Annotated in this window: 103 protein-coding genes (1 of these 103 running past the window's edge); 60 read left to right on the forward strand and 43 right to left on the reverse strand. The window is 67.5% G+C overall.

The window, feature by feature from the left end:
* Nucleotides 1–555 carry the 5' portion of an HlyD family secretion protein gene (locus AC1DFU_RS08845; protein WP_441592766.1) on the reverse strand. It extends 21 nt beyond the left edge of the window, so the window shows 555 of its 576 coding nt (coding positions 1–555); the start codon lies at nt 553–555; its stop codon lies off the left edge, out of view.
* 214 nt (nt 556–769) lie between these two features.
* Here AC1DFU_RS08845 and AC1DFU_RS08850 point away from each other — a divergent pair, with 214 nt between their 5' ends.
* The gene (locus tag AC1DFU_RS08850; RefSeq protein ID WP_441592767.1) at nt 770–1,915 is read left to right on the forward strand and encodes an FAD binding domain-containing protein; all 1,146 of its coding nucleotides are present in this window, start codon (nt 770–772) and stop codon (nt 1,913–1,915) included.
* Between the two features lie 78 nt (nt 1,916–1,993).
* Nucleotides 1,994–3,751, forward strand: a complete 1,758-nt coding sequence (locus AC1DFU_RS08855) for a dipeptidase (RefSeq protein ID WP_441592768.1) — start codon at nt 1,994–1,996, stop codon at nt 3,749–3,751.
* A 64-nt stretch (nt 3,752–3,815) separates the two neighbouring features.
* Here AC1DFU_RS08855 and AC1DFU_RS08860 read toward each other — a convergent pair whose 3' ends face one another.
* The 4 genes from AC1DFU_RS08860 to AC1DFU_RS08875 form a co-directional block, all read right to left on the reverse strand.
* On the reverse strand, nt 3,816–4,295 hold the full coding sequence (locus tag AC1DFU_RS08860) for a nuclear transport factor 2 family protein (RefSeq protein WP_092294806.1): 480 nt from the start codon (nt 4,293–4,295) through the stop codon (nt 3,816–3,818).
* A 122-nt stretch (nt 4,296–4,417) separates the two neighbouring features.
* A complete protein-coding gene (locus tag AC1DFU_RS08865) occupies nt 4,418–5,260 on the reverse strand; it encodes a class I SAM-dependent methyltransferase (protein WP_092294803.1) in 843 nt (280 codons plus the stop codon).
* Nucleotides 5,261–5,301: 41 nt separating this feature from the next.
* Nucleotides 5,302–6,378: an alpha/beta fold hydrolase gene (locus tag AC1DFU_RS08870; protein ID WP_092294801.1), complete on the reverse strand. Its 1,077-nt coding sequence runs from the start codon at nt 6,376–6,378 to the stop codon at nt 5,302–5,304.
* A 195-nt stretch (nt 6,379–6,573) separates the two neighbouring features.
* A complete protein-coding gene (locus tag AC1DFU_RS08875; RefSeq protein ID WP_092294799.1) occupies nt 6,574–6,900 on the reverse strand; it encodes a hypothetical protein in 327 nt (108 codons plus the stop codon).
* Nucleotides 6,901–7,353: 453 nt separating this feature from the next.
* On the opposite strand from AC1DFU_RS08875, the gene AC1DFU_RS08880 reads away from it, so the two are divergent.
* Nucleotides 7,354–8,331: a hypothetical protein gene (locus AC1DFU_RS08880; protein WP_441592769.1), complete on the forward strand. Its 978-nt coding sequence runs from the start codon at nt 7,354–7,356 to the stop codon at nt 8,329–8,331.
* Between the two features lie 57 nt (nt 8,332–8,388).
* Here AC1DFU_RS08880 and AC1DFU_RS08885 read toward each other — a convergent pair whose 3' ends face one another.
* On the reverse strand, nt 8,389–10,170 hold the full coding sequence (locus AC1DFU_RS08885; protein WP_092294795.1) for an FAD-dependent oxidoreductase: 1,782 nt from the start codon (nt 10,168–10,170) through the stop codon (nt 8,389–8,391).
* 283 nt (nt 10,171–10,453) lie between these two features.
* On the opposite strand from AC1DFU_RS08885, the gene AC1DFU_RS08890 reads away from it, so the two are divergent.
* From AC1DFU_RS08890 to AC1DFU_RS08935, 10 genes are all read left to right on the forward strand, one after another.
* Nucleotides 10,454–11,995, forward strand: coding sequence for an acetyl-CoA hydrolase/transferase family protein (locus AC1DFU_RS08890; protein WP_441592771.1), 1,542 nt, complete (start codon nt 10,454–10,456; stop codon nt 11,993–11,995).
* Between the two features lie 142 nt (nt 11,996–12,137).
* Nucleotides 12,138–12,710, forward strand: a complete 573-nt coding sequence (locus tag AC1DFU_RS08895; protein WP_441592772.1) for a diguanylate cyclase — start codon at nt 12,138–12,140, stop codon at nt 12,708–12,710.
* Nucleotides 12,711–12,873: 163 nt separating this feature from the next.
* On the forward strand, nt 12,874–14,151 hold the full coding sequence (locus AC1DFU_RS08900) for an Nramp family divalent metal transporter (protein ID WP_092294789.1): 1,278 nt from the start codon (nt 12,874–12,876) through the stop codon (nt 14,149–14,151).
* Nucleotides 14,152–14,259: 108 nt separating this feature from the next.
* Nucleotides 14,260–14,727, forward strand: coding sequence for a carboxymuconolactone decarboxylase family protein (locus AC1DFU_RS08905; protein WP_149138057.1), 468 nt, complete (start codon nt 14,260–14,262; stop codon nt 14,725–14,727).
* Between the two features lie 305 nt (nt 14,728–15,032).
* Nucleotides 15,033–15,998 (forward strand): patatin-like phospholipase family protein, encoded by a 966-nt coding sequence (locus AC1DFU_RS08910; protein WP_092294785.1) that lies wholly within the window; start codon nt 15,033–15,035, stop codon nt 15,996–15,998.
* On the forward strand, nt 15,991–16,818 hold the full coding sequence (locus AC1DFU_RS08915) for an AraC family transcriptional regulator (protein WP_441592773.1): 828 nt from the start codon (nt 15,991–15,993) through the stop codon (nt 16,816–16,818). Before AC1DFU_RS08910 ends, AC1DFU_RS08915 begins: the two co-directional genes overlap by 8 nt.
* Nucleotides 16,819–16,893: 75 nt before the next feature.
* Nucleotides 16,894–17,292 carry a cupin domain-containing protein gene (locus tag AC1DFU_RS08920; protein ID WP_092294781.1) on the forward strand — a complete coding sequence of 133 codons (399 nt, stop codon included), beginning with the start codon at nt 16,894–16,896 and terminating at the stop codon, nt 17,290–17,292.
* A gap of 220 nt (nt 17,293–17,512) precedes the next feature.
* Entirely contained in the window at nt 17,513–17,917 is a 405-nt protein-coding gene (locus tag AC1DFU_RS08925) for a hypothetical protein (protein WP_441592774.1), read from the forward strand.
* Nucleotides 17,918–18,115: 198 nt separating this feature from the next.
* The gene (locus AC1DFU_RS08930; RefSeq protein WP_441592775.1) at nt 18,116–19,360 is read left to right on the forward strand and encodes a BON domain-containing protein; all 1,245 of its coding nucleotides are present in this window, start codon (nt 18,116–18,118) and stop codon (nt 19,358–19,360) included.
* A 27-nt stretch (nt 19,361–19,387) separates the two neighbouring features.
* Nucleotides 19,388–19,990, forward strand: coding sequence for a M23 family metallopeptidase (locus AC1DFU_RS08935; protein ID WP_441592776.1), 603 nt, complete (start codon nt 19,388–19,390; stop codon nt 19,988–19,990).
* Here AC1DFU_RS08935 and AC1DFU_RS08940 read toward each other — a convergent pair whose 3' ends face one another.
* Nucleotides 19,991–21,901 carry a methyl-accepting chemotaxis protein gene (locus AC1DFU_RS08940; RefSeq protein WP_092294775.1) on the reverse strand — a complete coding sequence of 637 codons (1,911 nt, stop codon included), beginning with the start codon at nt 21,899–21,901 and terminating at the stop codon, nt 19,991–19,993.
* Nucleotides 21,902–22,084: 183 nt separating this feature from the next.
* Nucleotides 22,085–22,849, reverse strand: coding sequence for an SDR family NAD(P)-dependent oxidoreductase (locus AC1DFU_RS08945; protein WP_092294773.1), 765 nt, complete (start codon nt 22,847–22,849; stop codon nt 22,085–22,087).
* A 154-nt stretch (nt 22,850–23,003) separates the two neighbouring features.
* Between AC1DFU_RS08945 and AC1DFU_RS08950 the strand changes: the two genes are divergently transcribed.
* Both AC1DFU_RS08950 and AC1DFU_RS08955 read left to right on the forward strand, forming a co-directional pair.
* Nucleotides 23,004–23,642, forward strand: a complete 639-nt coding sequence (locus AC1DFU_RS08950) for a TetR/AcrR family transcriptional regulator (RefSeq protein WP_441592777.1) — start codon at nt 23,004–23,006, stop codon at nt 23,640–23,642.
* Nucleotides 23,643–23,697: 55 nt separating this feature from the next.
* Nucleotides 23,698–25,002, forward strand: coding sequence for an MFS transporter (locus AC1DFU_RS08955; RefSeq protein ID WP_092294769.1), 1,305 nt, complete (start codon nt 23,698–23,700; stop codon nt 25,000–25,002).
* Here the strand turns inward: AC1DFU_RS08955 and AC1DFU_RS08960 are convergent.
* Nucleotides 24,971–25,900 carry a LysR family transcriptional regulator gene (locus AC1DFU_RS08960; protein WP_092294767.1) on the reverse strand — a complete coding sequence of 310 codons (930 nt, stop codon included), beginning with the start codon at nt 25,898–25,900 and terminating at the stop codon, nt 24,971–24,973. The genes AC1DFU_RS08955 and AC1DFU_RS08960 overlap by 32 nt on opposite strands.
* Before the next feature lie 133 nt (nt 25,901–26,033).
* Here AC1DFU_RS08960 and AC1DFU_RS08965 point away from each other — a divergent pair, with 133 nt between their 5' ends.
* The 4 genes from AC1DFU_RS08965 to AC1DFU_RS08980 all read left to right on the forward strand — a co-directional run bounded on the left by AC1DFU_RS08965 (nt 26,034) and on the right by AC1DFU_RS08980 (nt 28,944).
* Nucleotides 26,034–26,456: a VOC family protein gene (locus AC1DFU_RS08965; RefSeq protein ID WP_092294765.1), complete on the forward strand. Its 423-nt coding sequence runs from the start codon at nt 26,034–26,036 to the stop codon at nt 26,454–26,456.
* Between the two features lie 49 nt (nt 26,457–26,505).
* Entirely contained in the window at nt 26,506–27,201 is a 696-nt protein-coding gene (locus tag AC1DFU_RS08970; protein WP_092294763.1) for a fumarylacetoacetate hydrolase family protein, read from the forward strand.
* A 414-nt stretch (nt 27,202–27,615) separates the two neighbouring features.
* Complete coding sequence (locus tag AC1DFU_RS08975) at nt 27,616–28,089, forward strand: copper resistance protein CopQ (RefSeq protein ID WP_441592778.1); 474 nt, start codon at nt 27,616–27,618, stop codon at nt 28,087–28,089.
* 246 nt (nt 28,090–28,335) lie between these two features.
* Complete coding sequence (locus AC1DFU_RS08980; RefSeq protein WP_092294759.1) at nt 28,336–28,944, forward strand: TetR/AcrR family transcriptional regulator; 609 nt, start codon at nt 28,336–28,338, stop codon at nt 28,942–28,944.
* A gap of 16 nt (nt 28,945–28,960) precedes the next feature.
* Here the strand turns inward: AC1DFU_RS08980 and xth are convergent, their stop codons facing one another.
* Nucleotides 28,961–29,848 carry an exodeoxyribonuclease III gene (gene xth / locus AC1DFU_RS08985; protein WP_441592779.1) on the reverse strand — a complete coding sequence of 296 codons (888 nt, stop codon included), beginning with the start codon at nt 29,846–29,848 and terminating at the stop codon, nt 28,961–28,963.
* A 129-nt stretch (nt 29,849–29,977) separates the two neighbouring features.
* Here xth and AC1DFU_RS08990 point away from each other — a divergent pair, with 129 nt between their 5' ends.
* Nucleotides 29,978–32,383, forward strand: a complete 2,406-nt coding sequence (locus AC1DFU_RS08990; protein WP_441592780.1) for an ATP-dependent DNA helicase — start codon at nt 29,978–29,980, stop codon at nt 32,381–32,383.
* 75 nt (nt 32,384–32,458) lie between these two features.
* Nucleotides 32,459–32,800 carry a thioredoxin family protein gene (locus tag AC1DFU_RS08995; RefSeq protein ID WP_441592781.1) on the forward strand — a complete coding sequence of 114 codons (342 nt, stop codon included), beginning with the start codon at nt 32,459–32,461 and terminating at the stop codon, nt 32,798–32,800.
* Nucleotides 32,801–32,809: 9 nt separating this feature from the next.
* On the opposite strand, the gene AC1DFU_RS09000 is transcribed toward AC1DFU_RS08995, so the two are convergent.
* Entirely contained in the window at nt 32,810–33,283 is a 474-nt protein-coding gene (locus AC1DFU_RS09000) for an Lrp/AsnC family transcriptional regulator (RefSeq protein WP_092294753.1), read from the reverse strand.
* Between the two features lie 194 nt (nt 33,284–33,477).
* Between AC1DFU_RS09000 and hppD the strand changes: the two genes are divergently transcribed.
* The 4 genes from hppD to AC1DFU_RS09020 all read left to right on the forward strand — a co-directional run bounded on the left by hppD (nt 33,478) and on the right by AC1DFU_RS09020 (nt 38,220).
* Nucleotides 33,478–34,551, forward strand: coding sequence for a 4-hydroxyphenylpyruvate dioxygenase (gene hppD, locus AC1DFU_RS09005; protein WP_092294752.1), 1,074 nt, complete (start codon nt 33,478–33,480; stop codon nt 34,549–34,551).
* A gap of 184 nt (nt 34,552–34,735) precedes the next feature.
* Nucleotides 34,736–36,124, forward strand: coding sequence for an amino acid permease (locus AC1DFU_RS09010; RefSeq protein WP_092294750.1), 1,389 nt, complete (start codon nt 34,736–34,738; stop codon nt 36,122–36,124).
* Nucleotides 36,125–36,159: 35 nt separating this feature from the next.
* Nucleotides 36,160–37,356 carry an amino acid aminotransferase gene (locus AC1DFU_RS09015; protein WP_092294749.1) on the forward strand — a complete coding sequence of 399 codons (1,197 nt, stop codon included), beginning with the start codon at nt 36,160–36,162 and terminating at the stop codon, nt 37,354–37,356.
* A gap of 150 nt (nt 37,357–37,506) precedes the next feature.
* Entirely contained in the window at nt 37,507–38,220 is a 714-nt protein-coding gene (locus AC1DFU_RS09020) for a glutathione S-transferase N-terminal domain-containing protein (protein WP_092294747.1), read from the forward strand.
* Nucleotides 38,221–38,242: 22 nt separating this feature from the next.
* On the opposite strand, the gene AC1DFU_RS09025 is transcribed toward AC1DFU_RS09020, so the two are convergent.
* On the reverse strand, nt 38,243–39,067 hold the full coding sequence (locus tag AC1DFU_RS09025) for an IclR family transcriptional regulator (protein WP_441592782.1): 825 nt from the start codon (nt 39,065–39,067) through the stop codon (nt 38,243–38,245).
* A 102-nt stretch (nt 39,068–39,169) separates the two neighbouring features.
* On the opposite strand from AC1DFU_RS09025, the gene AC1DFU_RS09030 reads away from it, so the two are divergent.
* From AC1DFU_RS09030 to AC1DFU_RS09045, 4 genes are all read left to right on the forward strand, one after another.
* Complete coding sequence (locus AC1DFU_RS09030) at nt 39,170–40,159, forward strand: Bug family tripartite tricarboxylate transporter substrate binding protein (RefSeq protein ID WP_092294743.1); 990 nt, start codon at nt 39,170–39,172, stop codon at nt 40,157–40,159.
* Between the two features lie 10 nt (nt 40,160–40,169).
* Nucleotides 40,170–42,533 (forward strand): cytochrome P450/oxidoreductase, encoded by a 2,364-nt coding sequence (locus AC1DFU_RS09035; protein ID WP_441592783.1) that lies wholly within the window; start codon nt 40,170–40,172, stop codon nt 42,531–42,533.
* 128 nt (nt 42,534–42,661) lie between these two features.
* Nucleotides 42,662–43,147, forward strand: coding sequence for a DUF4440 domain-containing protein (locus tag AC1DFU_RS09040; protein ID WP_092294740.1), 486 nt, complete (start codon nt 42,662–42,664; stop codon nt 43,145–43,147).
* Nucleotides 43,148–43,254: 107 nt separating this feature from the next.
* A complete protein-coding gene (locus AC1DFU_RS09045; RefSeq protein ID WP_092294738.1) occupies nt 43,255–44,097 on the forward strand; it encodes a class II glutamine amidotransferase in 843 nt (280 codons plus the stop codon).
* Between the two features lie 52 nt (nt 44,098–44,149).
* Here AC1DFU_RS09045 and AC1DFU_RS09050 read toward each other — a convergent pair whose 3' ends face one another.
* The 4 genes from AC1DFU_RS09050 to imuA form a co-directional block, all read right to left on the reverse strand.
* Nucleotides 44,150–44,575 carry a phasin family protein gene (locus tag AC1DFU_RS09050; protein WP_092294736.1) on the reverse strand — a complete coding sequence of 142 codons (426 nt, stop codon included), beginning with the start codon at nt 44,573–44,575 and terminating at the stop codon, nt 44,150–44,152.
* Between the two features lie 124 nt (nt 44,576–44,699).
* Nucleotides 44,700–48,221 carry an error-prone DNA polymerase gene (locus AC1DFU_RS09055; RefSeq protein ID WP_441592784.1) on the reverse strand — a complete coding sequence of 1,174 codons (3,522 nt, stop codon included), beginning with the start codon at nt 48,219–48,221 and terminating at the stop codon, nt 44,700–44,702.
* A 30-nt stretch (nt 48,222–48,251) separates the two neighbouring features.
* Nucleotides 48,252–49,832 (reverse strand): Y-family DNA polymerase, encoded by a 1,581-nt coding sequence (locus AC1DFU_RS09060; RefSeq protein ID WP_441592785.1) that lies wholly within the window; start codon nt 49,830–49,832, stop codon nt 48,252–48,254.
* Nucleotides 49,759–50,652: a translesion DNA synthesis-associated protein ImuA gene (gene imuA, locus AC1DFU_RS09065; protein ID WP_092295095.1), complete on the reverse strand. Its 894-nt coding sequence runs from the start codon at nt 50,650–50,652 to the stop codon at nt 49,759–49,761. Before imuA ends, AC1DFU_RS09060 begins: the two co-directional genes overlap by 74 nt.
* Before the next feature lie 283 nt (nt 50,653–50,935).
* Here imuA and AC1DFU_RS09070 point away from each other — a divergent pair, with 283 nt between their 5' ends.
* Nucleotides 50,936–51,235, forward strand: a complete 300-nt coding sequence (locus AC1DFU_RS09070) for a hypothetical protein (protein WP_255370816.1) — start codon at nt 50,936–50,938, stop codon at nt 51,233–51,235.
* Between the two features lie 31 nt (nt 51,236–51,266).
* Here the strand turns inward: AC1DFU_RS09070 and AC1DFU_RS09075 are convergent, their stop codons facing one another.
* The 6 genes from AC1DFU_RS09075 to AC1DFU_RS09100 form a co-directional block, all read right to left on the reverse strand.
* Nucleotides 51,267–51,764, reverse strand: a complete 498-nt coding sequence (locus AC1DFU_RS09075; protein ID WP_092294728.1) for a DUF1579 domain-containing protein — start codon at nt 51,762–51,764, stop codon at nt 51,267–51,269.
* A gap of 169 nt (nt 51,765–51,933) precedes the next feature.
* Complete coding sequence (locus tag AC1DFU_RS09080) at nt 51,934–52,302, reverse strand: DUF2880 domain-containing protein (RefSeq protein WP_143093892.1); 369 nt, start codon at nt 52,300–52,302, stop codon at nt 51,934–51,936.
* Between the two features lie 107 nt (nt 52,303–52,409).
* Nucleotides 52,410–55,526 (reverse strand): efflux RND transporter permease subunit, encoded by a 3,117-nt coding sequence (locus tag AC1DFU_RS09085; protein ID WP_441592787.1) that lies wholly within the window; start codon nt 55,524–55,526, stop codon nt 52,410–52,412.
* Between the two features lie 6 nt (nt 55,527–55,532).
* The gene (locus AC1DFU_RS09090) at nt 55,533–56,705 is read right to left on the reverse strand and encodes an efflux RND transporter periplasmic adaptor subunit (RefSeq protein WP_092294722.1); all 1,173 of its coding nucleotides are present in this window, start codon (nt 56,703–56,705) and stop codon (nt 55,533–55,535) included.
* A gap of 2 nt (nt 56,706–56,707) precedes the next feature.
* On the reverse strand, nt 56,708–58,150 hold the full coding sequence (locus AC1DFU_RS09095) for a TolC family protein (RefSeq protein WP_092295093.1): 1,443 nt from the start codon (nt 58,148–58,150) through the stop codon (nt 56,708–56,710).
* A gap of 240 nt (nt 58,151–58,390) precedes the next feature.
* Nucleotides 58,391–58,801 carry an auxiliary protein of the heavy metal cation-transporting efflux system HmyCBA gene (locus AC1DFU_RS09100; RefSeq protein WP_092294720.1) on the reverse strand — a complete coding sequence of 137 codons (411 nt, stop codon included), beginning with the start codon at nt 58,799–58,801 and terminating at the stop codon, nt 58,391–58,393.
* Nucleotides 58,802–59,057: 256 nt separating this feature from the next.
* On the opposite strand from AC1DFU_RS09100, the gene AC1DFU_RS09105 reads away from it, so the two are divergent.
* Entirely contained in the window at nt 59,058–59,405 is a 348-nt protein-coding gene (locus tag AC1DFU_RS09105) for a hypothetical protein (RefSeq protein ID WP_441592788.1), read from the forward strand.
* A gap of 54 nt (nt 59,406–59,459) precedes the next feature.
* On the opposite strand, the gene AC1DFU_RS09110 is transcribed toward AC1DFU_RS09105, so the two are convergent.
* The 5 genes from AC1DFU_RS09110 to AC1DFU_RS09130 form a co-directional block, all read right to left on the reverse strand.
* The gene (locus AC1DFU_RS09110) at nt 59,460–60,230 is read right to left on the reverse strand and encodes an amino acid ABC transporter ATP-binding protein (RefSeq protein ID WP_092294718.1); all 771 of its coding nucleotides are present in this window, start codon (nt 60,228–60,230) and stop codon (nt 59,460–59,462) included.
* Nucleotides 60,227–60,877, reverse strand: coding sequence for an amino acid ABC transporter permease (locus tag AC1DFU_RS09115; RefSeq protein WP_092294716.1), 651 nt, complete (start codon nt 60,875–60,877; stop codon nt 60,227–60,229). The genes AC1DFU_RS09110 and AC1DFU_RS09115 overlap by 4 nt, the downstream gene beginning before the upstream one ends.
* 3 nt (nt 60,878–60,880) lie before the next feature.
* A complete protein-coding gene (locus AC1DFU_RS09120; protein ID WP_092294714.1) occupies nt 60,881–61,711 on the reverse strand; it encodes a transporter substrate-binding domain-containing protein in 831 nt (276 codons plus the stop codon).
* Between the two features lie 44 nt (nt 61,712–61,755).
* Nucleotides 61,756–62,916, reverse strand: coding sequence for a cystathionine beta-lyase (metC, locus tag AC1DFU_RS09125; protein WP_092294712.1), 1,161 nt, complete (start codon nt 62,914–62,916; stop codon nt 61,756–61,758).
* A 215-nt stretch (nt 62,917–63,131) separates the two neighbouring features.
* On the reverse strand, nt 63,132–64,046 hold the full coding sequence (locus AC1DFU_RS09130; RefSeq protein ID WP_441592789.1) for a LysR substrate-binding domain-containing protein: 915 nt from the start codon (nt 64,044–64,046) through the stop codon (nt 63,132–63,134).
* A gap of 261 nt (nt 64,047–64,307) precedes the next feature.
* Here AC1DFU_RS09130 and AC1DFU_RS09135 point away from each other — a divergent pair, with 261 nt between their 5' ends.
* Nucleotides 64,308–65,441 (forward strand): porin, encoded by a 1,134-nt coding sequence (locus AC1DFU_RS09135; RefSeq protein ID WP_092294708.1) that lies wholly within the window; start codon nt 64,308–64,310, stop codon nt 65,439–65,441.
* Between the two features lie 96 nt (nt 65,442–65,537).
* Here the strand turns inward: AC1DFU_RS09135 and AC1DFU_RS09140 are convergent, their stop codons facing one another.
* Complete coding sequence (locus AC1DFU_RS09140) at nt 65,538–67,409, reverse strand: PhoX family protein (RefSeq protein ID WP_441592790.1); 1,872 nt, start codon at nt 67,407–67,409, stop codon at nt 65,538–65,540.
* A 355-nt stretch (nt 67,410–67,764) separates the two neighbouring features.
* On the opposite strand from AC1DFU_RS09140, the gene AC1DFU_RS09145 reads away from it, so the two are divergent.
* The 4 genes from AC1DFU_RS09145 to AC1DFU_RS09160 all read left to right on the forward strand — a co-directional run bounded on the left by AC1DFU_RS09145 (nt 67,765) and on the right by AC1DFU_RS09160 (nt 72,806).
* On the forward strand, nt 67,765–69,762 hold the full coding sequence (locus AC1DFU_RS09145) for a PhoX family protein (protein ID WP_092294704.1): 1,998 nt from the start codon (nt 67,765–67,767) through the stop codon (nt 69,760–69,762).
* A gap of 538 nt (nt 69,763–70,300) precedes the next feature.
* Nucleotides 70,301–71,728 carry an L-lactate MFS transporter gene (locus AC1DFU_RS09150; protein ID WP_441592791.1) on the forward strand — a complete coding sequence of 476 codons (1,428 nt, stop codon included), beginning with the start codon at nt 70,301–70,303 and terminating at the stop codon, nt 71,726–71,728.
* 21 nt (nt 71,729–71,749) lie between these two features.
* Nucleotides 71,750–71,881: an MFS transporter small subunit gene (locus AC1DFU_RS09155; protein ID WP_092294702.1), complete on the forward strand. Its 132-nt coding sequence runs from the start codon at nt 71,750–71,752 to the stop codon at nt 71,879–71,881.
* Nucleotides 71,882–72,011: 130 nt separating this feature from the next.
* Nucleotides 72,012–72,806, forward strand: coding sequence for an SDR family NAD(P)-dependent oxidoreductase (locus AC1DFU_RS09160; RefSeq protein ID WP_092294700.1), 795 nt, complete (start codon nt 72,012–72,014; stop codon nt 72,804–72,806).
* On the opposite strand, the gene AC1DFU_RS09165 is transcribed toward AC1DFU_RS09160, so the two are convergent.
* Nucleotides 72,799–73,695, reverse strand: coding sequence for a LysR family transcriptional regulator (locus tag AC1DFU_RS09165; protein WP_177219917.1), 897 nt, complete (start codon nt 73,693–73,695; stop codon nt 72,799–72,801). The two genes, AC1DFU_RS09160 and AC1DFU_RS09165, sit on opposite strands and share 8 nt — an antisense overlap.
* A 153-nt stretch (nt 73,696–73,848) precedes the next feature.
* On the opposite strand from AC1DFU_RS09165, the gene AC1DFU_RS09170 reads away from it, so the two are divergent.
* From AC1DFU_RS09170 to AC1DFU_RS09200, 7 genes are read left to right on the forward strand one after another with little or no spacing between them, the layout of a single operon-like run.
* Nucleotides 73,849–74,403, forward strand: coding sequence for a carboxymuconolactone decarboxylase family protein (locus AC1DFU_RS09170; protein ID WP_441592792.1), 555 nt, complete (start codon nt 73,849–73,851; stop codon nt 74,401–74,403).
* 16 nt (nt 74,404–74,419) lie between these two features.
* A complete protein-coding gene (locus AC1DFU_RS09175; protein ID WP_092294694.1) occupies nt 74,420–75,232 on the forward strand; it encodes an SDR family NAD(P)-dependent oxidoreductase in 813 nt (270 codons plus the stop codon).
* Between the two features lie 36 nt (nt 75,233–75,268).
* The gene (locus AC1DFU_RS09180) at nt 75,269–76,276 is read left to right on the forward strand and encodes a Bug family tripartite tricarboxylate transporter substrate binding protein (RefSeq protein WP_092294692.1); all 1,008 of its coding nucleotides are present in this window, start codon (nt 75,269–75,271) and stop codon (nt 76,274–76,276) included.
* Between the two features lie 7 nt (nt 76,277–76,283).
* Nucleotides 76,284–77,111, forward strand: coding sequence for an amidohydrolase family protein (locus tag AC1DFU_RS09185; protein WP_441592793.1), 828 nt, complete (start codon nt 76,284–76,286; stop codon nt 77,109–77,111).
* Nucleotides 77,112–77,124: 13 nt separating this feature from the next.
* A complete protein-coding gene (locus AC1DFU_RS09190) occupies nt 77,125–78,075 on the forward strand; it encodes an SMP-30/gluconolactonase/LRE family protein (protein ID WP_092294688.1) in 951 nt (316 codons plus the stop codon).
* 41 nt (nt 78,076–78,116) lie between these two features.
* Nucleotides 78,117–79,103: a Bug family tripartite tricarboxylate transporter substrate binding protein gene (locus AC1DFU_RS09195; protein WP_441592794.1), complete on the forward strand. Its 987-nt coding sequence runs from the start codon at nt 78,117–78,119 to the stop codon at nt 79,101–79,103.
* Between the two features lies 1 nt (nt 79,104).
* On the forward strand, nt 79,105–79,716 hold the full coding sequence (locus tag AC1DFU_RS09200) for a glutathione S-transferase family protein (protein WP_441592795.1): 612 nt from the start codon (nt 79,105–79,107) through the stop codon (nt 79,714–79,716).
* Between the two features lie 187 nt (nt 79,717–79,903).
* Here the strand turns inward: AC1DFU_RS09200 and AC1DFU_RS09205 are convergent, their stop codons facing one another.
* Genes AC1DFU_RS09205 through AC1DFU_RS09225 form a run of 5 tightly spaced genes read right to left on the reverse strand, consistent with a single transcriptional unit; the run spans nt 79,904 to nt 84,811 of the window.
* Nucleotides 79,904–80,881 (reverse strand): acyl-CoA dehydrogenase family protein, encoded by a 978-nt coding sequence (locus tag AC1DFU_RS09205; protein ID WP_441592796.1) that lies wholly within the window; start codon nt 80,879–80,881, stop codon nt 79,904–79,906.
* A 12-nt stretch (nt 80,882–80,893) separates the two neighbouring features.
* A complete protein-coding gene (locus tag AC1DFU_RS09210) occupies nt 80,894–82,054 on the reverse strand; it encodes an acyl-CoA dehydrogenase family protein (protein WP_092294684.1) in 1,161 nt (386 codons plus the stop codon).
* Nucleotides 82,055–82,068: 14 nt separating this feature from the next.
* Nucleotides 82,069–83,070: a tripartite tricarboxylate transporter substrate binding protein gene (locus AC1DFU_RS09215; protein WP_092294682.1), complete on the reverse strand. Its 1,002-nt coding sequence runs from the start codon at nt 83,068–83,070 to the stop codon at nt 82,069–82,071.
* Nucleotides 83,071–83,112: 42 nt separating this feature from the next.
* Entirely contained in the window at nt 83,113–83,574 is a 462-nt protein-coding gene (locus AC1DFU_RS09220) for a MaoC family dehydratase (protein ID WP_092294680.1), read from the reverse strand.
* A 37-nt stretch (nt 83,575–83,611) separates the two neighbouring features.
* The gene (locus AC1DFU_RS09225; protein ID WP_441592797.1) at nt 83,612–84,811 is read right to left on the reverse strand and encodes a CaiB/BaiF CoA transferase family protein; all 1,200 of its coding nucleotides are present in this window, start codon (nt 84,809–84,811) and stop codon (nt 83,612–83,614) included.
* A gap of 113 nt (nt 84,812–84,924) precedes the next feature.
* On the opposite strand from AC1DFU_RS09225, the gene AC1DFU_RS09230 reads away from it, so the two are divergent.
* From AC1DFU_RS09230 to AC1DFU_RS09265, 8 genes are all read left to right on the forward strand, one after another.
* Nucleotides 84,925–85,821, forward strand: a complete 897-nt coding sequence (locus tag AC1DFU_RS09230) for a LysR family transcriptional regulator (RefSeq protein WP_092294676.1) — start codon at nt 84,925–84,927, stop codon at nt 85,819–85,821.
* Between the two features lie 151 nt (nt 85,822–85,972).
* Complete coding sequence (locus AC1DFU_RS09235; RefSeq protein ID WP_441592798.1) at nt 85,973–89,278, forward strand: acetyl-CoA carboxylase family protein; 3,306 nt, start codon at nt 85,973–85,975, stop codon at nt 89,276–89,278.
* 31 nt (nt 89,279–89,309) lie between these two features.
* A complete protein-coding gene (locus tag AC1DFU_RS09240) occupies nt 89,310–91,034 on the forward strand; it encodes an AMP-binding protein (RefSeq protein ID WP_441592799.1) in 1,725 nt (574 codons plus the stop codon).
* 23 nt (nt 91,035–91,057) lie between these two features.
* Entirely contained in the window at nt 91,058–92,041 is a 984-nt protein-coding gene (locus AC1DFU_RS09245; protein WP_441592800.1) for a Bug family tripartite tricarboxylate transporter substrate binding protein, read from the forward strand.
* A gap of 61 nt (nt 92,042–92,102) precedes the next feature.
* Nucleotides 92,103–93,002 carry a LysR family transcriptional regulator gene (locus tag AC1DFU_RS09250; RefSeq protein WP_441592801.1) on the forward strand — a complete coding sequence of 300 codons (900 nt, stop codon included), beginning with the start codon at nt 92,103–92,105 and terminating at the stop codon, nt 93,000–93,002.
* 121 nt (nt 93,003–93,123) lie between these two features.
* Nucleotides 93,124–93,735: a glutathione S-transferase family protein gene (locus AC1DFU_RS09255; RefSeq protein WP_441592802.1), complete on the forward strand. Its 612-nt coding sequence runs from the start codon at nt 93,124–93,126 to the stop codon at nt 93,733–93,735.
* Between the two features lie 36 nt (nt 93,736–93,771).
* Nucleotides 93,772–94,713 (forward strand): pyridoxamine 5'-phosphate oxidase family protein, encoded by a 942-nt coding sequence (locus AC1DFU_RS09260; protein WP_441592803.1) that lies wholly within the window; start codon nt 93,772–93,774, stop codon nt 94,711–94,713.
* Nucleotides 94,714–94,758: 45 nt separating this feature from the next.
* Nucleotides 94,759–95,481, forward strand: coding sequence for an MgtC/SapB family protein (locus AC1DFU_RS09265; RefSeq protein ID WP_092294664.1), 723 nt, complete (start codon nt 94,759–94,761; stop codon nt 95,479–95,481).
* A 36-nt stretch (nt 95,482–95,517) separates the two neighbouring features.
* Here AC1DFU_RS09265 and AC1DFU_RS09270 read toward each other — a convergent pair whose 3' ends face one another.
* The 3 genes from AC1DFU_RS09270 to AC1DFU_RS09280 form a co-directional block, all read right to left on the reverse strand.
* A complete protein-coding gene (locus tag AC1DFU_RS09270; RefSeq protein WP_092294662.1) occupies nt 95,518–96,018 on the reverse strand; it encodes a GAF domain-containing protein in 501 nt (166 codons plus the stop codon).
* A 6-nt stretch (nt 96,019–96,024) separates the two neighbouring features.
* Complete coding sequence (locus AC1DFU_RS09275) at nt 96,025–97,008, reverse strand: Bug family tripartite tricarboxylate transporter substrate binding protein (RefSeq protein WP_092294660.1); 984 nt, start codon at nt 97,006–97,008, stop codon at nt 96,025–96,027.
* 96 nt (nt 97,009–97,104) lie between these two features.
* A complete protein-coding gene (locus AC1DFU_RS09280; RefSeq protein WP_092294658.1) occupies nt 97,105–98,934 on the reverse strand; it encodes a gamma-glutamyltransferase family protein in 1,830 nt (609 codons plus the stop codon).
* 110 nt (nt 98,935–99,044) lie between these two features.
* Here AC1DFU_RS09280 and AC1DFU_RS09285 point away from each other — a divergent pair, with 110 nt between their 5' ends.
* The gene (locus AC1DFU_RS09285; protein WP_092294656.1) at nt 99,045–99,986 is read left to right on the forward strand and encodes a LysR family transcriptional regulator; all 942 of its coding nucleotides are present in this window, start codon (nt 99,045–99,047) and stop codon (nt 99,984–99,986) included.
* Between the two features lie 138 nt (nt 99,987–100,124).
* Here AC1DFU_RS09285 and AC1DFU_RS09290 read toward each other — a convergent pair whose 3' ends face one another.
* Nucleotides 100,125–100,586, reverse strand: coding sequence for a GNAT family N-acetyltransferase (locus AC1DFU_RS09290; protein WP_441592804.1), 462 nt, complete (start codon nt 100,584–100,586; stop codon nt 100,125–100,127).
* A 126-nt stretch (nt 100,587–100,712) separates the two neighbouring features.
* The gene (locus AC1DFU_RS09295; protein WP_255370812.1) at nt 100,713–101,660 is read right to left on the reverse strand and encodes a LysR family transcriptional regulator; all 948 of its coding nucleotides are present in this window, start codon (nt 101,658–101,660) and stop codon (nt 100,713–100,715) included.
* A gap of 132 nt (nt 101,661–101,792) precedes the next feature.
* Between AC1DFU_RS09295 and AC1DFU_RS09300 the strand changes: the two genes are divergently transcribed.
* The 3 genes from AC1DFU_RS09300 to AC1DFU_RS09310 all read left to right on the forward strand — a co-directional run bounded on the left by AC1DFU_RS09300 (nt 101,793) and on the right by AC1DFU_RS09310 (nt 104,802).
* Nucleotides 101,793–102,998: a pyridoxal phosphate-dependent aminotransferase gene (locus tag AC1DFU_RS09300; protein ID WP_092294652.1), complete on the forward strand. Its 1,206-nt coding sequence runs from the start codon at nt 101,793–101,795 to the stop codon at nt 102,996–102,998.
* A gap of 101 nt (nt 102,999–103,099) precedes the next feature.
* Nucleotides 103,100–104,095, forward strand: a complete 996-nt coding sequence (locus tag AC1DFU_RS09305; RefSeq protein ID WP_441592805.1) for a Bug family tripartite tricarboxylate transporter substrate binding protein — start codon at nt 103,100–103,102, stop codon at nt 104,093–104,095.
* A gap of 8 nt (nt 104,096–104,103) precedes the next feature.
* Nucleotides 104,104–104,802, forward strand: coding sequence for an RraA family protein (locus AC1DFU_RS09310; protein ID WP_092294648.1), 699 nt, complete (start codon nt 104,104–104,106; stop codon nt 104,800–104,802).
* 7 nt (nt 104,803–104,809) lie between these two features.
* Here the strand turns inward: AC1DFU_RS09310 and AC1DFU_RS09315 are convergent, their stop codons facing one another.
* The 3 genes from AC1DFU_RS09315 to AC1DFU_RS09325 form a co-directional block, all read right to left on the reverse strand.
* Entirely contained in the window at nt 104,810–105,286 is a 477-nt protein-coding gene (locus AC1DFU_RS09315) for a RidA family protein (protein WP_441592806.1), read from the reverse strand.
* Between the two features lie 77 nt (nt 105,287–105,363).
* The gene (locus tag AC1DFU_RS09320) at nt 105,364–105,765 is read right to left on the reverse strand and encodes a GFA family protein (protein ID WP_092294646.1); all 402 of its coding nucleotides are present in this window, start codon (nt 105,763–105,765) and stop codon (nt 105,364–105,366) included.
* Nucleotides 105,762–106,385: a DUF2239 family protein gene (locus tag AC1DFU_RS09325; RefSeq protein WP_441592807.1), complete on the reverse strand. Its 624-nt coding sequence runs from the start codon at nt 106,383–106,385 to the stop codon at nt 105,762–105,764. The genes AC1DFU_RS09320 and AC1DFU_RS09325 overlap by 4 nt, the downstream gene beginning before the upstream one ends.
* 165 nt (nt 106,386–106,550) lie before the next feature.
* Here AC1DFU_RS09325 and AC1DFU_RS09330 point away from each other — a divergent pair, with 165 nt between their 5' ends.
* The 5 genes from AC1DFU_RS09330 (at nt 106,551) to AC1DFU_RS09350 (ending at nt 112,773) form a co-directional block, all read left to right on the forward strand.
* On the forward strand, nt 106,551–106,997 hold the full coding sequence (locus AC1DFU_RS09330; protein WP_092294642.1) for a DUF305 domain-containing protein: 447 nt from the start codon (nt 106,551–106,553) through the stop codon (nt 106,995–106,997).
* A 13-nt stretch (nt 106,998–107,010) separates the two neighbouring features.
* Nucleotides 107,011–108,483 (forward strand): YncE family protein, encoded by a 1,473-nt coding sequence (locus AC1DFU_RS09335; protein WP_441592808.1) that lies wholly within the window; start codon nt 107,011–107,013, stop codon nt 108,481–108,483.
* A 111-nt stretch (nt 108,484–108,594) separates the two neighbouring features.
* Nucleotides 108,595–109,914, forward strand: coding sequence for a nitrate- and nitrite sensing domain-containing protein (locus AC1DFU_RS09340; protein WP_092294638.1), 1,320 nt, complete (start codon nt 108,595–108,597; stop codon nt 109,912–109,914).
* A 275-nt stretch (nt 109,915–110,189) separates the two neighbouring features.
* Entirely contained in the window at nt 110,190–111,002 is an 813-nt protein-coding gene (locus AC1DFU_RS09345; RefSeq protein ID WP_092294636.1) for a formate/nitrite transporter family protein, read from the forward strand.
* Nucleotides 111,003–111,036: 34 nt separating this feature from the next.
* A complete protein-coding gene (locus AC1DFU_RS09350; RefSeq protein ID WP_441592810.1) occupies nt 111,037–112,773 on the forward strand; it encodes a bifunctional protein-serine/threonine kinase/phosphatase in 1,737 nt (578 codons plus the stop codon).
* Nucleotides 112,774–112,849: 76 nt separating this feature from the next.
* Here AC1DFU_RS09350 and AC1DFU_RS09355 read toward each other — a convergent pair whose 3' ends face one another.
* Nucleotides 112,850–114,106 (reverse strand): epoxide hydrolase family protein, encoded by a 1,257-nt coding sequence (locus tag AC1DFU_RS09355; RefSeq protein WP_092295079.1) that lies wholly within the window; start codon nt 114,104–114,106, stop codon nt 112,850–112,852.
* Nucleotides 114,107–114,218: the final 112 nt, after the last annotated feature.

Consider the following 114,218-nt stretch of genomic DNA (forward strand, 5'->3'; position numbering starts at 1 on the left):
CGATACCACCTGGCCCTGCCCGGTCCGCGTACGCACGTCTACCGTCACGTACATCGACAACCCCACACGCAGCGGATGGGCGGCGAGTTCCGCCCGGTTCAGCGCGATGCGCACCGGCAACCGCTGCGGCGGCTTGATCCATTGGCAGATGGCGCCGTGGGCGGGTTGCGGCGTGAGCGCCACACCGTTCCTTGCCGAGAATCCGGCCACCGTGCCGTGATAGCGCACCTTCGCGCCATATGCGTCGGCGTACAACGTCACCGGCTGGCCGGCGCGCAGCCGCGCAAGCTGGTGCTTCTTGAACCGCGCATCGACCCACACCGCGTCTGATGGCACGCCCCGCGTGTCCGGGGCAACGATCGCCACCACTGCGCCGGCAGCGCGCGGCGCGGCATCCACGATCTTGCCGGCCACATAAGCGTCATCCGTGGATTCGAAATGGCGCCCCTCGATCCACCAGTGCCCGACAACTGCGGCGAGGCCCGCCATCGCACAGGCAGCGGCGCACGCGGCGGCAAGCGGCCGTCCCGCCGATGAACGCGACTGGATATTCATGACAACTCCTTGAATACGGGAGCAGGACCCCCTCGGAGCGAATTGTTGGCACGCCGGTGCTGCGAGGATGGCGCGTCCGCCGGCTTTTTGTCGATTGGAACGCCGCTAGGGCGGGTGCCTATACCTTCGTGTCACACGCCGCAAACCTGTGGCCGATTGGCGGCATCCGGGCCCGCCCCTACGATGCGAAGACGCCTCCACCTCCCTGACGACCATGCATCCAACCTCCACCCCTCGCGCCGTGATCATCGGCGGCTCTCTCAGCGGCCTGTTCACGGCCCTCTGCCTGCGCGCCATCGGCTGGCACGTGGATGTGTTCGAACGCTCGCCCCAGGCGCTGGACAGCCGGGGCGGCGGCCTCGTCCTGCAGCCCGATGTGGCCGACGCACTCGGCTTTGCCGGCGTGCCGTTGCCCGAGGACTTCGGGGTGCCCTCGGGCGGCCGCATCTTCGTCACGCGTGACGGCGACGTGCGCCGCGTCTACATGCCGCAGACGCAGATCGCCTGGAACGGCCTGTACGGTCACATGCGGCAGGCGCTCGGCCCCCGCGCCGTGCATGCGGGCGAGACCTTCCTGGCGCTGCGCCAGCATGGCGCGCGCGTGACCGCCTGCTTCGCGTCGGGCCGCACGGAGACCGCCGACCTGCTCGTGGCGGCGGACGGGCCGCTCTCCACCGTGCGCGCGCAACTGCTGCCCGGCGCCGCACCGGCCTACGCCGGCTACGCGGCCTGGCGCGGCGTGCTGCCCGAGTCGGCCCTGCCAGACGCCACGCGCCAGCTCCTGCACAACAACTTCGCCTTCGAGGAAGGGCACGGCCACCAGTTGCTGACCTACCTGATTCCCGGCGAGAACGGCGAGACCGCCCCGGGGCAGCGCCGGCAGAACTGGGTCTGGTATCGCCCATTACCAAGCGGCCCGGCGCGCGACGCGGCGCTGCGGGACCGCGTGGGGCACCAGCACCTCCATTCGCTCCCGCCGGGCGTCATGCGCGACGGCGAGATCGATGGCCTGCGCCACGCGGCGGTGCGCGACCTCGCGCCGGACCTCGCCGCGCTGGTCACCGGCACGCCCGATCCCTTCCTGCAACTGATCCACGACTACGAGGCGCCACGCATGGTGTTCGGCCGCGTGGTGCTGACCGGCGACGCGGCCTTCGTCGCACGCCCCCATACCGGCGCCGGCGCGGGCAAGGCGGCCGGCAATGCGGTGGCGCTGGGGCGTGCGCTGCACGCCAACCGCGGTGGCATCGACACCGCGCTGTCCCAGTGGGAGCGCACGCAGCTGCCAGCTGGCGCGCAACTCGTGCGCTGGGGCATGGCACTGGGCACCCGCATCATGGGCCGGCACGACGCCGCCTGACCCCCGGCGCGGTCGACGCGGGCGATGGAGGCGCTGCTATCATGCGCATCCATCACAAGACCCGTACGAGAGACATCGATGAACCGCCTGCCTGCCGTGCCGACCTCCCCCCTGCGGGCCGCCTTGCTGGCTGCCTTGCTCGCCCCGCTGCTCGCCATGTCGATCCCCGGCGCGGCGCTGGCCGAGACGCTGGCCAAGCCCGCGCTGGACCATCTGGTCGCCAGCCAGTCGGCCAAGCCGCCGGCCAGCTTCAACGCCTTCCTGACCGCCGCCGTAAAGACCGAGCCGAAGCTGGCCCCGGCCGTGCGGGCCTACCGGGCGAAGAAGCCGCTCAAGGGCGACAATCTCGTCAACATCGGCCGGCTGCTCGGTGTCTATAACCGGCTCCACAACGAAACCGCCGTGCTGGACAGCATCACCGAGATGGTGGCAATCCGCACCGTGCGCGACGAAAAGGTGCCGCAGCACGAAAACCCCGCCATCATCGCGTTCGGCAAGGTGGTGGAGCGCATGGCCCGGGACTTCGGCCTGACCTATCGCAACGTGGACAACCGCGTGTTCGAGGTGACCCTGCCCGGCACCGGCGCGGACACCTTCGGCATCCTCACGCACGCCGACGTAGTGCCCGTGGTGGCCGACGAATGGGTGCTCGACGATGGCACCAAGCTCGACCCGTTCAAGGTGACCCGCGTGGGCGACTACCTGTACGGGCGCGGCACCATTGACGACAAGGGTTCGATCGCGGCGGCAATGTACGCGATGAAGACCGTGCGCGAGAGCGGCGTGCCGCTGGCCCGCACGATCCGTCTGATGATCGAAACCACCGAGGAAACCGGCGGCGACGGCATGAAGTACTACCAGGCGCACACCACGCTGCCGGCGTACAACATCGTGCTGGACAGCAAGTACCCGGCGGTGGTGGCCGAGAAGGGTTCGGGCGCGCTGACGGTGCGCTTCGCGGACCGGCCGACGGACGGCAAGGCCCCCGCCATCGTGGCAATGGCTGGCGCGGCGTCCGCCAACGCGATTCCGCAGACCGCCACGGCACGCATCACGGGCGGCGATCCGGCCGCCGTGGCTGCCGCGCTGGAGAAGGCGCGCGAGCCGTTCATCGCCCAGCATGCCGCGCAGGGCAAGTTCTCGATCGACGTGACACCGGGCGCCGGCGGCGTGGACGTCAAGGTGACCGGCTCGTCGGCCCATGGCTCCCGGCCCGAAGAAGGCGTGAACCCGGTACCGCGCCTGGCGCTGTTCCTGCAAGGCGCCGGCGTGCCGTTCGCGGACAACCAGTACGCGCGCGCCATCCGCTACCTCGGCGACCTGTACGGCACCGGCTATCTGGGCGAGAAGATGGATGTGGGCTATCGGGACGATTTCATGGGCCCGCTGACGATGTCGCCCACGCTGATCCGCGAGCGCAACGGCAAGCTTGAAGTCACCGCCAACGTGCGTATGCCGCGCGGCGCCACGCCGGACGAACTGCGCGCCCGGGTGGCGACCAGGATCAACGCCTGGGCCAGCGCCACGCAGACGGCGGTCGAGATCCAGCACGACCAGGGCAACTGGATGGCGCGTGACCCCAAGGGCGCCTGGCTCTCTACCCTGCTGAATATCTACGGCGACACCACCGGGCTCGAAGCCAAGCCAGTGCCCACGGCCGGCAGCACCACGGCCAAGCTGATGCCGAACGCCATCAACTTCGGCCCGGCCATGCCCGGCAAGAAGTACACCGCGCACAACGCCAAGGAGTACAAGGAAGTGGCCGACCTGAACCTGGACATGCAGATGTTCACCGAGATGCTGGTCCGCATCGGCAATCTGGACACCATGCAGTAAGCCGGCGCCGGCAGATGCGGGCGGGGCGCGATGCCGCTTCCGCCCCCTGCCGGCTTTTACTCGCTTACAGCCCCAGGTCGCTCAGGCTCGGGTGGTCATCCGGGCGGCGGCCCAGCGGCCAGTGGAACTTGCGGTCCGCCTCGCGCATCGGGGCATCGTTGATGCAGGCAAAGCGCCGCTGCATCAGACCGTTCTGGTCGAATTCCCAGTTTTCATTGCCATACGACCGGTACCAGTTGCCCGAGTCGTCATGCCATTCGTACGCAAATCGCACCGCGATGCGGTTGCCATCGTGCGCCCACAACTCCTTGATCAGCCGGTAATCGAGCTCCTTCTGCCACTTGCGCGACAAAAAGGCCTCGATCGCGGCACGCCCCGTGACGAACTCCGCCCGGTTGCGCCATTGGCTGTCGACGGTATAGGCCAGCGCCACGCGCGCCGGATCGCGACTGTTCCACCCATCCTCGGCCCCCCGGACCTTCTGGGCGGCGCTCTCGCGGGTAAAGGGCGGAAACGGCGGACGGGATTCGGGTTGGGTCGACATCGAAGCTCCTTGAGTATGGGTTGGCTATCGCCGGAATGAGACAGATCTGTCTACTATCGTGAAGTAGACAGATCTGTATGTCAAGGAGATTTTCGGGAGGTGGGCGACCGCGCCCGCCCCCCCTACCGCTTCGTCGCCACCACCTCCAGGTACTCGCTCGGCACCACCATCGAATCCTTGCCGGCCACGTTCAAGCTGTTGAGCAACGTGGTCAGGTCGGCTTCCAGCGCGCTGGCCTTGTCGGCCGGCAGCGAGGCGAACGCCTTGTGGACCGGGCCGTACCACGTGCGGAACACCTCGATAAAGTGCGCCGCCGAGCGATAGCGGAAGTTGAACTGGCGCGCCGTCACGCGGACATCGACCCCATGCGGTGCGAACAGCGTGCGCAGGTGCTCCTCCACCCCCCATTTGGACGGCGGCGACACCCCCGCCGGCGGCGGCACGTAGGCGCCCAGCGTCTTGAACATCTGGCCGACGAAGCCCTGCGGCGTCCAGTTCGCCAGCCCGATGCGGCCGCCGGGCCGGGTCACGCGCGCCATCTCGGCGGCGCACTTGGGCTGGTCCGGGGCGAACATCACGCCGAAGGTGGAGAGCACGGCGTCGAAGCTCGCGTCGTCGAAGGGCAGCGCCTCGGCGTCGGCCTGCTGGAAGGAGACCTCCAGCCGCTCGGCCTTGGCGCGCTCGGCGCCGCGCTCCAGCAGTGCGCCGACATAGTCGGTGGACGTCACGATGCAGCCACGGCGCGCCGCCGCCAGCGTGGCGTTGCCGTTGCCGGCGGCCACGTCGAGCACGCGCTCGTCGCAGCGCAGGTCACAGGCTTCAGCAAGCTGCTCGCCCACGATCTGGAGCGTGGTGCCGATCACGGCATAGTCGCCGCTGGCCCAGGCCACCTGCTGGCGGCCTTTCAGGGCGGCAAGGTCGGGCGAAGTCGCCGGGGCAGCGGCAGCGTCGGGGGTAGTCGTCATGATGGGAGTCTCCTGATTGTGCGCCCGGCAGGTCCGCCGGCTTACGCGCGGGACCGGTTGAACCCGGCCTCACGCGCGAGCACGATGGCCTGCGAGCGGTTTTCCACCTCGAGCTTCGAGAAGATGCTCGTGATGTGGTTGCGCACGGTTTTCTCGCACAGCCCGAGGTAGGCGGCGATCTGTGCGTTGTCGCGGCCCTGCGCGATCAGCACGACAATGTCGCGCTCGCGCCGGGTCAAGGTGTGGAACGCCGGGTCGTCGACCGGCACCGGCGCGGGCAGGAAGGCGCGTACTTCCTCGAGCCAGCGGTCCCATGCCGGCTCCGTCTCCAGCAGCAGGTGGTTGCCGCTCTCCAATGGCACGAAGCGCGCGTTCGGGATCATGCTGGCGATCAGCCGGCCTTCGTCGAACGGCACGCGCGCGTCGCGCACGGCGTGGAGCACCAGCGTGGGGCAGGTCACCAGCGGCAGCAGTTCCACCACATCGATGTCGTTGAAGATGCGCATGAAGCGCGCCGCGTTGGCCGGCGAGGTGGACACGCGCTCCAGCTCGTTGAACCAGCGGTGCTGCTCCGCCGTGCCGCCCGGGATGAACTGGGTGGTGAAGAACTGGCGGAAGGCCGGGTTCTCCTGCCCCCAGCCCAGTTCGGCCAGCCGCGCCATCAGCTCGGCTTCTTCGCGCATCTCGGCCCCGAGGTTGCGCTTGAGGCGCCCCCGGGCGTAGCCGCCGTGCAGCACGAGGTGGCTCACCCGTTCGGGATGCGCCACCGCGTACGCCACGGCGATCGACGCGCCTTGGGAAATGCCCAGCAAGGGGAAATGATCGACGCCGGTGGCGTCCACGATGGTTTCGAGATCACGCAGCCACGCCTCGAAGGACAGGTCCTCCACGTGGCGATCAGAGAGGCCACAGCCGCGTTCGTCGTAGCGCACGAGCGTGTGGTTCTCTGACAGCGCGCACAGCATGTGGCTCCAGACCGGACTCCCCACGTCGAATTCGAGGTGGCTCATCCAGTTGGCGGCCTTCACGAGCGGCGGTCCGCTGCCCGTGATGGCATACGCCAGTCGCACCCGGTCAAGGCTGGTGCAAAGGCGTATCTGCTGCTTCAGCATCGGCATGGTGGGATCGCGCGCGGGACAGGGTACGGCCGGTGCAGGGCGCCGGGGCGATAGCTCACCACGTCCGCTTGGAACGGGCGATTGACTAATCTTAGTCAACGATCCCCAGCGTGCAGGCAAAACCACGGCCAGCTGGCCCCGCGAAGTGCGGAAAGCCAGACGTGGTGCATACCGTGCCCGGCGCATTATCCGCGGTCAGGCGTTGCGCAGCAGACATCCGCCACCGGCAGCGCCCATCCGGGCCCCATCGGTGAACGGGTCGCGCTGACCCATGCGGGCGCCATCGGTGTAGGGGTCGCGCTGATCCATCCGGGCGCCGTCGGTGTAGGGATCCGGCTTGCTGGTGCGCAGGCCGTCCTGGTACGGATCGAACTTGCCGCCCTTGCAGGCAGACATGCCGGCCTGCGCCGCGGTGGTGGTGAAAGAGGAACGATCGCCGCCCAGCCCGGCATACGCCAGGTTGCACAGGCCGATGGCCAGCGAGGAAGCGGTCAAGAGGGTCTTGGCAAGATTCGTGTACATCGCAAACTCCAACTACAACGTCAGGAAGGCGATCACAGCTCAGGATGAAGGAACGGTGTGGGGATCGCCTGAGCCGCACTGCTCCTTGTTCGAGGGGCCGATTGTGGGCAGCGGGGTGCGGGCGAACATGAGGCGGGTGTCCCGGTTTGCGGGATTCGTCAGGGTCTGTGCGGGGGGATTCCGTGGGACAAGGGTCCCGGGCGCGGGTAATTACCGGGGGGTGGCGGAGGCGCTGGCGCGCTTCCGCGGGGGCTTCAGCGAAATGAAGCGGCGAGAAACGGCAGTTAGAGGGTAAGCCCTAAAGCAGGACAACCGCCCCACTCCAAAACCCTCGAAGCGCGCCAAACCCGGGACACCCGTCTCATGTTGGCGGCGCGTGCCGCTGGAATGATCCGCCTACGTCCTGTCAGGCACCTTCTGCATGGACGCCGTTCATTCCAGAGGAGTTTTGCAATGCAAGCCGTATCCCTGTCAGCCGACACCGCCCGCTACGCCCGCTGTATCGCCGCATCCAAGCGCATCCGCTGGGACATCGACCGTGACGTCATCCGCGACCGCACCTTCGACCTCTCCCACAAGTTCCTGCCCGACGGGCTGTCCCTGGCCGACGAACTACCGTTCCTCAGCGCGGCCGAACGCCGCTTCGTGAGCCAGGTGCAGGGCCGCACCTACGCCAATATGTTCGGGCTGGTGGAGCGCTTCGTCTCGGCCAAGGTGGTGGAGCTGACGCAGGCCCACAGCTTTGGCGATCAGGTCGCGCTGGAGGCGCTGGTGCGCTTCACCGACGAGGAACTGAAGCACCAGGAGCTGTTCCGCCGCATCGAGCAACTGGCCGCGCAGGGCATGCCGGCGGGCTACACCTTCGGGGCGGACGCCAACGCCGTGGCTGCCTTCGTGCTCTCCAAGTGCACCTGGGCGGTGCTGGCGCTGACCTGCCATGTCGAACTGCTGTCACAGGCGCACTATCGCGGCAGCATCGGCACCGCGCCGGACCTGTCCGACCTGTTCAAGGACGTGTTCCTGTACCACTGGCGCGAGGAGTCCCAGCACGCCAACCTCGACGAGCTGGAATGGCTGCGCGAAGACGCCCGCATGTGCCGCACCTCGCGTGATGCCGCCATCGACGACCTGATCGCGCTGGTGGGCGCCGTGGACGAGATCCTGCAGGCCCAGGCCACCGCCGACGCGCACTACGTCATGCGCGTGATCCGTGGCACGCCGGACGCCCCGCGCGCCGCCGAGGTGGAAGCCGTGGTGCTCAAGGCGTACCGCTGGACCTACATCGTCTCGGGCATGCTGGAACCGCGCTTCAGCAAGCTGCTGGGCGGGATGGTCGATGCCGGGCAGATGGCGCGCATCGAGGCCGCCATGGGACCGCTGATGTACGCGATGCCCGCCGCCGGCGTGCCGATTCCGGCGATGGCGGCCTGACGGCGGTTCGATGATGGCGGACGGTGGCGTGGGCGGCCTGAGTACCGCCCGCGCCGCCTAGGCCACCGCCTGCATGGTCTGGCCGGCCTGCATGCCCGCCAGGTAGCGATGGATCTGCGCCACGACCGCAGCGCCCTCGCCTACCGCGGCGGCCACGCGCTTGGTCGAGCCCGAGCGCACATCCCCGATCGCGAAGACGCCCGGCACGCTGGTCTCCAGCGTGTAGTCGGCGCGCTCGGTGCAGGACTGGTGGGCTTCATAGCCGGTCAGCACGAAGCCCTTGGGGTCCGTGGTCACGTTGCAGGACCGCAGCCATTCCGTGTTCGGCGCGGCGCCGATAAACAGGAACACGTGGCGCATCGGCCGGGAGATGCAGTCCGGGCCGCAGGAGCGCTCCCTGTAGCGCACCGTGGAGAGCCAGCCCTCGCCCTCCATCGCCGTGATCTGCGCGTGCGTGTGCAGGAAGACATTCGGCAGGCTCTTCAGGCGGTCGATCAGGTAGCGCGACATGGTGGCCTCGAGCCCCTCGCCGCGCACCAGCATATGCACCTCGGCCGCGTGCGAGGCGAGATACACCGCCGCCTGCCCCGCCGAGTTGCCGCCGCCGACCAGCATCGCGTGCTCGTCCTTGCAGAGCTTGGCCTCCACCGGCGACGCCCAGTAATAGACGCCCCGCCCCTCGTACTGATCCAGCGATTCGATCTCCGCGCGCCGGTACTGGGCGCCGCTGGCAATCACCACGGTGCGCGTGGGCACCATGCGGCCATCGGTCAGCTCGATCCGGATCGGGTTCTCGCCGCAATGGAGCGCGCTCACCTCGAGCGGAATCGCCACGTGGGCCCCGAACTTGAGCGCCTGGACGAAGGCCCGCCCGGCCAGCGCCTGGCCCGAGATGCCCGTGGGAAAACCGAGGTAGTTCTCGATCCGGGCGCTCGCGCCGGCCTGCCCGCCCGGGGACCGGCAGTCGATCACGGCCACGGACAGCCCTTCGGACGCGGCATAGACCGCCGTCGCCAGCCCTGCGGGGCCGGCGCCGACCACCACCACGTCATAGATATGGTCCGGCGCGAATTCAGGCACCAAACCGAGGCATGAGGCGAGCTGGCCCTCGTCCGGCGCGCGCAGTATGCCGCCGTCGGGGCAAATCACCATCGGGAAATCGCTCGCGGGCGCGTTGCTGACGTCCAGCAGCGCCATGGCGTCCGGGTCGGTGTCGATATCGACCACCTTGTGCGGATAGCCGTTGCGGCGCAGGAAGGCTTGCAGCGCCAGCAGCAGCGGCTGGGTGCCCTTGCCGACCAGCACCGGGCCGCCGCCGCGCTCGATCAGGCCCACCCGGCGCAGGATCAGCGCGCGCATGATGCGCTCGCCCAGATCCGCCTCGGCCACCAGCAGCGCGCGCAGCCGTTCGGGCGGCACCACCAGCGCGGTGGAGTCCTCCAGCGCCACGGCATCCACCAGCGCCGGCTTGCCGGAGAGCTGGCCCACCTCGGCCAGGAACTGGCCCGGGCCCTCGTCGTTGATCGGGAAACTGTTGCCCAGCCCGTCGCGCTGGATGATCTGGAGCTTGCCGGTCAGGATCAGATGCATGCCCGGCGCCGGGTCGCCGACGCGGAACAGCGTCTGGCCGGCCTTGAACGATTCCACCGCGCCAAAGCGCCGCACGCGCTCGATCTCGGCCGGCGTCAGGGTCGGAAACATCTGGTGCTTGCGGGTCTCCAGCACCGAAAACGGCGCCTCCAGCCCTACCACCGGCTCATGTGCGGCCTGATTGGCGACCTGATCAGCAACCGGGTCCGGACTGGCTTCGGGCTGCGAAGCTCCCTGCGTCATCTCCATGCGACTCCCCTCAATTTCGGTCTAGGTAGGACAGGACTCGACTGCGTACTCGACTGAGATAGTAGCCGGCGTGGCTACGAAACACACATGAAGATTTTAGAAAGCGATGGCCACCGTTGCTTGCCGAATTGCCCGGCGCGCGGCACTTTGCACGGCGGCGTCACCCATGAAAAAACCGACTGGCTTCTAGCGATTTAAATCATGGTGAGAATATTCAGCGCTCGCTACACTGGCCCCGACAACGCCCCCACAGGCTACAGAAGCCAACAAGCAAGGAGACGAGATGTACCGTGATCGCATTCGCCTGGCCGCCCTGCAGGACCGGATCATGTCGGCCGATGCGGCCGCCGCGCTGATCCAGGACGGCATGACGGTCGGCATGAGCGGCTTCACCCGCGCCGGCGACTGCAAGGCCGTGCCCTTCGCCCTGGCCCGCCGCGCCGCCGCCGACCCGCTCCAGATCACGCTGATCACGGGCGCCTCGCTCGGCAACGACATCGACAAGATCCTGGCCGAAAGCAACGTGCTGGCGCGCCGCCTGCCGTTCCAGTCCGACGCCACCCTGCGCCGCAAGATCAACGACGGCGAGGTCATGTTCATCGACCAGCATCTGGGCGAGACCGTGGAGCAGCTGCGCAGCGGCCAGCTCGCCCCGGTGGACATCGCCGTGATCGAAGCCGCCGCCATCACCGAGACCGGCGGCATCGTGCCGACCACCTCGGTTGGCAATTCGGCGAGTTTCGCGATGATGGCCAAGAAGGTCATCGTCGAGATCAACACCAATATGTCGGCCGCGCTGGAAGGGCTGCACGACATCTACTTCCCGGTGCAGCGCCCGTATCGCCAGCCGATTCCGCTGATTGCCGTCGAGCAGCGCATCGGCCTGCCCTATATCCCCGTCGATCCGTCACGTATTGCGGCCATCGTGCTCACCGCGCGCGACGACAGCCCGTCCAACGCGCTGCCGCCCGACGGCGACACGCGCCTGATCGCCGGCCATCTCAACGCGCTGTTCGAGCGCGAGGTGCGCGCCGGGCGGCTCTCCCCGTCGCTCCAGCCCTTGCAGGCCGGCATCGGCACGATTGCCAACGCGGTGCTGCACGGGCTCGTAGATTCGCCATTTCATGACCTGACGATGTACTCGGAGGTCTTGCAGGACAGCACCATCTCGCTGCTCGACGCCGGCAAGCTGCGCTTTGCCTCGGCGTCGTCGATGACGCTGTCCGGGCCGGTCTATCGCCGCGTGCTGGAGGAGATCGACCGCTACAAGTCGCGGCTGGTGCTGCGGCCGCAGGAGATCAGCAACCATCCCGAGGTGCTGCGCCGGCTGGGGTTGATCACCATCAACACCGCGCTGGAGTGCGATATCTACGGCAACGTCAACTCCACGCACGTGGGCGGCACGCACATGATGAACGGCATCGGCGGCTCGGGGGACTTCGCGCGCAATGCCTACCTGTCGGTCTTCGTGACCAAGTCCGTGGCCAAGGACGGGCGGATTTCCAGCATCGTGCCGATGGTCTCCCACGTGGATAACAGCGAGCACGACGTGGACATCCTCGTCACCGAGCACGGCCTGGCCGACCTGCGCGGGCTGGCGCCACGCGAGCGGGCGCTCCAGGTGATCCGCAATTGCGCCGACCCGGCCTACCGCGACGGCCTGCTCGACTATTTCCGCCGGGCCCAGACGCGCGGCGGCCAGACCCCGCACCTGCTGGAAGAGGCGTTTGCGTGGCATCTGAACTATCGCGAGCACGGCACCATGCTGCCGGCATCCCGGGCGACGGCCCTCGAGCCAATCGAAGCCGCGCCGCTGGCGGCCTGACGTTTCTGCACGACCGGGCGGTTTTTACATCCCGCCCGGCTGCCGGCTGCCTCCTACGGGCCTCCCACGGGCCCTTTTCGGCATGGAACGGCACTTGCACCGTGCCGGAAGGTGGCGCGCTCCCGCCACCGCTGGAGACGCCATGCAAGAACCGGTTCGCCTGATCCTGATGTACGGCCTGATCCCGCTCTGGATCCTCGCGGGGCTGGGCGACTGGTGGTTCCATCGGCGCCAGCGCATCGAGATCAACGCGGGCGTCCGGGAATCGGCCCTGCACAGCCTGATGATGGTCCAGGTGGGCGTCCCGGTCCTGCTGGTGCTGTTCTTCGAGGTGAACGCGCTGCTGTTCGCCATCATGATCGTCGCTGTGGTCGTCCACGCGGTCACCGCCTGGGTCGACGTCCGCTACGCGGTGACCCGGCGCACGGTGCCCCCGAACGAGCAGCACATGCACAGCCTGCTGGAGATGCTGCCGATCACGGCCGTGGTCATGCTGGCCGCCGCCCACTGGGACCAGTTCCTGGCGCTGTTCGGCGCCGGCGCCGAGCCGCCCCGCCTCACCCTGACCCCGAAACGCGATCCCCTGCCGTCGTCCTACCTGATCGGCCTGTTCGCTGCGCTCGGCCTGTTCGTGGTGCTGCCTTATGCGGAGGAACTGCTGCGCTGCCTGCGTGCCCAGGCGGCACGCGCCAAGCCCGTGGCGCAGCACACCTAGCCCCGCTCGATGCCGGCGCCGGATGACCGCACCGGCAATGTGCCCTCAGCGCATCGATCGAAAAATTCGGCTAAATTGGCTGCCTTGGTCGTGCAAGCGACCTGAGCCACACACAACGTGAACGGGAGCGCCATGCGCGGTCATCACCTCGTAGGATGGGCACGTGTCGGTCGTCATCCCTAGCCGCCCCGCCGCCAGGTGGCGGGAGTTCGTCCGCTTCCTCGGACCGGCCTACCTCGTGGCCGTGGGCTACATGGACCCCGGCAACTGGGCCACCGACCTCGCGGGCGGTTCCGCCTACGGCTACACCCTGCTCTGGGTCGTGGCGATGTCCAGCCTGATGGCGATGCTGCTCCAGGTGCTGGCCAGCCGGCTCGGGCTGGTCACCGGCATGGATCTGGCGCAGGCGTGCCGGCACGGCGCCTCGCGCTGGTCGGCCTGGTCGCAATGGGTCCTGGCCGAACTGGCGATCTGCGCCACCGATCTCGCCGAAGTCATCGGCACGGCCATCGCCCTCAACCTGCTGTTCAACATCCCCCTGCTGGCTGGCGTGGCGCTGACCGTGCTGGACGTGCTGCTGGTGCTGATCCTGCAGCAGCGCGGCTTCCGGCGGCTGGAAGCCTTCGTCATCAGCATGATTACGCTGGTGCTGCTGTGCTTCGTGGCGATGCTGATCATCGCCGAGCCGTCCTGGTCGGAGGTGGGCTGGGGGCTGCTGCCTTCGCCGCGCTCGCTCACCGACGCCAACGCCGTGGTCATCGCCACGGGCATCATCGGCGCCACGGTGATGCCGCACAACCTCTACCTGCACTCGGCGGCGGTCAAGACGCGCACCGTCGAGGACAATGCGCCGGCGCTGCAACGGGCGCTGCGCTACACGGCCATCGACACGCTGGTGGCACTCGCCATCGCCTTCTTTATTAATAGTGCGATCCTGGTCACGGCGGCCGGCGTGTTCCACCGCAGCGGCCATGCGGAGGTGGCCGAGATCCAGGAGGCCTTCCACCTGCTCTCCCCGCTGACCGGCGCCGCCTGGGCCAGCGTGATCTTCGCCGTGGCGCTGCTGGCCTCGGGGCAAAGCTCGGCCGTGACCGCCACGCTGGCCGGGCAGGTGGTCATGGAGGGTTTTATCCGCACGCGGCTGGCGCCGTGGGCGCGGCGGCTGGTCACGCGCGGCGTGGCCATCGTGCCGGCGCTGATCGTGGCGTGGCTGTATGCCGACAAAGGCGTGGCGCAGCTGCTGATCGCCAGCCAGGTGGTGCTGAGCCTGCAACTGCCGTTCGCGGCGATTCCGCTGGTGCGTTTCACCAGCAGCCGCGCCCGCATGGGCGCCTACGCCAACCCGCGCAGCGTGGTGATCCTGGCCTCGCTGACGGTCGGCATCATCATCGCCATGAACGCGGCCATGCTCGTGCTCACCTTCCGGGAATGGCTGGGTTAAAAAATTTTCGGAAAAGCTGTCACAAGCCGGGTTCACGGTACGTCTTACAGGGAAAGGCAAGCGCAAAGGGCGCACGCCAACTCCCTTGAACTACCGTGAGGAACCATCATGAGTGCATCGCGTATTAACTTCTTCCAGCTCGCCCCGGCCAACCTGAAGGCCATGATCGCGCTGTCGGGTTCGGTCAAGCAAAGCTCGCTGGGCCCGCGTCTGGTGGAGATCGTGCAGTTGCGTGTGTCCCAGATCAACCAGTGCGGCGTCTGCGTGGACATGCACTGGCGCGACCTGATCAAGCAGGGCCTGGACCCGCGCCACGTGAACGCCATCGCCGGCTGGCGTGAAGCCCCCGCCTCGTTCTTCAACGCCCGCGAGCGCGCCGCGCTGGGCTGGGCCGAGGCCGTCAACGCACTGCCCCACCAGGACCTGACCGACGCCGCCTGGCCGGCCCTGCGCGAGCAGTTCAGCGAGCAGGAAATCGCCGAGCTGTCGTACACCATCGCCGCCATCCGAGGCTGGAACGTGATGAACCTGAGCCTGCGCAACCAGATTCCGGAAACGCCGGCTCCCGGCTTCTGATCGGGCTTTTGCTTCTCTAGCGCGCCAGGTTGGACTGCCGCGAGGCGCCGACAGCGGGATTCCGCTGCCGGCGCCTTTTTCGTATTTGGCGTTCGCGTGCCGCGTGCGGTGTCCGCATCATGCTTCGACCCCATCCCCTGCCAGCCGGCCTCTGCAGTCGCGCTAAATTCCTGGCGGTTAATTGCATAACAAGCGCCCGACACTCCCGCACTAACAGACTCTTTCGCTCCCGCCCGGAAGTGGCCTATGCTGTGGCCACTAACAGATCGAGAATCCGGGGAGGATGGCTCCCCGCGCGCCCAGCCATGGAAAAAACAGCATTCGTCTTTGCCGGTGGAGGCAGCCTCGGTGCCATCGAGGTCGGTATGTTGCGGGAACTGGTGAAGTGGGGCCTGGCGCCCGACATGGTGATCGGCGCCTCGGCCGGCGCCATCAACGGCGCGTATTTCGCCTGCCATCCGCACGAGGAAGGCACGGCCAAGCTGGAGAGCCTCTGGCGCGGCATTCGCCGGGCCGAGGTGCTGCCCTGGTCCTGGCGCAGCATGCTCGGCATGCTGGGCGGGCGGCGCGGGCATCTGGTCGAATCGTTCGGCCTCCAGAAGTTACTTTCGCGCCACTTCGGCGAATCCCGGCTCGAACATGCCAGCCTGCCGCTCTATGTGGTGGCGACGGACATGCATACCGGCGACGAAGTGGTGCTGTCCTCGGGCAATATCGTCGATGCGGTGCTGGCCAGCGCGGCCATTCCGGGCGTGTTTCCGCCGGTGCAGGTGGAAGGCCGCGCGCTGATCGATGGCGGCGTGGCCAACAACACGCCCGTTTCCACGGCCGTGCGGCTGGGCGCCACGCGCATCGTGGTGCTGCCGGCCGGCTTCGCCTGCGCCGAGCGCCGCCCGCCGCGCGGCGCCGTGGAACACGCGCTCAATGCGCTGTCCCTGCTGGTGGCGCGGCAACTCGTGCATGACCTGGAGCGCTGGGCCGACCACGCGCATATCGCCGTGGTGCCGCCGCTTTGTCCGCTCGATGTCTCGCCCTATGACTACACGCGCTGCGGCGAGCTGATCGACCGCGCCGCCGAAGCCACCGTGGCCTGGCTGCGTGCCGATGGCCTGAAGAGCCGCCGCGTGCCCGGCGCGCTGGAGCCGCATAGCCACGATGAGTCGTCGCCCAGCTGCAGCGCCGATCTTTCCCCGCCCCCGGAGGCGGACCACATCCACACGCACGCCGCCCCCAGCCACTCGCACAGCCACCCCGGCCACACGCATGGGTGACGGGGTACTGCCGGGCCGGCGCGACTGGATGCGGCGGGATGCGTCCGCCCAGCGCATGGAGCGGATCGAGGCGTTTATCGGCGGCCATGGCTACGACATGCATCGCCACGACACCTACGCGATTGGCCGCACGCTGACCGGCGTGCAGCGCTTTTCCTATCGGCGCGGCGTCTGCAACAGCCTGCCGGGTGGCACCATCGTCCTGCACCCCGACGAGCCGCACGACGGCCAGGCCGGCACCGAGGCCGGCTTCCAGTACCGGATGATCTATGTCGAGCCCGCGCACGTGCAGCGCGCGCTGGGCGGCCGGCCGTTGCCGTTCATCCCGGGCGGCCGATCGGACGACCCCCGGCTGTTCGCCGCCACCGAGACCCTGCTCCGCGCGATGGACAGCCCGATCGACCCGCTCGAGGAAGACGACGCGCTCTACGACCTGGCCCACGCGCTGGCGGCCGTCGCCGGCGGCACTACGCCGGGGCGCTGGCAGGCGCTCGACTACCGTGCCGCCGAGACGGCCCGGACCTTCCTGCTCGACAACGTGGCGCGCATCGTCACGCTGGACGAACTCGAAGCCGCCACCGGCCGGGACCGCTGGCGCCTGTCGCGCGATTTCCGTGGACTGTTCGGCACCAGCCCGTACCGCTACCTGACCATGCGCCGGCTCGACATGGCCCGCCGGTTGATCGTGGCCGGCCAGACCCTGGCCGACGCCGCCGCGTGGGCCGGCTTCACCGACCAGGCCCATATGACGCGGCACTTCGCGCGCACCTTCGGCATCACGCCGGCGCGCTGGCTTCGCACGCTGGGGCGCACGCCGTAGCTGCACGATCGTACAAGACGGCCCGCCCGCCGGCGGCGCATGCTCGGGCCTTCATCCCATCCGAAGGAGCGCCCCATGTCCCCCACTCCCAATCCCACCCCCAATCCCACCCCCTACCGCGCCATCAACTTCGCCGAGAAGCTCGCCCTGTTTTCGGACCACTGGCAGCCGCGCGTGATTGCCGAGATGAACGACTACCAGTTCAAGATCGTCCGCATCGCGGGGGACTTCGTCTGGCACAGCCACGCCGACACCGACGAGACCTTCATCGTGCTGGACGGCCACCTGCGCATCGACTTCCGCGACGGCCACGTGGACCTGCGCGCCGGCGAGATGTACGTGGTGCCGCGTGGCATCGAGCACAAACCGTTTGCCGATGGCGAGGTGCGCATGCTGCTGATCGAGCCGCGCGGCGTGCGCAATACGGGCGACGACGTGGGCGAGCGCACTGCGCAAAACGACGTCTGGATCTGATGGGTGGAGGTTGGTGGGATGTTGGCCCGGCCCCAACCGTTCCTCGCGACGTGTTGGCCCACAACCCCCTGTTTTCCCCGTGAAAGTGGCCCGGCCTGCCCGCCCGGGGCCGAAATGATGGTGGCATGTTCCCTGCGAAAAGGAAGGACGAGCGCGGCGCCGCGATGCTCGTCCCGCAGCACCTTTTCAGCCGGAGCGAAAGCTCCTTTGGAGAACCATCATGAAGATCCCGCCACAGTTGCGCCCCACCGACGCCGCGCCCCTCCACCAGCCTCGCCCTCTTTCGCCTCTCACGCCCCTCGCCCTGCTCTACCGCATGCGTGGCGGCATCCTGCTGCTCCGCGTGCTGGCGCTCTGCGCCCACACGGCGGTGTATGCGCAGCCCGCGCTGGCCCCGGCCCCGGCCGTCACGCCCGAGCAGAAGTTCTCGCCCGGCTATCTCGAAGCGGTGTCCACCGGCTACGAGAACGGCCAGGCGCTGGGCGCTGTCGAAGGCATCGCCCCGGTGCGCGCGACCCGTACCGAGCGGACCGATCCCGCACCGGCAGCACCTTCCACGCCGATGATCCCGGCTGCCGTGCTGGCCCATCCGCCGGGCTCGCTGCGCCGTGTGACGGCCCATTAACCCGTCCCGGTTGCTCCCCTCCTGCTGCCGAGCAGTCTTTACACGCGCCCGCGCAAGGCTTGCATGGGCGTGAAGCGCACCCGCAGCACCCTAAATCCCGCAAGGCCAGCCCTGACAAGGGCCAGCCGGCGCGGTACGAATCTTGCCCCTCTTCTGGATTGCCAGTAATGGCACACCCGCAACTTCAGGAGATCAGCAATGGGCGACCACAACACCGAGCGTTATCGCCGGGGCCAGACCTGGCGGGCCTTTGAAAATGTCCGCGACGACGACGCTTACGATCCATGGCGCGACGATGCATGGAGCGACAACCGGGGGCTGCGTGCGCGCGATCAGGACTGGCAGCCCGAGTCCGCCAGCGATGAATGGGACGATGCCCGCCGGCGCCAGCGCCTGACCCCGGGACAAACCAGCGACGGCGCCCCGCCCCGCAGCGGCTATGCCGGCGCCTACCGGGACAGCGGCCAATGGCAGGGCAGCAACCTGCGCTACGGGCTCAACGGCGGCTACGCCAGCAGCGACTCGCCGGAAGACGACGCCCAGCGCCGCCAGCAGGCGTACCGCAGCCGCCGCCAGGCCAGCGAGTTTGGCGACTATGGGGACTTCGAGGACTACGGCGGCCCGCAAGGCAATCGCGGCAACCGAGGCTATCAAGGCAATCAGGAAGCACGCGGCTACGGCGGCGAGCGCGGATGGGAACAGGGTCGGGGTCAACGCGACTATCAGCAAGGGCAGCAAGGTCAGCGCGGCCAGCAGGGCTTCGGCAGCGCCGATCAGCAATGGCTGCGCCGCGCCCAGCAGCGCGAACCCTGGCAGGCCGGCGGGTCCGGGCATGACGCCTACTTCAACGACCTGCGCAGCGACACCCGCTACTGGACCGAGCCACGCGACGAGTGGGGAGAATCCCGCCCCTCGGGTGGGTCTGACCGCTACGCCGGCCGCCAGCCCTACGCCCAGTCCTACGGGCGCGACTACCCTGGCACCAGCGCCGGCACCAGCGGCTACGACGAGGAACTCGGCTACCGCTCGCCACGGCGCTGGTCGGACGATGACGATGACCGCGATCAAGGCGAGGAGCACGGCGCGCTCTACAATCTCGGCCACCGGATCGGCGAAGCCGTCAGCAACTTCTTCGGCCACAACGACGATGACATCGACAAGCGCAACGTCCCGCGCGGCTACACCCGCACCGACGAGCGCATTCGCGACCAGATCTGCGAACGGCTGACCTTTACCAGCGGCGTGGATGTGGGCGAAGTCAGCGTCGACGTGGACAAGGGCAAGGTCACGCTATCCGGCACCGTCCATCAGCGGAGCCAGAAATATGCCATCGAGGACATCGCCGATAACACGTTCGGCGTTACCGAAGTCGAAAACAACATCCGCGTCGAGAAGCGCGAAGCGCCCGCCGGCGGCACCAGCGCCGGCTCCAACGGCTGGTGAGTCCATCCCCACCGGCCGGAGCCACCCATGCTGACGCGCCCGGCCGGCCAGCCCCAACCCCAACCGCAGCCCCAGCCACGCTCCTACGCCGGCTGGCTGTGGCTGGCTGCGCTGCTGGCGGCGGGCGCGCTGGGCTGGCCCTACGTCAAACCCTATATAGATAATGCGCTGTACGCGGTGCGGCTGGCATCGATGCCGGCGCCCACCGCGCTGGCGATGCCGGTGCAGGGCGTGGCCCAGCGCGGGCTGCGGGACACCTGGCACGGGGCGCGCTCCGGCGGGCGCAAGCACGAAGGCATCGACATCTTTGCCGCACGCGGCACGCCGGTGCTGGCCGCCACGGAGGGCATCGTCTCGCGCGTGGGCACCAACAGCCTGGGCGGCAAGGTGGTCTGGGTGCTCGGGCCGGGTCGTCAGATGCACTACTACGCGCATCTGGATGACTATGCCGATGTGAGCATCGGCGACCGCGTGGCGCCGGGCGCAGTGCTCGGCTACGTCGGCACCACCGGCAACGCGCGCGGCACACCGCCGCACCTGCATTTCGGCGTCTACACCGGGACCGGGGCGATCAACCCCTATCCGTTGCTGCGCGCCCCGCCCGTGCCAACTTCCCCGCCATCCTCCTGATCAAGCCGCCAGCCGGAACACGCTGACGCTCTGCTCCATGCGCAGCGCCTGTTCCTGCAGCGCCTCGGCGGCGGCGGCGGCTTCCTCGACCAGCGCGGCGTTCTGCTGCGTGACCTGATCCATCTGCGTCACCGCCTGATTCACCTGCGTGATGCCGCCGCTTTGCTCGTGGGAGGCGCGGCTGATCTCGTCCATCATCGTCGTCACGCGCTGCACGGCCGTGACGATGCGCTCCATGGTCGCGGCGGCCTCCCCGGCCAGCGCCGTGCCCGCCGTCACCCGGCTGGTCGACTGCGAGATCAGCGCGCGGATCTCCTTCGCCGAATGGCCGGCGCGCTGGGCCAGCGTGCGCACCTCGCTGGCCACCACGGCGAAGCCCCGGCCCAGTTCCCCCGCGCGCGCCGCCTCCACGGCCGCGTTCAGCGCCAGGATATTGGTCTGGAAGGCGATGCTGTCGATCACGGCGATGATCTCGACAATCCGCTTCGAATCCGCCTCGATCTCGCCCATGGTCTCGCGCACGCGCGACACCGACTCCCCGCCCGCCACCGCAATCGCCGACGCCTCCGCCGCCAGCGCGCTGGCCTCATCGGCGTTGCCCGCGTTCTGCTGGACGATGGCGGTCAGCTCCTCCATGCTCGCGGCGGTCTGCTCCAGCGACGACGCCTGCTCCTCCGTGCGCTGCGACAGATCGGCATTGCCCTGCGCGATCTGCCCCGCCGCCACCAGCACGTTCTGCGCGCCGTCCTTGGTCTCGCCGATGATGCCGCGCCACGTCTCCACCATCGACATCAGGTGCCGTTTGACGTCGCTCAACTCGTCCCGGCCATGGGCGTCGATGCGCACGGTGAGGTCGCCGGCGTTGATGCGCGCCACCAGCGTCGCCACGTCCTGCACATCGGTGCGCATGCCCTGGCTGAAGCCGGCAAACAGGTAGAGCGCGCCGCCCACCGTGACCAGCGCGATGACGACCAGCAGCACCAGCTGGCGCTGCTCGGCGGCCACGCGCTGGGCCAGCATCTCGCCCGTCAGCGCGGCGAACTCCTGATTGAGCGCCGACACCGCCTCGATCGCCGCCGTGCCTTCGGAAAAATACGACTTCGCATCGATCGTGATGCCGCTGGAACCCAGCATGCTCACCTTGAGCGTGCGGTAGAAGTTGTCCATCGCGGCCAGCTTGGCGGTGGCGGCTTCCATGCGGTCCTTGAAGGCCGGCGCGCCGCGCTCGGCACGGGCGATGTCGCGCCGCACGGCTTCCAGGCCGTCCTGGATCTGCTCGGCCAGCGCGGCGAGATCGGCCTGCTGGGCTGCATCGGAATAGCCGCCCTGCGCGATGATGCCCGCGCCCCGGCCACGCGCCAGCGCGCTCAGCTCGGCCAGCTTCGGCATCGGGCCGACCATCAGGTTGATCAGGTAATAGGAGCCGGCGTCCGGGTCGAGCGCCAGCGAAGAGCGGTCCGCCACATCGCCAATAAACAGCCGCGTCTGCTTGACCAGCGCGGTATGGCGCTCGAACAGCGGCGCGGCGGGGGTTTCCAGACCGAGCTTGCGGATCTGCGCCCAGGCTTCGTCGAGCTTGGCCGCATCCTGCGTGACGTTGAACGATGTCACGCGCGCCACCTCGGCGCGCAGTGCGCTGAGATGCCCATCGGCCTTGCCGTTGGCGGCATCGAAGGTCGGCCGGAAGGTGGCGTTGCCGAGCAGCAGCCCATTGGCGGCGCCCCGGCGCACCTGCGTCTCGCGCATGAAGTCGAGCGCGCGGCCGACCAGCGTCAGGCCGCGCTGTTCATCCTGCGTGGCACGGATCGACTGTACCGACTGATTCAGCACCGCAACCAGCGCGCCGCAGAGCGGAATCAGGAACAGGATGGTCAGCAGCACCAGCTTGCGCGTGATCGTGAGACGCGCCATCAGATGCTTTGCAGGGGTGAGGAAAGCGGTCACGGGGCTCCTTGATGTCGAGGACTGATTTCACGCTGTATCGGTCCCGATTCGAAGGAATAAAGCCACTTTCCCCGCTATTTTTCGCACTGCACAAACACGGTGCCGCCGCCGCACGCGCACGGTGCGCAAAGCACGGCGGCGGGGCGAAAATCAGGCCGTGGCGCCGCCGTCGAGGCCGATCACCTGACCCGTGATGTAGCGGCCCGCCGGCGAGGCGAGCAGCACGGCCAGACCGGCTACGTCACTCGCCTCAGCGATGCGCCGCATCGGGATGGCACCGCTCAGGGCCTTCTCGCGCTCGGGATCCCCCCACAGCGCGTCGCGCGAAAAATCGGTGCGCACCGGGCCCGGGTTGATGCTGTTCACGTTGATGTTGTGCGGCGCCAGCGTCAGCGCGAAGTTGCGCATCACGGCGTCGATGGCGCCCTTGGAGACGCTGTACAGCGGCAGGAAGGCCGAACCGCGGCGGCCGGCGATGCTCGACATGAAGACGATCGAGCCATCGCGGCGTTCGATCATCTGCGGTGCGAGTGCGTTGACCAGCACAAAATTGCCGCGCACGTTGCCGGCCATCACGTCATCGAACTCTTTCTCGCCCTGCTCCAGCATCGAGCCGACCACGCCGCTGGCGGCGGCGTTGAGCAGGAGGGCATCCACGCGGCCGAAGGTGGACAGCACCTTGTCGGCAAAGGCGCGCACGCTGACGAGGTCGGCGATATCGCAGGGGATGCCGGTGGCGTCGATGCCTTCGGCCTTCAAGGTGGCCGCCACGCGCTCGGACACCGCGCCATCGCGGCCCGAGACCACCACACGGGCGCCTTGCTGGCCCAGCGCGCGGGCCATCTCGAGCCCCATGCCTTTGGTGGAGCCGGTAATCACCGCGACGCGGCCGGACAGGTCGAACAGTTTGGACATAGCAGGAATCTCCTTGGATCGATGGGACGACATGACAACAACGATGCCAGCCACTTATCTTAAATGATGATCAGCATCTATTGAATAAAGTATGGACGTCATCTAAACTGCGGTCAAGGCAAGTTTCAGTCAGATTTCCAGAGGGAGGCGTCAGATGGCGCGCGCATCACGAGCAGTGGCCAGCCAGCACAAGGTGGCCATCGAAGAAGCATCGGCAAAGTTGATCCGGGAACGCGGACCGCACGCAGTCAGTGTGGCAGAAATCATGGCGAATGCCGGGCTGACCCACGGCGGCTTCTACGGCCATTTCGCGTCGAAGGACGACCTCGTGGCCGTGGCCTGCCGGCGCGCGTTCGAAGAAGGCGACCAGCGCTGGGACCGGCGCATCGCCAGCGCGGACGGCGACCGCCAGGCCGCCCGGCGCGCGCTGGTGGCGGCCTACCTCACCCCCGTGCACCGCGACCACGCCGCCGAGGGCTGCGCCGCCGCCGCGCTGGCCGCCGATGTGGCGCGCGAGGATGCCGACAAACCCGTGCGCCCCGTGTACCGCGAAGGGCTCTCGGCGCTGATCGACAAATGGCGCTCGACTGCCCCGGCCGACCTGCCCGAAGCCGACGCCCGCCAGCAGGCGCTGGTGGAGGTGTCGGCCATGGCCGGCGCGCTGATGCTGGCCCGTGCCACGACCGGCGACCCGCTCTCCGAGGCAATCCTCGATGCCACGCGTGCGTGGCTGCTGGGCGCGGATGTTGACGAACCGGCCGCCGAGCCTGCCCCCGAACCCGCTGCCGGCTGAGGCCGGCGCGGACACCTTTTCTCCACACATCCGACCCACCCAAACCAAGACCCCCATGTTTGCGCAAGCCCTTTCCAGCCGGCTGGACCGGCGCGGCATCCACTATGCGTGGATCGTTGCCTCCATCACCTTCTGCGTGATGCTGACCACTTCCGCCGCGCTCGGCCTGCCCGGCGCGTTCCTGAAACCGCTGACGCAGGAGATGGGCTGGAACACCGACCAGATCTCGTCGATCCTCGCCTTCCGCTTCGCGCTGTTCGGCCTGATGGCGCCGTTCTCGGCCATCCTGATGGAACGCTTCGGCGTGAAGAATGTGGTCTGTGCAGCGCTCGCGCTGATCGCGGGCGGCATGGCGCTGGCCACGGTGGCCACCGAGTTGTGGCAGTTGTTCGTCGCCTGGGGGCTGATGCTCGGCATCGGCTCGGGCATGACCGCGCTGGTGCTGGCCGCCGTGGTGGCCAATCGCTGGTTCACCGCGCGGCGCGGGCTGGTGATCGGCATCCTCACGGCGAGTTCGGCCACCGGCCAGCTTGCGTTCCTGCCGGTTGCGGCATGGCTGATCGAGCATATGGGATGGCGCACGGCGGTGGTTCCGGTGCTCGTGGCCTGCGCCGCGCTGGCCCTACTCGTCTTCGCGCTGATGCGCAACCGGCCCGGCGATGTCGGCCTGCCCGCGTTCGGCGAACTGCCCGGCACGGCGCCGGCGCCGTCCGGCCCGCCCATGCCGCTCACGCTGCGCGGCCCCTTCGTCGTGCTGCGCGACGCCGCGCGCACGCAGACCTTCTGGCTGCTGGCCGGCACGTTCTTTATCTGCGGATTGTCCACCAACGGCCTGATCCAGACCCACTTCATCGCCCTGTGCGCGGACTTCGGCATGACGGCGGTACCGGCGGCCTCGGCGCTGGCGATGATGGGCGCATTCGACTTCGTCGGCACGATCCTGTCTGGCTGGCTTTCGGACCGGTACGACAGCCGCAAGCTGCTGTTCTGGTACTACGCGCTGCGCGGCCTCTCGCTGTTCTGGCTGCCGCATTCGGAATTCACACTCTACGGCCTGTCCATCTTCGCGATGTTCTACGGCCTGGACTGGATTGCCACGGTGCCGCCGACGGTGAAGCTGGCTGCCACCACGTTTGGCCGCGAGCGTGCGCCGATGGTGTTCGGCTGGATCTTCGCCGCCCACCAGATCGGCGCGGCCACGGCGGCGTTCGGCGCAGGGCTCTCGCGCACGCTGCTGCTGACCTATTCGCCCGCACTGTACGTGGCGGGCGGAGCCTGCCTGGTGGCTGCGTTGATGGCGCTCGCGGTGCGCCGCAAGGCGCCGGCCGCTACCCCGCCTCAGGCGGCGGCGCAGGCTTAACACCGGCCTCGCCAGGTTCGCCAGCCTGGGCAGGCGGCGGTGCGACGGCCACGAAGGCGTCGATCAGCGCCGCCGCCGGGGCGCGCTTGAGCGCCGACTGCCGCACCAGCACGCCGATCTCGCGGAACAGCGGCGGGCCGGGCATCGGCACTTCCTCGATGTTCGGCGTCTGCCGCAACGGCACCAGATCGGCGGGGATGATCGCGCAGCCGAGTCCCTCGCCCACCATCTGCAGGATCACGGCCGGCTCGTCCAGCTCCATGCCTTCGCGCACCCACAGCCGGTGCCGCTTGAGGTAGCGGTCCACCAGTTGCCCGCCCGTGGAATGCCGGTTGTAGCGGATGAACGGCACGGTGGCGAGCAGCGTCTTCAGGTCCGCCGGGCCGCCCACCGGCGCAATCGCCACAAAGCGCTCGTGCAGCAGCGGCACCCATTTCAGTTCAGGCGGAATCCCCAGGCGGGGCTTCACCAGCACGGCGATGTCCAGCTCGCGCGCATCGACCTGGGTCAGCAGCTGCGTGGACATGCCGGGCACGATGTTGACGTGGGTGTCCGGATAGGCGACGCGGAAGCGCTGCATCGCCTTGGGCAGCAGCGTCGACTGCACCGTGGAGACCGCGCCCAGATCCAGCGGCGCCGTGTCCGGCCGCGCCTGTGCGCTGCCCTTCATCGACTCATAGAGCGCCACGAAGCGCGTGGCGTCCGGCAGCAGTTGCCGGCCCTCCTCGCTCAGCGCGACGGACTTGCCCGAGCGGTCGAACAGCGCGTAGCCGAGATCCTCCTCCAGCCGGCGGATCTGCGTGCTCACCGCCGACTGCGTCAGGCCGAGCCGCGCGCCGGCGGCGGAAAACGACGCCGTCTCGGCGGCCATCAGGAAGGTGCGGAAGTAGCGAATCACGGGCGTAGCAGCGTAGGCAGGCGCATATCGAAATTTCTGATACTCAGACCAGAAATCATTCGTTTTATATTACGAGTTCTGCTGATTACAATCAACGACAGATCAAAACATCCCTGCCCACGAAAGGATTGCCATGAGCACGATGCCCCTGTTCCACCTTGCCTTCCCCGTGCACGACCTTGCCGCCGCGCGCCAGTTCTACGGCGACCTGCTGGGCTGCCCGGAAGGCCGCAGCTCCGACGCCTGGGTCGATTTCGACTTCTACGGCCATCAAGTGGTGGCGCATCTCTCGCCGGACGAATGCGGCCATCGCGGCACCAGCGCGGTCGATGGCGACGATGTGCCGGTACGCCATTTCGGCGCCATCCTGCCGATGGAGACGTGGGAAGCGCTGGCCGACAAGCTGCGCGCCGCCAACACCAAGTTCGTGATCGAGCCGCATGTGCGCTTCAAGGGCCAGGTGGGCGAGCAGGCCACCATGTTCTTCCTGGACCCGTCGGGCAACGCGCTCGAGTTCAAGGCATTCGGCGACCTGAGCCAGGTGTTCGCCAAGTAATCGCCAAGTCGTCCCCATCAAACCCAGACCCACAAGAGAAGAGCGAGACATGACCGAATTCGTTATCCAGCCGGCCCCGCAGGCCAGCGTGGCCGTGGCCGGCAGCCAGGCCCGCTTCCCGATCCGTCGCGTGTTCTGCGTCGGCCGCAACTACGCCGCGCACGCCCGCGAGATGGGCAAGGATCCGGACCGCGAACCGCCGTTCTTCTTCACCAAGCCGGCTGATGCCGTGGTGGCGGCCGAAGGCACCGTGGCCTATCCGCCGCTGACGGAGAATCTGCACCATGAGATCGAACTCGTGGTGGCCATCGGCAAGGGTGGCGCCAACGTCACCCCGGCGCAGGCACTGGATCTGGTGTGGGGCTATGCGGTCGGCGTCGACCTTACGCGCCGCGACCTGCAGGACGTGGCCAAGAAGATGAGCCGCCCCTGGGACTGGTCGAAGGCGTTCGACGCTTCCGGCCCCTGCGGCCCGCTGCATCCGGTGTCGAAGGTCGGCCATCCGGCCAAGGGCGCGATCTGGCTCAAGGTCAACGGCGAGGCCCGCCAGCAGGGCGACCTCGACGAACTGATCTGGCCCGTGGCCGATGTGATCGCCTATATCTCGGAGAGCATGACGCTGGCCCCGGGTGACGTGATCTTCACCGGCACGCCCGCCGGCGTGGGCGCGCTGAACCCGGGCGACGTGGTCACGGGTGGCGTAGACGGCCTCGGCGAGATCGCTTTCACGATCGGCAAGCGCTGATCCGAGGGTTCGCAAGGTCGCCAGACGGCGCCGATCCACACGGGGATCGGCGCCGTTTTTCTTTATCAATCATCGATTTACGATGTAGACATGCGCGGCACACCAGACACCCCTCTGCCCCACAATCGAAATTTCTTTAAAAAGTCCTTGCCTATCTATCTAGTAGTAGATAATATTTGGCTCATGGACGGCGCTGCACCACCCGGCAAACAGAAACAAGCCCCGCGATGCAGTCCAAGTCCACGCAGTACATGTAGTTGGTTGGTACCGGAAGACGGTCTTTTTTTTAGCCCTGACCCTCTACCTACCAGTAGATAGCAGCAGCAAGGACCGTTACAACGCAGCAAGACATCGGCCCCGCGATCCACCTCTAACCGAGATCGCCCGGTCAAACCAAAGACAAGGAGCAACACCATGAACGCCAAGACCATCCTCTCCGCCGCCGCCCTCGCCGCCGCTTTCGTGACGGGCGCCGCCCAAGCCGCTCCCGGTAACAGCACCGGCGAAGTCTACGGTTACAGCTATCGCATCAACGACCAGCGCAGCCCCTTCACCGATGGCGCCCGTGCCAGCGGCGTGAACGAACCCCGCAACCCGTTTGTCGACGGTGCCCGCGTGAATGACCAACGCAGCCCGTTCAGCGACGGCGCCCGCGTCGGCAAGACCGACCCGTACACCGATGGTGCCCGCACCGTTGCCGGCCTGGACACCCAGGGCGTCTCGGCCAGCCCGGCCCGCACGGTGGATGCCTTCACCGACGGCGCCCGTGCCGGCAAGTTCGACCCGTACACGGACGGCGCCCGCATCGTGGCTGGCCTGGACCGCACCGGTGTGTCGAGCGAACCGTCGCGCACCTTCGACGTGTACACCGACGGCGCGCTGGCCTGAGCCTAGTGCAGCGCCGCGCGCCCGGTAATCGCCTGGTAGCGAAACCGGGCGCACGGCCTAGATCGAACAAGGAGTTTCATCATGAGTTTGCGTGACAGCGCCCTGATCCTGGGCGGATGGGTAGTGCTCTGCATTGCCAGCGGATCACTGCTTTCTCTCGTCGCGCAGTCGCTGTCGGTCTGATCTGATCCGATCTGATCGGCGGCGGCATGAACCGGAGGGTCTCCCATAAGGGAGACAGTCGCCATGAAAACGCAACCCGTACGCGAGCAATTGCTGGAACACGCGTCAGTGCTGATTCGGCGCCGGGGCTACAACGGTTTTAGCTACCGCGATCTGGCGGAGCTGGTTGGCGTCAAGACGTCTAGCATCCATTACTACTTTCCGTCGAAGGACGACCTGGTACTGGAGGTGGTGCGGTGCTACCGCGAGACCGCCACGGCGCGGATCGGGGCCATCGACACCACGCTGCCGCTGGCCGAGCAGGCCCAGCGCTACATCGAGCCGCTGCGTGGCGGCTCGGACAACGGGCAGGTCTGTCTGGTCGGCATGCTGTCCGCCGAGGTGATGATGCTGCCGCCGGCCATCGGCGCGCTGCTGCAGGATCACTTCCGCATGCACGAGGCGTGGATTGCCGAACTGCTGCGCCGCGCCGAAGCCGAGCGTGGCCAGCCCTACCCGCTGCCGCCGTCGGCCTTCGCCAAGGTGTTGTATGGCGCGATCCAGAACGGGATGATCACGGCGCGGATGTCGGGGTCGAGTGACCGCCTGGACGCGGCGGCGGATATGCTGCTTGGCGCCGTGGCGCACCCCGTACCGGTATCGGCAAAGGCCGAAGAGGCCGTGGCGGTGTAAGGTCCAACCTCCGGCATCAGGCGCGTGGCGCCCGTCGCTTTGCGGCGGGCGCCTTTGTCGTTTTGGCGGGGGCTTTCTCTGCCGCGACCTTCTTTGCCGGCACCTTCTTCGCCGGCACCTCCCCCAGATCCAGTTCGATCCATGTCGGCGCGTGATCGCTCGCGCGCGCTTCGCCCCGCACCCATTTGTCCACACCGGCATCGACCATGTGCGGCGCCAGTTCGGCATTCAGCAACAGATGGTCGATGCGCAGCCCCGAGTTGGTCTGCCAGTGCTGGCGGAAGTAATCCCAGAAGGTGTAGATGCGCTCGTCCGGGTAGCGCGTGCGCAGGGCGTCCGTCCAGCCTTGCGCCAACAGGCGGCGGTAGCACTCCCGGCTCTCAGGCTGCAGCAGCGCGTCCTTGAGCCACGAGCGTGGGTTGTAGATGTCTTCGTCGGTCGGCACCACGTTGAAGTCGCCGGCCAGCACCACCGGGTGGCCGCTGTCATACAAACCCTGTGCGTGACGGATCAGGCGCTCGAACCACGCCAGCTTGTAGTCGAACTTCGGTCCCGGCTGCGGGTTGCCGTTCGGCAGGTAGAGGCAGGCCACCAGCACGCCGTTGATGGCGGCTTCCAGGTAGCGGCTGTGGGTGTCGGCCTCGTCGCCGGGCAGGCCGCGGCGCGCCTCGATCGGGTCCGTGCCACGGGCGAGGATGGCCACGCCGTTCCACGACTTCTGCCCGTGCCAGATGGCGCCGTAGCCGGCGGCGCGGATCTCGTCGATCGGAAACGCCGTGTCGATGGTCTTCAGTTCCTGGAGACAGGCCACGTCGGGCGCCTCGCGCGCCAGCCAGTCCAGCAGCGCCGGCAGGCGGGTGCGAATGCCGTTGATATTGAAGGTGGCGATCTTGAAGCGGGACATCGGCTCTCCTGTGCGAAGTGGCAACGCCATCGGCAAGTTTCAGCAGGTTTCGATAGCGTCGCGTGCTTTCCTTCCGGCGCAAAGACTGTATATTTATACAGTTCTTTCGTTGCCCTTGCCTGCTGCGCCTTGTCCGCCACATCCATCCCAGAATCGCGTGCTCTGCCCCGCTACACGGTTGCCGTGCGGGCGCTGTGCGAGTTCACAGCCAAGGCGGGTGACCTCGACCTGCGCTTCACGCCTTCGCCCACCGCGCAGGAAGGCGTGGCCGGCCACGGCGTGGTCACGGGCCGGCGCGGCGCGGGCTATGAGGCCGAGGTGTCCCTCTCCGGCACGTTCGAAGGGCTGCACGTGCGGGGCCGCGCCGATGGCTACGACCCCACCGCCAATCGCCTCGAGGAAATCAAGACGGTGCGCGGCGAAGGGGTCGAGGTGCCCGCCAACCACCGGGCACTGCACTGGGCGCAGGCCAAGGTCTACGGCTGGCTGCTATGCCAGACGCGTGGGCTGGCCGAGATCGACATCGCCGTGGTCTATTTCGACATCCTGAGCCAGCGCGAACGCGTGGAGCAGGAGCGCCACGACGCCGCCACGCTGCGTGCCTTCTTCGAGGCCAGTTGCCGACGCTTCCTGCAATGGGCCGAGCGCGAGATCGCCCACCGTCAGGCACGCGATGCCGGGCTGGCGGCGCTGACCTTCCCGCATGGCGATTTCCGGCCCGGCCAGCGCGTGCTGGCGGAGTCGGTCTACAAGGCCAATGTGGCGGCGCGCACGCTGCTGGCGCAGGCGCCCACGGGCATCGGCAAGTCGATCGGCACGGTGTTTCCGGCGCTGAAGTCGATGCCAGGGCAGCGCCTCGACAAGCTGTTCTTCCTCTCCGCCCGCACCACGGGCCGCGCGGTGGCATTGCAGGCCGCCGCACAACTTCGGGGCGAGGGCGACCGGGGTTGCGACCGATTGCCCCTGCGCGTGCTGGAGCTGACCGCCCGCGACAAGGCGTGCGAACACCCCGATCTGGCCTGCCACGGCGAATCCTGCCCGCTCGCGCAGGGCTTCTACGACCGCCTGCCTGCCGCCCGCGAAGCCGCCGCCGCCGTGCCGCTGCTGGACCGGGATGCCGTGCGCGGGATCGCCCGCCAGCACAGCGTCTGCCCCTACTACCTCGCCCAGGAGATGATCCGCTGGAGCGATCTGGTCGTGGCGGACTACAACTACTACTTCGACCGCAGCGCCATGCTGTACGCGCTGACCGTGCTGAACGGCTGGCGCGCCAGCGTGCTGGTAGACGAGGCCCACAATCTGGTGGAGCGCGGTCGCGCCATGTACACGGCCACGCTCGACCCCGCGGCCTTCCGGGGCGCGCGGCTGGCTGCGCCCAAGGCGCTGTCGCGGCCGGTGAACCGCGTCCATCGGGCATGGCAGGCGCTGGCGCGGGCCGAATCGTCAACCCGCGCGAACTTCGAAACCCACTCGACTGCCCCCACCGCGCTGGTGGAGGCGCTGGCCCAGCTATGCGGCGCGATCCTCGAACATCTGAGCGCCCATCCCGGCCAGCACGACGCCACGCTGGAGCGCTTCTACTTCGACGCCCTGCACTTCCTGCGCCTGACCGAACAGCTACCCGACCACGGGGGCCAGCACTCGCTGTTCGAGATCACGCGCACGCCCGGCCCGCGCGGCGGCGTGCAGGCCCAGCTCTGCGTGCGCAACCTGCTGCCCGCGCCGTTCCTGCGTCCGCGCTTTGCCGGCGCGCATGCCACCACGCTGTTCTCGGCCACGCTCCAGCCGGCGGACTACTACACCGACATGCTCGGCCTGCCCGCCAGCGCGGTCTGGGTGGAGGTGCCCTCGCCCTTCCACGCGGACCAGCTCGACGTGCACATCGCCCGCCACATCTCCACGCGCTATACCCAGCGCCAGCGCTCGCTGCCGGCCATCGTGCAGTTGATGGCCGACCAGTACGCGCGGCGGCCCGGTAACTACCTCGCCTTCTTCAGCAGCCACGACTACCTGCGTCAGGCTGCCGATCTGCTGGCCGCGCAGCATCCGGAGATTCCGATCTGGGCCCAGGCGCGCGGCATGGACGAGGCGGGGCAGGCCGCGTTCCTCGGCCAGTTCGCGCCGGGCGGGCGCGGCATCGGCTTCGCGGTGCTGGGCGGGGTGTTCTCGGAAGGCGTGGACCTGCCCGGCGACCGTCTGATCGGCGCCTTCGTGGCCACACTGGGGTTGCCGCAGGTCAATGATGTGAACGAGCAGTTGCGCGAGCGCATGGCAGCCGCGTTTGGCGACGGCTACGCCTATGCCTACCTGTATCCGGGGCTGCGCAAGGTGGTGCAGGCCGCCGGGCGGGTCATCCGCACGCGTGAGGATCGGGGCGTGGTGTGGCTGATCGACGACCGCTTCGGCCGGCCGGAAGTGCAGGCGTTGCTGCCGGCGTGGTGGGAAATCGACACCCCGGCACGTAAATCTGTCGCGCCGATGGCAAAAACCGGCATCGGCACGCCGCACGCGCCGGCGCTGCCACTGGCAGAATGACGGCAGCGCCTCTGGCGCGGTTCTCGCTTGCCCTTACTTGCCCCAAAGGGGGTAAGCCTCGACGGAGACCCAAGAATGAGCATGACCAAGGCCTTTGCCGCCACCGAGCCCACCCGCGCGGAGATCGACGCGCTGCCGGGTGCCACGCTGCTGGAGTTCGGCGCGCCGTGGTGCGGCTTCTGCATGCGCGCCCAGCCGCTGATCGAGGCCGCGTTCGGCAAGCATCCGTCCATCCAGCACATCAAGGTCGAAGACGGCAGCGGGCGCCCGCTCGGCCGCGCGTTCCGCGTGAAGCTGTGGCCGACGCTGGTGTTCCTGCGCGATGGCCAGGAAGTGGCCCGGCTGGTGCGCCCTGCCGACGCGCAGGCGATTGCCGAGGCGATGGCGCAGATCGACGGCGCGTCAGTGACGCACTGATCACATCGATCAAGCCTCCAGCGGCATCGCGCTGGTGCACTTGATCTCGTCCAGGCAGACGCTGGACTTGACCCCGCTCACGCCGGGAATGCGCATCAGCGTGTCCAGCAGGAAGTCGGACAGCGACTTCAGATCCTTGGCCACCACCTTCAGCACGTAGTCGATATCGCCGGTGACGGAGAAGCACTCCTGGATCTGGGCGAGTTCCGCCACCAGCCCCTTGAACTTCGACAGGTCGCGGATATGGCCGCGCTCCATCGTCACATGGATGAACGCGGTGACGCCAAAGCCCAGCGCGGTGCTGTCCAGCCGCGCCTCGTAGCGCTTGATGATGCCGTTCTCCTCCAGGCGCCGGTGACGCCGCAGCGTCTGCGCCGGAGACAGGCTGATCGCCTCCGCCAACTCCAGATTGCTGGCCCGTCCGTTCTCCTGCAGCACCCCCAGCAAGCGGCGATCCGTGCGGTCTAGCTCGGTATTCTGCATTTCTGTTTCCTCAGAACGCGATTTCGCGAAATCTTATCTCATATTTCAGGGTTTCCCTGCGTCCCGAACGAAATCCTATTTACTGGCGCGGGTTATACACTCGATTCCAGTTCGGACGGCTTTGAAAGTCGCTGAAATACGATTGCCAGCCCCGTGCTGGACTCCCTTGCCCCCACTTCCTTGTAGAGCACACCATGGCCGATCTCTTTGAAAACCCGATGCAGCTGATGGGCTTCGAGTTCGTCGAATTCGCTTCGCCGACGCCGAACGTTCTGGAGCCCCTGTTCGAAAAGATGGGCTTCTCGCTGGTGGCCCGCCACCGCTCCAAGGATGTGCTGCTGTACCGCCAGGGCGACATCAATTTCGTCATCAACAACGAGCCACACAGCGAGGCCGCCTATTTCGCCGCCGAGCACGGCCCGAGCGCCTGCGGCATGGCCTTCCGCGTGAAGGACTCCCACAAGGCGTACAACCGCGCGCTGATGCTGGGCGCCCAGCCGATCGAGATCGCCACGGGCCCGATGGAGCTGCGCCTGCCCGCGATCAAGGGCATCGGCGGCGCACCGCTGTACCTGATCGACCGCTTCGAGGACGGCAAGTCGATCTATGACATCGACTTCGAATTCCTGGACGGTGTGGACCGCCGCCCGGTGGGCCATGGCTTGCGCCTGATCGATCACCTGACGCACAACGTCTACCGTGGCCGCATGGCTTACTGGGCGAACTTCTACGAACGCCTGTTCAACTTCCGCGAAATCCGCTACTTCGACATCCAGGGCGAGTACACCGGCCTGACCTCGAAGGCGATGACGGCGCCGGACGGCAAGATCCGCATTCCGCTGAACGAGGAGTCGTCCAAGGGCAGCGGCCAGATCGAGGAATTCCTGATGGCGTTCAATGGCGAGGGCATCCAGCACATCGCCTTCCTGACGGACAACCTGATCGAGGTCATCGACAACCTGCAACTGGCCGGCGTGGAGCTGATGACGGCGCCGAACGACTATTACTACGACGCGCTGGCCAACCGCCTGCCGGACCACGGCCAGCCGGTGGACCAGCTCAAGGCGCGCGGCATCCTGCTGGACGGCACCACCGAGGGCGGCAAGCCCCGCCTGCTGCTCCAGATCTTCTCGAAGGCCGCGCTGGGCCCGGTGTTCTTCGAATACATCCAGCGTGCCGGCGACGAAGGCTTCGGCGAAGGCAACTTCAAGGCGCTCTTCGAATCGCTCGAGCGCGACCAGATCGAGCGCGGCACGCTCAAGGTCTGACCCTCCCTCCGTTTCCCGTTTCACCTGTTTCACCTGGTCCGGCGTCCTCCCGGGACGCCTGACCCCTCCCCGCCGCCGGAGCTACCCGCGCCGGCGGCCTTTTCATAGCGTCCGACCTCCCGGGTCAAAAGAGACGTGATCGCCATTCCACCAGAGTGGCCAGATAGGTAGAGGACACAAACCCATGCACGCCCCCCAACAGGACGGCACGCTTCAGCGTGGCCTGAAGAATCGTCACATCCAGCTGATTGCCCTTGGTGGCGCCATCGGCACCGGGCTGTTCCTGGGCATCGCCCAGACCATCAAGATGGCCGGCCCGGCCGTGCTGCTCGGCTACGCGCTGGCCGGCATTGTCGCGTTTTTCATCATGCGCCAGCTCGGCGAGATGGTGGTGGACGAGCCCGTCGCCGGCTCCTTCAGCTACTTCGCCAATAAATACTGCGGCCACTTCGCCGGGTTCATGTCCGGCTGGAATTACTGGGTGCTCTACATCCTGGTGAGCATGGCCGAGCTGTCGGCCGTGGGCATCTACGTGCAGTACTGGTGGCCGGAGCTGCCCACGTGGATCTCCGCGCTGGCGTTCTTCGTGCTGATCAACGTAATCAACCTGTCGAGCGTGAAGTCGTTCGGCGAGATGGAATTCTGGTTCTCGATCATCAAGGTGGCGGCCATCGTCGGCATGATCGGCTTTGGCGGCTATCTGCTGATGGCCGGCGGCGCGGGCCCGGAGGCCTCCGTGGCCAACCTGTGGCAGCACGGCGGCTTCTTCCCGAACGGCCTGGGCGGCCTGGTGATGGCGATGGCCGTGATCATGTTCTCGTTCGGCGGCCTGGAACTGGTGGGCATTACCGCCGCCGAGGCGGACAACCCCGAGAAGAGCATCCCCAAGGCCACCAATCAGGTGATCTACCGCATCCTGATTTTCTACGTGGGCGCGCTGGCGGTGCTGCTGTCGCTCTACCCGTGGGAGAAGGTGGTCACTGGCGGCAGCCCGTTCGTGCTGATCTTCCACGCGCTGGATAGCGCGGCGGTGGCCCATGTGCTGAACCTGGTGGTGCTGACGGCGGCGCTGTCGGTCTATAACAGCGGCGTCTACTGCAACAGCCGCATGCTGCTGGGCCTGGCGCAGCAGGGCAACGCGCCGAAGGCGCTGATGAAGGTGAACCGCCGCGGCATTCCGCTGGCCGCGCTGGGCGTGTCCGCGCTGGCCACCGGCGCCTGCGTGCTGATCAACTACTTCATGCCGGGCGAAGCCTTCGAGCTGCTGATGGGCCTGGTGGTATCGGCCCTGATCATCAACTGGGCCATGATCAGCCTGATTCACCTGAAGTTCCGCCGCGACAAGCGCCTGGCCGGCCAGACCACGCGCTTCCAGAGCCTGGGCTATCCGCTGACCAACTACCTGACCCTCGCCTTCCTCGCCGGCATCCTTTATGTGATGTATCTGACACCCGGCCTGCGGATCTCGGTCTACCTGATTCCGGTATGGCTTGGCGTACTTGGCGTAAGCTATCGCCTCCGGCAAAAGAACGCCGCCGCCGCGCTGCGCGCCCCGAGCGTGCAGGCGCAATGAGTCTCCGCCCCCTGAAACACAGCCAGAGCTTTCCCATGTTCGAACACATCGAAGCCTTTCCGGGCGATCCGATCCTCTCGCTCAACGAGGACTTCCAGCAGGACCCGCGTACCAACAAGGTCAACCTGAGCATCGGCATCTATTTCGACGGCGAAGGCCGCCTGCCGGTGATGCAGGCCGTGGCCGAAGCCGAAGCCGCGCTGCTCGCGGACATGGGCCCGCGCCCCTACCTGCCGATGGCCGGCATTCCCGGCTACCGCCAGGCCGTGCAGGCGCTGGTGTTCGGCGAAGACTGCGCGGCCCGCGCCGAAGGCCGCGTCGCCACGGTGCAAACGCTGGGCGGCTCCGGCGCGCTGCGCGTGGGCGCCGACTTCCTGAAGCGCTACTTCCCCACCGCGCAGATGTGGATCAGCGACCCGAGCTGGGAGAACCACCGCGTGGTCTTCGAGCGCGCCGGCTTCCAGGTCAATGCGTACCCGTACTACGACCCCGCCACGGGCGGCCTGCAGTTCGACGCCATGCTCGCGGCCATCGAAGCCATTCCGCAAGGTGGCATCGTGCTGCTGCACGCCTGCTGCCACAACCCGACCGGCGTGGACCTGAACCAGGACCAGTGGCGCCAGGTCATCGCGGTGCTCAAGGCGCGCAAGCTGCTGCCCTTCGTGGACATGGCCTACCAGGGCTTTGGCGCGGGGCTCGACGACGACGCCTTCGCCGTGCGCGAACTGGCCCGCCAGAACGTGCCGGCGCTGGTGGCCAACTCGTTCTCGAAGAACTTCTCGCTGTACGGCGAGCGTTGCGGCGGCCTGAGCGTGATCTGCCAGAGCGCCGACGAAGCCAGCCGCGTGCTGGGCCAGCTCACCGGCGCCGTGCGCGCCAACTACAGCAACCCGCCCACCCACGGCGCCCGCGTCGTCGCCCGCGTCCTGACCACGCCCGCCCTGCGCGCCAGCTGGGAGCAGGAACTGGCCGCCATGTGCGAGCGCATCGCCCACATGCGCCAGGCCATCCACGACAAACTGCGCGACCACGTCAGCGGCGAGGCCCTCTCCCGCTACATCACCCAGCGCGGCATGTTCACCTACACCGGCCTCTCCGCCGATCAGGTCGAACGCCTGAAGGCCGAGCACGGCGTGTACATCCTCCGTTCCGGCCGCATGTGCGTGGCGGGGCTGAACGAGCGCAATGTGGGGGTGGTGGCGAGTGCGATCGGGGACGTGTTGAAGGGGTGAAAGCCTTTCCGCTTGTGCAGCATGCGAAACAGATCGGGCCGCTCTTGCGGCCTGTTTTGTTTTCTAGAGTGCGCTGGATTCGCCCCGGCAGCATTCCGCCATCCGGTTTACCATCGCGGATCTTCCCAAGATTCCGACAGGAGCCCGTGCATGGCCGCAGCAGATTTGTCCGCCTTCCCGATCACCCGCAAGTGGCCGGCGCAGCATCCCGAGCGCCTGCAGTTGTATTCGCTGAACACCCCCAACGGCATCAAGGTTTCGCTGATGCTGGAGGAGCTGGGCCTGCCCTACGAGCCGCATCTGGTGCGTTTCGACAAGGATGACCAGACCACGCCCGAGTTCCTGTCGCTGAACCCGAACAACAAGATCCCGGCGATCCTCGATCCGAATGGGCCGGGCGGCAAGCCGCTGGCGCTGTTCGAGTCGGGGGCGATCCTGATCTACCTGGCCGAGAAGACCGGCAAGTTCATGTCCACGGACCCGGCGGCCCGCTACGAGACGATTCAGTGGGTGATGTTCCAGATGGGCGGCATCGGGCCGATGTTTGGCCAGATCGGCTTCTTCCACAAGTTCGCCGGCAAGGACTACGAGGACAAGCGGCCGCGTGACCGCTACGTCGCGGAGTCGCGCCGGCTGCTGGGCGTGCTCAACGAGCGGCTCAAGGGCCGGCAGTGGATCATGGGCGATGACTACACGATTGCCGACATGACCACCTTCCCGTGGGTGCGCAATCTGGTCGGTTTCTACGAGGCCGGCAGCCTCGTCGGATTCGACGACTTCACCGAAGTGCGCCGTGTGCTGGACGCCTTCCTGGCCCGCCCCGCCGTGCAGCGCGCGGTGAACATCCCCAAGCGTCCCGAGTAAGACCCTTTCCCGGGCGCAGGAATCAGGCGGCGAAGCCCAGCAAGGTGCTCACCGCCGCCGCTTCCTCGCGCACCGCGCGGCCGGTCGGCCCGTCGATCGATGGGTCGAAGCCGCCCGTGGCACCCAGCGCGGTCAGCACCGCGCACACCCGCCCCGTGTAGTCCCGCACCGGCGCCGCCACGGCGCTGATCCCCTTCAGATTGGTATCGCGCACGGCCGCGCAGCCATCGGCGCGCACCGCCGCGCGTAGCGGGCCGAGCGGGTCCTGGGCGTCAAGCAGCGCGCGCTGCTCCGGCGTGGCCGCCTGCAGTTCCGCCTCCGCCAGCGCCTGCACGCGCTGGTCGTCGAGCAAACCCAGGAACACGCGGCCCGTGGCCGACCACAGCAGCGGCATCACCGATCCCACCCGCACGTTCACGGTCACCGGCAGAGCCGGTTCCTCGAACCGGACGATGGTCGGCCCCTTGTTGCCCATCACCGAGATGAAACAGGTGATCTCCAGCCGCTCGCGCAGCCGGATCAGCGACGCCTCGGCCAGCCGAATTGGGTCGGACTGCCGCATCGCGGCCAGCCCGATCTGGAGCGCCTCCAGCCCCAGGTGGTACTGCTGCGTGCCGCTCTCCTGCGCCACCAGCCCTTCCTCGATCAGGCTCGCCAGGTAGCGATGCACCTTGGCCGGACTTTCGTCGATATGGGCCGCGATGGCCGTCAGGCTGGCACGGCCGCCCAGGCGCGCCAGCCCCTTGAGCACGGCCATGCCGGTCTCGGCGGCCTGCACGCGCTGGCGGCGTTCGCGGGGGCGGGCTTCGGGCTCAGGACTGCCGGGAATGTCGGGTATGGCTGGCATGGCGTTGGGTTAACCCCCATTCAACGATTACGCATTGCGTATATGATTTACGCAAAACAAGGCCACATACTATCCGGCCAAATACCAAGGAGACAAGCACCCATGCCCCGCCATCGCGCTGCCGGCCTCATCGCGGCATCCCTGACCTTTGCGTTTTCCGCTGCCTTCCCTTCGGCCCACGCCGCCGACGCCTATCCGAGCAAGCCGATCCGCTGGATCGTGCCCTACCCGGCTGGCGGCGGCTCGGACTTCCTCGCCCGCACCATCGGGCAGGGGCTCTCCGCCAAGGTCGGCCAGCCCGTGGTGGTGGACAACAAGCCGGGCGGCAACACGGCGATTGGCGCGTCCGAGACGGCGCGGGCGGCAGCCGATGGCTACACGGTGCTCTCGGCCGATAACGGCACGCTGGTCTTCAACCCGGCGCTCTACAAGACGCTGTCGTACAACCCCGCCAAGGACCTCGCGCCGGTGACGCTGCTGGGCCGCTTCCCGATGATCCTGGTGGTTGGGCCGGGCACCACCGCCAAGACCGCGCAGGAGTTCATCGCCCAGGTCAAGGCCGCGCCGGGCGGCGTGAACTACGGGTCCGCCGGGGCCGGCAGCCCGCACCACCTGGCCATGGAACTGCTCAAGGTGGAGGCCCAGCTGACCATGACCCACGCGCCGTATCGCGGTGCGGCGCCCGCGCTGTCCGACGTGGCGGCCGGCCAGATTCCCGCGATGATGGTCGACTACGCCGCCGGCGCCGGCTTCATCAAGGGCGGCAAGGTGCGCCCGCTGGCCGTGGCCAACGCCACGCGCCTGCCGCAACTGCCGGACGTGCCGACCTTCGCCGAACTCGGCTACCGGAACGTGGAAGCCGCCGCGCTGGTCGGCATGGTCGTGCCGGCGGCCACGCCGCCCGAGGTGATCGCCACGCTGAACAAGCAGGTGGTGGCGGCCATCAAGGAGCCGGCCATCCATAAGAAGCTGGTCGATTTCGGCGTGGAGCCGGTCGGCAACACCCCGGCGCAATACAGCGAGCTGCTGCGCAGCGAGATTGCGCGCTGGACCAAGCTGATCCACGACCTGAAGATCACGCTCGATAACTGAGGTTCGCTGTATGTCGTCATCCGCCACGCCCCCGTCTTTCTCGTCCGCCGCCGCCCGTCCGGGCGGTTGTCCCATCGACCACACCGCGCTGCGGGCGCCCAACGGCTGCCCGGTGAGCGCCCACGCGGCCACGTTCGATCCGTTCGAGGACGGCTACCAGCAGGACCCGCCCGACTACGTGCGCTGGTCGCGCGAGCAGGAGCCGGTGTTCTACAGCCCGAAGCTGGGCTACTGGGTGGTTACGCGCTATGACGACATCAAGGCGATCTTCCGGGACAACCTGACCTTCAGCCCGTCCATCGCGCTGGAGAAGATTACACCCACGGGCGACGCGGCCAACGCGGTGCTGGCCTCCTATGGCTATGCGATGAACCGCACGCTGGTCAACGAGGACGAGCCAGCCCACATGCCGCGCCGCCGCGCGCTGATGGAGCCGTTCACGCCCGCCGAACTGGCCCACCATGAGCCGATGGTGCGGCAACTGACGCGCGAATACGTCGATCGATTCATCGACAGCGGACGCGCTGACCTGGTCGACCAGATGCTCTGGGAAGTGCCCCTGACCGTGGCGCTGCACTTCCTCGGCGTGCCCGAAGAGGACATGGACCGGCTGCGCCAGTATTCGATCGCCCATACGGTGAACACCTGGGGCCGCCCCAAGCCCGAGGAGCAGGTGGCCGTGGCGCACGCGGTAGGCAATTTCTGGCAGCTCGCCGGCAAGATCCTCGACAAGATGCGCGAGAACCCGGACGCGCCCGGCTGGATGCAGTACGGCCTGCGCAAGCAGCGCGAGCTGCCCGAGGTGGTCACCGACTCCTACCTCCATTCGATGATGATGGCGGGCATCGTGGCGGCGCACGAGACCACGGCCAATGCGTCCGCCAACGCGATCAAGCTGCTGCTCCAGCACCCGGATGCCTGGCGCGAGATCTGCGCGGACCCGGCGCTGATCCCCAATGCGGTGGAGGAATGCCTGCGCCACAACGGCTCGGTGGCGGCCTGGCGCAGGCTGGTCACGCGGGATGCGCAGGTCGGCGGCATCGCCCTGCCGGCCGGCAGCAAGCTGCTGATTGTCACCTCGTCCGCCAATCACGACGAACGGCATTTCGCCGATGCGGACCTGTTCGACATCCGCCGGGACAATGCCAGCGACCAGCTGACCTTCGGCTACGGCTCGCACCAGTGCATGGGCAAGAACCTCGCGCGCATGGAGATGCAGGTCTTTCTGGAGGAGCTGACGCGCCGGCTGCCCCATCTGCGGCTGGCCGAGCAGTCGTTCAGCTACGTGCCGAACACCTCGTTCCGGGGGCCGGAGCATCTCTGGGTCGAATGGGACCCGGCGCGCAATCCCGAGCGCACCGATCCGTCCGTGCTGACCTGGCGCGACGCCGTGCGGATTGGCGAGCCCTCCGGGCAAGCCATCGCCCGCACTGTGGTGGTAGAGCGGATCGACCCCGTGGCGGACAACGTGGTGCGGCTGCGGCTGGTGGCGCCCGATGGCAAGGCGCTGCCGCGCTGGGCGCCGGGTGCGCACATCGACGTGGAGTGCGGCCATACGGGGATTTCGCGCCAGTATTCGCTGTGCGGCGATCCGGCCGACGCGGGCGCCTTCGAGATCGCCGTGCTGCGTGAGGTCGATAGCCGGGGCGGCTCGGCCTGGGTCCATGACGTGCTGCGCGCCGGAGACCGGCTCCGCATTCGTGGCCCGCGCAATCATTTCCGGCTCGACGAGGGCTGCCGCAAGGCGATCTTCATCGCCGGCGGCATCGGCGTGACGCCGGTCAGCGCGATGGCGCGGCGGGCCCGCGACCTGGGCATCGACTATACGTTCCACTACTGCGGCCGCTCGCGCGCCAGCATGGCCCTGCGCGAGGAACTGGCCGCGCTGCATGGCAACCGGCTGCACGTCCATGCGGGCGACGAAGGCCAGCGCGCGGACTTCGCCGCGCTGCTCGGCACGCCGGACCCGCAGACGCAGATCTACGCCTGCGGCCCGGCGCGCATGATCGCGGCGCTGGAAGACCACTGCGCCGCGTGGCCGGAGGATGCGCTGCGCGTGGAGCACTTCGTCTCGGCACTCGGCACGCTCGATCCGTCGCGGGAACAGCCGTTCACCGTCGAACTCAAGGATTCCGGCCTGACAGTGGAGGTGCCCGCCCACCAGACGCTGCTCACCGCGCTGCGCTGCGCCAACATCGACGTGCAGAGCGATTGCGAGGAAGGCCTGTGCGGCTCCTGCGAGGTGCGCGTGCTGGCGGGCCAGATCGACCATCGCGACGTGGTGCTCACGCGCGGCGAACGCGAGGCGAACAGCCGGATGATGGCCTGCTGCTCGCGCGCGGTGGGCGGCGGGAAGCTGGTGCTGGAGTTGTAGCGCGCCACGTCAAGGCCGGCGCCCCCGCCATCCGTGTGCTACCGCACAGACCCGCCAGCCCCGGCGCCGTTACCTGCCGCGCCCACGCCTAGTATTCAAGGCTCAATCCCGGGCCTGAGGAGACCGTCATGGCGCGCTACCAGATTGCTGCTGCGCTGGCCCTGCTGCTTGCCGGCTGCGCCACGAGCCCGGGTACGCCCGGCAGCACACAGGCGTCGCGCACGGAGAACTGCAAGGCGACCTCCGAGCAGGAAATCTCGGCCCTGTTCGACCGCTGGAACCGCTCCCTGCAGACCGGCGACCCCCGCAAGGTGGTGGCCAACTACGCGGAACGATCGATCCTGCTGGCCACGGTGTCCAACAAGCCGCGCGTGACACCGGCCGAGAAAGAGGACTACTTCACCCACTTCCTGCAGAGCGGGCCGTCCGGCAAGATCGACTTCCGCACCATCGAAATCGGCTGCAACACCGCCGTGGATGCCGGGCTCTACACCTTCACCTTCGCCCGAACCGGCGCCACGGTGAAGGCGCGCTACACCTACACCTACCGCTGGGACGGCACGCAGTGGCTGATCACCAGCCACCATTCGTCGGCCATGCCGGAGAAGACCTAACGCGGCCCGATATTGCGCCGCAGCACGACTACCATCGGTCGCATCCGTCACAACACGCGCGTAGTTGCTATCCTGAAGTGGAGAGCCCACACACAGGAGACGCCCCCATGTGCCGCTGGCTGGCCTATTCCGGCCGTTCCGTCCCGCTCGAGGCTGTGTTGTTCCAGCCCGAGCACTCCCTGATCGACCAGAGCCTGAACTCCCGGCTGGGCCACACCACGACCAATGGCGACGGCTTCGGCGTGGGCTGGTACGGGCGGCATTCGGAGTTGCCGTTCCGCTATCGCGGCCTGCACCCGGCGTGGAGCGACACCAACCTGCGCGAGGCCGCCCGGGCGGTGCGGGCGCCCCTGTTCGTCGCTCATATCCGGGCGGCCACCGGCACGCCCACCCAGGAAACCAACTGTCACCCGTTCCGCTTCGGGCGCTGGCTGTTCGTCCACAACGGGCTGATCCGCGACTTTCCGCTGGTGCGGCGCGACCTGATGATGGCGGTGGCGCCGCATCTGTTCCGCTGGATCGAGGGTTCGACCGACTCCGAGGTGATGTTCTTCCTGGCGCTGACGTTCGGGCTGGAGCGCGACCCGCGCGGCGCGCTGGAGCAGATGGCCGGCCTGATCGAGGAGGTGGGGCATCGCCACGACGTGGAGCACCCGCTGAACATGACCGTTTGCGTCATGGACGGCCAGCAGATCGTGGCCGTGCGCTATTCCAGCGAAAACGCGTCGCGCTCGCTGTTCCACAGCACCTCGTTCCGGCAGCTACGGGCGCTCTATCCGGAAGACCCGCGCATCATCGCCGCCGGCGACGACGCCTTTCTGGTGCTGTCCGAGCCCCTGATCGACGTGCAAGGCGTCTGGGAGGAAATCCCCGAGGCCACGATCCTGGTGGGCAAGGGCGGCGAGATCCAGCACCTGCGGTTCACGCCCCGGCTGCCGGTGCGGGCCTGAGCGGGCCTGGGCGGGCACCCCCGGCCGGGCCCGGATCGTCGTTACCCGTCGCTTACTTCCCGGGCATTTTCATCAGCCGCTTGGCCTCTTCGATGTTCTGCTCGGCGCGCTGGGTCATCACGGCCAGCGCTTCCGCTTGCGATTTCTGGGCCATTTCCGCCAGTTCGCGCATGTTGTTGAACGCCGTCTGCAAGCCTTGCTGGACGAACTCGCCCTGCCGGGCCATGGCCGCGGCAGGATCGCCGCCTGCGGTCAGCTTCTGGGCCGCGGCCTGAATCTCCTGCATGCTCTGGCTCAGGATCTCGGCCTGCTTTTGCACCAGCGCCTGCATGCCTTCGTAGGCAATCTTGTTGGCCTCCGTGATGGCGTCGATATCCTTGCGCCGGGCTTCGATCACCGCCGTCATGTCGACGCCGGGCAGCTTGTACTGTTCGAGCAACTTGGTGAAATCGGTAAACGGATTGGGCGATGTTGCCATGACGCATCTCCTCGTTGAGGTGGGGGAAAGCCGAAAAACCGGGCAGATCGTGCTGGCCGATCGCGGCGCGGTTGCCTAAGTGTAGGTGCTACGGGCGACGGATACGATGCTCGCCGGCCATCCCTCAATGAAAATCCCGGCTCTCCGCCATCAGCTTGCCCAGCAGCGGGCTCAGGTCGACCAGTTCCTGCGCCACCAGGTGCCTGACCTCGCCCTGCCTTTGCCAGGTGCCGATCACGCCCAGCAGCTTGGCGCCGAGCACCTCCTTGCGCTGCCGCTCCACCAGGTCGGGCCAGATGATCACGTTGATCGGCCCGGTTTCGTCCTCGATGGAGGTAAAAATGGTGCCGTTGGCCGTGGAGGGGCGCTGGCGCACCGTGACGATGCCGCACGCGCGCACGCGGCGGCCGTTGCCCAGCCGCGATAGCTGCTGCGCCGTGAGGAACTTGAGCGCCGTCAGGCGGCGGCGCAGCAGGGTCAGCGGGTGGCATTTCAGGGAGAGCCCCAGGCTGGCGTAGTCGGCGGCCACGTCTTCGCCGATCTTCGGCTCGGGCAGCAGCAGCTCGGCTTCGGCCGGGGGTGCCTCGTGCAGCAGGTCGCGGTGCACCGACTGCACCGCCGCGCCGCGCGCCAGCCAACGCGCCTGGCGCCGGTGGCCGGCCAGCGACACCAGCGCGTCGGCCGCCGCCAGGACGTCGATGTCGTGCTTGTCCAGCCCCGCGCGCCGTGCCAGGTCTTCCACGCTCTCGAACGGCCGTTCGGCCCGCGCCGCCTCGATGCGCAGCGCGGCATCCTCGCGCATGCCGCGCACGCGGCCCAGCCCCAGCCGCACGTCGCGGTAGCGCTGGCCGGGGCGGCGGGCCTCCAGCGCGCTCTCCCAGCCGCTGACGGTCACGTCCACGGGCTGCGTCACCACGTCATGCCGGCGCGCGTCCTGCACCAGTTGCGACGGCGAATAGAAGCCCATCGGGTGGCTGTTCAGCAGGCCGCACAGGAAGGCATCGGGATGATGGCACTTGAGCCACGCGCTCACGTAGACCAGCTTCGCGAAGCTCGCCGCGTGGCTCTCCGGGAAGCCGTACTCGCCAAACCCCTCGATCTGCTTGCAGATGGCCAGCGCGAAGGACTCGGGATAGCCGCGCGTGGTCAGCGCGCGCACCAGCGCATCCTGGTGCTTCTTGAGATCGCCGCGCCGCCGCCACGCCGCCATCGAGCGGCGCAGCTGGTCTGCCTGCCCCGGCGTGAAACCGGCCGCGTCGATGGCGAGCTGCATCACCTGCTCCTGGAAGATCGGCACGCCCAGCGTGCGGCCCAGCACGCGGCGGATCACGTCGTTGAAGTAGGTCGGCAGCTTGCCGGTGCGGCGCAGCGCCTCGCGCCGCTTGAGGTAGGGGTGCACCATGCCGCCCTGGATCGGTCCCGGCCTCACGATGGCCACCTCCACCACGAGATCGTAATATTTGCGCGGCTGCAGGCGCGGCAGCATCGACTGCTGCGCGCGCGACTCGATCTGGAACACACCCACGGTATCCGCCTTGCAGATCATGTCGTAGGTGGCGTCGTCGGTCTCGGGCAGGTCTTCCATGCGGCACGGCAGCCCGGCCCGCTCGGGCTCGGGATTCGGGATCATCGCCAGCGCGCGCCGGATGGCGGTGAGCATGCCGAGCGCGAGCACATCCACCTTGAGCAGCCCCAGCGATTCGAGGTCGTCCTTGTCCCACTGGATCACGCTGCGGTCGGCCATGGCCGCGTTCTCGATCGGCACCAGCCGCGACAGCTTGTGCCGCGCGATCACGAAGCCGCCCACGTGCTGCGACAGATGGCGCGGAAAGCCGCGCAGCTGCTCGGTCAGGCTCGCCCATTGCCGCACGGCCGGGGAGTCGGGGTCCAGGCCGTAGCGCGTAATGCGCTCCAGGAACGCCGTGCCGCCATCCCACCACGCCTGGCCCTTGACCACCTGCTCCACCACGCTCGGGTCGATGCCGAGCGCGCGCCCCACGTCCCGCAGCGCGCTACGGGAGCGATAGGTGATCAGCGACGCCGCCAGCGCGGCCCGATGCCGGCCGTACTTCTCGTAGATGTACTGGATCACCTCCTCGCGCCGCTGGTGCTCGAAATCGACGTCGATATCGGGCGGCTCGTCGCGCTCGCGCGAGAGGAATCGGCCGAACAGCAGGTTGGCCTGCTCCGGGCTCACCTCGGTGATATGCAGGCAGTAGCAGACCAGCGAGTTGGCGGCCGAGCCCCGGCCCTGGCACAGGATGCCGCGCTGGCGCGCGAAGCGCACGATGTCGTGCACGGTCAGGAAGAACGGCTCGTAGTGCTTTTCCTCGATCAGTTCGAGTTCGCCCTCAAGCTGCGCCTCCCACTCGGGCTCCATGCCGTGCGGAAAACGCTCGCGGCTGCCCCGCTCCACCTCCTTGCGCAGGTAGCTGATCGGCGTCTCGCCGTCGGGCACCAGTTCCTCGGGGTATTCGTAGCGCAGCGTGTCCAGCGAGAACCGGCACTGCTCGGCGATCTTCAGCGTCTGCGCCAGCGCCTCGCGCGGATAGAGCCGCGACACCACCTGCCGCATGCGCAGGTGCGCCTCGGCATTGGGCGCCAGCGCCATGCCGCAGGCGGGCAGCGGCTGGCCGAGCCGGATGGCGGTCAGCACATCGGCCAGCGGCTTGCGCGAGCGCACGTGCATGGTCACGGCGCCGGCCGCCACCAGCGGCACGCCAGTTTCCGCCGACACGGCCTGGAGCCGGGTGCGGTGCAGCGCCTCGGCATGGCCCTGCAGCAGTTCCAGTGCGATCCACACGCGCGCGCCGAAGGTCTCCCGGCACCACAGCGCCTGCGCGCGCAGCACATCGGGATCGGCGCAGTAGTCGGGCAGCAGGATGGCGAGGCAATCGGGCATGCCGCGCAGGTGCGCCTGATCCGGCTCGGGGCTGGCGAGGTCGGACGGATACAGCAGATAGCTGCCCTTCTCCGCGCGCGTGCGGCCCAGCGTGATGAACTCGCAGAGATTGCCGAAGCCCTCGCGGTTCTGCGCCAGCAGCAGCAGGCGCGGGGGCGGCATGGGCATGGCATAGGGCTCGGGGGGCTGCCCGGGGGAGGCCGTCAGCGTGAAGCGGCTGCCGAGGATCACGTTGAACGCATCGGCGGCGGCGGCGCGCGCCTCCAGCACGCGGTGGCGGTGCGCGGCGGCATCGGGGTCGTCGTCCGGGTGGTCGCCCGGGTGGTCGTCCGGGTGGTCGCCCGGGTGGTCGTCAATGAGCGGCAAGGCGTCGGGGTCGCCCTCCTCCATGTCGTCCACATCGTCCATCCCCTCCATTCCATCGGGTGTGAAGGCATGGACCAGCTCGGCATCATCGAACTCGCCGTCCGCCTGCCCCGCCGCCAGCCGGCGGGCGCTGCGCGCCACGGCCTCCCACATCTCCTCGCGCAGCACCTTGATGGCGTGATGCGCGCGCGCCGTGCCCGCCACCGAGCACTCGTCGGTCAGCGCCAGCCCGCTGTAGCCGAGCTGGAATGCGCGCGCGATCAGTTCCTGCGGATGCGAGGCGCCGGTGAGGAACGTGAAGTTCGACACACAGTGCAGCTCCGCGTAATCGGGCAGCGAGGGCAGCAGCGAGGAGAGGCCAGGAAGCGACGACAGCATGGGGAAAACGTCAGGAATATTCAGGCGAAATCAGGCGAACAGCCCGTGCAGGAACCAGCGGTATTCGCCGCCCTCTTCCTGCCCGCTGCGGGTGGGATGGCCGGGGCGCTCGCGATAGACCCAGCAGCGCAGCCCGTCCGCCCGTTCGGCGATGAAATAGTCGCGCGTGGCCAGTCCGCCATCCCACCAGCCGGCTTCGATGCGCTCGGGGCGGGTGAGCATGACCAGCGGGCCTTCGTAGACGGGCCGGTGCCGCTGCACGCGCAGCGGCCGGGGCGCCTCCAGCAGCCACAGCGGCCGTTCGGGCGGCAGCGTGCCGGTGGCGGGCGCGCGGGGCGGCGGCTCGTCCACAGGGCCCCACTGGTTGGCGCATTCGGGGCGATGGTCGGCCAGCGGGCGAGGCTGCAGCACGTTGTCGCGGCCGAGGCGGGCCATCAGCGTATCGATCAGCCGGCCCAGTTCGGCCGGCGCCGCGCCGGGCTCCGGGAACAACGAATCGCTCTGCGGCAAGCAGGTCTCCATCGCCTCCACGCGCAGCGCCAGGCCGCCCACGGGCGCGTGGAAGCGCACCTTGTCGAGCTTCTCGCGCAGCAGCCTGGAAAGATGCACCGGGTCCCGGCTGGGCTGCGCCAGGCCCAGCGGCACGAGCGTGCTGTCCATGTCCTGGCCCAGCCGGTAGCGCTCGTGCTCCAGCACCAGCACGCAGCGCGTAACGCCGGCCTGCTGCGCCGCCAGCCAGCCGGACAGCGCCAGCAGCAGCCGCTGCGCGCCGGCCAGCACCCCGTCGGCCGCTTCGATGCGCCCCGGCAGCTCCATCCGCTGCGCGAAGGCAGGCGGCGCCTCGAACCATGCAAAGCCGGCCGGCGCCTGATCGTAAGCCTGATCGAGCCGCGCCAGCAGTGCCGTGCCGATGCGGCGCGACAGCCCCGCGCGCGGCAACTGCCTCACCTGCCCCAGCGTGCGGCAGCCCACGCCCTCGAGCCAGCCCGGATCGGCCAGCGTCTGCAGGCACGCCACGGGCAGGGCATCGAGCAGGCGCGTCATGCGGGCAGGCTGGATGGCGCGGCGCGCGGGCCGCACGATCCCGCGCCGCGTCCGGCGCAGCGGCTGCCGGGCGAGCCAGGCCGCGCCCTGCGCCGTGGTGCCGCAGCCCAGTTGCGCGAACGTGCCGAGCTGCCGCACCCGCGCGCGGATGGCACGGCACAGCGCGCGGTGCCCGCCGAACAGGCGCAGGCTGGCGGTGACGTCGAGCATCACGGTGGCCGATTCGGCATCCGGGTCGATCGTCACGGCCGGCGTGAAGTGGAGCAGCGTCAGCGCCACGTCGGTCATCAACGCCTCTTCGGCCGGGAGGCTGCGCTCCAGTTGCACGACCTCCGCCGACAGCGCCTGCACGCCGCCGCGCCGCATGCCGAACGCCACGCCGAGGGCCACGGCCGGGCCGTTGGCCAGCACCACGCGCTCGTGCGCCATCACCGCCACGGGCAGCGCCTGTTGCAGCGTGCCGGAGGCGGGGACGGACGGCGCACCGGCGGCCTCAGGCCAGCTCGGTTGCAGCGCGTCCAGCGGCAGGCGCGGCAGATGCACCGCGATCCAGAACGTCGGCAGCATGATGAGGGGGCACCACGGAAGGCGCGGTGGGAGTGACAGGAGCGGTGGGAGTGACGGGCGTGGCGACGCGTGCGGGCACGTGCGCCATGCCGCCCAGCGACAGTTGCAGCGGCGCGTCCCGCACGGGGCCACGGCGCTTGTGGAAGGCAATCGACAGCATGTTGCCGGGCAACGGCGACAGCGCCAGCCGCAGCACGGCCGGCGACGATTCCTGGAGCACGCGCAGGGGCCGCAGCACCCAGACCACGGTATCGCCGGCCTGGGCCAGCACCTGAAGCCGGCGCAGCGCCTCGGGCCGCGCGGCGCCGAGCCACACCAGCACCGCGCCGAACGCCTGGCTGCGCAGCATCTGCTCGGCCGCCCAGAGCATGTCCGTGCGGCGCGAGGCCGGCGGGGTGGCCGCCGGCGGCCGCACCCAGTAGAGCTGTCGCGCAGGCAGGCCGGCCAGCCCCGCCAGCCCAGCGGCATTCGGCAGATAAGGCGGATTGACGAACGCCAGGCGCCGCCCCGCCGCGGCCAGCGTGCGCAACGCCGGCATCAGCAACCGCAGTTCGCCCACGCCATCGTGGGCGAGCAGCAGTTCGGTGACCGCGCCAGCGGGCCAGCCCCCGCCGGGCAACTCCTGCGCCAGCGCGTCATAGCCGCTCGGGCACACGGGCAGCCGGCCGGCATGGCCCAGTTGCCCGGCGCGCCACAGCCCGGGGTAGCGATGCTCGAGTTCGGCCACCGAGGCCCGGTGATCGGGCACGGGATCGGGAGGCGAAGGCAGTGGAGACGCACCATCCTCCTCGGCAGGCAGGATGTGCGGGGGCGCAGTCATGGTGATGAATTCGGCACACGCGGCGGGCGTGCGCCATCGGAAGATTGACGATTACTGTATGCTTATACAGTATCGACGCTGGCGCAAGAGGGGCATGGCCGAAGTGGAACGCGCGCCGCCTCGTTGGGCGAAAAGTGGCCCAAAAGGCCCCACATCTCCCACTACAGTGGGGCAACTGCCACGAAACGACGTGGCGGATTGCAAACAAATGTCAATCCGGATTGTGCAGCGCGGGGCAGGTGCGGAAAAATGCGCCCCTATGAAACGGAATACACGTCAATGTGTGCATCTTCTGATCGCCGGTTTGCAGCGCGAGGGTCCGCTGCGCCGCGACGCGCTGGCTGACGCCAGCGGCTTGTCCCCGGAGGAGACCACCCGGGCGCTGAAGGCCGCGCGGCAGATGAGCGTGATCGACCATGTGCCCTACGGCCCGGGCACCCTGCCGGCTGCCGTCTACTACCAGCTGACGGGGCGCGAACTGCCGCCCGCGCGCAAGAGCACGCGCATACCGCCCGCGCCCGACAACCGCTTCCAGCCCCTGCTGGACGCCTGGTGGAACAGCGACGAACTGGACCGGGTCTGAGGCGTCCGGCTTCGACGCCCCTCCCCGCGCCCTACTTCTCCCGCCGATACCGCGCCTGCATGATCTGCATCCATTCGCCGTCATCGCCCTGCATGAATGAGGTCAGCGTGCGGTTGTCATCGTCCTGGAAGGCGATTACGTCGCGGAATTTCGAGGTCTTGCCCGGCACCAGCTTGCCTTCCGGCGTGAAGGTCGGGCCATCGGCGCGCAGCGTCAGCGTGCGGCCATCGGCCTCGAGGTCACCCTCGTAGATCCACATATGGGTCATCATCGACCCGATGAAGGTGCCCACGAAATGCTTGCGCGTGGGGTCATAGCCCAGCGTCATCACCGTGACGGCCTGCCCGCAGCCGGGCATCTCGCCCTCGGAGCGGCCCTGCACCCAGAGGTCGCCCACGGCGCCCACCTGTTCGGGAATCTTCCACTTCTGCGGCGGGGTGTCCGGCCCCATCACCGCCTCGCCTTCGGCCATCCATTTGCCCACCAGCTTCTGCAGCCAGCGGTGTTCGTTGGTCGTTTCGGTCTGCATTGCAACGGTCTCCTGTTGATCGGTTTGATTCAGTCGATGATGTCGCTGCCTATTTGTGTACAGCGTACACAAGAGCTTAGGAGATGGTCCCGTACGTGTAAAGACGCGCCAATGAAAAAGCCGCCAAGATGACAGCATTGTCATCTTGGCGGCTCGCAAACCCTTGTATTTACTGGGGCAGCCGTACCTTCGGCACGATGAACTGGTTGCCGGGCGCGCGCATGACATCACACTGGGCGTCGCCCTTGCGCGTCTCGCCGGCCTGGTTCACGAACTCGACGTTGCCGACCACGCTGTAGAAGTCCTCCGCCACGCGCCGCGTGGTGCCGCGCACCCAGCGGAAGCGGTCGGGGTTCGGCAGCCTGGCCTTGACGGCCTCCATGCAGGCCACGGGTGCCTCGGGTGCCTCGGGGCGTCCGCCGCGCTGGCCCAGTTCGATATTGACGGGCGCCTCGGTAGCGAAGGCGAAGGTCGAGAGCGTGGCAGCAGCCAGCGCCACCAGCATGCGGCGCCCCTGCCGTGAAACCGGCAACGTCATGGAATCCCTCCGAAAAACGAAAAACGGCCGACACGCGTGGCGTGCCGGCCGGCCGTCATTGTACTGCGACGTCAGGGGTCAACGTCAGGGCCAACGTCATACCGCGCCTACACCGACATGTCGCGCGGCTCCGGCTTGCTGTCGTCGAACCAGCGGTACAGCACCGGCACCATCACCAGCGTCAGCAGCGTGGAGGTGATCAGGCCGCCAATCACCACCACGGCCAGCGGACGCTGCACCTCGGAGCCCGGTCCGGTCGAGAACAGGAACGGCACCAGGCCCAGCATGGCGATCGTCGCGGTCATCATCACCGGGCGGAAACGCTGCGTAGCGCCGCGCACCACCGCGTTGCGCAGCGACATGCCCGACTCGCGCAGCGTGCGGATGTACGACACCAGCACCACCCCGTTCAGCACCGCCATGCCCCACAGCGCGATAAAGCCCACGGACGCCGGCACGGACAGGTACTCGCCCGTCACGAACAGCCCGATGATCCCGCCGATTGACGCGAACGGCAGCACCGTGATGATCAGCGTGGCAAAGCGCAGCGAGTTGAACAGCAGGAACAGCAGGAAGAAAATCGCGGCGATGGTGATCGGCACGATGATCTTCAGGTGGCCCATGGCGCGCTCCATGTTCTGGAACTGGCCGCCCCACTCGAAGTAGTAGCCCTCGGGCAGCTTGACCTTGCTCTCGGCCGCGCTCTGGAGTTCGGCCACGAAGCCGCCCAGGTCGCGGTCCTTCACGTTGATCATCACCACCACGCGGCGCTTGGCCATTTCGCGGCTGATCTGCGCCGGGCCGTCGCTGACCTCGATCTTGGCCACGGACTCCAGCGGCACCTGCACGCCGCCCGGCGCCGGCACCAATAGCTGGCGAATGGCCTGCACGTTGTCACGGAAGTCCTCGGGCAGGCGCACCGCCGCCGCGAAGCGGCGCTCGCCCTCGAAGATGTCCGTGGCGCGCTTGCCGCCGATGGCAATCTCGATGATGTCGTGGATGTCCGACACGTTCAGCCCGTAGCGCGCAATCGCCTGCCGGTCGATCTCGATCGACAGGTATTGCTGGCCCGAGATCCGCTCGATCCGCACGTCCTGCGAGCCCTGGATGCCGCCCGCCACGCGCGCGATCTCGCCGGCCAGCTCGCGCAGCTTGTCGAGGTCATCGCCGAAGATCTTCACCGCCACGTCGGAACGCACACCGCTGACCATCTCATCCACGCGGTCCGAGATCGGCTGCGCCATCACGACCTGCACGCCCGGAATGGCCTTGAGCTTCTCGCGAATGGCGTTGGCGATGTCGTCCTGGGTCCAGCCGTCCGGCCACTCGTCGCGCGGCTTCAGGCTGGCGATGGGGGTGGACTCGTTCTGGCCCTGCGGGTCCGCCGGGCTCTCGCCCCGACCCACGCCGGACACCACGGACTTCACGCCCGGCACCTCCAGCACCAGCTTGTTGGCCATCTTCTCGAGCTTGATCGACTCCTCCAGCGAGATGTTCGGCACACGGTCGATGGCGGGCACGATGGAGCCCTCCTTCATCTCGGGGATGAACGAGGTACCCAGCAGCGGCACGATCAGGATCGTCGCGACGAACAGCCCCACCGCCGACAGCACGGTGGTCTTGCTGTTCTGCAGCGCCCAGTGCAGCATACGCAGGTAGTTGCGCTTCATGAACGCGATGAGCTTGGTGTCATGCTCGGCGCCGCCCTTGAGCAGGTAGGCGGACAGCACCGGCGACAGCGTCAGCGACAGGAACAGCGAGATCGCCAGCGCAATCGAGATCGTGAAAGCCAGCGGCGCGAACATCTTGCCTTCCATGCCGGACAGCGTCATCAGCGGCAGGAACACCAGGATGATGATGCCTACCCCCACGATCACCGGCGTGGCCACCTCCTGCACCGCCTTGACGAGGATCTCGGTGCGGGTCAGCCCCGATTTCTCGGCGTGGCCCAGCCGCTCGAACGCGTTCTCCACCACCACCACGGAGCCATCCACCATCAGGCCGATGGCGATGGCCAGCCCCCCGAGCGACATCAGGTTGGCCGACAGCCCCACCTTGTTCATGACGATGAACGTCATCAATGGCGTGAGCACCAGCGTGGCCAGCACAATCACCGACGAGCGCACGTCCCCAAGGAACAGGAACAGCACGATCACCACCAGCACCACGCCTTCGAGCAGCACCTTGGTTACGGTCCAGAGCGCGGCGTCCACCAGTTCGCTGCGGTCGTAGTACGGCACGATCTGCAGCTTGCCGGGCAGCATGCCGCGGTCGTTGATCTCGGCCACGCGGGCCTTCACGCGGCTGACCACTTCCTTGGCGTTGCCGCCGCGCATCATCATCACGATGCCGCCCACGGCCTCGGTCTGGCCGTTCTTGACCAGCGCGCCCTGTCGCACCTCGTGGCCGATGGTCACCTGCGCCACGTCGCGCAGGTAGACCGGCGTGCCGTTGATCTCCTTCAGCACGATGCTGCCGATGTCGTCCACGCCCTTGGCCAGGCCCACGCCGCGAATCAGGTACTGCTCGGCATAGTGCGGCAGCACGCCGCCGCCCGAGTTGGCGTTGTTGCGCGCCAGCGCCTGGTAGACCTGCTGGATGTTGACCCCGTAGTGGCGCATCCGCTCCGGGTTGACCAGTGCCTGGTACTGCCGCACGTAGCCGCCCTGCGAGTTGATTTCCGCCACGCCGGGGATCGAGCGCAGCAGCGGCCGCACCACCCAGTCCTGGGCGATGCGGCGCTCGGCCAGCTCCTCCTGCGTCAGTTCGCGGTTGCCATCGTCGGCGCGATCCAGCGTGTACTGGTAGACCTCGCCCAGGCCCGTGGAAACGGGGCCGAGCACCGGCGTCACGTCCGCCGGCATGCGCCCGCCCACCTCGATCAGCCGCTCCATCACCAACTGGCGCGCGAAGTAGACGTCGGTCTTCTCCGTGAACACCAGCGTGATCAGCGACAGGCCCGCCTTGTTCAGCGAGCGCATTTCCTCGAGGCCGGGCAGGCCGGTCATCGACATTTCGATGGGCACCGTGACAAAGCGCTCCACCTCCTCTGGCGAGCGCCCGGTGGCTTCGGTGGCGATCTGCACCTGGACGTTGGTCACGTCCGGGAACGCATCGACCGACAGCTTGCTGGCAGCGCGCAGGCCGAAGAAGAACAACACCACGGCAATCACGCACACCACCAGCCGCTGTTTGATAGCGGCTTCAACTAGGGATGTCATCATGGCCGCTTACCCCTGTTCCAGGCGCTTGCGTTCATTGTCCAGATGGAACGCGCCCTCCACGACCACGCGGTCGCCCGGCTTGATGCCGCCCTGCACCACGCGCATGCCGTCGCTCTCGGCGCCGAGCTTGACCTTGGTGATGCGGTACTGGCCCGGGGAGGTCTCCACGTAGACCTGCTCGTCGTTGCCATCGCGCACCACGGCGGACTCCGGCACCACGAGCTGGTCCACCGGCTTGCCTGCAATCAGCATGCTGGCCAGCATGGCGGGCTTCAGGCGCCCTTCCTTGTTCTCGAGTTCCGTGCGCACCAGCACCGTGCGCGACTGCGGGTTCACGGTGCGGCCGACGTAGATCAGCTTGCCCGTGATGCGGCCGGCGCCATTGGCCACCGACGGCACATCGATATCGACACTCTGGCCCTCGGCCACCTGGGCGGCCTGCTGCTCGGGCACCTCGGCGACTACCCAGACGTGCGAGAGGTCGGCCACGGTGTAGAGCGCGTCGGCGGGCTGCACCACCTGGCCCTGGGCCACGTTGCGCTCCACCACGGTGCCCTGGATGCTGGAGTAGACCGGCGAGTACGAGTCGATGCTGCCGCTCTTGGCCAGCGTGGCAATCGACGCCGCGGACATGCCGAGCACGCGCAGCTGGTCGCGGTAGGCGCGCATCTCGGCGGCGGCGATGGCGTATTCGCTCTCGCGGCGTTGCAGTTCGGCGCGGCCGATCACGTCGGCGGCAAACAGCTGGCGCGCGCGCTCGGCATTGCGGGCCTGCAGCGTGCTCTGCGCCTCGGCCTTCAGGAAGGCCATCTGGGCGGCGCCCAGCTCGCTGCTGTGCAGGCGGGCGAGCACCTGGCCGGCCTTGACCTCCTGGCCGAGGATGCCGTACAGGTCGGTCACCCGGCCGGTCACGCTGGCGCCGATGCGGGACACGCGCTGTTCGTCGAAATCGATGCGGCCGGACACGCGCAGCATCTCGCTGAACGGGGACGTGGCGACGGGCGCCACCTTCAGCGTTTTCTGGAGGTTCTCTTCGGGCTTGACGATGCCGGGCGGCAACTTGGGCGCCTCGGCGGTCGGCTCGGGTTTATCGGAGCAGCCGGCCACGGCCATCAGCATGACCGCGGCGGCGATCAGGGAAAGCAGGCCACGTGGACGATAGGGATGATGGGGGCGCATGATCAGTTCGGAGTCGGCGGATTCGGGGAGTCGGACATCGACGGCGCAGCGGGTGCACCGGGCGCACCGGGTGCGACACCGGCAGCGGTGCCGGGGGCGGTCGACATAAGCTTTTCAATCTGGATGGCGGCAACCTGGAGTTCGTACTGCGCGGAAATCAGTTCGCTGCGGGCGTTGCGCAGCACGCGCTGCGCGTCCAGGTAGTCGAGAATGCCCCGCTCGCCGAAGCGGTAGGCGGCCTCGGCCACGCCCAGCGCGGACTCGGCCTCGCGCACGATGCCGGACTCCAGCGCCGTGACCTGCGCCTGGGTGATCTCGTACTGGCGGTAGGCGGTTTCCAGCTCCTGGTTCAGCTCGAACTCGCGCGCCTCCAGCGCGGTGCGGGCCTGGGTGGCCTGCGCCGCCGCCTCGCCCACCGGGCCGCTGCGGCGGTCCCACAGCGGAATCGTCATGACCAGGCCGATCTGCGACACGTTGTTGTCGGGCTGGCGATCCGTGCTGGCACGCACGGCCACTTCCGGCCAGCGCAGCGAGCGCTGGTAGTCCACACCCAGCCGGGCGCGCTCCAGCTCCATGCGGCGCTGGGCCAGTTCCGCGTTGCCGGCCTGCATGGTGTCGCGCAGCACGGGCAGGTTCGGCACATCCGGCGCGTTGCCCAGGGTGCCGGTCAGGCGGAAGTTCGACGGCAGCGCCCCGCCCACCTGCTGGCGCAGCGCGGTCTTGGCCTGCTCGACGCGCAGCTCGGTGGTCTGGAGCGTCTTCTGGGCGGCCAGCAGTTCGGTCTCGGCCTTGATCAGCTCGTAGCGCGGCGCTTCGCCCACGTCCACACGCACCTTGGCGCGGGAATGGATCTGGCGCATCAGGGACAGGTCTTCCTGCGCGGCGGCCAGCTCGGTCTCGCGGCGCAGCACCTGGTAGTACGAGGTCTTCACGCGCGCGGAGAGGTCGCTGCGGAACCCCTGGCGCACGGCCTGCGAGGCTTCGAACCCGCGTCCGGCCATCTCCTGGCGCAGGCTGCGCTGCTGCGGATAGTCGAACTTCTGGACGAAGGCGTAGGACGGCGCGTTGCCGCTGGCGACACCGGCCTCCTTGCCGTGAAGTCGACCGTACATCACTTCGACCTGAGGATTCGGATAGGCCCGCGCGGTGCTGATGGCCGCGGACGCGGCATCGACATTGGCCTGCGCGGCCTCCACGCCCTTGTTGGTGGACTGGGCCAGCGAGAGCAGGTAAGGCAGGTCGAAGCTGTCGGCAGCGGCCATCGTGGCCGGTGAGGCGGCGCGCGGCAGCGTCACGGGGCCGGACGGCGCGGCAGGCTTGGTGGTGGCGGACTGCGCCACCTTGGGCGCGGCGGCGGAGCCACCGGGCACAGGCTGCGCGGCCATTGCCGGCGCCGCTACCAGCGATAGCGACGCGACCCAGGTCAGCGTTTTATTGATAGTCATGTCGGAATCAATCGAGCGATACAACTGCCCGACGCCGCCACGATGGCCAGGCGCGTCCTCGGCTGCGGCGGGCGCGAGAGGACCTGCATGGCATCACGCCGTGACGGCTCGGATCACGGACGCTTGGGGGCGCTCAGGGGCAATGGACGGGACGACGGACGGCTGGTTAAGAGTAGTCGCTCAATGCCATGAAGACAGAGGCGACCGTGTCAGAGACAGCGCGCGGGGTGGCCCGGGAGATCAGGCGAGGAGATTGGGCGGCCGGAACAGGCCGTCCGGTTGGGACGCGGAGCGTCCCGGCAGGATGGGCGCCACGTCGTCGATCGACTGGGCCAGTTTCATGTCGGGGAGATCGAACAGCGCGCTGGATTCCTCGATTTCATCGAGCAGGTCCAGCGGGTCGAGCAGATCGGCCGACCAGATATTGCAGTAGCCGGGCGGCGGCGCGTTGTCGAACAGCGCCTCGGCCTCCAGCGCGGCATCGCCGGGCAGGACGATCTGGGCGAGGTCGTCACCGGTTGCCAGCATCGCGTCATAGTCCGGCATGGCCGCCTCCACCTTCGGCGTGCCCGCGAGCGCACCCGCCGCTGCCGTAAAGGACAGCGCGGACAAGCACAGGGCAGTCAGCACGAAGAGGATGAAACGTCTCAAAACGGGGGCGCGATGGGCGTTGGGGCGATTGGGGGCACGCACCGGGACGGCGCTGGGGTTCTTGCAGAACACGCACCAGTACCGGCGTTGCTGCGGTACAGCATTGTAACCGAACGCAACAATTGACTGGTCAGACGGGGTAGTAGTTCCCCTAAGACCGTCGCCCCGATGCCCGCGGTCATCCCCCGCAGCGGTGCTACGATCGCCGCTTTGGAACCCGCAGCGCGCCGGCGCACGCACGCGCCGCCATCGTCATATGCATCGAATTTTCCGTAGATCGCTGATCCGGCTGACCATTTTCCTGAGCCTCGCCACCGGCACCCTCGCCGCCCACGCCGAAGGCATCGACCTCGACTGCGACCCCGCCCTGGCCGCCACCGCCCTCCCCGCCCACCGCCTGATCTGCGACCACGCGCTGCTATCCATGGGCTACCGCCGGATCTTCGCGGACCAGCAGCGGTTGCTGCGGGAGCAGAAGATTACGGACGCGGATGTGGCGGCGTTCCGCAAGCAGCGGGATGCGTGTACGTCCTTGGAGTGTCTGGATGTGGTGTTTTCGCGGTGGAAGGTGAAGGCAGGGGCGGTCAAGGGGAGAAAGCCCTGAGCTGGCGGCGCCTGGCGGGTCGATCTCCTCCCGCGTGTCGCGGCCAGCGCCGGCTCAACTCGCAATGAGATTCAGAAACCGTTGCACGCCAGGATTGTCGTTGCCGCGGAAGAACTGCTGCGGAGGCGCATCTTCCACTACCACGCCACCTTCCATGAATACGACGCGGTCAGCCACGTCCTGAGCGAAACGCACCTCGTGTGTCACCACCAGCATCGTCATGCCTTCCCGCGCCAGTTCGCGCATGACTACGAGCACATCCTCGCGGAGCACGGGATCGAGTGCGGACGTTGGCTCATCGAACAGGATCACATCGGGATCCATGGCCAGGCCGCGTGCAATGGCCACGCGCTGCTTCTGGCCACCGGACAGGCGTGACGGATACTCATTGGCCTTGGCACTCAACCCTACACGCTCCAGCAGCGCCATTCCCCGTGTCATGGCCACCTTGCGGTCGACCTTCTTGACACTCACCGGGCCTTCGATCACGTTCTCGATAACCGTGCGATGCGGGAAGAGGTTGAACGACTGAAACACCATCGCGGATCGCTGGCGGATCGCGGCGATCCGCTTCCTGTTCTCGCGCGAGAGCTCCCGATTCGGAAAGCACTCGACTTCCGTGCCGCAGACCCGTATGGATCCGGCGTCGGGCTGCTCGAGAAAGTTCAGCGAGCGCAACAGCGTGGTCTTGCCAGACCCGGAGGGTCCCATGATCACGACGACCTCGCCCTTGGCGACGCTGAAGTCGACGCCAAGGAGTACCGGCGTTCCACCGAATGATTTGGTCAGGCCACGTACGCAGATTGTTGCTTCCGTATTGTTCATAGATAACGCTTCGACGCCCTGCTTTCCAGCACTGTCTGCAGGATCGTCAGGATCTGGTTCACTACCCAATAGATAAGCCCGACCATCAGGAACATTTCCATGTACCGGAAGGTGGTCGCGCCGACCTGCTCGGCGACCCGGGTCAACTCCACCACCGTGATCGTCGACGCCAGCGAGGTATCCTTGATCAGGGCGATCATGCGGCTGCCCACGGGCGGAATGGCAATGCGAAGACCCTGCGGCAGGATCACGCGCGACATGGCCTTCCAGTACCCCATGCCGAGCGACATCGCGGCTTCCCATTGGCCCTTGTCCACCGCGCCGATACCCGCCCGGAAGTTCTCGCTCAGATAGGCCGCGGCAAACAGCGTGAGTGCAAGCAGTGCAGCGGGAATCGGGTCGAGCGTCACACCGTAGTGCGGCAATCCGAAATAGAGCAGCAGGATCTGTACGAGCAGCGGCGTGCCCCGGAAAACCGACACGTAAGCGAAGGCCAATGCCCGCAGTGCAACGAAGCGGGAGAGCCGGGCGAGGGCCAGCAGCAGGCCGAGGATCGACCCGAGCGTGAACGCGCCGAGCCCCAGGAACAGCGTCATCAGGACGGCGTCCTTGAGCAGTGGCAGCGAACGGAGGAATAGCTCGCCCATCACTTACTCCTTGTCTTCGTTTGCCCTGGCAATGGCACCACGCATGTCATAGTCATGACTTACCCACCGCTTCGCCAGCCGGTCGACCGTGCCATCCGCCAGCATCTCGCCAATTGCCTTGTTGATCGCCGCCGCCAGGGCTGGCTGGTTCTTCGCGAGCGCAGGCGCCGAGAGCTGGTAGGTCAGCGGTTCGCCGACCTCCTTCAGGGGAAGCTTGTTGACCGTCGCGTATCGCAGCCCGCCAAAATGCGACACGATCACCGCATCGATGCGCCCGTTGGCGAGATCGCTGAACAGCAGTCCGCCGTTGTCGTAGGAGCGCAGTTCGGAAGACGTGAGATGCTTGCGTGCCCAGGATTCGTTGCTGGAGCCCGTTGTCACGCCGACGCGTTTCGCGCCGAGATCGCCACGTCCCTTGATGGTCGTAGTGTCGGCACGCACAAAGATCCGGAAGTCCTCCGCACCGTACGGCGTGCCGAAGTCCACTTGCTTGCTGCGCTCGACCGTCGGGGTCAGGTCGTTCATGACCACGTCGTACTTACCCGCCTTCAGGCCTTCGATGAAGTTCTTTCCCGAGTCGGCGATGAACACGACCTTCTGTACACCCATGCGCCGTGCCACTTCCTTGGCGATCTCGACGTCGTAGCCGGCAGGCTGGTTCTTCTCGTCGAGCATGCTCCACGGCGGGCTGCTTTGGGTGTTGGCCACACGCAGCACGTTGTCTGCCTTGATCTTCGGAAGGAGATCGGTAGCGTGAGCGGCCGGCCATAGGCCCATCATCACACCCACCAAGAGTGCCTGCCTGAGTCGCATTGTCAGAGGCCAACGTTTCATTTTTTATCCTGTTGCTGTGAGTGTGTGTGGGGGGGGGGGAGAAATCAGACCGGCCGATGGCCAGCATACTGTTCGAAGCCGTGCTCAAGGTCGGCGATGAGTCGCTGCGTGTCCTCAAGACCAATGGACACGCGGAAGATCGGCTGGTCGGTGGGTGGGAATCTGCGAGCCTTCTGGATCCCTGCCGGGTAGAACGCGATCAGACTATGCGTCCCGCCCCAGCTTGCACCGATCGAAAACACCTTGAGCGCGTTGAAGAACGCTGCGACCGCCTGTTCCGGGGCAGGTTTGAGCACGAATGAGAATAGGCACCCGGCAGCCGTGAAGTCCCGCTTCCAGATCGTATGCCCGGGGTCGTCTGGCAAGGCAGCGAACAGCACGCGATCGACAACTGGGTGGTGCCGCATCCATTGCGCCACCTCCAGTGCGCGCCTGCCCTGCTCGGCGAAGCGCAAGGGGAACGTCTCCAGACCGCGCAACACCAAAAAGCAGTCGTCCGCACTCACGGCAAGGCCCAGGGTGGCTTGCGCCTCGCGCAGTTTTTCGTACAGCGTGAAGTCGTTCGTGCTGATCGCACCCATCAGCAGGTCGGAATGCCCGCCGAAGAACTTCGTGGCGGCCTCGATACTCATGTCCACACCATGCAGGAGCGGCTGGAACCCAAGCGGACTCGCCCAGGTGTTGTCCATCATGGTGAGGATGCCGCGCCGCCGGGCCTCGGCGGCAATTTTCGGTACATCGGGCATTTCCATCGACACCGTCCCCGGAGACTCGAGGCAGATCATCCGTGTCGACGGCAGGATGTAGGAAGCGATGTCGCTGCCGATGTCGGCCGGATAGACATCGACATCCACACCGAGCCGGGCCAGCCAGTCGCCCGCGAAGGCCTTCAGGCCGCCATAGCACGCGTCGGAAATCAGGATGTGGTCGCCGCTTTTGACGAATGGCATGATCGCGCTGACCAGCGCGGCCTGCCCAGACGGAACAACGACGCAGTGGCTGGCGCCTTCCAGCGCCGCGATCCTGCCCTCCAGCTCGCGGTGGGTCGGGGTACCAGTCACCCCGTAGCTGAATCCATCTGGCTGGCGTGATTTTCGCGCAACGAAATCTTCATACGAATCGAATACGATCGTGGACGCCCTGAATACACCAGGAGAAAGACTCTCAAAAGGTTGGTTACGGTAGTCGGCCGGTGGCGTGCTCATTTTTCAATGCCAGTGAATATGTGCCAGCATTTTTGACCACGATTTCAAATCCATCCACCTGCGGGACTTTTCAATCGAGAAGCCTGGCTTATTGGCCAATGAGCCATATCACCTTGCCTTGCGCCCGGGAAAATCCAGATATTCGCTATCTGGAATATCGCAATCAGTGGAATCCCCATCAGGGTATTGGATAAGCTTTCCGGCCGGGGGCGGGATTAGGCATCCAGATATCTGTTGATTTTGTCGGTCTCAGACTGAAGTTGCAGGCGCAGGTACCTCAGGAACTCCTGCCCGTTCGTGGAAACCGGCCGCCCCGGTCGCATGATGAGCAGCGTGCGCGCATCGATCGCCACTGCCAGGCGGCGGACCACAAGTCCGCGCGCCATATAGTCCAGCGCCGCAATCGGATTGACCAGCGCCAGGCCAACTCCCGCCAGTGCCAACTCACAGGCAGTCGCCGAGAGCGGCGTCTCGATGACACGGCGGAGCGTCACGCCATGTTCGACCAGCGCGCTCTCGAGGCGAGTCCTACCCAGATCCTCCGGGTTCATGTCGATGAAGGCGTCCGAAGCGAGGTCGCCCAGTTGAATCACCCGCCGCACGCGCAGCGGGTGTTCAGGCGACATGGCAACCACGCCGGAAAACGTCGAAAACACCGAATGTTCGACACTCTGGGTCGCCACCTCATCATTCATGAGCCCGAAATCAACCAGGCCAGCGGAGACGAGCTGGAAGACCTCCTTCGAACTGCCGACCTGCAAAGACATTCGCACATCTCGCTTTTGCGGCGCGAAGGCGGCGATTGCCCGGCTCACGAAGGAAACGCCGAAGGCTGGGTACGAGGCCACCGATAGCCGCCCGACGCCGAACATTCTCAGGCTTCGGATGCGGTGTTCGATAGCCTCGTAGCCGACGAAAAACTTGTCCACCTCCGTCATCAGCGCGTGCGCTTCCTGGGTCGGCTGCAGGCGGCCGCCAATCCGGTCGAACAGACGCAATTCGGCCAACTCCTCAAGCTTGCGGATGGCCTGGCTCACGGCCGGCTGGGACACCCCAAGCAACCGGGCCGCTTTGCCGGTCGATCCCGACGTGATGACCGCCCGAAATGCCTCAATTTCCCTGATATACACCTATAAGCTCCGCTTCTGTATCAAGAAGGTAAATGAGTGGACTGCGAATATGGGGACGTGAAAAATCCGGCCACGCACAAGACGGCATCGAGATTTTCTGGATAACCGTTCTCCGGACAAGGCTCAAGAGAAAAGAGAAGCTCAAATCCGGTGCATCCGCCCACAACACCTGCACCATTATGGAACGGCACTCCATAATGGTACATCTCTCCCGGATGCTTGCGCGCATACCTTTCCACTAGTATCTCGGAGGACCATAATATGAAGAAGTCGCTTATCGCACTGGGATTAATGAGTGCAGCGGCGAGCCCCGTGTCGGCGCAAAATGCCATGACGTTGTATGGCATTATCGACGCAGGCATCACCTTTACCAACAATGCAGGCGGGCACCAGTTCTGGCAGGTACAGAGCGGCGTGGCCCAGGGGAGTCGCTGGGGGATAAAGGGCGCGGAAGATCTCGGCCAGGGCGTCAGGGCGATCTTTCAACTCGAAAGCGGCTTCAATGTCGATACCGGCAAGCTTGGACAAGGTGGCCTGATCTTCGGCCGGCAGGCGTATGTCGGGCTATCCGACAGCAAATACGGTACCGTCACTGTCGGCCGCCAGTACGATCCCGTAGCCGACCTGGTGCAGCCGGCTGTGATGAACGGCTCGAGCGGCGCCTTCTTCTCCCATGCGGGTGACATCGACAACAGCAACAACGGTTTCCGCGTCAGTAACGCCGTCAAGTACGTCACCGCGCCGCTGGGCGGGCTTACCTTCGAGGCACTCTACGCATTCGGCGAGCAGGCGGGCAACTATCGCGGCAACAGCACGGTCGGCGCGGGCGCCAGCTATGGCAGCGGCCCCGTCTATCTTGGCGCCGCATACTTCTACGCACGCAACCCGGCGACCCAGTTTCCCGATGGCAACTGGGCCCCCAGCACGACGAATCCTGGCGTATCGGGTCGTGGGCCGTTCGGCTATGTCGGCAATCCCTCGAACATGGAAACGTACGCGGCCGGCGGCACCTATTCGTTCGGCCAGGCCGGCCTTATCGGCATGGACTTCTCGCATGTCAGCTTTGACGATGCCAACGGCGTCACCGGCAATACCGTGAAGTTCGACAACTACGAAATCTGGGGTCGATACTATTTCACGCCAGTCCTGCAGACGACGCTCGGATACACCTTTACACGGGCCAAGGTCGACGCCACGGGCGGGAGCCCTAAGTACCATCAGCTCAACGCACTGCTGGACTACTACTTCTCGAAGCGCACCGACGTCTATCTGATGGGCATCTATCAGCAATCCGCAGGTGGTGCCCGGGCCGATGTCTATGACGGCGCAACGGGAAGCCAGTCGTCCACGACGCGACAGGTGGTGGCGCGTGTGGGGGTTCGCCACAAGTTCTAAGCGTGCCGAACCTAAAAAAACGCCGCGATCCCTGCGGACCGCGGCGTGTCAATGTGCCGATCGGGCGGCACCCACTATGCCGCCCGTGCGCCTGTATCAGGCGCCGATCGGCTTGCCTTCGTTGTGCCGGATGACGACCGTGGACGAGCGTGCCGGGAGGCTGGCGCTCGGCCATTTGTCGTTCGGATGCTGGATGTTCACGAAGAACGTCGTCAGATCCGGCGTGTACGCGAGACCGGTGATTTCACAGCCGTGCGGGCCGACCAGGAAGCGCTTCACCTCGCGCGTGGCCTGATCCACGTAGTGCATCGAATTGGCGCCGAAGATGTTGGTCACGCTGGTCCCCGTGCCCGCATCGGTCTGCACCCACAGGCGGCCCTTCGGGTCCACGCGGATGCCGTCCGGGCTCGAGAACGTGTCGCCCACCATGTTGCCCTTCAGGTTCGCCGCCGCGATGGACGGGTCGCCGGCCAGCAGCAGGATTTCCCACGTGAACTTGACCGCCAGCGGCGAATCGCCGGTTTCCTTCCAGCGGACGATGTGGCCGTGCGAGTTGGTCACGCGCGGGTTGGCCGCGTCGGTCACCTGGCGGCCACCGTTGTTGGTCAGCGTGCAGTAGATCGTCCGGTCCAGGCCCACCGTGATCCACTCCGGGCGGTCCATCAGCGTGCCGCCGGCCACGCGCGCGGCGGCCTTGGTGTTGATCAGCACGTCGGCCTGTGTATTGAAGTCGATTGCCACCGGCGCCGGCGGCACGACCGACTGCGTGAAATTGCCGGGGTCCGAGGCACCCGCCACGAGGCCATTCTTGCCCTGGGTCAGTTCGATCCAGTCGCCCGACCCGTCGGCATTGAACTTGGCCACGTACAGCGTGCCGTTGTCGAGCAGGCTGGCGTTGTTCAGGCGATTGGTCGCGTCGAAAGCGGCGCTCGGGATGAACTTGTAGATGCAGCCCGGCGTGCCATCGTCGCCCATGTAGAACGCCACGCGATTGCTCGAATCGGTCATGAACGCGGTGTTCTCATGGTCGAAGCGGCCCATGGCGGTGCGCTTGACCGGCATGCCCGAGATCTGCTGCAGCGGATCGATCTCCACCACCCAGCCGTAGCCTTCCTCGGCTTGCGTCGGGTCCAGGTAGTTATCGGTGGTTTCTTCGCAGGTCAGGTAGGTGCCCCACGGCGTGTGGCCGCTGGAGCAGTTGTTCAGCGTACCGACCACGGTACCGCCCACCACGCTGGCGGCCGGGCCGGAGACGCGATACAGCGAGTTGCCGGTGTAGCGCTTGTTGTACGTCGAATTCTTCTTGACCTGCCAGGCGTTGGCGACGAATTCGACCTCGATCACGGACACGCCAACCGACGACAGCGCCAGGCGCTTCTGCTCGGGCGTGGCGGTGCCGGCGTTGTACGAGCCCGGGAACAGGATGGCGCTATCCATGGCTTCGTGATTCATCACGAGCAGGCCGCCCTTCTGCGGGTCCGTGCCCGGGATCTCGAAGTAGTGCATGCCGTCGTGGTTGCCGCCGGCCTGGCGCTCGGTTTCGGCCGACGACTGGAACGCGCCCGTGTAGCCCACCGAGCCCGCTTCCACCGGGTCGCCCGCCGAGAACAGCACGGTATACGAGTAGTTGGTCGGCAGCGTCACGGTGTCGGCGGTCACCTTGTCGGCCACCGGCGTGAAGTTGATGCTGTAGTCCAGCGGCTGCACCGGGGTCGGCGTTGGGGCCGCGCCGGGTCCAGGAGCCGGCGCCGGCGCGGGAGCCGGAGCGGGATCATCATCGCCACCACAGGCCGCCAGCAGGCTGCCGCTGCCGAATGCCGACAGCAGCGACAGGCCCAGCCCGCCACGCAGCACCTTGCGGCGCTCGGGGTTGGCGGCAACGATTTCCTCCAGCGTCTGGCCAGGCACGGTGACCGAGCCCTGGGCTTCGCGGCGCGGGGCGCGGAACTTATCGGTGATGTACGACATGAGTAGAGACCTCCAGTTGTCAGGGAGACCGCCGGGCTTCTGTTGTCCCGGCGGCGACTTGCCGGGGCAGATACTAGCGATCACAAATGACGGTTTCGTTACATCATGTCTGTACATCAATGCATACCCGGCACTCCAGGTTGAGAGACATTTGGGGCGACCATGATCGCCCACCTTTTTTGCACTTTTGCGACGCCCCGGGTGCGCAATCAAGTGATGGTTATTGCGCTTTCAACACCTTGTCACACTCCGTTCATAGCATGGCGTCCGGCCTGAACGATTAGAGGTCGTTCCCACTCGGCGACATGGCGAGCCTTGCCATCGGGTTGCCGACCACACAAAAAAGGACGAGAAAATGCTGGACAAACTCAACGCATCGCGCCGCAAGGCCCTGAAACTCCTCGCCGGCGCGCCGATGCTGCCGCTGGGCATGGGTTCCATTTCCCTGCTGGCCGGTTGCGGCGGCGACAGCGACGCTGCCACGCCGGGTACGCCGAACACGCCCGCCACGCCGGGCGCCACCCCCGCGACGTTCGCCTCCGCCGAATTCACGGGCATGGCCGCGCCGACGCTGGCCGATCCGGCCGCGATGTCCACCACCACGGTGGGCTCGTCGCTCAAGGTGACCATGAGCGACGGCACCAGCCAGACCTACAAGCTGGCCTACCAGCCGTTCTTCATCACCGGCGACCAGGTGCCTGACGGCAACGGCGGCAAGATCCTGGCCGGCGGCTACGTCAACATCAATAACCAGCCGATCACGGACGTCTCGGTGGCCGGCAAGGAACGCCAGTTCTTCTCCGACTCGCCGGACGGCACGTCGCTGCTGAAGATCGATGGCGCCAAGGTGGCCGGCGTGACCGGCAACACCGTGTTCGCCGTGGTCCAGTTCGAATACAACACGGCCGACCAGGCCGGCGTGAGCACCTACGGCTGCCTGCCGTCGCCGATCGCCATCCTCACGCTCGACCAGAACCCGACCACCGGCAAGCTGTCGCTGGTCAAGTACCACAACGTCGACACCTCCAGCGCCAACGGCCTGTGGATTACCTGCGGCGCGAGCCTGTCGCCGTGGAACACCCACCTTTCCAGCGAAGAGTACGAGCCGGACCCGTGGACCACGGACGCCGCCCTGATCGCGCAGTACGCCAAGTACTCCACCAACCTGTACGGCAACGCGAGCATTCCGCTGAACCCGTACCTGTACGGCCACCTGCCGGAAGTCACGGTGAACGCGGACGGCACGGGCTCGATCAAGAAGCACTACTGCCTGGGCCGCATCTCGCACGAACTCGTGCAGGTGATGCCGGACAACCGCACCGTGTTGATGGGCGATGACGCCACCAACAGCGCCATGTTCATGTTCATCGCCGACAAGGAGAAGGACCTGTCCGCCGGCACGCTGTACGTGGCGAAGGTGGGTTCGGGCTTCTCGGTCGATCCGGCCGCCGCTGGCGCCGCGCTGACCTGGATCAAGCTCGGCCACGCCACCAGCGCCGAAGTGGAAGCCATGGCCAAGTCGCACCGTCCGCAGGACATCATGGACGTGAAGTGGGCGGACCCGGTGGACGCCAGCTACACCAAGATCTTCGCGAACGGCATTGCCCAATGGGTCAAGGTCGTGCCGGGCAAGGAGCACGTCGCCGCGTTCCTGGAAACCCACCGCTACGCCTACCTGGCCGGCGGCAGCATGGGCTTCACCAAGATGGAAGGCACCACGGTCAACATCAAGGACAAGATCGCCTATTCCGCCCTGCAGAACGTTCAGGACTCGATGGTGCTGAACAACGCCAAGGGCTGGAACGCCGCCAGCAACATCAGCGTGCCGGCCGCGCTGAAGGCCGGCGTGGTGATGCAGCACAACCTGACCGGTGGCCAGACCGACACCAGCGGCGCTGCCATCAGCAGCGAATGGGTGCCGGTGCACACCAAGGCGCTGATCGCCGGCAAGGACATCGCCGCTGACGCGCTGGGCAACACGGCGGATCCGGAAACGATCGGCAACCCGGACAACCTGAAGTTCTCGGAAAAGCTGCGCACGCTGTTCATCGGCGAAGACAGCGGCCAGCACGCCAACAACTTCCTGTGGGCGTACAACATCGATACGAAGAAGCTGAGCCGCCTGATGTCGGTGCCGTCTGGCGGCGAGTCGACGGGCCTGCACGCCGTGGACGAACTCAACGGCTGGACCTACATCATGAGCAACTTCCAGCACGCGGGTGAATTCATCAGCACCATGCCCGCCGGCGTGAAGACCACGCTCGATCCGCTCGTGCGTGCCAACTACAAGGACAAGTTCGGCTCCGCCGTCGGTTACCTGACCGCGGATGCCACCAGCGTCAAGCTGGGTTGATGTCCTGATGTACCCGGGCCATCCGCACTGCCGGGTGGCCCGGTCATGTGGCAAAAATCCCACGCCCCCAGGGCACCATCCAGTCCAATTCCCGATCAACGCCCGCAATTCACGCGCAACGGGAATATGTCATCTTTAGCCTATTGAAGTCCTGAATAAGGGCGGATAAGGTTCGGCGAATAATATTTTCCACGGTGATATATGTTATTCGCGACATATATTGCACGCCCCAATCTGGAAATCCAAATGAGTCATTTCGAAACGGGACGCAGCACGCCTTCCTTCGCCCTCGATGCCGGACCCCCCAGGTCCGTTGCGCACGCACGTCCGGTGTGTGCGGCCCCCGTTTCCACCGTGTAGTAATTGTCGGACCGCCCCGGGGCCACAAACCCTCTCAAAGCCCGGGGGCACCGACATTTCTGGGGGTAATTCGTCCAGGGCGTGACGGGGTCAACCGCGCTGCCGCCAGAGCAGCCGGGCGCGCCAGGCCAGTGGGGACGAACTACCCGGTATTCCCATGTCCCGGAGAATGTTCAACATGAGCAGCGTGATCAACGATGGTGGCAGCCCGTCCTACGGGCGAGCGCCGTTCTTTTCCAAGGAAGCGACCTACGCCAAACCGGGATTTTCCCGTTGGATGGTCCCGCCCGCCGCGCTGGCGGTGCACCTCTGCATTGGCCAGGCCTATGCTTTCTCGGTATTCAATGCCCCCCTTTCCAAGGTCATCGGTATTACCGAATCTGCGGCTGACGACTGGAAACTGACCACGCTGGGTTGGATTTTCTCGCTGGCCATTTTCTTCCTCGGCATTTCCGCCGCCTTCGCCGGCAAATGGCTGGAACGCGTGGGCCCGCGCAAGACCATGTTCACGGCGGCCTGCTGCTTCGGCGGCGGTTTCCTGGTTTCGGCCCTCGGGGTCTATACGCACCAGATCGTGCTGCTCTACCTCGGCTACGGCGTGCTCGGGGGGATCGGGCTCGGCCTCGGCTATGTCTCGCCGGTCTCCACGCTGATCCGCTGGTTCCCGGACCGCCGCGGCATGGCCACCGGCATGGCCATCATGGGCTTCGGCGGCGGCGCGATGATCGCCGCGCCACTGTCCGTGGCGCTGATGAACACCTTCAAGAGCGCCACCTCGGTCGGCGTGACCCAGACCTTCCTGGTCATGGGCGTGGGCTATTTCATCTCGATGACCATCGGCTCGCTGGCCATCCGCGTCCCGCCGCCCGGCTGGAAGCCCGCTGGCTGGACCCCGCCGGTCACCACCAACAAGATGATCACGCGTAACCACGTGCACATCGACCAGGCGCTGAAGACGCCCCAGTTCTACCTGCTGTGGGTGGTGCTGTTCCTGAACGTGACCGCCGGCATCGGCGTGCTCGGCCAGGCTTCGCTGATGATCCAGGAAAGCTTCAAGGGCTCGGTCACCCCGGCTGCCGCCGCGGGCTTCGTGGGCCTGCTGTCGCTGTTCAACATGGGCGGCCGCTTCTTCTGGGCCTCGTCGTCGGACTGGATCGGCCGCAAGAACACCTATTTCGTGTTCTTCGCGCTGGGTGCCGTGCTGTACTGGCTGGTGCCGCAACTGGGTGGCGCCGGCAGCATCGCGCTGTTCGTGCTGGCCTACTGCGTGATCATGTCGATGTACGGCGGCGGCTTCGCCACCATCCCGGCCTACCTGGCCGACATGTTCGGCACGGCCTACGTGGGCGGCATCCATGGCCGTCTGCTGACCGCCTGGGCCGCCGCCGGCATCGCCGGTCCGGTGCTGGTGAACTACATCCGCGAATACCAGGTGGCGCACGGCGTGACCGGTGGCGCGGCGTACACGATGACGCTGCACATCATGGCCGCCCTGCTGGTTATCGGCTTCCTGGCCAACCTGCTGGTCTCGCGCGTCAGCGAGAAGCACCACATGAGCGACGCCGACGTGGCCGGCATGGCCGGTGTGGCGGGCGGCGCGCACTAAGTATCTAGAACGGAGTCATCCATGGAAAACCAATCTCTCAACGCGCAACCGACCAATACGGGTCTGCTGGCGGTGTTCTGGCTCTATGTGCTGGTGCCGCTGGTCTGGGGGGTGTCCAACACCATCACCCAGGCGCTGAAGCTGTTCCACTAATACCGGACAGCCAGTGACTCAGTGACGGAAGGGCCGCGGCAACGCGGCCCTTTTCATTTCCTCCTACACTTGTCGGGTTGCCCCGCGCGGGGCCCGTTCCTTTCTTTCCACCCAGTTGAATGGAGTCGCCATGAAGATCGATCTATCGGGCAAGACCGCCCTCGTCACGGGTTCCACGGCCGGCATCGGCTTTGCCACGGCCAAGGGGCTCGCCGAGGCCGGCGCGCGCGTCATCGTCAACGGCCGCAGCAGCGCCAGCGTGGAACAGGCGCTGGCCAAGCTGAAAGCCGCCGTGCCAGACGCCCAGGCGGTAGGCTTTGCCGGCGATCTGGTCGATGCGGCGGTGTGCGACAAGCTCGTCGGCACCCATCCCGACCTCGACATCCTCGTGAACAACCTCGGCATCTTCCAGCCGCAGGACTTCTTCGACATCCCCGACAGCGAATGGACGCGCTTCTTCGACGTCAACGTGCTGACCGGCGTGCGGCTCTCGCGCGCCTACGCCCAAGGCATGGCCACCCGGAAATGGGGCCGGATCGTGTTCATCGCGTCGGAGTCCGGGATCAATATCCCGGTGGAAATGATCCACTATGGGGTCACCAAGACCGCCCAGCTGGCCATCTCGCGTGGGCTGGCCAAGCGGCTGGCGGGCACCGGCGTGACGGTCAACGCGGTGCTGCCGGGGCCGACGCTGTCCGAAGGGGTGGAGGCAATGCTCAAGGACGAGATTGCCAAGACCGGCAAGAGCGCCGAGGAAGTGGCGGCCGACTTCGTCAAGGCGCACCGCAGCTCGTCGCTGATCCAGCGCGCGGCCACGGTGGAGGAAGTGGCCAATATCATCGTCTACGCGTGCTCGAAGCAGGCATCGGCCACCACCGGCGCGGCGCTGCGGGTGGATGGCGGCGTGGTCGATACGATCATCTGAGGCCGCCCGCCCCCAGCAATTCCACCGCACGCGCCAGCACCGGCGACGGGTTCCCCGGATGCCAGATCGCCGAGTACTGCGCGTGCGCCGGCGCCCCGGTGAGCGGCTTGAGCACCACACCGGGCACCGCCGCCGTGCCGAGCGTGCGCGGCACCAGCGCCACGCCCCGGCCCAGCGCCACCAGGCTGATGACGGACAGCAGGTGCTTGGCGTAGTGGCGGAAGTTCGGGCTGAAGCCGCCGGCCAGGCAGGTGGCCGCCGTCAGGTCGAAGTAGCCCGGCGCGCTCTCCCGGGGAATCACGATGAACGGCTCGTCGGCCAGCGCCGCCACGTCGATCTTCGCCCGACCGGCCAGCCGGTGCGTGGCGGGCAGCGCCGCCGCCAGCGGCACACTGGCCACGAGGTGCGCCGCCATCTCGCCCACCCCCATCGGCACCTGCGCGAAGCCCAGGTCGATGCGGTCCTTGCGCAGCGCCTCCACCTGCTCTGACGAGCCCATCTCCTCCCACACCGTTTCCACGCCCGCCAGTTCGCGATGCAGCCGGGCGAACAGCGCCTCGATGCCGATGTAGACCACTGCCGCCACGAAGCCGATGCGCAGCGTGCCGGTCTCGCCCTGCTGTGCGCGCCGCACCACCTGCAAGGCCACCTCGGCCTGATTCAGGATGCGCCGCGCCTCCTGCACCAGCGCCGCGCCGGCCGGCGTCAGCCGCACACTGCGCTTGTTGCGGTCGAACAGCATCACGCCGAGCTGTTCCTCGAGCTGCTGGATGTGCTTGGTCAGCGGCGGCTGCGAGATGCGCAGCCGCTCCGCCGCGCGGCCGAAATGCAGTTCCTCCGCCAGCGCCATGAACATGCGCAGGTCCCGAATCTCCATCGTCGCTTTCATGCTTCCCGCCCCCTTGCGTGCGCCACCGGACAGCGGCGCCAGTCATTCTATTTTGGAATCAGTCTGTTCCCAAAAATATATTGGACGCATCCAAACGCCATTTGCACAATGGCCGGATTCCAAGACAACCCTACAATTCCGGAGACAGGCGCAATGCCCCGCATCCCCACCCTGGCGTTGGACGCCATGACCCCTGCCCAGCGCGCCGTGCACGACACCATTGCCGGCGGCCCGCGCGGTGGCGTCCGCGGACCGCTGGCGGTCTGGCTGCAACGCCCCCAGCTCGCCGCCACCGCCCAGGCGCTGGGCCAATACTGCCGCTACGACTCCTCCCTGCCGCCGCGCCTGTCCGAGCTGGCCATCCTCTGCATGGCCCGCGCCTGGCGCGCCGAGTACGAGTGGTACGCCCACAAGCCGTTGGCGCTGAAGGCCGGCGTGCCGCCTGAGGTGGTCGAAGCCATCCGCACCGGCCGCACCCCGGCTTTCGCCAACGAGGACGAGGCCGTGGTCCATGCCGTGATGCAGAGCCTCGACCAGACGCGCCGCATTCCCGACACGCTCTACAAGCACGCCATCGACGTGCTCGGCCAGGACGGCGTGGTGGACCTCGTCGGCCTCGCCGGCTACTACACGCTGATCTCGATGACCATCAACGCGTTCGAGGTGGTGCCGCCCGAAGGCACGCCCAGCGAACTCGATCCGCTCTGAACAGGAATCCCGAAACATGTCATCCACATCGTCCAAGAGACTCGAAGGCAAAGTCGTCATCGTGACCGGCGCGGGCTGCGTCGGCCCGGGCTGGGGCAACGGCCGCGCCGTTGCCGTGCGGTTTGCCGAGGAAGGCGCGCACATCTTCGCTGTGGACAAGAGCGCCGACGCCATGGCCGAAACCCTGGAGCGCGTGCGCGCCATCGACGGCGACGTGGAAGCCCATTGCTGCGACGTGACCGACGCCGCCGCAGTCAACGCCATGGTCGATGCCTGTATCGCCCGCTTCGGCCGGGTGGACGTGCTGGTCAACAACGTGGGCGGCTCGGCCAAGGGCGGCCCCGTGGAACTGAGCGAGGAGACCTGGGACGCCCAGCTCGACTTCAACCTCAAGAGCGTGTTCCTGACCTGCAAGGCCGTGCTGCCGCACATGGAGGCACAGGGCGGCGGCGCCATCGTCAACACCGCGTCCACCTCCGGCATCCGCTGGACTGGCGCCGCGCAGGTGGGCTATGCCTCGGCCAAGGCCGCCGTGATCCAGTTCTCGCGCGTGGTGGCCGTGCAGTACGCCCCGAAACGCGTACGCGTGAACACCGTGATTCCCGGCCAGATGCATACGCCGATGGTCGAAGCCCGCCTGGCCGGCCAGCGCGCCGGCGGCAACGTGGACGCGCTGCTGGCCCAGCGCCAGGCCCGCATCCCGCTCGGTTTCATGGGCGACGGGCGCGACACCGCCAACGCAGCCCTGTTCCTCGCCTCGGACGAAGCACGCTTCGTCACCGGCACCGAGATCGTTGTCGATGGCGGGATGAGCGTGCGCTGCGACTGAGCAGCATATAAAAACAGATAGAGGAGACACCCGCTCATGGCATCGACACCGCGCGCCGCCGCTTCCCGGCGACGCATCCTGCTGGCCACGTTCCTGGCGGCCAGCCTCGGCCTTCCCTCTTTCGCGCAGGCCGCCCAGGCCGACACCTACCCCGACAAGCCGATCCGCATGGTCGTGGCGTTCTCGCCGGGCGGCCCCACCGACATCATCGCCCGCGTGATCGCGCGCAAGCTTGGCGAGCGGCTGGGCCAGCAGGTCGTGGTCGAGAACCGGCCCGGCGCGGGCGGCAATATCGCGGCGGAGCAGGTCGCCAAGTCCGCCGCGGACGGCTACACGCTGCTCTACAACAGCTCGTCGATCGCCATCTCGCCGGCGCTGTTCCAGAAGCCCGCGCTGAATCCGACCGAGATCTTCACGCCGGTGGCGTACGTGGCCACGGTGCCGCTGGTGGTGATCGTCAACGCCGCCTCGCCGATCCGCACGCCCAAGGACTTCCTCGCACAACTGAAGGCGCGGCCCGGGCAGATGAGCTTCGGCTCGTCCGGCAACGGCACCATCGACCACCTGACCAGCGTGCTGTTTGCCGCGCGCACGGGCACGCAGTTCAACCATATCCCCTACAAGGGCAACGCCGCCGCGCTGCCAGACCTGCTTTCCGGCCGGCTGGACTTCATGATGTCCGGCAGCCTCAACGCCGCGCTGCCGTTCATCCAGGACGGCAGGCTGCGCGCGATTGCGGCCACCACGGCGCGGCGCGTCTCCGTGCTGCCCGATGTGCCCACGCTGGCCGAAACCATCGCGCCCGGGTTCGACTCCGGCACGTGGCAGGGCATCGTGGCGCCGCGCGGCCTGCCCACTACCGTCGTTACACGGATTCACCGCGAGGTGGCCGCCGTATTGAAGGACCCCGACACGCTCGCCGCGCTGCACGCGCAGGGCGCCGAAGCCACCGGCGGCACGCCAGAGCAGTACGGCGCGCTGATCCGCAACGAATATGCGCGCTGGACCCGCGTGGTCAAGGAAACCGGCGCGCGCTCCGACTGACACCAATATGCCGACTTCTGCCGCCAGCACCTCGGGCATCTGGGACTGCCACTTCCATATCTTTGGCCCCTACGACGCCCATCCGCTGCCACCCAACCCCATCTACACGCCGCCGCCCGCGCCGTTTGCCGAGATCCGGGCGATCCACGCCGCGCTCGGCATCGCCCATGGCGTGATCGTGCAGGGCGCCTGCTATGGCAACGATCACAGCGCGCTGCTTGCCGCGCTGGATACGGCCGATGGCACCTATCGCGGCATCGCGACCATCGATCCCGATATCGACGAAGCCCAGCTTGCCGACATGGCGGCGCGCGGTGTACGGGGCATCCGCCTCGGCCTGATGTCCCACCTCGGCGGCGCGCCGGACATGGGCCAGATGCGCGCCGTGCTGGAGCGGATTCGCCCGTACGGCTGGCACGCGCTGCTACACGGCCAGATCGACGATGTACTGGGCGCGCTCGCGGTGCTGGCCCCGCTGGGCGTACCGCTCGTGATCGACCACATGGCACGCGTGCAGGCGCGCGACGGCGTGGCCTATGCCAGCTTCGCGCGGCTCCAGGAGACCCTCGCCCTGCCCCACCTGTGGATCAAGCTCTCCGGGCCTGACCGCATCACCGACGGCATCGCGCCCTATCTCGATGCCGTGCGCGTGGCGCGCGCCCTGCTGGACACCGCGCCGGACCGCGCGATCTGGGGCACCGACTGGCCGCACCCGAACATCCGCTATCCCCGGCCCGACGAGGCGCAACTGCTGGCCTGGATTCGCGCGCTGTGCGGCGACGCCGCCACCGCCGACGCCGTGCTGCGCCACAACCCCGCCCGGCTCTATGCCTGACACAGGAACCCCCATGCACGACAACGACCGCATGCCCATCGGCCGCTATCCGGACGCCGCCGTCCAGGTCCTGCAGCCCGCCTTCGAGCACTACCGCCTGGTGCTGGCCGCCGTGGAGCGCATCGCCACCGGCGGGCGCTGGAACGAAGGCCCGGTCTGGTTCGGCGATGGCCGCTACCTGCTCTGGAGCGATATCCCGAACAACCGCATCATGAAGTGGGAGGAAGAAACCGGCGCGGTAAGCGTGTTCCGCGCGCCCTCCGGCCATGCGAACGGCAACACGCGTGACCGCCAGGGCCGCCTGATCACCTGCGAGCACGGTGGCCGCCGCATCACGCGCACCGAGTATGACGGGCGCATCACGGTGCTGATTGACAGCGTCGACGGCAAGCCGCTCAACTCGCCCAATGACGTGGTGGTGAAGTCCGACGGCTCGATCTGGTTCACCGATCCGCCGTTCGGCATCGCCGGCTACTACCAGGGCGAGCGCGCGCAAGCCGAGCAGCCGGAGCGCATCTACCGCTTCGATCCCGCTACCGGCACCGCCACCGTGATGGCCGACGACGTCAGCGGGCCGAACGGCCTGGCCTTCTCGCCCGACGAATCCACGCTGTACGTGATCGAATCGCGCGCCCGCCCGCGCCGCATCCGCGCCTTCCAGGTCAGCGGCGACGGCAGCCGGCTCGGCGAGTCGCGCGTGCTGGTCGATGCCGGCCCCGGCACGCCGGACGGCTTCCGCGTGGACGTGGACGGCAACCTCTGGTGCGGCTGGGGCATGGGCACGCCGGAACTGGACGGCGTGCGCGTGTTCTCGCCACAGGGCGAGGCCATCGGCCATATCTCGCTGCCCGAGCGCTGCGCCAACCTCTGCTTCGGCGGGCGGCATCGCAACCGGCTGTTCATGGCGTCCTGCACGTCGATCTATTCGCTGTACGTCAACACGCAAGGCGCCGTGGGCGGCTAGACCCGCGCGCCACCGACCCTGTCAATCTGGAGGAGACCCCCATGCGCATCCGCATGCTTGCCCCGGCGTTCGCGCTCGCGGCCCTGGCCACGCTGGCCACGCTGGCCACCCTTGCCACTGCACCCGTCGCCCACGCGGCGCCCATCACGCGGCTCGTTGTCGCATTCCCGGCCGGCGGCCCTGCTGATTCGCTGGCGCGCGCCATCTCGCGCCAGCTGGAACTCGAACTCAAGCAGACCGTCGTCATCGACAACCGCCCCGGCGCCAACGGTGCCATCGCGGCGAGCTTCGTGGCGAAGTCGCCCACCGATGGCTCGGTGCTGTTCCTGACCAGCGCCGGGGCCATCGTCATCAACCCGTCGCTCTACGCCAGCCTGCCCTACAACCCGCAGAAGGACTTGACGCCGATCTCGCTGGTGGTGAACACGCCCGAAGTGCTGGTCGTGAAGCCCGACGCGCCCGCCGCCAACGCTGCGGCATTCGTCAAGCAGGCGCAGCAGGCGGCCAAGCCGCCGAGCCTGGCCTCCACCGGCGTCGGCAGCATGCCGCATATGACCATCGAGCTGTTCAAGGCAGCCACGCGCGTGAACTTCCTGCACGTGGCCTACAAGGGCGCCGCACCGGCCATCACCGACACGCTCGGCGGTCAGGTGGATGCGTTCTTTGGCGATGCGTCCGGGCTGATGCCGTTCATCACCAGCAAGCGGCTGCGGCCGATTGGCGTGGCGGCGCCGAAGCGGCTCGGCTTCCTGCCCGATGTGCCGACGCTCGGCGAGCTGGGCATCGCCAACGTAGAGGCCAGCAACTGGTACGGGATGATGGGGCCAGCCGGCACGCCGCCTGATGTGGTGAAGCGCGTGAACGAGGCCCTGCGCCGCACGCTGGACAACCCCGGCGTGCGCACAAACCTTGAACAACTTGGTCTGGTCCCCGCCCCTGGCAGCGCCGCCGAGTTCACCACGCTGATCCGCAACGACACCGCCAAGTGGGGCCGCGTGGTCAAGGAACACAACATCCACGGAGAATGACATGAGCACGATGACGCTGTACTGGTCGCCCCGCTCGCCGTTCGTGCGGCGCGTGATGGTGACCGCGCACGAACTGGGCATCGCCGACCGCATCCGCTGCACGGACGCCGTGGTGGCCATGACCGCCTGCAACGCAGACGTGATGGGCGTGAACCCGCTCAACAAGATCCCGACGCTGGTGCTGGAGGACGGCGGCGTGCTGTCCGAATCGACGCTGATCTGCGAATACCTCGCTGCCGGCTCGGCGCTGGTGCCGCAGGAGCGCGCGGCCCGCCTGCGCGCGCTGCGCTGGCACGGCATCGGCCATGGGCTGACCGATCTGCTGGTCTTGTGGCGCAACGAGCGGCTACGCCCGACGGCGCAGCAATCGGCACCCATCCTTGATGCCTGGGCCGCCAAGCTGGCGGCGACACTGGCGGTGCTCGACGGCGAAGCGGCCACCTTGCGCGAGTCAGCCGTATCGCTCGGGCATGTCGCCATCGGCTGCGCGCTGGGCTATCTCGACTTCCGCTTTCAGGAACGTGACTGGCGCGCGCAGGCGCCAGCGCTGGCACAGTGGTTTGCCACATTCGACCAGCGTGTGTCGATGCGCGAGACCGTGCCGTCAGTTTGACGCGCTGCCCCTCTCCCCCGGCCCCTCTCCCGCGAGCGGGCGAAGGGAGCAAACCGGCGGTGTTCCTCCCCTCTCCCCAGGCCCTCTCCCGCAAGCGGGCGAGGGGAGCAAACCGGCGGTGTTCCTCCCCTCTCCCTCCGGGAGAGGGGCCGGGGGAGAGGGCGGGCACCTCAAGCGAAGTCCGGGGTCAAGCCGCGTCGGTACTCCACGACCGGATCAGGTCGACCGTGCCGGCATCCGCCGCGCACGCCGCTTCGCCGATCTCCCGGCCCCAGTAGCGCTCCGAGCCATCGGCCAGCCGCCACGCGTGCAGGCGGCGCGTGAACAGTTGCAGGTCGTATTCCTCGGTCACGCCCATCGCCCCGTGCACGGCGTGGGCGCTGCCGGTCACCGGGGTCACCGCCTCGCTGGCATTGAGCTTGCCCACCGCTGCGCGCATGCGGTCCGGCCAGGCGTCGTCCGACGCGCACGCGATCTGCGCCGCCACGCGCGCCGCCGCCACCTGCTCGGCCATCACGCTGACCTGATGCTGGATCGCCTGGAACTTGCCAATAGGCCGCCCGAACTGCGCGCGGTCGTTGGCGTACTGCAAGGTCATGTCGAAGACGCGCGCCATCGCGCCGGCCATCTGCGCGGCGTGCAGGCAGGCGCCCAACGTGCGCAGCAGCCCCGGCGCCAGCGGAAAGGTTGTTGACGGGGAGCGGCCGATGGAGACCGTCAGGTCGCCGTGCACGCCGGTCTCGGATACGTCCGCTGCCTCGCGGGCGACCAGCGCGCCCTGACCGCCGTCCTGCACGACGAACCACGCGGCAGTCGCCCCACCCGGCGCATGGGTACGCGGCGCGCCGTCAAACGTCGCCAGCGCGATCGGCCCTTCCGGCAATTCGATGCCGGCCCGGTGCAGCACCGCCCGCGCGAACATCGTCTGCGCCAGCGGCAACGGCATCGCGTGCCAGCCCATCGTAAAGAACAGCGGGGCGACGTCCGCCAGCGAGAGCCCCGCGCCACCGGCGTCCTCGGGCAGCAGGCAGTCCGCAAAGCCGCTGTCGCGCAGCACGTTCCACAGCGACGCCGCGCCCTGCCCCGCTTCCACGGCGCGCACATGCGCCGGCGTGCAGTGGTCGCGCAGCAGGGCCGTCAGCGCGTCGGAATAGGCGTTATCCATCTCGAAACTCCTTCAGCGCAGGCCAAGCCCGCGCGCGATCATGCCGCGCAGGATCTCGCGGGTGCCGCCCCGCAGCGAATAGGTCGGCGAAATCTGGCTGACGTAGGCCGCCGTGCGATACAGCGCCGTGTCGGCGGCCAGTTCCGGATCCTCCCCGAGCGCCGCTTCGGCCAGCGCGCCCACCGACTGCTCCAGCTCGGTGCCGAGGTCCTTGACCAGCGCGGCCTCCACCAGCGGGCTTTCCCCGGCGGCGAGCCGCGCCGTCACCGCCAGCGACATCGCGCGCAGCGTGGCGAGCCGGCCGACCAGCCGCCCGACGGTGACCGTGTCGCGCCGGATCGACGGCAGCCGGCGCAGCGCGGCAATCCATGCATCGAGCAGCACCACGCTCGAATAGAGCCGCTCCGGGCCACTACGCTCGAAAGCCAGCTCCGCGTTGACCTGCTCCCAGCCCGCGCCTTCCTGCCCCACCAGCGCATCGGGCGGCAGGGTCACATCCTCGAAGCTCACTTCCGAGAAATGCGCGTCGCCAGCCAGGTCGTGGATCGGCCGGATCGTGATGCCCGGCGCGGCAAGGTCCACGATGACCTGGGACAGGCCCTTCTGGCGGTCGCCCACCTCGCCCGAGGTGCGCACCAGCGCCAGCATGTACTGGCAGCGGTCGGCATTGGTCGTCCAGATCTTGCGGCCGTTCAGCCGCCAGCCGCCTTCCGGCAGCGGCACCGCGCGCGTGCTGACGCTGGCGAGATCGGAACCGGCGTTCGGCTCGCTCATGCCGATGCAGAAGAACGCCTCGCCGCGGCAGATACGCGGCAGGTAGAAGGCGCGCTGGGCGTCGTTGCCGTAGCGCAGGATCAGCGGCCCGCTCTGCCGGTCCGCGATCCAGTGCGCGGAGACCGGCGCGCCGCATGCCAGCAGCTCCTCCACGAGCACGAAGCGCGAAAAGGCGTCGAGCCCGGCGCCGCCGTACGCCGCCGGCAGCGTGATCCCCACCCAGCCGCGCCGCGCCAACGCACGGCTGAAGCTGGCGTCGAAGCCCATCCACGAGCGCGCGCGCACATCGGGCGGCAGCGCGGGCAGATGTTCGGCGAGGAAGGCCTTGACCTCGGCACGGAAGGCCGCAGCCTGCGGCGGCAGCGCCGTGAGCTGGAACGTTGCGAACAGCGCACTCACATCGAACTCCTGTTTCAGTCCAGCGTGACGCCGGAATCCTTGACCACCTTGCGCCAGCGATCCAGCTCCTGGGCCACGTACTTGCCGTAGGCCTCGGGGCTGGTCCCGCGCGGCTCGGCGCCCTGCGCGGCCAGGCTGGCACGTACCTCGGGCGCGGCCAGCGCCTTCAGCGTGGCGGCATTGAGCTTCTTGACGATCTCGGGCGGCGTCTTGGCCGGGACCATCATGCCCTGCCAGGCGCCCACCTCGAAGCCCGGCATGACGGTTTCGGCCACGGTCGGCACGTCCGGCAGTTGCGAGCTGCGCGTGAGGCTGGTCACCGCCAGCGCCTTCATGCGCTTGTCGCGGATGAACGGCAGCGACGAGTTGATCGTGTCCGTCATGAACTGCACCTGCCCGCCGGCAAGGTCGGTCAGGGCCGGCGCGCTGCCCTTGTAGGGTGCGTGGACCGCGTCCAGCCCGTTGGCCTGCAGGAACAGGAAAGCGGCCAGATGCGTGACATTACCGTTGCCGGCCGACCCGTAGGTCATCTTCCCGGGGTTGGCCTTGAGCCAGCTGACGAACTCGGCCACGGTGTTCGCAGGCACCTTCGCGTTCACCTCCAGCACCAGCGGCACCATGGCGGTCATCGCCACCGGCGCGAAGTCGCGCTTCACGTCGTAGGGCAGCTTCTTGTACAGCGCCGGACTCAGTGCGATGGACGAGGTGTTGTACAGCACCGTGTAGCCATCGGCGGGCGCCTTGGCGACCATCTCGCCGCCGATATTGCCGTTGGCGCCGGGGCGGTTGTCCACCACCACCTGCTGGCCAAGGTCTTCCGACATCTTCTTGGCGATCACGCGCGAGACGAGGTCGGTCGGGCCGCCCGGCGGGAACGGCACCACGAGCTTGATCGGATGATCGGGAAATTCCGCCGCGTGCGCCGGCATGGCGGCCGGCGCGCAGACCAGCGCGGCGACGGCGCAGACGCGTCGCAGCGTGGGGTGATGCCTGGCATTTTTGCTCTGAACTGGCATGTTGTCTCCTCCTGTGAATGCGTGGGGGCCGCCGCCGGCAGGCTAGCGGCCTGCCAGCAGGCGGCGCGCGGTGTAGGTCATCACCAGCTCGTTGCGCTGGTTGAAGACCTCGATGCTCGAATCCACCACCGCGCGGCCGCTCTTCGACGTCGGGCGGATGCCGGTCACGGTCACGGTGGCGCGGATCGTGTCGCCTACCACCACCGGGCCGTGGATCTTCTGCGTCAGTTCCAGCATCGCCAGCCCGGTGCCCTGGATCATGGTCTGCAGGATGAAGCCTTCGATCAGCGCGTAGGTCAGCGCGGCCGGCACCGGGCGGCCCTGGATCGCACCGCCCTCGTAGCCGGCTTCGATGAAGATGGCCTCCAGCATGCCGGTGGTGGAGATGAAGTTGACCAGATCGGTCTCCGTCACGGTGCGGCGGAAGGTCTCGAAAACCTGCCCGACCTCGATGTCCTGCCAGTAGTAGCCCTGCCCGAGGCGCTTGGGCTGTGCTTGGGTCATGTTCGTCTCCTTGTGGATCTTGTTTGGAATGGGGGTATCAGCGCGGCTTGGCTGCGAACGCCGCGCCGTCGCGCGTCAGGGCGTCGATGTCCTGCGCGTCCAGCCCAGCCTCGCCGAGCACGGCGCGCGTGTGCTCGCCGAGCCGGGGCGGCAGCGCCGCACGGGCGCGCTCGCCGTCGAAGCGCACCGGCGCGCCCGGAAAGCGCAGCGTGCCCATCGACGGATCGCTGACCTGCTCGAAGAAGCCGGTGGCTTTCAAGTGCGGGTCATCAATCAGCTCGTCGAGGTCGTTCACGCGCGCCACGGGAATCTGGAGGCCCTCGCAGATCTCGAGCCAGTCGTCCGTGGAGCGTTCCCTCACCAGTTCGCCGGTGATTTCGTAGAGGGTTTCGATATGGCGCGTACGCGCCGCGATGTCGGTGAAGCGCGCGTCGGCGGCCAGATCGTCGCGACCGGCGCTGCGGAAGAAGTCGCGCCAGTGCGCGTCGGTGTACGGCATCATGCAGACGTAGCCGTCGGCGGTCTGGTAGGGCCGGCGCAGCGGCGCCAGTACGCGCGGATAGCCGGCGGTGCCGCGCGGCGGCTCGAAATGCTGGCCGTAGAGGTGCTCGACCATATTGAAGGCCACCATCGACTCGAACATCGGTACTTCCACCATCGAGCCCTTGCCGCCCTGCCGCGCGCGCCCGGTGAGCGCCGCCGAGATCGACAGCGCCGCCACCAGCCCGCTGGTCTTGTCCGCTGCGATGGTCGGGAAGTAACGCACCGTGCCGGTCTGCGCGGCCATCAGCGCGGCATTGCCGGACAGGCCCTGGATGATGTCGTCGTACGCGGGGCGCCCGCCGTAGGGGCCATCCTCCGCAAAGCCCAGCAGGCTCACATAGACCAGTTGCGGATGCCGCGCCATCACGCTGGCGGGGTCCAGATCGAGCTTGGCCAGCTTCTGCGGCCGCATGCTGTGCATGAAGACGTCCGCCGTGGCCAGCAGCCGGTGCAGCGCGGCCTGCGCTGCGGGCAGCTTCAGGTTCAGCACCACGCTCTTCTTGCTGCGGTTCACGCCCAGGAAGATGGCCGACATGCCGTCTTCGGTGGCGGGGCCGGTGCGACGCGTGGAATCCCCCTCGGGCGGCTCCACCTTGATGACCTCGGCGCCCAGGTCGGCCAGCCACTGGCTGGCGTACGGGCCCATCACGACCGTGGACAGGTCTACCACGCGAATGCCTGACAGCGGCAGCATGGGCGTCTCCTTATATCTTTTGGCTTTGAGCGACGAGGTTACCGCTGGCGAACCCTTTCCGTCTAATATTAGTTTTTTAGGAACCGATATCGATTAGATATCGCCATCTCGCCATGGACCTGCGCCAACTCCAGCAATTCGTCGTGCTCGCCGAAACCGGCAACTTCCACCGGGCGGCCGAGCGCCTGCATATGGCGCAGCCGCCGCTCTCGATCTCCATCCGCAAGCTGGAGGCGGATCTGGGCACGCCGCTGTTCGTGCGCACCACGCGCGGCGTGCGCCTCACGCAGGCCGGCGAGGCGGCGCTGGCCGATGCCCGGCGCGCGCTGTTCCACGCCGATCAGGCCCGGGCGGCTGCGCTCTCCGCCGCACATGGCGAGCGCGGCGCGCTGCGCGTCGGCTTTATCGGCTCGGCTACCTACGCGCTGCTGCCCCGGCTGATTCCGGCCTTCCGCGCGGCGCATCCCGGCATCGAACTGATCCTGCATGAGTCGACATCGGCCTCGATCCTGGACCGGCTCGAACGCGGGCAGGTGGATGCCGGCCTCGTGCGCTTCCCGATCCTGAGCGCCGGCCCCTTCACGCTGACGCCACTGGAGGAAGACACCTTCGTGGCCGCCGTGCCGGCCGACAGCCGCTTCGCCGCGCAGGAGTCCATCGCGCTCAAGGCACTGGCCGACGAGCCCTTCATCATGCATCCGAGCGCCGAGGTGCCCAACCAGCAGGCCGTGGCGATGCTGCTGTGCCAGCAGGCCGGATTCGTGCCGCGCGTGACGCAGGAGGCGGTGCAGGTGCAGACCATGGTCAGTCTGGTGGAAAGCGGCCTGGGCGTGGCGCTGGTGCCCGGCGTGACGGCCCGCTACACCAATCGGCGCGTGCGCTTCCTGCGGCTGTCGAGCCCCCGGCCCGCCGCGCGCATCGGCATTGCGCTGGCCACGCGCGAGGGCGCCGATGACCGCCACGTGCAGCACTTCACCACCGTGGCGCGGGGCATGATGCAGGACGGCTAGCGCCGTTCCGCAGCGCAGCACCGGTCATACAGGCCGTGCATGGCCGTAATGAAACTTGCGCCATGCGTGTCCGATTCACGTTGTGACCGGTGGCCGCCGCCCCTTACAGTCTGGCTTGCATCCCACGTCGTCAACCTCGGGAATCCAGCCAGTGAAGAAGCTTCTGATTGCAAATCGCGGCGAGATTGCGCTGCGTGTCCAACGGGCGGCCCAGGATCTTGGCATCGCCACGGTGGCCGTCTACGCCGCCGACGACGCCCAGTGCCGCCACCGCATGCTGGCCGACGAATCGGTGGCGCTACCGGGCAGCGGCCCGGCGGCCTACCTCGATATCGACGCGATGCTCGGCGCCGCGCGCGCCACCGGCGCCGATGCGATTCACCCCGGCTACGGCTTCCTGAGCGAGCGGGCCGACTTTGCGCAGGCGTGCGCCGATGCGGGCATCGTCTTCGTCGGCCCCACGCCCGAGCAGCTTGGGCTGTTCGGCGACAAGGGCCGCGCGCTGGCACTGGCGGCGCGCTGCGACGTGCCGGTCATGCCCGCCACGCCCGGTGGTGCCACGCTTGACGCCATCACGGCGTTCTTCCACGCCCAGCAAGGCAACGGGATCGTGCTGAAAGCCGTGGGCGGCGGTGGCGGGCGCGGCATGCGCATCGTGCGCGAGGCGGAGGCGCTCGCGGAAGCCTACGCGCGCTGCCGCTCGGAAGCGCGCAGCGCCTTCGGCGTGGACGAGATCTACGCGGAGCGGCTGGTCGAGCGCGCGCGCCATATCGAAGTGCAGATCGTGGGCGATGGGCGAGACGTGGTGGCGCTGGGCGAGCGCGACTGCACGCTGCAGCGGCGCTTCCAGAAGCTGGTCGAGATCGCCCCGAGCCCGGTGCTCACGGCGGGCCTGCGCGAGCGCATCCTCCATGCCGCCACCGTAATGGCGCGCGAGGTGGGCTATCGCAGCCTTGGGACGTTCGAGTTCCTCGTGGAGACCACGGAAGCCGGCGAGCCGCGCGGCTTCGTCTTTATCGAAGCGAACCCGCGCCTTCAGGTCGAGCACACGATAACCGAGCAGGTCACCGGCGTGGATCTGGTGGCGACGCAGCTTGCCCTCGCGCAGGGCCGCTCGCTGCGCGAGGCGGGGCTCGATCCGCAGGCGCCGCCCGCCCCGCGCGGCTATGCCATCCAGCTACGGATCAACGCCGAGGCCACCGACGCCCAGGGTCTCGCGCGGCCCGCGCAGGGCCGGCTCGAGCGCTTCGATCCGCCCAGCGGCCCGGACGTGCGCGTGGATACCCACGGCTACACCGGCTATGCCCCGCCGCCGGGCTATGACTCACTGCTGGCCAAGCTCATCGTCACCGCCGCCGCGCCGCGCTTCGACGACGCCGTGCGCCGACTGCGCCGCGCGCTGGCCGAGTTCCGCATCGACGGCGTGCCGACCAATATCGACCTGTTGCGGGCGCTGGTCGCGCGCGAGGACTTCGCCACCCAGCACGTGCATACGCGCCATTTCGAGGCGATCCTGCCAGAACTGCTGGAGCACGCGAGGCGCATCGCTGCCACGGCTGCCACCCGCGATGCCACCAGCGGCCAGCCCGCCGGCGTACCGGCCAGCGCGCTGGCTGCGGGCAGTGAAGCAGCGCCCGGCGAAGGCCTCATCGCCATCCGCGCGCCGATGAACGGCCGTGTGGTCGAGATGCGCGTCAACGAGGACGCCATCGTGCAGCCGGGCCAGACCGTGGCCATCCTCGACGCCATGAAGATGGAGCACACCATCGTCGCCGAGGCCGCCGGCCGCGTGATCGACGTGCGCCTCGGCGCCGGCGCGCAGACCACCGAGAACCAGATCCTGCTGGTGCTGGAGCCGATGGAGACCACCGGTGCAGCGCAGCACCGCACCGCAGGCGCCGATCCGCGCGCCGTACGACCAGACCTGCAGCGCGTGTTCGACCGCGACGCCTTCCTCGCCGACGCCGCCCGCCCGGACGCCGTGGCCAAGCGCCATGCCCGTGCCCAGCGCACCGCGCGCGAGAACGTGGCGGACCTGTGCGATGCCGACAGCTTCGTCGAGTACGGCGCCTACGCGGTGGCGGCGCAGGCCAGCCGGCGCAGCGCCGAGGACCTGATCGCCAACACCCCTGCCGATGGCCTGATCACCGGCACGGGGCGCGTCAACGGCGCCCGCTTCGCACCCGAGGCAGCCCGCTGCGCGGTGCTGGCCTATGACGCCACCGTGCTGGCCGGCACGCAGGGCAAGCGCAACCACATCAAGACTGACCGCATCCTGCAAGTCGCCGCGGACCAGAAGCTGCCCACGGTGATCTTTGCCGAAGGCGGCGGCGGCCGGCCCGGCGATGTCGATTTCCCGACCGTGGCCGGGCTCTACCAGCCGTCGTTCGCGGCGTTCGCCAGCCTGAGCGGCGAGGTGCCGGTGATCGGCATCGCGGCGGGCCGCTGCTTTGCCGGCAATGCCGCACTGCTCGGCTGCTGCGACGTCATCATCGCCACACGCGACGCCAACATCGGCATGGCCGGCCCGGCGATGATCGAGGGCGGCGGGCTGGGGGTGTATCGCCCCGAGGACATCGGCCCCGCTGCCGTGCAGTTCCAGAACGGCGTGGTGGACCTGCTCGTCGACAACGAGGCCGCTGCCGTGCAGGCCGCCAAGCACTATCTGTCGATGTTCCAGGGCCGCACGCAGGACTGGCAGGCGCCCGACCCGCTGCTGCTGCGCGGCGTGGTGCCCGAGAACCGCCTGCGCGTCTACGACACGCGGGCGGCCATGCAGGGCATTGCGGACGTGGACAGCCTGCTCGAACTGCGCGCCGGCTACGGCACGGGCGTGCATACGGCGCTCGCGCGCATCGCGGGGCGCCCGGTCGGCATCGTCGCCAACAACCCGCGCCACCTCGGCGGCGCTATCGACGTGGACGCCGCCGACAAGGCCGCGCGCTTCATGCAGCTGTGCGACACGCACGGGCTGCCCATCGTCTCGCTGATCGACACGCCGGGGTTCATGGTCGGCCCCGAGATCGAGACGCGCGCGCAGGTGCGGCACGTGTCCCGCCTGTTCGTGCTCGGCGCCAAGCTGCGCGTGCCGTTCATGGCCGTGGTGCTGCGCAAGGGCTACGGACTCGGTGCGATGGCGATGGCAGCCGGCGGCTTCCGCGCGCCGGCCTTCACCATCTCGTGGCCCACCGGCGAGTTCGGCGGGATGGGGCTGGAGGGCGCCGTGCGGCTAGGCTTCCGCAAGGAACTGGAGGCGCTGCCCGAAGGCCCCGAGCGCGACGCGCTCTATCAACAGCTGGTAGCGCAAATGTACGAGCGCGGCCACGCGATCAACGCCGCCGCCGGGCTGGAGATCGACGCCGTGATCGATCCCGCCGAGACACGCCGCTGGCTGCTGGCAGGGCTGGAACCCGCCCCGCGCGACATCCCGCCGCGCCGCTATGTAGACGCCTGGTAACCCCCTGTTCGTCCAACGCCCCGGAGACACGATGGAAGAGACCGCCTTCTTTGCCGACCTGGACGCCCGCCACGCCCGCATCTGGCCGGCTGGCCTGCCTACCGCCCCGCACTACCCGCACGGCGAGATCGGACTGGGTGACACCCTGCGCGCCTGGGCGCGCGTGCAGCCAGACCGCCCGGCGCTGGTCTACTACGGCACCACGCTGACCTATGCCGAACTCGACGACCTCAGCGAACGCTGCGCGGAGCTGCTGCGCGGCCACGGCGCCGGGCCGGGCGAGCGCGTGGCCGTGCTGCTCGGCAACTGCCCCCAGTTCCATATCGTGTTCTACGCGATCCTCAAGATTGGCGCGGTCTACGTGCCGGTCAACCCGCTGTTCAAGGAACACGAGCTGGCCTACGAGCTGAACGATGCCGGCGCCACCACCGTCATCGCGCTCGATTCGCTGGTGCCGATGCTGATGGCCGTGAAGGCGCAGACGCCCGTGGCCACGGTGTTCCGCACCTCGCCGGGCGAGTTCCTGCCGGCCCAGCCGACGCTGCCGGTGCCCGCCGGGCTGGATGCGCCGCCCGTCGAGCACGCCGGCACCATCGACCTGATGACCGCCGTGCGCCTGTGCACCGGCAACGTGCGCGACGCGCAGGTGGATCTGGACGCCCTGGCGGCGCTCAACTACACCGGCGGCACCACCGGCATGCCGAAGGGCTGCATGCACACGCAGCGGGACATGCTCTACACCGCCGCCGCCTCGCTGGCGGTGGCCAGCGGGCAGGCGGGCCGCGACCCGGCCCAGCCCTCTTCGGACGTGATGCTGAACTTCCTGCCGATGTTCTGGATCGCCGGTGAGAACCTCGGCCTGATCTACCCGATCTTCAGCGGCGCCACGCTGGTGCTGCTGGCGCGCTGGGACCCCTCGGCCGTGATGGCCGCCGTGGACCGCTACCGCGTGAACCGGACCTTCATGGTGGTGGACAGCATCGTCGAACTGCTCCAGCACCCGGACCTCCCCCGCCACGACCTGCGCACGCTGCAACACACGCGCGTGGCGTCGTTTATCCGCAAGCTCACGCCGGACCTGCGCCGCCAGTGGCAGGCGCTGACCGGCGGCATCCTGGCCGAGGGTGCCTGGGGCATGACCGAGACGCACACCAGCGACACCTTCACCACCGGCATGCAGACCGACGACATGGACCTGCACGGCCGCCCGATCTTCGTGGGCCTGCCCGTGCCCGGCACGCGCATCAAGATCTGCGATTTCGAGACCGGCAAGGTGCTGCCGGTGGGCGAGGAAGGCGAGATCGTGGTCAGCACGCCCTCGCTGTTCAAGGGCTACTGGGGCCGCCCGGAAGCCAACGCCGAGGTGTTCCGCAACGGCTGGTTCCATACCGGCGACATCGGCGCCTACGACGAGGCCGGCTATCTCCACTTCCTCGGTCGCCGCAAGGAGATGATCAAGGTGCGCGGCATGAGCGTGTTTCCGTCCGAGCTGGAAGTGCTGCTGGGCCGGCATCCGGCCGTGCTCGGCTCGGCCGTGGTGCCGCGGCCAGACCCGGAGCGCGGGCAGGTGCCCGTGGCCTTCATCCGGCTGCGCCCCGAGCATGCCGCCGTCACCGGCGACGACCTGCTGGGCTGGTGCCGCGAGCATATGGCGAGCTACAAGGTGCCGGAGATCCGCCTGGTGGCGGAACTGCCAATGACGGCCACCGGCAAGGTCCGCAAGGTGGAACTGCAGGCGCAGTTCGAGCAGAACTAACAAGACAAAAGAGGAGACACCCGATGAACACGCCGCGACGCACCCTGCTCAAACTGTCCGCCGCCACGCTCGGCGGCCTGGCCCTCGGCCGCCCCGCCTGGGCGCAGCAGCCCACCCCCTCCGGTCCGATCCGGATCGTACTGCCCTACCCGCCCGGCGGCTCCACGGACGCCATCACGCGCTTTATCGCGGACAAACTCGGTGCCTCGCTGAAGACCAGCGTGATCGTGGACAACCGCCCCGGCGCCGCCGGCATGATCGGCGCGGCGGCTGTGGCCTCGGCGGCGCCGGACGGCCGCACGCTGCTGTTCACCAACACCGCGCTGATCCAGAGTCCGCTGATCCAGCCGCAGCCGCTCTACAACCCGATGACCGACTTCGAGCCGCTGACGCTGGTGGCGGACGCCGCGCAGGTCTTTGTCGCCAGCGATGCCATCCCTGCCAAGACGCTGGCGGAGTACGTCGAGTACGCGCGCCAGAACCCCGGCTCGGCCTACGGCAGCCTGGGCGTGGGCTCCACCGGCCATCTGTACGGCGAACTGCTCAAGCGCCGCGCCAACCTCAACATCGTGCACGCGGCGTACAAGGGCGACACCGCCGCCATCGCGGACCTGCTCGCCAAGCAGTTGCCCGCCGGCTTCGTCTCCACGGTGATGGCCAAGACCTATGGCGACGCCGGCCGGATCAAGGTGCTCGCCACGCTGGGGCCGGCGCGGGTGCCGTCCATGCCGAACGTGCCGACCTTCGCCGAAGCCGGCTTCACGGGCTTCGAGTCGATCGGCTGGATCGGCATGCTCGCCCCGGCTAAAACGCCCGCCCCGCTGGTGCAGCGGCTGTCCGCCGAGATCGCGACCATCGTCAAATCCCCGGCCGGCGCCAAGATGCTGGCCGATAGCGGCATGCTGCCGCGCGGCACCACGGCGCCGGAGTTCGGCGCCCTGCTCAAGCGCGACCAGCAGGTGTGGCAGGCGCTGGTCAGCCAGTCGGGGATCAAGGTGGCGTCGTAAGGCGACGCTGTAAGCCTGCGCCTCCCGATATACTCCCCGGATCGTTTCAGGGAGACCTCGCGTGGATCGATTGCAGGCCATGAAGACCTTTGTCACCGTGGTGGAGAGCGGTGGCTTCACCGCGGCCGCGCGCAAGCTCGATATTTCGCTGTCGGTGGTCAGCCGCATCGTCACCGACCTCGAAGCCCACCTTGGCGTGCGGCTGCTCACGCGGACCACGCGGCTGGTGCGCCCGACGGACACCGGCGCCACCTACTACGAGAACTGCCGGCGCATCCTGGCCGAGATCGACGACGCCGAACTCGCCACCACGGGCGCCCACGCGGCGCCGCGCGGGCAGCTGTCGATCACGGCCTCGGTGCTGTTCGGCCGCCGCTTCGTCACGCCGATCGTGGTCGAGTACCTGCGACGCTACCCGGAGGTGGACGTCCACTGCCTGTTTATCGACCGCATCGTCAATTTCGTGGACGAGGGCATCGACGTCGGCATCCGCATTGGCGAGCTGCCCGCCTCCTCGCTCCAGGCGGTGCCGGTCGGCCATGTGCGGCGCGTGGTCTGCGCGTCGCCCGCCTACCTGGCGCAGCACGGGGTGCCGGCGACGCCGGCGGACCTGCCGGCGCACACCGTGATCCAGACCACCGGCATCTCCACCTTGCCGGAATGGCGCTTTCTCGCCGGCGGCGAGATGACGCCCACGCGCCTCGCCCCGCGCATGGCCACCACCACCAACGATTCGGCCATCGCGGCGGCCGTGGACGGCTTCGGGCTGGCGCGCGTGCTGTCGTACCAGATTGCCGATGAATTGCGCGACGGTCGCCTGCAGGTCGTGCTGGCCGATTTCGAGCCGGCGCCGCTGCCGATCAACGTGATCCATCGCGAGGGCCGCCACGCGATGCACAAGGTGCGCGCCTTCCTGGACCTCGCCATCGAGACGTTGCGCGCCGCGCCGTCCCTGCGCTAGAGCGGCTCGGCAGGCGGCAACTGGGCATTCTTCGCGTTGGCGCAAGAGTGCCTTCTGCCGGCGGCGGTTTTTCGTGCGCCGAAAGGCACCTATAGTCGGACCATCCCAACCAGGATCCGACATGAAACTGTATGCCTACCCCCTCTCCGGCCACTCGCACCGCGTGCGGCTGTTCCTCGCCCTGATCGGCCAGCCAGTCGAACTCATCGACGTGGACCTGCGCGCCGGCGCCCAGAAGGCCCCGGAATTCCTCGCCCTGAACCCGTTCGGCCAGGTGCCCGTGCTGGTGGATGGGGACACGGTGCTGCCGGACTCCAACGCGATCATGGTCTATCTGGCCAAAACGCTGGGCCGGACCGACTGGCTGCCCGAGACCCCCGCCGGCGCCGCCGCCGTGCAGCGCTGGCTGTCCGTGGCCGCGGGCGACCTCGCGGCCGGGCCGGCCTCGGCACGCCTGATTACGGTGTTCGGCGCGCCGCTGAACAGCGAGCAGGTCATTGCCCGGGCACATCTGGTGCTGGGCCGCATGAACCGCGCGCTGACAGGCCGCCAGTGGATTGCCGCCGATCAGCCGACGATTGCCGATGTGGCGCTGTACAGCTATACCGCCAGCGCGCCGGAAGGCTTTGTCGACCTGAGCGACTACACCCACGTGCGGCAATGGCTGGCGCGCGTGGAAACGCTGCCCGGCTTCGTGCCGTTCCAGAAGACCGCCGTCGGGCTCGCCGCCTGATTGCCGCCCCCGCCATCCACCCTACCGGAGCCCAACATGTCCTCCCACGCCGCCCTCCTCCCGGATCTGCCCTGGCATACCGGCGAACGCCTGCTGCAGGAGCGCGCCGGCGTGCAGGCGCGCATGGCAGAGGTCGGCCCGCGCGTGGTGCGGGACTACATGCCCGACCAGCATCGCGACTTCTTCCAACAGCTTCCGCTGGTCGTGCTCGGCACGGTGGCGCCGGATGGGCGCGTCTGGGCCACGCTGCGCGCCGGGGCGCCCGGCTTCCTCCACTCCCCGGACCCGCGCGTGCTGGACGTGGCAGTGGCGCGAGAGCCCGCCGACCCGGCCGACGCCGGCATGGACGACGGCAACGCCCTCGGCCTGCTCGGCATCGATCCCATGACGCGGCGCCGCAATCGCATGAACGGCCGGGTGGAGCGCACCGGCCCGGACGGCTTCCGGCTGGCCGTGGGCCAGAGCTTCGGCAACTGCCCGCAGTACATCCAGCAGCGCGCGTTCGATTTCACGCGCGACCCTGGGGTGGCGTCCGACCAGCCGCCGCAGGTCCTGCCGGCCCTGGACGAGCGGGCGCGCGCGCTGATCGCCGGCACGGATACCTTCTTCGTGGCGTCCTACGTGGATCTGGCCGATGGCAGCCGGCAGGTGGATGTATCCCATCGGGGCGGGCCGCGCGGCTTCGTCCGGCTCGATGCGGACGGCGGGCTGACGATTCCCGACTACTCGGGCAACCGCTTCTTCAATACGCTGGGAAATCTGGCCGCCAACCCGATTGCCGGACTGGCCTTCGTGGACTACACCACCGGCAACCTGCTCCAGCTTTCGGGCCGGGCCGAGGTGCTGACCGACTCCCCGGAGATCGCCAACTGGGAAGGCGCCGAACGGCTCTGGCGCGTGATACCGGACCGCGTGGTCTGGCGCGAGGCGGCGCTGCCGCTGGTCTGGCACGCCCCGGACGCTTTGCCCCGGCCATAGCCCTGTGACACAATCGCGCGACGCCTGGCCCCGGAGTCCGCGATCATGTCCCTGGAAGCGCTGCAAAACATCAATCCGCAATCGCTGCTCGATACGGCGATCAGCCTCGCCGCCGCGTTCGTGCTCGGCGGCATGATCGGCTACGAGCGCCAGTACCGCCAGCGCACGGCCGGGCTGCGCACCAATGTGCTGGTGGCCGTGGGCGCGGCGATCTTCGTCGATATGGCCAACCATCTCGCCGGCCACGATGGCGCGGTGCGCGTGGTGGCCTACGTGGTGTCCGGCATCGGTTTCCTGGGCGCCGGCGTGATCATGCGCGAGGAAGGCAATGTGCGCGGCCTCAACACGGCGGCCACGCTGTGGGGCTCGGCGGCGGTCGGCGCGTGCGCCGGGGCGGACCTGATCATGGAGGCGGCCATCGGCGCGCTGTTCGTGCTGGCCGCCAACACGCTGCTGCGGCCCGTGGTGGACCGCATCAACCGCCAGCCCATCGACACGCCCGCCGTGGAAGTCACCCATACCGTGCACGTGATTACTGCGCGCGAGCACCAGAAACTCGCCATGCGGCTGCTGGAGGAAGCGCTGGATGCGGCCGACTTCCCCACCCGTGACCTGGAGGTGCGGGCGTTCGGTGAACAGGATGTGGAGATCGAAGCGGTGCTGGCAGCCGCCTCGGTGGAGGGCGACGCGCTGGACGCGATGGTGGCCAGGCTGGGCGCCACGAGCGTGGTCAGCCAGGCCTTCTGGAGCGCCAGCACCACCGAGTAGCAGCGCCGGCGCCGGGGTTCAACGGCTTATGCGGCTTTAGCGGTTGGCGGCGAGCGCCGCCACGGCGGGCAGGGCCATCTGGCCAAGCACGCGCAGCACGGTGATCTGGTCACCGGTCCAGCTTTCCACGGCGGTCAGGTAGTTAAAGGTGCCGATCACCCGGCCGCCCTCGCAGAGCGGCACGTTGACCACGCCATTCAGACCCAGGCCACGGATCACGGCGATGTCGTCGAAGACGGCGGCCAGCGCCGCGTCGCCCTCGCCGACGAACACCTCGCCGCGCACCAGCAACTGGCGCGTCCAGGACGTGTCGCCCTTGACCTTCTTCCCACCCACCGGGTAGGCGGCCGGATCGGACGACCACAGCCGCCCGATCTCGCCGGTCTCGGCCTGCCACGTATTGATCGTCAGCAGGCCGGGGCCGAGCAGGTCCAGCGTGGCCTGCCCCACCGCATCCATCACGGCCACCGGCGTCGCCGCGTGGCGCAACTGGTCGCACAGCGTATTCAGCCGCGCCAGGTTGGCGAGTTCTACCATCGACGCTTACTCCGCCTTGATGCCGAGTTCGCGGATCAGCTTGCCGTAGCGGTCCGCGTCACGGCGCAGGATCTTGCCGAACGCCTGCGGCGTGGACGTGGTGGTCTCCACGCCGATGCTGTCCATCTTGGCCTTCACTTCCGGCAGCGTCATGATCCGGTTGATCTCGCTGTTCAGGCGCGTCACCAGCTCGGCCGGCATGTTCTTCGGGCCGAAGGCGCCGTACCACACGGACAGCTCATAGCCGGGCAGGGTCTCGCCCACCGTGGGCACGTCCGGCAGCAGCGGCGAGCGCTTGGCTTCGGTCACCGCCAGCAGGCGCAGCTTGCCGGCCTTCACGTGCGGCAGCGTCTGGGTGCCGGCGGAGAACAGCAGTTGCGTCTGGCCTGCCACGAGATCCACCACGGCCGGGGCGCCGCCCTTGTACGGCACGTGGAGCATGTCCACGCCGGCCATCTTGGCGAACAGCACCGCGCTCAGGTGGTTGGTGGAGCCGGAGCCGGCGCTGGCGTAGGCCAGCTTGCCCGGATTGGCCTTGGCGTAGGCAATCAGTTCCTTGACGTTCTTCGCCGGCACCGACGGATGCACCACCATGGTGTTCGTCACGTAGGCCAGCAGCCCCAGCGGGGTGAAGTCCTCCACGCCCTTGAACGGCATGTTGGGCATCAGCGAGGGGTTCATCGCGTGGGTGCTCATCGAGCCAATCAGCAGCGTGTAGCCGTCCGGCTGGGCCCGGGCGACCGTGGCCGAGCCGATATTGCCCGAGGCGCCGGGGCGGTTGTCGACGATGACCGGCTGGCCGAGCGACTTGGTCAGGTGTTCGGACAGCACGCGCGCCAGGATGTCCGTGGAGCCGCCGGCGGCCCAGGGCACGATCAGCGTGATCGGTTTTGTCGGATAGGCATCGGCGGCACCAGCCCCCGAAATGGCGGCGAACGACATTGCCAGCGCGGCGGCGCCGCACAGCAGGCTCTTGACTACGGACCTCATGACTGCAACTCCCTCTGTCTTCGTGCGGACCGCCCCGTGCGGGCCGACTGTTTGTGCGATACCGCTATCGCGATACCTTCCATGCCTGCCGCCCCGTCAGCGGCCCACGGCATAGCCTTGCATCCCACGCGCATTGGCGCCCGCGCGCAGCACCAGCCGGCCCTGGGCATCGCGCTCGCGCGAGCAGGCCGACATGCGGCCCTCGGACCAGTCGTCGCCCACGCGCACCTCGTGCCCGCGCGCGCGCAGCGCCTCCAGCGTGGCCGCCGGAAAGCGCGACTCGATGCTGATGCGGTTGAGCACGGTCTGGCGCGGCCAGAACGAACCCGGGAAATGATCGATATGCCAGGCCGGCGCGTCGATGGCCTCCTGGAGGTTCATGCCATGCACGGCATGACGCAGGAAGAATGCCAGGGACCACTGGTCCTGCTGGTCGCCACCAGGCGTGCCGAAGACCATGTACGGCTCCCCGTCGCGCAGCGCCATCGACGGCGACAGCGTGGTGCACGGGCGCTTGCCCGGTGCCAGCGTGTTCGGCAGGCCCGGCTCGAGCCAGGTCATCTGCAGGCGCGTGTTCAGCGCGAAGCCGAGCGACGGAATCGTCGGGCTCGACGACAGCCAGCCGCCGGACGGCGTGGCCGCCACCATGTTGCCGTGGCGGTCGATCACGTCGATATGGCAGGTATCGCCCACGAACAGCTCGCGCTCGGCCCATTCGGTCACGGGCGGCAGCGCGGCAAAGGTGGGCTCGCCCACGCCGAAGCGCACGTCGGCGGTGGCCAGCGTGCGCGTGGCGACGTCGAGGTCCGGCATGCGCGGCGCCTCGCCCTTCAGCGTGCCCGCCGTCATGGTCAGCGCGGCCTGCTCGCCGATGCCCGCCGCGCGCGCGGCCAGGTAGTGCGGATTGAGCAGCGCGCAGAGCTTGCTTTCGGTGAAGCGGGGGTCGCCGTACCAGGCGGTACGGTCGGCCATCGCCAGCTTGGCGGCCTCGGCAATCTTGTGGACGAATTCGGGGGACGTGGGCGCGTGGGCTTCCAGCCCGGCGTGGCGCAGCATGCCGAGCTGCTGCAGGAACATCGGACCCTGGCTCCAGATATCGCACTTGGCCACGGTATAGCGGCCGAAGTCCAGCGTCACCGGGGCTTCTACCGTGGGCGCCCACTGGGCGAGGTCGTCGTAGCGCAGCAGGCCGGTGTGCTTCTCGCCGGTGGTGTCGCGCACCGGGGTGTCGCGGCAGTAGGCGTCGATGGCCTTGGCCACGAAGCCGCGGTACCAGCAGTCCATGGCGGCATCGATCTGGCCCGTGCGGGAGTCGCTCGCGGACTGGGCCGTCTCGATAATGCGGGTATAGGTGTCGGCCAGCACCGGCAGCCGGTGGAGCGCGCCGGGGCGCGGCACCTTGCCGTCCGGCAGCCACGTATCAGCCGAGCTGTGCCATTCGTCGCGGAACAGCGACTGCACGGCCAGGATGGCCTGCGAGATACGCGGCACCAGCGGGAAGCCATCGCGCGCATAGCCGATGGCGGGCGCGAGCACGTCCGCCAGCGACCACGTGCCGTGGTCGCGCAACATGGTCAGCCACGCGCCGAACGCGCCGGGCACGGTGGCGGGCATCAGGCCGATGCCGGGCATCAGCTCCATACCCTGGGCGCGCAGCGCCTCGGGGTCCGCCAGCGCGGGCGCGGGGCCCTGGCCGCAGACCGAGCGCATCGCGCGCGTCTTTTCATCCCAATACAGGATCGGCACTTCGCCGCCCGGGCCGTTCAGGTGCGGTTCCACGACCTGGAGCACAAAGCCCCCGGCGACGGCCGCATCGTAGGCATTGCCGCCCCGCTCGAGCACGCCCATCGCGGTCTGCGTGGCAAGCCAGTGGGTGGAGGCGGCAACGCCGAAGGTGCCAACGATTTCCGGACGGGTGGTGAACATGGCCTAATGACTGGTATCGAATGCATTTGAGTATAGGAGCCCGGAATAACTGCAAACGGCGAAAAAATTATTGTTGCATTACCATTTGGTTATATCGCTCCTTCGCCATCATGCCCATTTCGTCCGACAAGCTGCTCCACAACGTGGTCTCGCGCCTGCGCCTGCGCCATCTGCCGCTGCTGCTGGCGCTCGAGCGCCAGCGCTCTGTCTCGCGCGTGGCCGCCGAACTCAATCTCTCCCAGCCGGCCGTGACCAAGGCGCTGCGCGAGATCGAGGACATCTTCCTGACGCCGCTGTTCACCCGCACCCGGCAGGGCCTGGAGCCGACACCGACCGGCGTGGCCGTGCTGGCCCACGCGCGCACGGCGCTGGCCGATGCCGAGGCGCTGGGGCGCGAGCTGACGGTGATCGAGGCCGGCCTGCGCGGGCGGCTGCGGATCGGCGTGATTCCCTACGTGGCGCGCGGCGTGCTCGATGCCGCGCTGGACTTCGGCCTGCGCCACACGCCGCGCATCTCGATGCTGGTACGGGAGGGGACCACCGACGAACTGGTCAACGCGCTGCGCCAGCACGAACTCGATTGCGTGATCGCGCGCTCGTTCTACCTGGCGGGCGAGGATATCGTCCAGCAGCCGCTGTATCGGGAGGAACCGGTGCTGGTGGTGCCGGCGGACGCCGCCGCGCGGCTCTCCCGGGCGGGGCTGGACTGGAAACGCCTGTCGGAGCGGGACTGGATCCTGCCGCCCCCGCACACGCCGGTGCGCCGCACCATCAATACGATGTTCGCGGTGGCCGGCGTGGCGCCGCCGCTGCCCACGGTCGAAACCTACTCGATCAAGCCGATGGCCACCCTGCTGCGCCGCCAGCCGGACGCCATCACCATCGTGCCGCGCTCGGTGGCCGCCGAACTGGTGGAACTGGGCGGTGCCGCCACCCTGCCCTTTGCGCTGAGCTGGGACTTGCCGCCCGTCGGCCTCATGTGGCGACGGGGGCTGGAAGATAACGAATTGATGACGTCGCTGGTGGAGGCGCTGCGAGAAGCGGCTCAATAGTCACTTCACTCAGAGTGCGTGCCCTCCGTGCGAGGGGACGCCATGTCTCATACATTCATGGACAATGTGCTTGTCGTGATTGACCCCTCGACATTTGTACCCGCACCCGCGACGGCTTCGTCGCGGGCTTTTTTTTGGTCAAAGCATCTTCCGCATCAGGGCGTTTTCCAGCGTCACGCCCCGACAGACTGGGAAATTCCGTTCGACCACGTGAAAACCGTGGCGCGCGAAAAAGGGCTCGGCCGTCTTGCTCACGTTTGAGGTGAGTGCCGTTATCCCCAGATTCACGGCCTCCTCGTGAATACGCGTCATCAGCAGGGTCCCGATTCCCTGCCGGGGATGGAAACCCGACACATAGAAGTGATCGATGTAGCCGTTGGGCTGAACGTCGGCATAACCGACGATCTCATTATCTAGTTCGACGACGAAGGGCCGGAGCTTTTGGACCCGCGGTGCCCATAGGGCCATGTCAAAGTCGGCTGGCGCCCAGGCTGCGATTTGCTCGGGGGAATAGTCCCTGGCGGCGATTTCGTGGATGGCGGTGAAGAACACGCGGAACAACGCTGGTTCATCGCCTGGTTGGAAGCTTCGGAGGTTCACGGGGGTCTTCGCAAGGCGACGTTGGAAAGCACCAGTCTGTCACACGTGAGCCGCGAGGCGGCGTGGATTGCTGTGGCGTACGGCGTGTGGATCGCGTCCCGATAAGAGCGATTCGCGTGCGCTGTCTTACCGCATCATGCGTACCCGCCTTTCCGCAAGGTCATAGGGTCCCCGCTTGAAATTGCATACATTGCCAGCCGTTTCTGAGATGACATCCAGGGCCCGCGAGAAACCGGATTGCCGATACACGGCCGAGTAGATGAGGGGAGGCGGCATTGGATCGGTCCGGACTACGCGCAGCAGGCCGTCATTGATATCCGAGGCGAAGTAGTCGACCGCTAATTGACTGACGCCCAGTCCCTCGATCGTTAACTCCCGCAACACCGTGAGGCTGTTGGTGGAAAAGACCTTCTTGAACTGGAATCCGTGTTCACGGTTCCAGGAACCATAGAACGCATTCTTTGCAGAGCCGGCCGCCTGTTGCAACACCGGATATTCGGCAAGCTCATTGGGCTTGAGTGGGCGATCGGGGATGTCCAGCTTTGGGCTGGCCATCCAGAGATCCTCCACCCGGCCAACTTCGACACACCGGTAGGCATCGCCCCAGTACGTCCCGGGCAAAATGGTCAGATCAATCGTATTGGCTTCCAGCGCGGCGAACAGGCTTAGGCCAGCATCGACCACGGGCTCGATCTCGAGTGCGGGGTGCGTCAACTTCAATTCGCGCAACAGGCGTGTCAGCCATGTCAGCGCCACGAGTTCGGTCACGCCGATGCGGAACGTGCCGCGCACTTCGTTGTCCAGGCCGACCTCTCGCGCAATTCGGTCCTTGAGCACCATCGACTCTTCGGCAATCGGCATGAGCCGCGCGCCAGCCTGCGTAGGGACGAGACCCTTGGGCATGCGGTGCACCAGTTGCACGCCCAGTGCCTGTTCGAGTTCGATCACGCGCTTCGAGACGGCTGATTGCGTCGTAAACAGCTTGGCGGCCGCGACGGTGAATGACGCGCTCGTGACGCTGAAATAGAAGGCTTCAAGTTGCTTTAATGTCACATTCACGGTTTTTTCACCCATTGAATGACGGATTAGGCACCACTATGAAGCAATCCAGGAATTTAAAGAATAGCAAAGCAATCTTATTACTCGTTTGTGGCATGCGGAGAGGGCTCACATACTGGTGTCCATCGATCCACCAGTGAACCGCCCATGCTGAAGCTTGCCGACAGACTCAACCGCATCAAACCATCCCCCAGTTCCATGGCAGGGCAGCGCGTCCGCGAGCTGCGGGCCGCCGGCCGTGATGTCATCGGCCTGACGGCCGGAGAGCCGGACTTTGCCACGCCCGCGCACATCTGCGAGGCCGCCCTGGTGACGATGCAGTCGGGCAAAACCGGTTACACCGATGTGGGCGGAACGTCCGAACTGCGAGAGGCGGTTGCGCGCAAGTTCTCACGCGAAAACGCGCTGAGCTACAGGCCCAGCGAGATCATCGTCAGCACTGGCGCAAAGCAAGTGATTTTCAACGCGATGCTATGCACGGTGCAGGCCGGCGATGAAGTCATCATTCCCGCGCCGTACTGGGTGTCCTATCCTGACATCACGCTGTTCGCGGGCGGTACGCCCGTATTCGTTCCCGGCTCGCCGGAAATGGGCTTCAAGCTAACGCCACAGTCGCTGGAGGGCGCCATCACGCCGCGTACCCGCTGGCTCATGCTGAACGCGCCGAACAATCCGAGCGGCGCGGCCTATAGCCGTGACGAACTGGTCGCGCTCGGCGAAGTCCTGAGCCGCCACCCCCATGTGTGGATCATGACCGACGACATCTACGAGCACCTGATGTACGACGGCACGGGGTTTTTCACCATCGCGCAGGTGTGCCCGCAACTGGCCGACCGGACGCTGACGATCAATGGCGTATCGAAAGCCTATGCCATGACCGGCTGGCGAATTGGCTATGCCGGCGGGCCGGCAGCGTTGATCAAGGCCATGACCAAGCTGCAATCGCAAAGCACTTCGTGCGCCAATGCCGTGGCGCAGGCCGCTGCGCTCGCCGCGCTGGAAGGGCCGCAAGACTTTATCGCGGCGAACCGCGACGTCTATCGGCAACGCCGCGACTTCGTGGTGGAAGCGCTGAACCGTATCGAGGGCATCGCGTGCAAACCGCCAGCCGGTGCCTTCTATCTCTTCGCGTCATGTGCCGGCCTTTTCGGACGCCGGACCAGCGAAGGCCTCGCCATCCGGAACAGTGACCAATGGGCAGCCTGGTCGCTTGACGCGGCCAACATCGCCTTCCTGCCTGGCTCTGCCTATGGGGTCGATACCCATTTCCGGCTCTCGTTCGCCACCAGCATGGAAGTGCTGGCAGAAGGCACCCGGCGCATTGCGCACGCGGCCGAAACCCTGCTTGCGTAGCGCCGCCACGAAGACACCTTACAAACATGCAGAGATCCGCAGAGATCCGCCGACAGTTCCGCCAGCGCAACACTTCCTCTACAACGACGAAACGAAACATCATGCGCAGCCTGCCCAGCCCCCTGATTCGCCCAGCTTTTCTGAAGCTCCTTGCCGTCTGTGTCTCGCTTGCCGCCACAAGCGTTGCGACGGCGGAGGAAGCCTGGCCAACCCGGCCGATCCGCATTCTTATCGGCTTCTCGCCGGGGGGCTCGAACGATATCGTCGCCCGCTTGATCGCGCCGAAACTTGCCGATGCGCTCGGGAAGCAAGTGCTGATCGACAACCGGCCGGGAGCGGGTGGCAACATCGCCGCCGACACCATGCTCAAGGCCCCCGCCGATGGCCATACGCTCATGATCTGCACCACAGGCATGTTGTCGATCCAGCCAAGCCTGCAAAAGATGAGCTATGACGCCCAGGCGGACATCGTGCCGGTGTCGCTGATTGCCAATACGCCATACGTGGCCCTGGTCAACGCGTCGCTGAACATCCACAACGTCAAGGAGCTGATCGCCTATGCCAAGGCGAACCCCGGCAAGCTCAACTACGCCTCTTCTGGCAATGGCACGGCGGGCCACCTCGCGGGCGAGATGCTCAAGCTGCGTACCGGGATTGATATCGTGCATGTGCCTTACAAGGGCACCGGCCAGGCCATGGCCGACCTGCTCGGTGGCCAGGTATCCCTCATATTTGACCAGCCGATCAGCTCCTTGCAGTACGCGAAGTCGGGCAAGTTGCGGGTACTCGGCGTCGCCGCCTCCCATCGGCTGGACGGATTGCCCGATGTGCCGACGTTTGCCGAAGCGGGCGTGAAGGACTTCGAGCCCGTGGCCTGGACCGGCCTGTGTGCGCCGAAGGGGACGCCGGCTCCGGTGGTCGCACGGCTGCAAAAAGAGGTGCAGCAGGTACTGCGGCAGCCCGATATCGCGCAGCGACTGCAACAGGATGGCATGGAGGTCGTGGGTAACTCGTCGGAGAAGTTCCGAGAATTCCTGAAGGCCGACAGACAGAAGTGGGCGGGCGTGATCAAGGCCGCCAACGTTACCGCAAACTGAGAATCCCGATGAAAGACAGCCAGGACTTCCGCGCCATCGTGACCGATATCGCGCGTGTATCACCGGACCTCGTAGCACGTGCTTCGCAATTCGCCTCCTCGCTGCTGGCGGATGTCAATGGCCGCCGCGGCGGCATGCACGGCCGCGTGGCGCCGCTGGATCCTCGATCCCGCTTGTGCGGGACGGCGCTCACCGTCGAGGTTCGCCCCGGAGACAACCTCATGATTCATGCCGCAATTGCGATGGCCAGACCCGGCGATGTCATCGTTGTCGATGGCAAGGCGGATCAGACGTGCGCCCTGATGGGCGCGATCATGGCGAACCAGTGCCGGGCCAAGGGCGTGGCAGGGGTCGTCCTGGACGCGGCCGCGCGGGATCGCGACGAGATTGGCGAACTGGGTTTCCCGATGTACGCCGTCGGGACGAATGCCAATGGCCCGACCAAGCTTGTCCCCGGCCTGATCAATCACCCGGTCCAATGCGGCGGCGTGACCGTACGCCCGGGCGATCTGATTGTGGGAGATGCCGACGGCGTGGTCGTGATCGAACGCGAGAAAGTCGCCACCATACTTGAACTTGCGGCGGATAAGCTGGAAGCAGAACGCAAACGGATTGCCAATATCCAATCCGGCGCGGAGACAAGCCCCGCCTGGCTTGCCTCTGCGCTATCGGCCTCGGGGGTGCTTGCGCCGGGGCAGGTGCTATAGAGCCCCACTACACAGGCCGCACCGTAAAAATAAAATCCACTTCTATCGACGCGCCTTTTGGCAATTGCAATACACCAACAGACGAGCGAGTGTGTATGCCGACGTCGCCAAGCACCGCATACAAGACGTCAGAGGCGCCGTCGGCGACTTCGCTTTGCATCGTGAAGTCTGGCGCGCTTCGCACAAATACGGTGATGCGCGGCACCGCCTGTATCGCGTCGAGCGTCCCGCAGCTTTTTTTGATGAGGGACAGGGCACGCAGCGTCGAAGTCCCTGCTGCACGACGCGCTTCGTCGAGCGAAATGGAGTCGCCCACTACGCCAACGAAGCGCACCGTTTCCCCAACTCGCGGGATTTGGCCAGCAACGTAGGCTACGTTCCCATCCACCAAAACAGGCGTGTACTTTCCACCGATCTTGATTTCCTCGTCCGGATCAAATCCGAATTCCGCCGCGATCTGCCGCAGCTTGTCGTCTCTTGTCATGAGCACCTTCACCAACGCTGTCGAAAGGGTAAAGCGTAATCGATTGCGCTGCGTTTGTCTGAGATGACGCCGGCCGTCTAATCGAATTCATCGTACTGTGGCAGTTGGTCAGTAATCGAATACCACGGCGCCTTGGAGCCCACGAAGATATGCGCACTGGGACGAATGCTGGGCGTGTCGGCGAGCGTGCCCAAGGTGACGTGGACGAAGGCGCCATCACGAACCACCGAGAACATCAGGCTTCCGCATCGCTTGCAACGGACATCGTGAGACGCCTTTGCGTCACCGAAAATCAATACCTCGTCCTCGCCTTGCGTGATCTGCAATTTTTCGCGCTCGATCCCTGCGAAGGGCTTGAACGCGGAGCCTGTCGAGCGACGACAATTTGAACAGTGGCAGTTCAACGCGTAGGCGAATTCGTCATTTACCGAGTAACGGACCGCACCGCACAGGCATCCGCCAGCGAGCAATGGTTTCATGGCTGCCTCCTGGCTTCCGCACCACCCCCAAACCCCAGCCACACCACATGCCCGCGCACGTCCTCCGGCCAGCCGGCGATCAGTTCGTCCATGCGTTGCCGGTCATCCGCGAACAGCGCGCGGGACGCTTCCTCGAAGCCCGGAAGATCCCCGGCGATGGCGGACATGAAGTGATACGCGCGCTCCCGCGCTACGCGGCGGTTATCGCCATGGGCATTGGCGCGGCGTGCCTCTTCCACGAGCTTGCGCAGCGCCACGGAGGCCCCGCCCGGCTGCTGGGCGAGCCAGTCCCAGTGGCGCGGCAGTAGCGTGACCTCGCGCGCCACGACGCCTAGTTTGGGGCGGCCCCTGCCGCGCGGCGCGTCCGGGGCGTCTTCCTGATCGGCGGCATCGGCACGCCCACCCTCCGGGCTAAAACGGGCGACGATGTCCGCATCGCTGCCGCGTGTGTCGATGTCGATGGTGCGCCCGGTGGCGTTGTCGAACACCAGCACCGGGTCGCTGGTGCCCCCCTCCATCGCCCGCCTGACCGCGAGCGCAACCACGCCGAGCGGGCCGGAGGCGAGGCGACGATGGCCTTCGAAGGCGGTATGGGACGGAAGATGATCGATTGGGCTCATGGTGGCTCCCCGTGATGACGTCCGCAATTTATACCCGGATAAAATTAAAGTCAATATTACCCGGGTATAAATTTACCCTGAGGTGGCGAGGGAATAACAGCAGGGTGTCCTGCGTTTACGGGGCATGCGGCCGCAACCAGGCCGCCACCCTTCACGAGGAGCCCCGTGCCCAGTCATCACCGATCCCCATCACCACCGCTTAGGCTCCTCCTGCCGTTATTGGCCGCCCTTGCGCTGCCCGCCGTCGCCGCCCCGCCCGCCAGCCCTGACAGCGCTGCGTTCCTGTCGGAAAGCGATACCGCCATGACAAAAATGATGGACGACATGGCGGTCAAGCCCGGCGGCAACGTCGACGAGGACTTCGTCGCGATGATGATTCCCCACCATCAGGGCGCCATCGACATGGCCATGGCCGAGCTGCGCCACGGCAAGAACGAGCAACTCCGACGCATCGCGCAGGAAATCATCGTCGACCAGTTGCAGGAGATTGCCGCGATGCGGCTCGCGCTCGGACAGCCCCTGCCCCCATCCGCGCCGGCGCCCACCCGCCCCGATCCGGCCCAATCGGCCAGCCAACCCACCACCCCCAGCCATTCCGCTCACGCGCACTGATGCGCCCACGACCATGACAAGACATTCCCTCAGGAACACCCTCTCCCTCATGCTGCTGCTCGGCGCGGCCAGCGCGGTTCTGGCCGGGCAGGCGCCGGGACCGTCGACGGCCCCTGACGTCCCCATCAGCCACCGCGACCGCCTCTATGCCGCCGAGCAGTTCTCCAACACGGTTTCCGTGACGGACCCGGCGGACAACCGGCTGCTGGGCGTCATCCGCCTGGGCGACCCTGCGCCGGGCAACTTCAGCCCGCTGTATCGCGGTCAGGTGCTGGTCCACGGGATGGGCTTCTCGCCGGATCACCGCACGCTTGCCATCGTGTCGATTGGGTCGAACTCGGTGTCGTTCATCGACACGGCTACCAACGCCGTCAAGCACGTCACCTACGTGGGACGGTCGCCGCACGAGGCGTTCTACACGCCGGACGGCAAGGAGGTCTGGGTCACCGTGCGCGGGGAGAACTACATCTCGGTGATCGACGCCGCCACGTTCCAGGAAAAGACCCGCATCACCGTGGCCGACGGCCCGGGCATGCAGATCTTCTCGCCCGATGGCAAGTACGGCTACATCTGCTCGTCGTTCAATCCGGAAACGGCCGTGGTCAGCGTGGCCGACCATCAGATCGTGGGGCGCGTGAAGCAGGAGAGCCCGTTCTGCCCGAACATCGCCGCCACGCCTGACGGCAAGCAGGTCTGGTTCACGCTCAAGGACGTCGGCAAGGCCCAGGTGTTCGAGGCCCGCCCGCCCTTCCGCCTGATCAAGACGCTGGAGACCGGCCCGATCACCAACCACGTGAACTTCGCCCACACGGCGGCGGGCGACTTCGCCTACATCACGGTCGGCGGGCTGAATCAGGTCAAGGTGTTCCGGACCGATGACTTCTCCCAGGTGGCCACGATTCCGGTGGGCAGCCTGCCGCACGGCATCTGGCCTTCGGGCGACGGCACGCGCATCTACGTGGGGCTGGAGAACGCCGACCAGCTGGCCGCCATCGACACCGCCACCAATCGGGTAGTCGCCAACGTGCCGGTCGGGCAGGCGCCGCAGGCCATCGCCTATGTGCCGAACGCCGTGCCCGAGGGCGACGGCACGCAGGGACTCCAGCCGCTGGGGGTGGCCGGGCAGACCACGCAGCTGAAGCTGCATGGCGTCGTGAACGGCAAGCCTGTGGCCACCGACCATGCGCCGACCAGCGTCACGCTGTTCGATCAGGGACTGCTCCAGGTCCTGCAGGCATCGGCCACCGGATTGCAGCCCAAGCGTCCCTACGTGCTGGCGCTCGCCACCCGCGCGGACGGCAGCGGCCCGCTGGAGCCGCTCGCCGCCTTCATGTCGAATCCGGCGGGCTCGGCCATCGTCAACGCGATTGGCCCGATCCGGCAGGTGGTGCGGGACGATGCGGGGGCCGGCGCGCGCCGCTATCTCGTGATCGCCCCGTCCGAGAACGGCAAACCCGGCGCGCCTGTGCAGGTGCAGGCGCTGTAGCCGGTCCGGGGGGCCGGGAAGGTACGGCGGATGATACAAATGGCACGACATTTGCGTAGTACCGGGCAAATGCGTAGTACCCATCCCGGCCGCGCCCACATTCCCAGAACAATGCCCCTTTCCGCCTCAACCCTCGTCCTTCGGGCCAAGCAGCTCGAAATCGAGGCCGTCCGCCTGATGGCAAGTCGCGTGGAGTTGGCCGACCTGATCGGCCAGCTGATCCACGCCTTGCAGCGTGAACGGGGGGCCAGCAGCATCTTCCTGGCCTCCGGTGGGCAACGGCTGGCGCAGGAGCGCCAGACGGCGATGGGCGAGGCGGTCCACATCGCCTCCCGGCTGGGCGAGCGCTTCGCCAGCCAGCTGGAAGCGGGCCATACGGGTACGGCGTCGATGGTGTCGTTGATGGCCTGGGTCCAGCTCGATCTGGCCACGCTGCCGGCGCTGCGCCAGTCCATCGATCAATGCCAGACCACCGCGCACGACGCCGTGGCGGCGTTCAGCCGCCTGATTGCCGCGCTGCTGGAGTTGATCTTCCATCTGGCCGATGTGGCGATGTATCCGGGCATCGCCCGGCCGCTGGTGGCCTTCGTCTACCTCGTGCAGGGCAAGGAAGCCGCCGGGCAGGAGCGGGCCGTCGGGGCGCAGATGTTCGCCTCCGGCACCTGTGCGGGCACCGCGCCGCAGCGCGTGCAGCAGTTGGTGGAAGCCCAGCAGCGCAGCTTCCAGATGTTCGAGCGCTTCGCCGACCCGTCGCTGCTCGCCGCATGGCGGCAACGGCAGGCCAGCGCCGCGGTCGCCGCGCAGGACGGCATGCGCCGCACGCTGCTGACCACGCCGCCGGGCACGGCGCTGGTGCACGACGACAGCGAGAAGTGGTTCGAAGTCTGCAGCGAGGTCATCACGGGCATGTGGACGCTGGAGATGCAGGTGGTGCAGGACCTGCGCAAGGCCTGCGAGGCGCAGATCCAGCGTTCCCAGGCCGATCTCCAGGATTCGGCCGGGCTGCTGCGCCAGCTACTGGACAACCCACCGCCCCATACCCATGCCGTCGAGCGCTTTTTCGATGTGGCCGAGCAACCCGCCGCCGCCCCTGTGCTGCCGGGCATGCCCGATGCCGGAAACGGACCCGCCGAGGTGCACGCCACCACCGTCACGTCGCTGGAGCGCCTGCTGCGCCAGCAGTCGGCGCGACTGGCCCAGACCGAAGTGGAACTCGATGCCGCCCGGCGCGCGCTCAAGGAGCGCAAGGTGATCGAGCGCGCCAAGAACGCGCTGATGGCCCGCATGGGGCTCAGCGAGGACGCCGCGTTCCGGGCCTTGCAGAAGGCGTCGATGGACAACAACCGCCGGCTGGCGGACATTGCCGAAGCCACCCTCTCGCTCACCGGCCTCGCCCTGCCCCCACAGGACGACGATCAGCACCAGGATTGAACCCGCCCGGCCGCGCGCACCAAAAGCGGGCAGCCCATGCACTACCAACGCCCCCTAGATCGTCACTTGCCCCAACCCGGCCCAACCCGGCCCCACCCGGCGGCGGGCATGGAACGTGCGTCAGCACTGACATCGGGCTGATGACGGCCCGGCAGTGCATCACCCTGTAAAGCATCAAGGATGACGGCGTCCTGTCACGTGCCGGCCAGAGGCCGGGCGGACGGACGCCGTTTGTCTTTTCTGAGCCAAACGAAGGAAACGGAGAGGAATACCCCATGGCCTATCTCGCCCCCACCGAGTTCGTCACCAAGATGGTCGATGCCGGAGAGTCCAAGCTGCTGATGTCCACGCGTGACACGCTGATCCGGTCCTATATGGCCGGCGCCATCCTGGCGCTGGCGGCAGCCTTCGCGGTGTCCATCACTGTCAACACCGGCAACGCGCTGGTTGGCGCGCTGCTGTTCCCGGTTGGCTTCTGCATGCTGTACCTGATGGGCTTCGACCTGCTGACCGGCGTCTTCACGCTCGCGCCGCTGGCCGTGCTGGACCGCCGCCCGGGCGCCACCTGGAGCGGCGTGCTGCGCAACTGGGGCCTGGTGTTCTGTGGCAACCTCGCCGGCGCCGTCACCGTGGCGTTCTTCATGGCCATCATCTTCACCTTCGGCTTCTCCGAAGCCCCGAACGCCATCGGCCAGAAGATCGGCCACATCGGCGAAGGCCGCACCGTGGGCTACGCCGCGCATGGCGCCGCCGGCATGCTGACGCTGTTCATCCGCGCCGTGATGTGCAACTGGATGGTCTCCACCGGCGTGGTGGCGGCCATGATGTCGACCTCGGTGTCCGGCAAGGTCATCGGCATGTGGATGCCCGTGCTCGTGTTCTTCTACATGGGCTTCGAGCACTCCATCGTGAACATGTTCCTGTTCCCGTCGGGCCTGATGCTGGGCGGCAACTTCACCCTCATGGACTACCTGATCTGGAATGAAATCCCGACTGTGCTGGGCAACCTGGTGGGTGGCCTGACCTTCGTGGGCATCACGCTCTACAGCACGCACTACAAGTCGGCCAGCAAGCGCGCGCTGGGCTGATCGGATCACTACCCGGTATCGAGGCGACCGCGCCATGTCCGGCGGGCTCCAGGTCAGCGTTGGCCAACACTCGGACGCTGGCCGGAAGGCGGTCAACCAGGACTTTCATGGCGTGACCCACCCCGCCGGCCACCACCGCGTGACCAAGGGCGTTGCGCTGGCGCTGGCGGACGGCATCAGCAGCAGCGCGGTCAGCCAGATCGCCAGCGCCGCCGCCGTCCGCACCTTCCTCGAGGACTACTACTGCACCTCCGAAGCCTGGACCGTGCGGCGGGCGGCGCAGTGCGTGCTGGCCGCCGTCAACTCCTGGCTCCACGCGCAGAGCCGTCACAGCGAAGCCCGCTTCGACCGCGACCGCGGCTACGTCTGCACATTCAGCGCGCTGATCTTCAAGGCGCGGGAGGCCCACCTGCTGCACGTGGGCGACGCGCGCGTCTATCGGCTGCATCGGCACACGCTGGAGCAGCTCACCGTCGATCATCGGGTCTGCGTGTCGGCCTCTGAGGCCTATCTGGGCCGAGCGCTGGGTGCGAGCCCGTCTGTCGAAATCGACTATCGGACGTGGGGCGTGGAGCCCGGCGAGATCTACCTGCTGGCCACCGACGGCGCCTACGAATACCTGGAAGCCGCCGATGTCCACCAGGCCCTGACCGCCAGCGACGACGACCTGGACCGCGCCGCGCAGACGCTGACGGCGCTGGCCCTGACGCGCGGCAGCGAGGACAACGTCACGCTGCTGCTGGCCCGTGTCGACGCCCTGCCCGAACCCGGCGCCCGCAACGCGATGGCGCAGACCGGGCACCTGACCCTGCCGCCGCCGCTCACGCCCCGCATGCAGTTCGAGGGCTACACCATCGTCCGGGCGCTGCATGGGAGCGCGCGCAGCCACGTCTATCTGGCGACGGACGACCACAGCGGACAACACGTGGCGCTGAAAACGCCTGCCGTCGATCAACGCGACGATGCGGCCCATCTGGAGGGCTTCCTGCTCGAGGAATGGGTCGCCCGACGCATCGACAACCAGCACGTGCTGCGCCCCCACGCGGCGGACCGGCCCCGCAAGCACCTGTTCGTGGCGATGGAGTACCTCGAAGGCCAGACGCTGGCGCAATGGATGATCGATCATCCCCAGCCCGACCTGGACGCCGTGCGCGGCATCATCGCCCAACTGGCCACCGGCCTGCAGGCGTTCCACCGGCGCGAGATGCTGCACCAGGACCTCCGCCCCGAGAACGTCATGATCGACCGCTCGGGCACCGTCAAGATCATCGATTTCGGCTCGGTCCACGTGGCAGGGCTGGCCGAGGCCACGCGGCCGCCCCACGCCGCCATGCCGGTCGGCACGCTGCAATACACCGCGCCGGAGTACTTCGTCGGCGATGACGGCACGGCGGCCTCCGACCTGTTCTCGCTGGCCACCCTCGCCTACCAGATGCTGACCGGCAAGCTGCCCTACGGCCTGCAAGTCACGCGCATCCGCGACCGCGCCGACGTCCGCCGCCTGCACTACACCAGCCTGCGCGAGCAGCGCCCCGAACTCCCGGCCTGGGTCGACGACACCCTGCGGCGCGCCCTGCACTCCAACGCGCTGAAGCGGCACGAAGCCCTGTCGGAATTCATCCAGGCATTGCGGGCGCCCACCGAGCCGCTCTGGCAACGCGCCACGCCCCCGCTGCTGGAGCGAAACCCGCTGCGGTTCTGGCAAGCGCTGGCGGCACTGCTGGGGGTGGCGGTGGTGGTCTTGCTGGGGCTGCGGGCAATGGGGGTGTAGCGGAATGGACGTAAAAAACCCGCCCAGCCTTGCGGCCGGACGGGAAATCGCTTCCACGGGAAGGTCGGCGAAAGCGTTAGCGCACGGGTTGGCGCACGGACTTGAATGCCGCGCGGAGTTCCTCGGCAAACAGTTGCGGCTGCTCCCAGGCGGCGAAATGCCCGCCCTTGGCAGCCTGGTGGTAGTACATCAGCGAGGGGTAGGCCTGCTTGCTCCAGCTTTCCGGCGCGCGGTAAATCTCGTGCGGGAATACGCTGATCGCCACCGGCACCTTGATCTCGCGCGTCTTCTGCGCGTCGGCGCTGAAGTTGTTGTTATTGTTTTCCCAATAGAAACGCGAGGACGAGGCGCCCGTATTCGTCAGCCAATAGAGGGTGATGTCATTCAGGATCGCGTCCCGGGACACCACGCGCTCGGGCACGCCGTCGCTGTCGCTCCATTGCACGATTTTCTCGTAGGTCCAGGCGGCCAGGCCCAGTGGCGAATCAGACAACGCGTAGCCAATGGTCTGCGGCCGGGTCACCATCATTCCGCCGTAGGCGGCATTGCGGCCGAAGAAGGTGCTCAGCGACTGGTAGGCATCGCGCTCCGGAGCGGTCAGTTCCGACGGCGGCGCATCGCCGCTGAGAATCGACTTCATCAGCGGACCCGGCACGGTGGCGGGCATATTCAGATGGATGGCCAGCAAGCCTTTCGGCGCCTGCCGCGCGAGGGCATCGGAAATGACCGAGCCATGGTCGCCACCCTGTGAAACATAGTGCGTATAACCAAGCCGCTTCATCAGGACATCCCACGCGCGCGCGGTGCGGTCCGGCCCCCAGCCCAGTTCGGTGGGCTTGCCCGAAAAGCCGTAGCCGGGAATCGACGGAATCACGACATCGAACGCGTCATCCGCCGAGCCGCCAAAGGCGGTGGGGTCGGTCAGCGGGCCAATCGTCTTGGTGAACTCGAAAATCGAGCCCGGCCAGCCGTGCGTCAGGATGACCGGCAGGGCCTTGGGGTTGCGCGATCGGACGTGGATGAAATGAATATCCACCCCGTCGATCGTCGTGACGAATTGGGGCAGCGCATTCAGTTCCTTCTCGGCCTTGCGCCAGTCATATTGGGATCCCCAATATTTGACGAGTTCCTGAACCTGCGCCGTCTGGATGCCCTGGGATTGATCGCTGACGATTTCCTTGTCGGGCCAGCGCGTGGCCGCAATCCGCTTGCGCAAATCGTCGAGCTGGCGCTGGGGCACATGCACCTTGAACGGACGAATACTCTCGTCGGTGCTGGCGCGCTGCGCGGCGGCAGCCTTCGGCGCCGAATCCGCGGCAAATGCCGGCTGCATGGCGCCGGCAAAGCCAAAAGCCGCGAGCACTGCCGCGCCAGAAATGGCCCGGCGGGCCAATGCGAATTGCCAAACGGATGGGGTCACTGCACGGGACATAAAGATTTCTCCT

The sequence above is a fragment of the Cupriavidus sp. 10L45 genome (genome assembly GCF_056395225.1).

Coding starts and splice junctions, on each gene's coding strand:
- AC1DFU_RS08850 (WP_441592767.1), top strand. CDS start 770: ATGCATCCAACCTCCACCCCTCGCGCCGTGATCATCGGCGGCTCTCTC.
- AC1DFU_RS08855 (WP_441592768.1), top strand. CDS start 1,994: ATGAACCGCCTGCCTGCCGTGCCGACCTCCCCCCTGCGGGCCGCCTTG.
- AC1DFU_RS08860 (WP_092294806.1), bottom strand. CDS start 4,295: ATGTCGACCCAACCCGAATCCCGTCCGCCGTTTCCGCCCTTTACCCGC.
- AC1DFU_RS08865 (WP_092294803.1), bottom strand. CDS start 5,260: ATGACGACTACCCCCGACGCTGCCGCTGCCCCGGCGACTTCGCCCGAC.
- AC1DFU_RS08870 (WP_092294801.1), bottom strand. CDS start 6,378: ATGCCGATGCTGAAGCAGCAGATACGCCTTTGCACCAGCCTTGACCGG.
- AC1DFU_RS08875 (WP_092294799.1), bottom strand. CDS start 6,900: ATGTACACGAATCTTGCCAAGACCCTCTTGACCGCTTCCTCGCTGGCC.
- AC1DFU_RS08880 (WP_441592769.1), top strand. CDS start 7,354: ATGCAAGCCGTATCCCTGTCAGCCGACACCGCCCGCTACGCCCGCTGT.
- AC1DFU_RS08885 (WP_092294795.1), bottom strand. CDS start 10,170: ATGGAGATGACGCAGGGAGCTTCGCAGCCCGAAGCCAGTCCGGACCCG.
- AC1DFU_RS08890 (WP_441592771.1), top strand. CDS start 10,454: ATGTACCGTGATCGCATTCGCCTGGCCGCCCTGCAGGACCGGATCATG.
- AC1DFU_RS08895 (WP_441592772.1), top strand. CDS start 12,138: ATGCAAGAACCGGTTCGCCTGATCCTGATGTACGGCCTGATCCCGCTC.
- AC1DFU_RS08905 (WP_149138057.1), top strand. CDS start 14,260: ATGAGTGCATCGCGTATTAACTTCTTCCAGCTCGCCCCGGCCAACCTG.
- AC1DFU_RS08910 (WP_092294785.1), top strand. CDS start 15,033: ATGGAAAAAACAGCATTCGTCTTTGCCGGTGGAGGCAGCCTCGGTGCC.
- AC1DFU_RS08915 (WP_441592773.1), top strand. CDS start 15,991: ATGGGTGACGGGGTACTGCCGGGCCGGCGCGACTGGATGCGGCGGGAT.
- AC1DFU_RS08920 (WP_092294781.1), top strand. CDS start 16,894: ATGTCCCCCACTCCCAATCCCACCCCCAATCCCACCCCCTACCGCGCC.
- AC1DFU_RS08925 (WP_441592774.1), top strand. CDS start 17,513: ATGAAGATCCCGCCACAGTTGCGCCCCACCGACGCCGCGCCCCTCCAC.
- AC1DFU_RS08930 (WP_441592775.1), top strand. CDS start 18,116: ATGGGCGACCACAACACCGAGCGTTATCGCCGGGGCCAGACCTGGCGG.
- AC1DFU_RS08935 (WP_441592776.1), top strand. CDS start 19,388: ATGCTGACGCGCCCGGCCGGCCAGCCCCAACCCCAACCGCAGCCCCAG.
- AC1DFU_RS08940 (WP_092294775.1), bottom strand. CDS start 21,901: ATGGCGCGTCTCACGATCACGCGCAAGCTGGTGCTGCTGACCATCCTG.
- AC1DFU_RS08945 (WP_092294773.1), bottom strand. CDS start 22,849: ATGTCCAAACTGTTCGACCTGTCCGGCCGCGTCGCGGTGATTACCGGC.
- AC1DFU_RS08950 (WP_441592777.1), top strand. CDS start 23,004: ATGGCGCGCGCATCACGAGCAGTGGCCAGCCAGCACAAGGTGGCCATC.
- AC1DFU_RS08955 (WP_092294769.1), top strand. CDS start 23,698: ATGTTTGCGCAAGCCCTTTCCAGCCGGCTGGACCGGCGCGGCATCCAC.
- AC1DFU_RS08965 (WP_092294765.1), top strand. CDS start 26,034: ATGAGCACGATGCCCCTGTTCCACCTTGCCTTCCCCGTGCACGACCTT.
- AC1DFU_RS08970 (WP_092294763.1), top strand. CDS start 26,506: ATGACCGAATTCGTTATCCAGCCGGCCCCGCAGGCCAGCGTGGCCGTG.
- AC1DFU_RS08975 (WP_441592778.1), top strand. CDS start 27,616: ATGAACGCCAAGACCATCCTCTCCGCCGCCGCCCTCGCCGCCGCTTTC.
- AC1DFU_RS08980 (WP_092294759.1), top strand. CDS start 28,336: ATGAAAACGCAACCCGTACGCGAGCAATTGCTGGAACACGCGTCAGTG.
- xth (WP_441592779.1), bottom strand. CDS start 29,848: ATGTCCCGCTTCAAGATCGCCACCTTCAATATCAACGGCATTCGCACC.
- AC1DFU_RS08995 (WP_441592781.1), top strand. CDS start 32,459: ATGAGCATGACCAAGGCCTTTGCCGCCACCGAGCCCACCCGCGCGGAG.
- AC1DFU_RS09000 (WP_092294753.1), bottom strand. CDS start 33,283: ATGCAGAATACCGAGCTAGACCGCACGGATCGCCGCTTGCTGGGGGTG.
- hppD (WP_092294752.1), top strand. CDS start 33,478: ATGGCCGATCTCTTTGAAAACCCGATGCAGCTGATGGGCTTCGAGTTC.
- AC1DFU_RS09010 (WP_092294750.1), top strand. CDS start 34,736: ATGCACGCCCCCCAACAGGACGGCACGCTTCAGCGTGGCCTGAAGAAT.
- AC1DFU_RS09015 (WP_092294749.1), top strand. CDS start 36,160: ATGTTCGAACACATCGAAGCCTTTCCGGGCGATCCGATCCTCTCGCTC.
- AC1DFU_RS09020 (WP_092294747.1), top strand. CDS start 37,507: ATGGCCGCAGCAGATTTGTCCGCCTTCCCGATCACCCGCAAGTGGCCG.
- AC1DFU_RS09025 (WP_441592782.1), bottom strand. CDS start 39,067: ATGCCAGCCATACCCGACATTCCCGGCAGTCCTGAGCCCGAAGCCCGC.
- AC1DFU_RS09030 (WP_092294743.1), top strand. CDS start 39,170: ATGCCCCGCCATCGCGCTGCCGGCCTCATCGCGGCATCCCTGACCTTT.
- AC1DFU_RS09035 (WP_441592783.1), top strand. CDS start 40,170: ATGTCGTCATCCGCCACGCCCCCGTCTTTCTCGTCCGCCGCCGCCCGT.
- AC1DFU_RS09040 (WP_092294740.1), top strand. CDS start 42,662: ATGGCGCGCTACCAGATTGCTGCTGCGCTGGCCCTGCTGCTTGCCGGC.
- AC1DFU_RS09045 (WP_092294738.1), top strand. CDS start 43,255: ATGTGCCGCTGGCTGGCCTATTCCGGCCGTTCCGTCCCGCTCGAGGCT.
- AC1DFU_RS09050 (WP_092294736.1), bottom strand. CDS start 44,575: ATGGCAACATCGCCCAATCCGTTTACCGATTTCACCAAGTTGCTCGAA.
- AC1DFU_RS09055 (WP_441592784.1), bottom strand. CDS start 48,221: ATGCTGTCGTCGCTTCCTGGCCTCTCCTCGCTGCTGCCCTCGCTGCCC.
- AC1DFU_RS09060 (WP_441592785.1), bottom strand. CDS start 49,832: ATGCTGCCGACGTTCTGGATCGCGGTGCATCTGCCGCGCCTGCCGCTG.
- imuA (WP_092295095.1), bottom strand. CDS start 50,652: ATGACTGCGCCCCCGCACATCCTGCCTGCCGAGGAGGATGGTGCGTCT.
- AC1DFU_RS09075 (WP_092294728.1), bottom strand. CDS start 51,764: ATGCAGACCGAAACGACCAACGAACACCGCTGGCTGCAGAAGCTGGTG.
- AC1DFU_RS09080 (WP_143093892.1), bottom strand. CDS start 52,302: ATGACGTTGCCGGTTTCACGGCAGGGGCGCCGCATGCTGGTGGCGCTG.
- AC1DFU_RS09085 (WP_441592787.1), bottom strand. CDS start 55,526: ATGATGACATCCCTAGTTGAAGCCGCTATCAAACAGCGGCTGGTGGTG.
- AC1DFU_RS09090 (WP_092294722.1), bottom strand. CDS start 56,705: ATGCGCCCCCATCATCCCTATCGTCCACGTGGCCTGCTTTCCCTGATC.
- AC1DFU_RS09095 (WP_092295093.1), bottom strand. CDS start 58,150: ATGACTATCAATAAAACGCTGACCTGGGTCGCGTCGCTATCGCTGGTA.
- AC1DFU_RS09105 (WP_441592788.1), top strand. CDS start 59,058: ATGCATCGAATTTTCCGTAGATCGCTGATCCGGCTGACCATTTTCCTG.
- AC1DFU_RS09110 (WP_092294718.1), bottom strand. CDS start 60,230: ATGAACAATACGGAAGCAACAATCTGCGTACGTGGCCTGACCAAATCA.
- AC1DFU_RS09115 (WP_092294716.1), bottom strand. CDS start 60,877: ATGGGCGAGCTATTCCTCCGTTCGCTGCCACTGCTCAAGGACGCCGTC.
- AC1DFU_RS09120 (WP_092294714.1), bottom strand. CDS start 61,711: ATGAAACGTTGGCCTCTGACAATGCGACTCAGGCAGGCACTCTTGGTG.
- metC (WP_092294712.1), bottom strand. CDS start 62,916: ATGAGCACGCCACCGGCCGACTACCGTAACCAACCTTTTGAGAGTCTT.
- AC1DFU_RS09135 (WP_092294708.1), top strand. CDS start 64,308: ATGAAGAAGTCGCTTATCGCACTGGGATTAATGAGTGCAGCGGCGAGC.
- AC1DFU_RS09140 (WP_441592790.1), bottom strand. CDS start 67,409: ATGTCGTACATCACCGATAAGTTCCGCGCCCCGCGCCGCGAAGCCCAG.
- AC1DFU_RS09145 (WP_092294704.1), top strand. CDS start 67,765: ATGCTGGACAAACTCAACGCATCGCGCCGCAAGGCCCTGAAACTCCTC.
- AC1DFU_RS09150 (WP_441592791.1), top strand. CDS start 70,301: ATGAGCAGCGTGATCAACGATGGTGGCAGCCCGTCCTACGGGCGAGCG.
- AC1DFU_RS09155 (WP_092294702.1), top strand. CDS start 71,750: ATGGAAAACCAATCTCTCAACGCGCAACCGACCAATACGGGTCTGCTG.
- AC1DFU_RS09160 (WP_092294700.1), top strand. CDS start 72,012: ATGAAGATCGATCTATCGGGCAAGACCGCCCTCGTCACGGGTTCCACG.
- AC1DFU_RS09165 (WP_177219917.1), bottom strand. CDS start 73,695: ATGAAAGCGACGATGGAGATTCGGGACCTGCGCATGTTCATGGCGCTG.
- AC1DFU_RS09170 (WP_441592792.1), top strand. CDS start 73,849: ATGCCCCGCATCCCCACCCTGGCGTTGGACGCCATGACCCCTGCCCAG.
- AC1DFU_RS09175 (WP_092294694.1), top strand. CDS start 74,420: ATGTCATCCACATCGTCCAAGAGACTCGAAGGCAAAGTCGTCATCGTG.
- AC1DFU_RS09180 (WP_092294692.1), top strand. CDS start 75,269: ATGGCATCGACACCGCGCGCCGCCGCTTCCCGGCGACGCATCCTGCTG.
- AC1DFU_RS09185 (WP_441592793.1), top strand. CDS start 76,284: ATGCCGACTTCTGCCGCCAGCACCTCGGGCATCTGGGACTGCCACTTC.
- AC1DFU_RS09190 (WP_092294688.1), top strand. CDS start 77,125: ATGCACGACAACGACCGCATGCCCATCGGCCGCTATCCGGACGCCGCC.
- AC1DFU_RS09195 (WP_441592794.1), top strand. CDS start 78,117: ATGCGCATCCGCATGCTTGCCCCGGCGTTCGCGCTCGCGGCCCTGGCC.
- AC1DFU_RS09200 (WP_441592795.1), top strand. CDS start 79,105: ATGAGCACGATGACGCTGTACTGGTCGCCCCGCTCGCCGTTCGTGCGG.
- AC1DFU_RS09205 (WP_441592796.1), bottom strand. CDS start 80,881: ATGGATAACGCCTATTCCGACGCGCTGACGGCCCTGCTGCGCGACCAC.
- AC1DFU_RS09215 (WP_092294682.1), bottom strand. CDS start 83,070: ATGCCAGTTCAGAGCAAAAATGCCAGGCATCACCCCACGCTGCGACGC.
- AC1DFU_RS09220 (WP_092294680.1), bottom strand. CDS start 83,574: ATGACCCAAGCACAGCCCAAGCGCCTCGGGCAGGGCTACTACTGGCAG.
- AC1DFU_RS09225 (WP_441592797.1), bottom strand. CDS start 84,811: ATGCTGCCGCTGTCAGGCATTCGCGTGGTAGACCTGTCCACGGTCGTG.
- AC1DFU_RS09230 (WP_092294676.1), top strand. CDS start 84,925: ATGGACCTGCGCCAACTCCAGCAATTCGTCGTGCTCGCCGAAACCGGC.
- AC1DFU_RS09240 (WP_441592799.1), top strand. CDS start 89,310: ATGGAAGAGACCGCCTTCTTTGCCGACCTGGACGCCCGCCACGCCCGC.
- AC1DFU_RS09245 (WP_441592800.1), top strand. CDS start 91,058: ATGAACACGCCGCGACGCACCCTGCTCAAACTGTCCGCCGCCACGCTC.
- AC1DFU_RS09255 (WP_441592802.1), top strand. CDS start 93,124: ATGAAACTGTATGCCTACCCCCTCTCCGGCCACTCGCACCGCGTGCGG.
- AC1DFU_RS09260 (WP_441592803.1), top strand. CDS start 93,772: ATGTCCTCCCACGCCGCCCTCCTCCCGGATCTGCCCTGGCATACCGGC.
- AC1DFU_RS09265 (WP_092294664.1), top strand. CDS start 94,759: ATGTCCCTGGAAGCGCTGCAAAACATCAATCCGCAATCGCTGCTCGAT.
- AC1DFU_RS09270 (WP_092294662.1), bottom strand. CDS start 96,018: ATGGTAGAACTCGCCAACCTGGCGCGGCTGAATACGCTGTGCGACCAG.
- AC1DFU_RS09275 (WP_092294660.1), bottom strand. CDS start 97,008: ATGAGGTCCGTAGTCAAGAGCCTGCTGTGCGGCGCCGCCGCGCTGGCA.
- AC1DFU_RS09280 (WP_092294658.1), bottom strand. CDS start 98,934: ATGTTCACCACCCGTCCGGAAATCGTTGGCACCTTCGGCGTTGCCGCC.
- AC1DFU_RS09285 (WP_092294656.1), top strand. CDS start 99,045: ATGCCCATTTCGTCCGACAAGCTGCTCCACAACGTGGTCTCGCGCCTG.
- AC1DFU_RS09295 (WP_255370812.1), bottom strand. CDS start 101,660: ATGGGTGAAAAAACCGTGAATGTGACATTAAAGCAACTTGAAGCCTTC.
- AC1DFU_RS09300 (WP_092294652.1), top strand. CDS start 101,793: ATGCTGAAGCTTGCCGACAGACTCAACCGCATCAAACCATCCCCCAGT.
- AC1DFU_RS09305 (WP_441592805.1), top strand. CDS start 103,100: ATGCGCAGCCTGCCCAGCCCCCTGATTCGCCCAGCTTTTCTGAAGCTC.
- AC1DFU_RS09310 (WP_092294648.1), top strand. CDS start 104,104: ATGAAAGACAGCCAGGACTTCCGCGCCATCGTGACCGATATCGCGCGT.
- AC1DFU_RS09315 (WP_441592806.1), bottom strand. CDS start 105,286: ATGACAAGAGACGACAAGCTGCGGCAGATCGCGGCGGAATTCGGATTT.
- AC1DFU_RS09320 (WP_092294646.1), bottom strand. CDS start 105,765: ATGAAACCATTGCTCGCTGGCGGATGCCTGTGCGGTGCGGTCCGTTAC.
- AC1DFU_RS09325 (WP_441592807.1), bottom strand. CDS start 106,385: ATGAGCCCAATCGATCATCTTCCGTCCCATACCGCCTTCGAAGGCCAT.
- AC1DFU_RS09335 (WP_441592808.1), top strand. CDS start 107,011: ATGACAAGACATTCCCTCAGGAACACCCTCTCCCTCATGCTGCTGCTC.
- AC1DFU_RS09340 (WP_092294638.1), top strand. CDS start 108,595: ATGCCCCTTTCCGCCTCAACCCTCGTCCTTCGGGCCAAGCAGCTCGAA.
- AC1DFU_RS09345 (WP_092294636.1), top strand. CDS start 110,190: ATGGCCTATCTCGCCCCCACCGAGTTCGTCACCAAGATGGTCGATGCC.
- AC1DFU_RS09350 (WP_441592810.1), top strand. CDS start 111,037: ATGTCCGGCGGGCTCCAGGTCAGCGTTGGCCAACACTCGGACGCTGGC.
- AC1DFU_RS09355 (WP_092295079.1), bottom strand. CDS start 114,106: ATGCAGCCGGCATTTGCCGCGGATTCGGCGCCGAAGGCTGCCGCCGCG.